At 60.8% G+C, this 115343-nt stretch carries 99 protein-coding genes, 2 tRNA genes and 2 pseudogenes (2 of these 103 cut by a window edge); 54 read left to right on the top strand and 49 right to left on the bottom strand.

From position 1 onward, the window contains the following. Both xseA and PF1751_RS22835 read right to left on the bottom strand, forming a co-directional pair. Positions 1 to 570, bottom strand: partial view of an exodeoxyribonuclease VII large subunit gene (xseA, locus tag PF1751_RS22840; RefSeq protein ID WP_010207928.1) — the beginning only. Its footprint begins 810 nt before the window's first position; only the first 570 of its 1380 coding nucleotides appear in the window; its start codon is at positions 568 to 570; the stop codon falls past the left edge of the window. Between the two features lie 10 nt (positions 571 to 580). Then, positions 581 to 1471, bottom strand: coding sequence for a LysR family transcriptional regulator (locus PF1751_RS22835; RefSeq protein ID WP_010207932.1), 891 nt, complete (start codon positions 1469 to 1471; stop codon positions 581 to 583). Between the two features lie 99 nt (positions 1472 to 1570). Here PF1751_RS22835 and PF1751_RS22830 point away from each other — a divergent pair, with 99 nt between their 5' ends. The 5 genes from PF1751_RS22830 (at position 1571) to PF1751_RS22810 (ending at position 7202) form a co-directional block, all read left to right on the top strand. Beyond that, a complete protein-coding gene (locus tag PF1751_RS22830; protein WP_010207934.1) occupies positions 1571 to 2338 on the top strand; it encodes a sulfite exporter TauE/SafE family protein in 768 nt (255 codons plus the stop codon). 137 nt (positions 2339 to 2475) lie between these two features. Then, positions 2476 to 3024, top strand: a complete 549-nt coding sequence (locus PF1751_RS22825) for a hypothetical protein (protein ID WP_044287834.1) — start codon at positions 2476 to 2478, stop codon at positions 3022 to 3024. Positions 3025 to 3176: 152 nt separating this feature from the next. Continuing rightward, positions 3177 to 4646, top strand: a complete 1470-nt coding sequence (guaB, locus tag PF1751_RS22820) for an IMP dehydrogenase (RefSeq protein WP_010207937.1) — start codon at positions 3177 to 3179, stop codon at positions 4644 to 4646. A gap of 80 nt (positions 4647 to 4726) precedes the next feature. Then, the gene (gene guaA / locus PF1751_RS22815; RefSeq protein ID WP_010207938.1) at positions 4727 to 6304 is read left to right on the top strand and encodes a glutamine-hydrolyzing GMP synthase; all 1578 of its coding nucleotides are present in this window, start codon (positions 4727 to 4729) and stop codon (positions 6302 to 6304) included. Positions 6305 to 6644: 340 nt separating this feature from the next. Continuing rightward, positions 6645 to 7202 carry a hypothetical protein gene (locus PF1751_RS22810; protein ID WP_010207940.1) on the top strand — a complete coding sequence of 186 codons (558 nt, stop codon included), beginning with the start codon at positions 6645 to 6647 and terminating at the stop codon, positions 7200 to 7202. A 163-nt stretch (positions 7203 to 7365) separates the two neighbouring features. Here PF1751_RS22810 and PF1751_RS22805 read toward each other — a convergent pair whose 3' ends face one another. After that, the gene (locus tag PF1751_RS22805; RefSeq protein ID WP_021492270.1) at positions 7366 to 8136 is read right to left on the bottom strand and encodes an APH(3')-II family aminoglycoside O-phosphotransferase; all 771 of its coding nucleotides are present in this window, start codon (positions 8134 to 8136) and stop codon (positions 7366 to 7368) included. Positions 8137 to 8149: 13 nt separating this feature from the next. Next, positions 8150 to 8854, bottom strand: coding sequence for a trehalose operon repressor (gene treR, locus PF1751_RS22800; RefSeq protein WP_010207942.1), 705 nt, complete (start codon positions 8852 to 8854; stop codon positions 8150 to 8152). Between the two features lie 238 nt (positions 8855 to 9092). Here treR and treP point away from each other — a divergent pair, with 238 nt between their 5' ends. The 5 genes from treP to PF1751_RS22775 all read left to right on the top strand — a co-directional run bounded on the left by treP (position 9093) and on the right by PF1751_RS22775 (position 16589). Then, positions 9093 to 10535, top strand: coding sequence for a PTS system trehalose-specific EIIBC component (gene treP / locus PF1751_RS22795; RefSeq protein ID WP_010207943.1), 1443 nt, complete (start codon positions 9093 to 9095; stop codon positions 10533 to 10535). Positions 10536 to 10670: 135 nt separating this feature from the next. Then, positions 10671 to 12317, top strand: a complete 1647-nt coding sequence (gene treC / locus PF1751_RS22790; protein ID WP_010207945.1) for an alpha,alpha-phosphotrehalase — start codon at positions 10671 to 10673, stop codon at positions 12315 to 12317. A gap of 69 nt (positions 12318 to 12386) precedes the next feature. After that, entirely contained in the window at positions 12387 to 13607 is a 1221-nt protein-coding gene (locus tag PF1751_RS22785) for a maltoporin (RefSeq protein WP_010207947.1), read from the top strand. Positions 13608 to 13791: 184 nt separating this feature from the next. Then, positions 13792 to 16308, top strand: coding sequence for a phosphoenolpyruvate--protein phosphotransferase (gene ptsP, locus PF1751_RS22780; RefSeq protein ID WP_044287832.1), 2517 nt, complete (start codon positions 13792 to 13794; stop codon positions 16306 to 16308). A gap of 2 nt (positions 16309 to 16310) precedes the next feature. Beyond that, complete coding sequence (locus tag PF1751_RS22775) at positions 16311 to 16589, top strand: PTS sugar transporter subunit IIB (RefSeq protein WP_010207949.1); 279 nt, start codon at positions 16311 to 16313, stop codon at positions 16587 to 16589. 136 nt (positions 16590 to 16725) lie between these two features. Here the strand turns inward: PF1751_RS22775 and mltF are convergent, their stop codons facing one another. Then, entirely contained in the window at positions 16726 to 18186 is a 1461-nt protein-coding gene (gene mltF, locus PF1751_RS22770) for a membrane-bound lytic murein transglycosylase MltF (protein ID WP_010207950.1), read from the bottom strand. Positions 18187 to 18473: 287 nt separating this feature from the next. On the opposite strand from mltF, the gene purL reads away from it, so the two are divergent. From purL to PF1751_RS22750, 4 genes and pseudogenes are all read left to right on the top strand, one after another. Further along, complete coding sequence (gene purL, locus PF1751_RS22765; RefSeq protein WP_044287830.1) at positions 18474 to 22370, top strand: phosphoribosylformylglycinamidine synthase; 3897 nt, start codon at positions 18474 to 18476, stop codon at positions 22368 to 22370. 4 nt (positions 22371 to 22374) lie between these two features. After that, a complete protein-coding gene (locus PF1751_RS22760; protein WP_010207954.1) occupies positions 22375 to 22686 on the top strand; it encodes a YqfO family protein in 312 nt (103 codons plus the stop codon). Positions 22687 to 22944: 258 nt separating this feature from the next. Further along, positions 22945 to 23222, top strand: a pseudogene (locus tag PF1751_RS22755) (type II toxin-antitoxin system RelE/ParE family toxin). A 14-nt stretch (positions 23223 to 23236) separates the two neighbouring features. After that, positions 23237 to 23524, top strand: a complete 288-nt coding sequence (locus PF1751_RS22750) for a HigA family addiction module antitoxin (RefSeq protein WP_010207958.1) — start codon at positions 23237 to 23239, stop codon at positions 23522 to 23524. Positions 23525 to 23595: 71 nt separating this feature from the next. Here the strand turns inward: PF1751_RS22750 and nagE are convergent, their stop codons facing one another. The 7 genes from nagE to PF1751_RS22715 all read right to left on the bottom strand — a co-directional run bounded on the left by nagE (position 23596) and on the right by PF1751_RS22715 (position 32101). Then, positions 23596 to 25302 (bottom strand): N-acetylglucosamine-specific PTS transporter subunit IIBC, encoded by a 1707-nt coding sequence (gene nagE, locus PF1751_RS22745; RefSeq protein WP_042571208.1) that lies wholly within the window; start codon positions 25300 to 25302, stop codon positions 23596 to 23598. A 27-nt stretch (positions 25303 to 25329) separates the two neighbouring features. Then, positions 25330 to 27840: a phosphoenolpyruvate--protein phosphotransferase gene (ptsP, locus tag PF1751_RS22740; RefSeq protein ID WP_010207960.1), complete on the bottom strand. Its 2511-nt coding sequence runs from the start codon at positions 27838 to 27840 to the stop codon at positions 25330 to 25332. 29 nt (positions 27841 to 27869) lie between these two features. Next, entirely contained in the window at positions 27870 to 28892 is a 1023-nt protein-coding gene (locus tag PF1751_RS22735; protein WP_029529045.1) for an SIS domain-containing protein, read from the bottom strand. Beyond that, the gene (gene nagA, locus PF1751_RS22730; protein ID WP_010207962.1) at positions 28873 to 29979 is read right to left on the bottom strand and encodes an N-acetylglucosamine-6-phosphate deacetylase; all 1107 of its coding nucleotides are present in this window, start codon (positions 29977 to 29979) and stop codon (positions 28873 to 28875) included. The genes PF1751_RS22735 and nagA overlap by 20 nt, the downstream gene beginning before the upstream one ends. A 10-nt stretch (positions 29980 to 29989) precedes the next feature. Then, a complete protein-coding gene (locus tag PF1751_RS22725; protein WP_010207963.1) occupies positions 29990 to 30748 on the bottom strand; it encodes a GntR family transcriptional regulator in 759 nt (252 codons plus the stop codon). Positions 30749 to 31011: 263 nt separating this feature from the next. Then, the gene (locus tag PF1751_RS22720) at positions 31012 to 31515 is read right to left on the bottom strand and encodes a L,D-transpeptidase family protein (protein ID WP_021492263.1); all 504 of its coding nucleotides are present in this window, start codon (positions 31513 to 31515) and stop codon (positions 31012 to 31014) included. Between the two features lie 37 nt (positions 31516 to 31552). Continuing rightward, a complete protein-coding gene (locus PF1751_RS22715; protein ID WP_010207968.1) occupies positions 31553 to 32101 on the bottom strand; it encodes an NUDIX hydrolase in 549 nt (182 codons plus the stop codon). 149 nt (positions 32102 to 32250) lie between these two features. Here PF1751_RS22715 and PF1751_RS22710 point away from each other — a divergent pair, with 149 nt between their 5' ends. The 5 genes from PF1751_RS22710 to purT all read left to right on the top strand — a co-directional run bounded on the left by PF1751_RS22710 (position 32251) and on the right by purT (position 35488). Continuing rightward, on the top strand, positions 32251 to 32853 hold the full coding sequence (locus PF1751_RS22710) for a CoA pyrophosphatase (protein WP_010207970.1): 603 nt from the start codon (positions 32251 to 32253) through the stop codon (positions 32851 to 32853). A 36-nt stretch (positions 32854 to 32889) separates the two neighbouring features. Continuing rightward, positions 32890 to 33414, top strand: a complete 525-nt coding sequence (locus PF1751_RS22705) for a gamma carbonic anhydrase family protein (RefSeq protein ID WP_010207972.1) — start codon at positions 32890 to 32892, stop codon at positions 33412 to 33414. Further along, complete coding sequence (locus tag PF1751_RS22700; protein ID WP_010207973.1) at positions 33411 to 33629, top strand: DUF1289 domain-containing protein; 219 nt, start codon at positions 33411 to 33413, stop codon at positions 33627 to 33629. Before PF1751_RS22705 ends, PF1751_RS22700 begins: the two co-directional genes overlap by 4 nt. Positions 33630 to 33769: 140 nt before the next feature. Then, entirely contained in the window at positions 33770 to 34237 is a 468-nt protein-coding gene (locus PF1751_RS22695) for a VUT family protein (protein WP_010207975.1), read from the top strand. Positions 34238 to 34306: 69 nt separating this feature from the next. Further along, positions 34307 to 35488, top strand: a complete 1182-nt coding sequence (gene purT / locus PF1751_RS22690; protein WP_010207976.1) for a formate-dependent phosphoribosylglycinamide formyltransferase — start codon at positions 34307 to 34309, stop codon at positions 35486 to 35488. Positions 35489 to 35593: 105 nt separating this feature from the next. Here the strand turns inward: purT and PF1751_RS22685 are convergent, their stop codons facing one another. From PF1751_RS22685 to PF1751_RS22675, 3 genes are all read right to left on the bottom strand, one after another. Continuing rightward, positions 35594 to 36907: an MFS transporter gene (locus tag PF1751_RS22685; protein ID WP_010207979.1), complete on the bottom strand. Its 1314-nt coding sequence runs from the start codon at positions 36905 to 36907 to the stop codon at positions 35594 to 35596. A 356-nt stretch (positions 36908 to 37263) separates the two neighbouring features. Next, on the bottom strand, positions 37264 to 38502 hold the full coding sequence (locus PF1751_RS22680) for a transporter associated domain-containing protein (protein WP_044287827.1): 1239 nt from the start codon (positions 38500 to 38502) through the stop codon (positions 37264 to 37266). A gap of 12 nt (positions 38503 to 38514) precedes the next feature. Further along, positions 38515 to 39327 carry a cytochrome C assembly family protein gene (locus PF1751_RS22675; RefSeq protein ID WP_016977712.1) on the bottom strand — a complete coding sequence of 271 codons (813 nt, stop codon included), beginning with the start codon at positions 39325 to 39327 and terminating at the stop codon, positions 38515 to 38517. Positions 39328 to 39547: 220 nt separating this feature from the next. Here PF1751_RS22675 and ffh point away from each other — a divergent pair, with 220 nt between their 5' ends. From ffh to PF1751_RS22620, 11 genes are all read left to right on the top strand, one after another. Beyond that, positions 39548 to 40924, top strand: coding sequence for a signal recognition particle protein (gene ffh, locus PF1751_RS22670; RefSeq protein WP_010207982.1), 1377 nt, complete (start codon positions 39548 to 39550; stop codon positions 40922 to 40924). A 250-nt stretch (positions 40925 to 41174) separates the two neighbouring features. Next, complete coding sequence (rpsP, locus tag PF1751_RS22665; protein WP_003175899.1) at positions 41175 to 41426, top strand: 30S ribosomal protein S16; 252 nt, start codon at positions 41175 to 41177, stop codon at positions 41424 to 41426. A 5-nt stretch (positions 41427 to 41431) separates the two neighbouring features. After that, the gene (gene rimM / locus PF1751_RS22660) at positions 41432 to 41968 is read left to right on the top strand and encodes a ribosome maturation factor RimM (protein WP_010207983.1); all 537 of its coding nucleotides are present in this window, start codon (positions 41432 to 41434) and stop codon (positions 41966 to 41968) included. Further along, entirely contained in the window at positions 41950 to 42723 is a 774-nt protein-coding gene (trmD, locus tag PF1751_RS22655; protein ID WP_016977714.1) for a tRNA (guanosine(37)-N1)-methyltransferase TrmD, read from the top strand. The genes rimM and trmD overlap by 19 nt, the downstream gene beginning before the upstream one ends. A 45-nt stretch (positions 42724 to 42768) precedes the next feature. After that, the gene (gene rplS / locus PF1751_RS22650; RefSeq protein WP_003175895.1) at positions 42769 to 43119 is read left to right on the top strand and encodes a 50S ribosomal protein L19; all 351 of its coding nucleotides are present in this window, start codon (positions 42769 to 42771) and stop codon (positions 43117 to 43119) included. Positions 43120 to 43201: 82 nt separating this feature from the next. Then, the gene (locus PF1751_RS22645) at positions 43202 to 43615 is read left to right on the top strand and encodes an acyl-CoA thioesterase (protein ID WP_010207985.1); all 414 of its coding nucleotides are present in this window, start codon (positions 43202 to 43204) and stop codon (positions 43613 to 43615) included. A 143-nt stretch (positions 43616 to 43758) separates the two neighbouring features. Further along, the gene (xerD, locus tag PF1751_RS22640; protein ID WP_044287822.1) at positions 43759 to 44655 is read left to right on the top strand and encodes a site-specific tyrosine recombinase XerD; all 897 of its coding nucleotides are present in this window, start codon (positions 43759 to 43761) and stop codon (positions 44653 to 44655) included. 141 nt (positions 44656 to 44796) lie between these two features. Then, the gene (locus PF1751_RS22635; RefSeq protein WP_010207987.1) at positions 44797 to 45528 is read left to right on the top strand and encodes a thioredoxin fold domain-containing protein; all 732 of its coding nucleotides are present in this window, start codon (positions 44797 to 44799) and stop codon (positions 45526 to 45528) included. Between the two features lie 129 nt (positions 45529 to 45657). Beyond that, positions 45658 to 46962: a homoserine dehydrogenase gene (locus PF1751_RS22630; RefSeq protein ID WP_042571214.1), complete on the top strand. Its 1305-nt coding sequence runs from the start codon at positions 45658 to 45660 to the stop codon at positions 46960 to 46962. Between the two features lie 67 nt (positions 46963 to 47029). Beyond that, positions 47030 to 48439 (top strand): threonine synthase, encoded by a 1410-nt coding sequence (thrC, locus tag PF1751_RS22625; RefSeq protein ID WP_042571215.1) that lies wholly within the window; start codon positions 47030 to 47032, stop codon positions 48437 to 48439. Between the two features lie 232 nt (positions 48440 to 48671). Next, positions 48672 to 48956: a DUF3509 domain-containing protein gene (locus tag PF1751_RS22620; protein WP_010207990.1), complete on the top strand. Its 285-nt coding sequence runs from the start codon at positions 48672 to 48674 to the stop codon at positions 48954 to 48956. A 170-nt stretch (positions 48957 to 49126) separates the two neighbouring features. Here PF1751_RS22620 and PF1751_RS22615 read toward each other — a convergent pair whose 3' ends face one another. Together PF1751_RS22615 and PF1751_RS22610 are read right to left on the bottom strand one after the other, a co-directional pair. After that, positions 49127 to 49990 carry a TIGR02285 family protein gene (locus PF1751_RS22615; RefSeq protein ID WP_044287820.1) on the bottom strand — a complete coding sequence of 288 codons (864 nt, stop codon included), beginning with the start codon at positions 49988 to 49990 and terminating at the stop codon, positions 49127 to 49129. 16 nt (positions 49991 to 50006) lie between these two features. Next, positions 50007 to 51206 carry a CaiB/BaiF CoA transferase family protein gene (locus PF1751_RS22610; RefSeq protein ID WP_021492258.1) on the bottom strand — a complete coding sequence of 400 codons (1200 nt, stop codon included), beginning with the start codon at positions 51204 to 51206 and terminating at the stop codon, positions 50007 to 50009. Positions 51207 to 51342: 136 nt separating this feature from the next. On the opposite strand from PF1751_RS22610, the gene PF1751_RS22605 reads away from it, so the two are divergent. Continuing rightward, positions 51343 to 51885, top strand: a complete 543-nt coding sequence (locus PF1751_RS22605) for a YaeQ family protein (protein ID WP_010207993.1) — start codon at positions 51343 to 51345, stop codon at positions 51883 to 51885. A gap of 60 nt (positions 51886 to 51945) precedes the next feature. Continuing rightward, positions 51946 to 53655: a single-stranded-DNA-specific exonuclease RecJ gene (gene recJ, locus PF1751_RS22600; RefSeq protein WP_010207994.1), complete on the top strand. Its 1710-nt coding sequence runs from the start codon at positions 51946 to 51948 to the stop codon at positions 53653 to 53655. Positions 53656 to 53792: 137 nt separating this feature from the next. Here recJ and PF1751_RS22595 read toward each other — a convergent pair whose 3' ends face one another. From PF1751_RS22595 to PF1751_RS22580, 4 genes are all read right to left on the bottom strand, one after another. Beyond that, a complete protein-coding gene (locus tag PF1751_RS22595) occupies positions 53793 to 55067 on the bottom strand; it encodes a virulence factor family protein (protein WP_010207995.1) in 1275 nt (424 codons plus the stop codon). Then, positions 55067 to 57709 (bottom strand): bifunctional lysylphosphatidylglycerol flippase/synthetase MprF, encoded by a 2643-nt coding sequence (mprF, locus tag PF1751_RS22590; protein ID WP_044287818.1) that lies wholly within the window; start codon positions 57707 to 57709, stop codon positions 55067 to 55069. Before mprF ends, PF1751_RS22595 begins: the two co-directional genes overlap by 1 nt. 278 nt (positions 57710 to 57987) lie before the next feature. Then, positions 57988 to 58064 (bottom strand) — tRNA-Met (locus PF1751_RS22585). Positions 58065 to 58270: 206 nt separating this feature from the next. Continuing rightward, positions 58271 to 58347: transfer RNA gene (locus tag PF1751_RS22580), tRNA-Met, on the bottom strand. Positions 58348 to 58626: 279 nt separating this feature from the next. Between PF1751_RS22580 and dinB the strand changes: the two genes are divergently transcribed. Further along, positions 58627 to 59685: a DNA polymerase IV gene (dinB, locus tag PF1751_RS22575; protein ID WP_010207998.1), complete on the top strand. Its 1059-nt coding sequence runs from the start codon at positions 58627 to 58629 to the stop codon at positions 59683 to 59685. Positions 59686 to 59815: 130 nt separating this feature from the next. Here the strand turns inward: dinB and PF1751_RS22570 are convergent, their stop codons facing one another. The 4 genes from PF1751_RS22570 to PF1751_RS22555 form a co-directional block, all read right to left on the bottom strand. Beyond that, entirely contained in the window at positions 59816 to 60769 is a 954-nt protein-coding gene (locus PF1751_RS22570) for a hypothetical protein (RefSeq protein ID WP_010207999.1), read from the bottom strand. Between the two features lie 20 nt (positions 60770 to 60789). Beyond that, a complete protein-coding gene (locus PF1751_RS22565) occupies positions 60790 to 62505 on the bottom strand; it encodes a proline--tRNA ligase (protein WP_010208000.1) in 1716 nt (571 codons plus the stop codon). A gap of 184 nt (positions 62506 to 62689) precedes the next feature. Then, positions 62690 to 64222: an AmpG family muropeptide MFS transporter gene (locus PF1751_RS22560; RefSeq protein ID WP_010208001.1), complete on the bottom strand. Its 1533-nt coding sequence runs from the start codon at positions 64220 to 64222 to the stop codon at positions 62690 to 62692. A 43-nt stretch (positions 64223 to 64265) separates the two neighbouring features. Beyond that, positions 64266 to 64580: an MGMT family protein gene (locus tag PF1751_RS22555; RefSeq protein WP_042571218.1), complete on the bottom strand. Its 315-nt coding sequence runs from the start codon at positions 64578 to 64580 to the stop codon at positions 64266 to 64268. Positions 64581 to 64781: 201 nt separating this feature from the next. Here PF1751_RS22555 and PF1751_RS22550 point away from each other — a divergent pair, with 201 nt between their 5' ends. The 10 genes from PF1751_RS22550 (at position 64782) to PF1751_RS22505 (ending at position 73544) form a co-directional block, all read left to right on the top strand. Next, complete coding sequence (locus tag PF1751_RS22550) at positions 64782 to 65789, top strand: DUF481 domain-containing protein (RefSeq protein WP_010208003.1); 1008 nt, start codon at positions 64782 to 64784, stop codon at positions 65787 to 65789. A 106-nt stretch (positions 65790 to 65895) separates the two neighbouring features. Continuing rightward, positions 65896 to 66627 (top strand): HugZ family pyridoxamine 5'-phosphate oxidase, encoded by a 732-nt coding sequence (locus PF1751_RS22545; RefSeq protein ID WP_021491206.1) that lies wholly within the window; start codon positions 65896 to 65898, stop codon positions 66625 to 66627. A gap of 66 nt (positions 66628 to 66693) precedes the next feature. Beyond that, positions 66694 to 67170 carry an FxsA family protein gene (locus tag PF1751_RS22540; RefSeq protein WP_016975517.1) on the top strand — a complete coding sequence of 159 codons (477 nt, stop codon included), beginning with the start codon at positions 66694 to 66696 and terminating at the stop codon, positions 67168 to 67170. A 246-nt stretch (positions 67171 to 67416) separates the two neighbouring features. Further along, the gene (locus PF1751_RS22535) at positions 67417 to 67713 is read left to right on the top strand and encodes a co-chaperone GroES (protein ID WP_003175874.1); all 297 of its coding nucleotides are present in this window, start codon (positions 67417 to 67419) and stop codon (positions 67711 to 67713) included. 50 nt (positions 67714 to 67763) lie between these two features. Continuing rightward, positions 67764 to 69410 (top strand): chaperonin GroEL, encoded by a 1647-nt coding sequence (gene groL / locus PF1751_RS22530; protein ID WP_010208010.1) that lies wholly within the window; start codon positions 67764 to 67766, stop codon positions 69408 to 69410. A gap of 361 nt (positions 69411 to 69771) precedes the next feature. Further along, complete coding sequence (gene colR / locus PF1751_RS22525; RefSeq protein ID WP_003175870.1) at positions 69772 to 70455, top strand: two-component system response regulator ColR; 684 nt, start codon at positions 69772 to 69774, stop codon at positions 70453 to 70455. After that, positions 70445 to 71725: a sensor histidine kinase gene (locus PF1751_RS22520; protein WP_010208012.1), complete on the top strand. Its 1281-nt coding sequence runs from the start codon at positions 70445 to 70447 to the stop codon at positions 71723 to 71725. The genes colR and PF1751_RS22520 overlap by 11 nt, the downstream gene beginning before the upstream one ends. Before the next feature lie 190 nt (positions 71726 to 71915). Further along, a complete protein-coding gene (locus PF1751_RS22515; protein WP_010208014.1) occupies positions 71916 to 72596 on the top strand; it encodes a class I SAM-dependent methyltransferase in 681 nt (226 codons plus the stop codon). A gap of 4 nt (positions 72597 to 72600) precedes the next feature. Then, positions 72601 to 73320, top strand: a complete 720-nt coding sequence (locus tag PF1751_RS22510; protein WP_010208016.1) for a lipopolysaccharide kinase InaA family protein — start codon at positions 72601 to 72603, stop codon at positions 73318 to 73320. Beyond that, positions 73317 to 73544 (top strand): hypothetical protein, encoded by a 228-nt coding sequence (locus PF1751_RS22505; protein ID WP_010208018.1) that lies wholly within the window; start codon positions 73317 to 73319, stop codon positions 73542 to 73544. Before PF1751_RS22510 ends, PF1751_RS22505 begins: the two co-directional genes overlap by 4 nt. A 61-nt stretch (positions 73545 to 73605) precedes the next feature. Here PF1751_RS22505 and PF1751_RS22500 read toward each other — a convergent pair whose 3' ends face one another. The 5 genes from PF1751_RS22500 to PF1751_RS22480 form a co-directional block, all read right to left on the bottom strand. Next, positions 73606 to 76632 carry a multidrug efflux RND transporter permease subunit gene (locus PF1751_RS22500; protein ID WP_044287812.1) on the bottom strand — a complete coding sequence of 1009 codons (3027 nt, stop codon included), beginning with the start codon at positions 76630 to 76632 and terminating at the stop codon, positions 73606 to 73608. A gap of 3 nt (positions 76633 to 76635) precedes the next feature. Beyond that, entirely contained in the window at positions 76636 to 77766 is a 1131-nt protein-coding gene (locus PF1751_RS22495; protein WP_044287810.1) for an efflux RND transporter periplasmic adaptor subunit, read from the bottom strand. A 216-nt stretch (positions 77767 to 77982) separates the two neighbouring features. Continuing rightward, positions 77983 to 79080, bottom strand: a complete 1098-nt coding sequence (locus PF1751_RS22490; protein ID WP_044288160.1) for a DUF1513 domain-containing protein — start codon at positions 79078 to 79080, stop codon at positions 77983 to 77985. A 2-nt stretch (positions 79081 to 79082) separates the two neighbouring features. After that, on the bottom strand, positions 79083 to 80147 hold the full coding sequence (locus PF1751_RS22485; protein ID WP_010208023.1) for an imelysin family protein: 1065 nt from the start codon (positions 80145 to 80147) through the stop codon (positions 79083 to 79085). A 31-nt stretch (positions 80148 to 80178) separates the two neighbouring features. Next, complete coding sequence (locus tag PF1751_RS22480; RefSeq protein ID WP_044287808.1) at positions 80179 to 81606, bottom strand: di-heme oxidoreductase family protein; 1428 nt, start codon at positions 81604 to 81606, stop codon at positions 80179 to 80181. Between the two features lie 139 nt (positions 81607 to 81745). Here PF1751_RS22480 and PF1751_RS22475 point away from each other — a divergent pair, with 139 nt between their 5' ends. Continuing rightward, positions 81746 to 82309: an NAD(P)H nitroreductase gene (locus PF1751_RS22475; RefSeq protein WP_010208025.1), complete on the top strand. Its 564-nt coding sequence runs from the start codon at positions 81746 to 81748 to the stop codon at positions 82307 to 82309. A gap of 133 nt (positions 82310 to 82442) precedes the next feature. Here the strand turns inward: PF1751_RS22475 and PF1751_RS29985 are convergent, their stop codons facing one another. The 8 genes and pseudogenes from PF1751_RS29985 to gap all read right to left on the bottom strand — a co-directional run bounded on the left by PF1751_RS29985 (position 82443) and on the right by gap (position 91481). Further along, positions 82443 to 83198, bottom strand: a complete 756-nt coding sequence (locus PF1751_RS29985; protein WP_370737427.1) for a methyl-accepting chemotaxis protein — start codon at positions 83196 to 83198, stop codon at positions 82443 to 82445. A gap of 102 nt (positions 83199 to 83300) precedes the next feature. Then, positions 83301 to 84440, bottom strand: a pseudogene (locus PF1751_RS29980) (methyl-accepting chemotaxis protein); the annotation flags it as partial. A 280-nt stretch (positions 84441 to 84720) separates the two neighbouring features. Further along, positions 84721 to 85122: a YbaN family protein gene (locus PF1751_RS22465; RefSeq protein WP_044287804.1), complete on the bottom strand. Its 402-nt coding sequence runs from the start codon at positions 85120 to 85122 to the stop codon at positions 84721 to 84723. A gap of 162 nt (positions 85123 to 85284) precedes the next feature. Beyond that, positions 85285 to 85893 carry a biliverdin-producing heme oxygenase gene (locus PF1751_RS22460; protein WP_042571223.1) on the bottom strand — a complete coding sequence of 203 codons (609 nt, stop codon included), beginning with the start codon at positions 85891 to 85893 and terminating at the stop codon, positions 85285 to 85287. Positions 85894 to 86041: 148 nt separating this feature from the next. Then, complete coding sequence (locus PF1751_RS22455; RefSeq protein ID WP_021491211.1) at positions 86042 to 88606, bottom strand: TonB-dependent receptor; 2565 nt, start codon at positions 88604 to 88606, stop codon at positions 86042 to 86044. Positions 88607 to 88721: 115 nt separating this feature from the next. After that, a complete protein-coding gene (locus PF1751_RS22450) occupies positions 88722 to 89690 on the bottom strand; it encodes a FecR family protein (RefSeq protein ID WP_021491212.1) in 969 nt (322 codons plus the stop codon). Between the two features lie 74 nt (positions 89691 to 89764). After that, the gene (locus tag PF1751_RS22445) at positions 89765 to 90283 is read right to left on the bottom strand and encodes an RNA polymerase sigma factor (RefSeq protein WP_021491213.1); all 519 of its coding nucleotides are present in this window, start codon (positions 90281 to 90283) and stop codon (positions 89765 to 89767) included. Between the two features lie 196 nt (positions 90284 to 90479). Further along, a complete protein-coding gene (gap, locus tag PF1751_RS22440) occupies positions 90480 to 91481 on the bottom strand; it encodes a type I glyceraldehyde-3-phosphate dehydrogenase (RefSeq protein ID WP_010208035.1) in 1002 nt (333 codons plus the stop codon). Positions 91482 to 91702: 221 nt separating this feature from the next. Here gap and edd point away from each other — a divergent pair, with 221 nt between their 5' ends. The 4 genes from edd to PF1751_RS22420 all read left to right on the top strand — a co-directional run bounded on the left by edd (position 91703) and on the right by PF1751_RS22420 (position 96812). Beyond that, positions 91703 to 93529 carry a phosphogluconate dehydratase gene (edd, locus tag PF1751_RS22435; protein ID WP_010208036.1) on the top strand — a complete coding sequence of 609 codons (1827 nt, stop codon included), beginning with the start codon at positions 91703 to 91705 and terminating at the stop codon, positions 93527 to 93529. Next, the gene (locus tag PF1751_RS22430) at positions 93526 to 94482 is read left to right on the top strand and encodes a glucokinase (RefSeq protein WP_010208037.1); all 957 of its coding nucleotides are present in this window, start codon (positions 93526 to 93528) and stop codon (positions 94480 to 94482) included. The genes edd and PF1751_RS22430 overlap by 4 nt, the downstream gene beginning before the upstream one ends. A gap of 136 nt (positions 94483 to 94618) precedes the next feature. Beyond that, a complete protein-coding gene (locus tag PF1751_RS22425; protein ID WP_010208039.1) occupies positions 94619 to 95353 on the top strand; it encodes a response regulator in 735 nt (244 codons plus the stop codon). A 31-nt stretch (positions 95354 to 95384) separates the two neighbouring features. Then, entirely contained in the window at positions 95385 to 96812 is a 1428-nt protein-coding gene (locus tag PF1751_RS22420; protein ID WP_010208040.1) for an ATP-binding protein, read from the top strand. A 122-nt stretch (positions 96813 to 96934) separates the two neighbouring features. On the opposite strand, the gene PF1751_RS22415 is transcribed toward PF1751_RS22420, so the two are convergent. Beyond that, on the bottom strand, positions 96935 to 97864 hold the full coding sequence (locus PF1751_RS22415) for an AraC family transcriptional regulator (protein ID WP_010208041.1): 930 nt from the start codon (positions 97862 to 97864) through the stop codon (positions 96935 to 96937). Between the two features lie 327 nt (positions 97865 to 98191). Between PF1751_RS22415 and PF1751_RS22410 the strand changes: the two genes are divergently transcribed. Then, a complete protein-coding gene (locus PF1751_RS22410) occupies positions 98192 to 98533 on the top strand; it encodes an antibiotic biosynthesis monooxygenase family protein (protein WP_010208042.1) in 342 nt (113 codons plus the stop codon). A gap of 45 nt (positions 98534 to 98578) precedes the next feature. Beyond that, positions 98579 to 98824: a hypothetical protein gene (locus PF1751_RS22405; RefSeq protein ID WP_042571225.1), complete on the top strand. Its 246-nt coding sequence runs from the start codon at positions 98579 to 98581 to the stop codon at positions 98822 to 98824. 128 nt (positions 98825 to 98952) lie between these two features. Here PF1751_RS22405 and PF1751_RS22400 read toward each other — a convergent pair whose 3' ends face one another. The 5 genes from PF1751_RS22400 to PF1751_RS22380 form a co-directional block, all read right to left on the bottom strand. Then, positions 98953 to 99585 carry a flavin reductase family protein gene (locus PF1751_RS22400; protein WP_042571226.1) on the bottom strand — a complete coding sequence of 211 codons (633 nt, stop codon included), beginning with the start codon at positions 99583 to 99585 and terminating at the stop codon, positions 98953 to 98955. Between the two features lie 101 nt (positions 99586 to 99686). After that, positions 99687 to 101006, bottom strand: a complete 1320-nt coding sequence (locus PF1751_RS22395; RefSeq protein WP_021491217.1) for an MFS transporter — start codon at positions 101004 to 101006, stop codon at positions 99687 to 99689. A 273-nt stretch (positions 101007 to 101279) separates the two neighbouring features. Continuing rightward, a complete protein-coding gene (locus PF1751_RS22390) occupies positions 101280 to 102605 on the bottom strand; it encodes a sigma-54-dependent transcriptional regulator (protein ID WP_042571227.1) in 1326 nt (441 codons plus the stop codon). Beyond that, positions 102599 to 104365, bottom strand: coding sequence for an ATP-binding protein (locus tag PF1751_RS22385; protein ID WP_010208050.1), 1767 nt, complete (start codon positions 104363 to 104365; stop codon positions 102599 to 102601). The genes PF1751_RS22390 and PF1751_RS22385 overlap by 7 nt, the downstream gene beginning before the upstream one ends. A 91-nt stretch (positions 104366 to 104456) precedes the next feature. Beyond that, positions 104457 to 105980, bottom strand: a complete 1524-nt coding sequence (locus tag PF1751_RS22380; protein ID WP_010208051.1) for a fumarate hydratase — start codon at positions 105978 to 105980, stop codon at positions 104457 to 104459. Positions 105981 to 106196: 216 nt separating this feature from the next. Here PF1751_RS22380 and PF1751_RS22375 point away from each other — a divergent pair, with 216 nt between their 5' ends. Beyond that, the gene (locus tag PF1751_RS22375; protein WP_044287802.1) at positions 106197 to 107129 is read left to right on the top strand and encodes an iron-sulfur-binding ferredoxin reductase; all 933 of its coding nucleotides are present in this window, start codon (positions 106197 to 106199) and stop codon (positions 107127 to 107129) included. 30 nt (positions 107130 to 107159) lie between these two features. Next, positions 107160 to 107909 (top strand): enoyl-CoA hydratase-related protein, encoded by a 750-nt coding sequence (locus PF1751_RS22370; RefSeq protein WP_010208054.1) that lies wholly within the window; start codon positions 107160 to 107162, stop codon positions 107907 to 107909. Between the two features lie 56 nt (positions 107910 to 107965). On the opposite strand, the gene pyk is transcribed toward PF1751_RS22370, so the two are convergent. After that, a complete protein-coding gene (pyk, locus tag PF1751_RS22365) occupies positions 107966 to 109417 on the bottom strand; it encodes a pyruvate kinase (RefSeq protein WP_010208055.1) in 1452 nt (483 codons plus the stop codon). Positions 109418 to 109590: 173 nt separating this feature from the next. Here pyk and PF1751_RS22360 point away from each other — a divergent pair, with 173 nt between their 5' ends. Both PF1751_RS22360 and PF1751_RS22355 read left to right on the top strand, forming a co-directional pair. Further along, on the top strand, positions 109591 to 109965 hold the full coding sequence (locus PF1751_RS22360; RefSeq protein ID WP_010208056.1) for a tol-pal system YbgF family protein: 375 nt from the start codon (positions 109591 to 109593) through the stop codon (positions 109963 to 109965). A 225-nt stretch (positions 109966 to 110190) separates the two neighbouring features. Then, complete coding sequence (locus tag PF1751_RS22355) at positions 110191 to 110550, top strand: PilZ domain-containing protein (protein ID WP_010208057.1); 360 nt, start codon at positions 110191 to 110193, stop codon at positions 110548 to 110550. Positions 110551 to 110573: 23 nt separating this feature from the next. Here PF1751_RS22355 and PF1751_RS22350 read toward each other — a convergent pair whose 3' ends face one another. The 4 genes in view from PF1751_RS22350 to PF1751_RS22335 are tightly spaced (at most 7 nt apart) and all read right to left on the bottom strand, a layout consistent with a single transcriptional unit that may run on beyond the window. Then, positions 110574 to 111905, bottom strand: coding sequence for a DUF58 domain-containing protein (locus PF1751_RS22350; protein ID WP_021491220.1), 1332 nt, complete (start codon positions 111903 to 111905; stop codon positions 110574 to 110576). A gap of 7 nt (positions 111906 to 111912) precedes the next feature. Further along, positions 111913 to 112908 (bottom strand): AAA family ATPase, encoded by a 996-nt coding sequence (locus tag PF1751_RS22345; RefSeq protein WP_042571229.1) that lies wholly within the window; start codon positions 112906 to 112908, stop codon positions 111913 to 111915. Beyond that, a complete protein-coding gene (locus PF1751_RS22340) occupies positions 112905 to 114074 on the bottom strand; it encodes a DUF4350 domain-containing protein (protein ID WP_044287799.1) in 1170 nt (389 codons plus the stop codon). The genes PF1751_RS22345 and PF1751_RS22340 overlap by 4 nt, the downstream gene beginning before the upstream one ends. Then, a protein-coding gene (locus tag PF1751_RS22335) for a DUF4129 domain-containing protein (RefSeq protein WP_044288159.1) crosses the window boundary here: on the bottom strand, positions 114071 to 115343 show its 3' portion. Its footprint extends 257 nt past the window's final position; the window shows 1273 of its 1530 coding nt (coding positions 258-1530); its start codon lies off the right edge, out of view; the stop codon is at positions 114071 to 114073. The genes PF1751_RS22340 and PF1751_RS22335 overlap by 4 nt, the downstream gene beginning before the upstream one ends.

Genomic DNA, 115343 nt, shown 5'->3' with positions numbered 1-115343 from the left:
TTGCGGGATCGCTTCGCGGCCTTGCACGGCGGTCGGGATCAGTGTCAGTTCAATGTTGGGTGCGCGACGCCGGAACACACTGATGATGTCGCGGATTACCGCGCCAGTCGGCGAACTGATGATGCCAATGCGCCGAGGGTGCGCCGGCAACGGCACTTTGCGTTCGGCGCTGAACAAGCCTTCGGCGCTGAGTTTTTCCTTCAGCGCATCGAACGCCAGGCGCAATGCTCCATCACCGGCGGGCTCCACGGTATCCAGGATCAGCTGGTAATCACCCCGGCCCTCGAACAGCGAAACCTTGCCGCGCACCTTCACTGCCAGGCCATCTTTCAACGCCTGACGCACCCGCGCGGCGTTGTTGCGAAACAGCGCGCAACGCACCTGCGCGCCGCTGTCCTTGAGGGTGAAATACACATGACCAGAGGCCGGGCGGGCAAGGTTGGAGATCTCGCCTTCGACCCAGATATTGGTGAACACGTCTTCCAGCAACACCCGCGCACGGCCGTTGAGCTGGCTGACAGTCAGGACTTCGCGGTCCAGGCCCAGGCGGGCAAAAGGATCTTTAATCATGGGCGGCAGTTTATAGGCATTCGTGCAAGGTTTGGCAGAATTGCTCCACCAGCGCGCTTGGCGTCTGTACGCAGGCCAGGGCCACGGTGCTGAGGCAGTTCGGGTCGGCCAGGGGCAAAAAGTGCAGGTTGGTGGGGGCGATGTCCTGCATGGATTTTGGTAACAAGGCAATACCGAAGCCGGCCTGGATCAACTGCAATTGGGTGGTCTTGCGTGACATCACCCGTGCGGCCTTGGGGAAGAATCCTGCACGCATGCACAATTCGGCTGACAGATAACTCAAGCCGCCGCGCTGGGGATGGGGAATCGAGATGAACGCTTCGTCCTTCAACTGCTCCAGTGCGATAGGCGAATGGCTGCGCGCGAGTGCGTGATTCGGCGGCACCGCCAGCAACAGCTGCTCGCTATATAAAGGCACGACGCGTACGCCTTCGCGCTGGCGCAACACGGGCAGGCGCAATAGCCCAACGTCCAGGCGACCGTCAGCGATCTGTTCCAGCTGCGCTTCGGAGGACAGTTTGACGATATCCATCGACACCCCTGGGCAGCGTTCCAGCCAGGTGCTGATACCCTGCAGCAATGGACCGCTCATCGGCACCGTGCTCGAATGGCTCAGGCGCAGCGTCCCCCGTTCGCCATTACCTACCTGCGTCGCCATCTCGCTGGCCTTGAGCAGTTCGCTCAGCAGATTGCGTGCTCGCGGGTAGAACGCTTCACCTGCCGCAGTGAGTCGTGGTTGGCGTGCAGTGCGCTCGAACAGTGGCGTTTGCAACTGTGTTTCGAGCTCTTTGATCTGCCGGCTCAAGGCTGACTGCGCCACAAACAGGCGCTCGGCGGCGGCGCTGAAGCTGCCGCTGTCGGCAATTTCGACGAAGTAACGCAGTTGGCGGGTGGATATCACGCGTCATGCCTTTTCGAGATGGGTGGAGGGCTTTGAAGATATTAGTCGCATCCCTGGCCGCTGGCTAAAGTGAAGGCCATCTCTAATAAGGAATTACCCATGAGCCCGGTTGAGCTGATGAGTCAGTGGTCGTTTGGTGGTGCGGATTGGTTGGTGATCGGCGTGGGTGTGGTGGTGGCCTACATCGTGTTTGGCATCGCCGGTTTCGGCACAGCGCTGGTCGCGGGGCCGATCCTGATACTGTTTATGCCGCTGTCGAAGATCATCCCACTGCTGGTGCTGCTGGATTTTGTCGCGGCGTTTGGCAACTTGCTGCAATCGCGGCGGGACGTGAACAAACCGGAATTGCTGCGCTTGCTGCCGTGCATGGCTATCGGTTGCACACTCGGCGTGGTGTTTTTGCTCAATCTGCACTCGGATCTATTGCTGCTATTGATGGGGCTGTTTATCAGTGCCTACGCGATTTACAGCTTGGCGGTGAAAGCGCGACCGACGCAGCTCGCGAGCGCTTGGTCGATTCCCATGGGTACGGTTGGCGGGTTGTTTGGGGCGCTGTTTGGCAGTGGTGGCTTTTTATATGCGATCTACCTGAACAGCCGCCTGCCCAAGGACGCGGCGCGTGCCACGCAAAGCGCGCTGATCAGCTGCAGCACGGTGGTGCGCCTGAGCCTGTTCCTGGTTGCCGGGGTGTATGCGGATCTGCCGCTGCTGATGTTGGCGCTGTGCCTGTTGCCGGCGATGGCCCTGGGGCTGTGGTGTGGGCGCAGGCTGACGATGCGCATGTCGCGCGAGGCGTTTGTGCGGTTGGTGACCTGGCTGGTGCTTGCCAGTGGCATAGCATTGATTGGACGGTATTTGAGTACTTGACCTGTGTGGAGCAGGGATTAAGCTGCCAGCCTTCAGGGCCCCATCGCGGGCAAGCCCGGCTCCCACACTGGAATGCGATCAACCGTGGGAGCCGGGCTTGCCCGCGATGGCGTCAGACGCCACACCGCAGGACTCCCATGAATTCCCAAAGCATCCTTGTTCCGAAAATCTCCACCTTGCCCGTCCACGAACCCCGCGCCCGGGCGATCGTGCGCTGGCTGGTGCGCAAGAACATCATCAAGGAAGAGCTGACCACCTGTGGCCGCACCGGCAACCGCATGGCCTATGCCTTGGCCGACGGCGCCCGCGCTGTGGTGTTGTACCCCGAGGCGTTGCCGTTCAACGAGCCGATCAACGGCCTGGAGATCATCTACAAGCGTTGCATCTACACGCCGGCCAAGGGCTTTCTCGAAGAAGCCGGTTGCCCGGAATGCCGCAAGGAAGTCGGCGAAGCGCTGTTCGAAAGCCTGGAAGACTGGATGCCCGGCCACACCGACAACTTCACGTGCCCGCTGTGTGGGCATGAAGACGACATCAACGGGTTTCTTTTCCTGCAGGAATGCGGGTTTTCCAACTTGGGATTCATCTTCAATAACTGGGCAGAAGCGGGGTTCAAGCAGAGCTTTATCGACGAATTTGCCGATTGGTTGGACCAGAAGATGAGTTGGGTCAAAGTCGAGCTTTAATCTGTCTGTAGGTGCGAGCTCGCGCCGACAGAAAGGCAGCAGATTTTCTCCATCTATCAGTATTACCAAGTTTGTCAGAGTTTTACATTGAGCCCGACAGGGTGCATGTATATAATGGCGCGCTTCCATTTTCCCGCTCGGGAGCCCCCGCGATGCTGCGTATCAGCCAAGAAGCTCTGACATTCGACGACATTCTCCTAGTGCCCGGTTATTCCGAGGTGCTTCCTAACGAAGTCAGTCTCAAGACCCGCCTAACCCGTGGCATCGAGCTGAATATTCCTCTTGTTTCCGCTGCCATGGACACCGTCACTGAAGCCCGTCTGGCCATCGCCATGGCTCAGGAAGGCGGCATCGGCATCATCCACAAGAACATGACCATCGAGCAGCAAGCTGCCGAAGTGCGCAAGGTCAAGCGTTACGAAGCCGGTGTGGTGAAAGATCCAATCACCATCGAAGCCGACGCCACCGTGCGTGACCTGTTCGACCTGACCCGTCTGCACAACATCTCCGGCGTTCCGGTGCTGCACGATGGCGACCTGGTCGGCATCGTCACTTCCCGTGACGTGCGTTTCGAGAACCGTCTTGAAGTCACTGTCCGTGAAGTGATGACGCCGAAAGAGCGTCTGGTCACTGTCAAGGAAGGCGCCGACAAGAACGATGTGCGCGAACTGCTGCACAAGCACCGCATCGAGCGCGTGCTGATCGTCGACGACAAGTTCGCCCTCAAAGGCATGATGACCGTCAACGACATCGAAAAAGCCAAGGCTTACCCACTGGCCAGCAAGGATGACCAAGGTCGTCTGCGCGTCGGCGCGGCGGTCGGCACTGGTAAAGACACCGGTGACCGTGTTTCGGCCCTGGTCGCTGCCGGTGTTGACGTGGTGGTGGTCGACACTGCCCACGGTCACTCCAAAGGCGTGATCGACCGCGTGCGTTGGGTCAAACAGAACTTCCCTGAAGTGCAAGTGATCGGCGGCAACATCGCCACCGGCGCTGCTGCCAAGGCCCTGGCCGAAGCGGGCGCGGACGCCGTCAAGGTCGGTATCGGCCCAGGGTCGATCTGCACCACGCGTATCGTTGCGGGTGTGGGCGTGCCGCAAATCAGCGCCATCGCCAACGTCGCCGCCGCCCTTGAAGGCACTGGCGTTCCGTTGATCGCCGACGGCGGCATCCGTTTCTCCGGTGACCTGTCCAAGGCCATCGTGGCCGGCGCTTCCTGTGTGATGATGGGCTCGATGTTCGCCGGTACTGAAGAAGCGCCAGGCGAGATCGAACTGTTCCAGGGCCGTTCCTACAAGGCTTACCGTGGCATGGGTTCGCTGGGCGCCATGTCCCAGGCGCAAGGTTCTTCCGACCGTTACTTCCAGGACTCCTCGGCAGGCGCCGAGAAGCTCGTACCGGAAGGCATCGAAGGCCGTGTGCCGTACAAAGGCACCCTGAGCGCGATCATCCATCAACTGATGGGCGGCCTGCGTTCCTCGATGGGCTACACCGGCAGCGCCGACATCGAAGAAATGCGCACCAAGCCAGAGTTCGTACGGATCACCGGCGCCGGCATGGCTGAATCCCATGTCCACGACGTGCAGATCACCAAGGAAGCGCCAAACTACCGCGTAGGTTGAAGCTTCCAGCAAAATGTTAAGTAACCGGGGCTGTTCTTCAGCCCCGAGTTGTTTCTGATTCATTAGACGAGACTGACTTCATGGCCCTCGACATTCACGCCCACCGCATCCTGATCCTCGATTTCGGTTCCCAGTACACCCAGCTGATCGCCCGCCGCGTGCGTGAAATCGGCGTGTACTGCGAACTGCATCCGTTCGACATGGACGACGAAGCGATCCGCGAATTCGCACCGAAAGGCGTCATCCTCGCCGGTGGTCCAGAATCCGTGCACGAAGCCAACAGCCCGCGCTGCCCGCAAGCGGTCTTCGACCTGGGCGTACCGGTGTTCGGCATCTGCTACGGCATGCAGACCATGGCCGAGCAACTGGGCGGCAAGGTGGAAGGCTCCGAGCTGCGTGAATTCGGTTACGCCCGTGTGGACGTGGTTGGCAAGAGCCGCCTGTTGGACGGCATCGAAGACCACATCGACGCCGACGGCCTGTTCGGCCTCGACGTGTGGATGAGCCACGGTGACAAAGTCACCAAGATGCCGGAAGACTTCCACATCCTGGCCAGCACCCCGAGCTGCCCGATCGCCGGTATGTTCAGCGACGAACGTCGTTACTACGGCGTGCAGTTCCACCCGGAAGTGACCCACACCAAGCAAGGCGGCCGCATCCTGTCGCGCTTCATCCTCGACATCTGCGAGTGTGAAGCCCTGTGGACCCCGTCGAAAATCGCTGAAGACGCCATCGCCCAGGTGCGCGCCCAGGTCGGCACCGACAACGTATTGCTCGGCCTGTCCGGCGGCGTTGACTCCTCCGTGGTAGCCGCCCTGCTGCACAAAGCCATTGGCGATCAACTGACCTGCGTGTTCGTCGACAACGGCCTGCTGCGCCTGCACGAAGGCGAGCAAGTGATGGCTATGTTTGCCGAGAACATGGGCGTCAAGGTGATCCGCGCCAACGCCGAGGACCAGTTCCTCAACAACCTGGCCGGCGAGTCCGACCCGGAGAAGAAGCGCAAGATCATCGGCCGTACCTTCATTGACGTGTTCGATGCCCAGTCCAGCAAACTGGACAACATCAAGTACCTCGCCCAAGGCACCATCTACCCCGACGTGATCGAGTCGGCCGGCGCCAAGAGCGGCAAGGCCCATGTGATCAAGTCCCACCACAACGTGGGTGGCCTGCCTGAGGAAATGAACCTCAAGCTGGTAGAGCCGCTGCGCGAACTGTTCAAGGACGAAGTCCGCCGTCTGGGCCTGGAGCTGGGCCTGCCGTACGACATGGTCTACCGCCACCCATTCCCAGGCCCAGGCCTGGGCGTGCGGATCCTCGGTGAAGTGAAGAAGGAATACGCCGACCTGCTGCGTCGCGCCGACCACATCTTCATCGAAGAACTGCGCAAAGCCGACTGGTACCACAAAGTCAGCCAGGCTTTCGTGGTGTTCCAGCCGGTCAAGTCCGTTGGTGTCGTCGGCGATGGCCGTCGTTACGCCTGGGTCGTGGCCCTGCGTGCCGTGGAAACCATCGACTTCATGACCGCCCGCTGGGCACACCTGCCGTACGAACTGCTGGAAACTGTCAGCGGCCGTATCATCAATGAAATCGAAGGCATTTCGCGCGTGACCTATGACGTGTCGAGCAAGCCGCCGGCGACGATTGAGTGGGAGTGATCCCTCATCGCACTACACAAAGGCCCGCGTAAAGCGGGCTTTTGTTTTTGTCGGTACAGGCGTTAAACATTATCTCCGCCAGCTGCGCCAGCCCGAATCCTTCAAGGCACATTTTTATATAGATGTGCTGTCTCATTGGCAGCCGCTGCGCCGCTCATCGGGACTGAGATTTTTTCAGTGCGGCTGACGAAGCACACGTCACCCAGCGAAACCGAGCTTGAGGGCGTTTTGCATCTTCGTCAGGCTGGATTCCGTAGGCTCGGTCAGCTCGGGCGTATGTGGAACTTTCACTCTGCAGATGGCTCTACAAAGGCCTTCTTTTAGACTATTCAGGGATCGAATGAAAACTTCTTTGGCGTTTCCGCTCGCGATCACTTTCGCTCTTATCATGACTGGCTGCAGCAGCCGTCAGGCGGGTGATCTTACTTCAGAGCCGGTCGTTCCACTGGCCATGAATGACCATCAAGCCAGCGTGACTTTCCGTACCATAGGCGGTGAGGGTGATCGTCCTGTCAGTTACACGTACGGGTATGCCAATACTGGATTTGTGAGCGTGGGGGAGCGGGTTTACGACTCTGCTTACTTCAAGCGCATACCGGCTTATCTGAAGAAAATCGGCGGTGGTACTGACAGCGTCAGTAAGCTGGTCGAGGCGGACAAAACGTTGTTCGTGAAAGGGGAGGTCAAGGACAAACCGTTTACCTTTAACGGTATTCCCATGCCTACGCCGTTCGACAAAGAGCAGCCTGTTGCGCAGCAATTCACCCCGCAAGCGAAGAAAAATTACGTGGTTGAAACCGTGATCGCCGACACGTGGGTCATGAACGTGTACGAAGTCTCCGCAACGGGTGAGCGCAAGACCATTGGCGTTCCGAAAAAAGATGCCGGCGCAAACTGACTGCGCAGAGATCCTTGAGAGGCAAAGGCTGAGCGTGATGGGGTGTTATCGACGCGCTACCGTCGATGACCACGCCGCGAGAGTGATGCAGTACTCAGGCGAGCGTTGAATAACAAAACCCCGGCCAGGTGCCGGGGTTTTGTGTTTCAGGCTGCAGGCCAAGTCAAAAAAACTCGTCCAGCAAACAATAGAACTTCAGACGCTGCTCATCGGGCTCCACACCATACACCTGAAAAAAGGGCTTCACCCATGCCTGGCCCAGGTTGCGTTCAATACTTCGCGCTGCCAGGGCCAGGTCTTGATAACGGTCACTGATCCCCAGGCGACCGCAGTCGATGAAACCGCTGAAGCGACCATCGGCTGTCATGAAGTTCGGCAGGCAGGCGTCGCCGTGGGTGACGACCCGATCATGGGTCTTTGGCTGGGTCGACAACAGTTCGGCAAACACGTCCTCGGCACTTCGCCCCAGTCGCTCGTCGTCAAAGTCCGACGCGTCCACCAGCCCCGCGCTGACGTGTTCCCGGGCGCGGGTGATACGTTGATCAAGTGAGTGATCGAAGGGGCAAAGTGCGACAGGAAGCTGATGCAACGTACGCAGCGCTGTCGCCAGTATGTGGATGACCTGCGCGGCAGAAAGCTCGTTGGCGCTGGCCAGGTTCTGTCCGGGCACGGTGGTCATCAGCAGCCAATGGCGATGGTCTTCTTTCACTTCATCCAGGACCCCAGGCGCAGGCAGATCAACTTGCCGCAGCCACCGAAGCCGCTCGATTTCGTCTGCCAGCTCACCATGTTCCTCAAGGGGTTCGGACTTCAGGAACAGGTCCGTGCCGTCGTCCTGGCGCAGGCGAAAGACATCTGCGCGCGATTCGCCGATGACTTGCTGCTCAATGAGCGCATGAGGGTATTGTTCACGCCATTTGTTTGGAATTTTCATGGATGTTTCCGGCTTACCGACGCGCAATGTCCGAAAAATAAAACTTATCCAACGTATGCCGCGACTCGGTGTACTCGAACTGCCGCCCGTCCTGCAAAAACGTCTGGTTACTCACCACGATCACATGGCTCTGCCCTTCGAGGTCCAGGTGGGTCTGGTCGTCCTTGCCGCGTGGCAGGGCTTCGATGGTGCGTTGGGCGTAGGCAATTTGCAGCTGCAATGTCTGTTCGATAAAGGCGTAGATCGACTGTTCGGCAATCGAGCGGTCCAGGCCGGGGATCACGTCGGCCACGAAGTGGTTGATGTCGAGGATCACCCGTTTGCCGCCGATGCGCCGTACCCGTTTGATACGGGTGATCAGGGTGCCGGGTTCTGCTTCGATGTGTTGCAGCAGTGAACCTTCCAGCGGGAATTGAGTGAATTCGACCACTTCTGTGTGCACGTCATCGCCCAGGTCGGCGTGGGTTTCGTGGAAGCTGACGATACCGCCCAGTTGGAACTCGATCGGGTTGGGCGACAACACGAAAGTACCCTTGCCGTGGATCTTTTGCGCAAACCCTCGCTCCTGCAACTGCTCGATGGCCCGACGCACGGTGCCTCGGCTGGCCTGGTAGCTGTCCATCAGTTCGGTTTCGGAGGGAAGGCGTGTGCCGCGCTGCAGGCGTTCGGTGGTGATGCTGGCAAGCAGATCCGTATAGATCTGGTTGTATTTGCTCATGGGGATGGCTCTTTGCCGGGGTTGCGGTCAAGGCAGGAACCTTAGTGGCAGAGAGGGTGTTTGTCCATTAGACCCTTGGCTTTATGCGGCTTGCAGCGATGCGCTGTCCTACAAAAAATAAACAAAGTGTAACTCGTACAGACGAGTTGTTGCTTTAACTCGTACAGACGAGTACTTTTGGCCTCGGCGTGCTGCCAATGACTGTCCCCCAATAAAAAAATCAAAGTGGAAACCAAGCATGAGCCACGACTATTCGACCATCGCCCGCGAGATTCTCGAGAACCTCGGGGGCAGCGACAATCTTGAGCAAGCTGCCCATTGTGTTACCCGCCTGCGCCTGGCACTCAAGGACCCGAGCCTGGTCAACAGCAGCGCACTGAACCAGGTCGACCTGGTCAAGGGGTCGTTCTTCACCGGTGGGTTGTTCCAGGTGGTGATCGGCCCCGGCGAAGTGGAGAAGGTCTACGCCGCCCTGCGCGAACAGACCGGCCTCGCCGCCGCCACCATCGCCGACGTGAAGAAGAAGGGCGCCGACAAGACCAACGCGATGCAGCGTCTGGTGCGGGTGTTCTCCGACGTGTTCATGCCGATCCTGCCTGCGCTGATCATTGCCGGCCTGTTGATGGGTGTGAACAACCTGATGGGCGCCCAGGGCATGTTCATCGAGGGCAAGACGCTGCTGGAGGCCTATCCGAACCTGGATGGCCTGTGGAGCCTGATCAACCTGATGGCCAACACCTCGTTCGTGTTCCTCCCGGCGCTGGTGGGCTGGTCGGCGGCCAAACGTTTTGGCGGCAGTGAAATCCTCGGCATCGTGCTTGGCCTGATGCTGGTGCATCCGGATTTGCTCAACGCCTGGAACTACGGCAAGGCGGTCGCCGGGCTGGACGGCCAGAGCCTGCCGTACTTCGATATTTTCGGTTGGTTCAAGATTGAGAAAGTGGGTTATCAGGGGCAGATCCTGCCGATCCTGATGGCCGCCTATGTGATGAGCGTGATTGAGAAAGGGCTGCGGGCGCGAGTGCCCAATGCGATTCAACTGCTGGTCGTGCCGATTACCACCATCGTCGTCACTGGCGTGCTCGCCCTGGCCATTATCGGTCCGGTGACCCGTCACCTCGGCATCCTGATCACCGAAGGCGTGGTCACCCTGTTTGACCTGGCGCCGATGGTGGGCGGGGCGATTTTCGGCCTGCTGTACGCCCCGCTGGTGATCACCGGCATGCACCACATGTTCCTCGCCGTGGACCTGCAACTGATCTCCACCCAGGGCGGCACCTTCATCTGGCCGATGATCGTCATGTCCAACCTGGCCCAGGGCAGCGCCGCGCTCGCGGTGTTCTACACCACCCGCAATGCGCGGGACAAAAGCATGGCGTCCACCTCAGCGATTTCCGCGTACTTCGGCATCACTGAACCGGCGATGTTCGGGGTGAACCTGCGCTTCAAATTTCCCTTTTATGCGGCCCTCGTGGGCTCGGCGTTGGGCAGCATTTTCCTCGCGCTGAACAAGGTGCAGGCGTCGGCCATTGGGGTGGGGGGCTTGCCTGGGTTTATCTCGATCGTGCCGCAATCCATTGCGGTGTTTGTGATCGGCATGGTCATCGCGATGGTGGTGCCGTTTGTTTTGACCTGTGGGTTGAGCATGAAAATTGTTCGGCCGGGGTATCGCGTCGCTTGATCGATTGCTATCGCAGGCAAGCCAGCTCCCACATTTGAAATGCATTCCAACCTGTGGGCGCGGCGGTGCGACGACTCGACTCGCTCGCGAAGGGGCCCTGAAGGCCAGCACACAACTCTACTGAAGGAACCCACCATGCAAGACTGGCAACACTCGGTGATCTACCAGATCTACCCCAAAAGCTTCCACAGCCACGCGGGTAACGCCACCGGTGACCTGCTGGGCATCGTGGACAAACTCGACTACCTCAAATGGCTCGGTGTCGACTGCCTCTGGATCACGCCATTCCTGCGCTCGCCGCAACGGGATAACGGCTACGACATCAGCGACTACTACGCCATCGACCCCAGCTACGGGACCATGGCTGACTGCGATCTGCTGATCAGCGAAGCGGCCAAGCGTGGCATCAAGCTGATGCTCGACATCGTGGTCAACCACACGTCCATCGAGCACGAGTGGTTCCAGCAGGCGCGCAGCAGCCTCGACAACCCCTACCGCGACTTCTACATCTGGCGCGACCAGCCGAACAACTGGGAATCCAAGTTCGGCGGCTCGGCCTGGGAATACGAGGCGCAGACCGGCCAGTACTTCCTGCACCTGTTCGATCACACCCAGGCCGACCTCAATTGGGACAACCCCAAGGTGCGCGCCGAGGTGTTCAAGCTGATGCGCTTCTGGCGCGACAAGGGTGTGGGTGGTTTCCGCCTGGACGTGATCAACCTGATCTCCAAGCCCGCCGATTTTCCCGAGGACAACACTGACGGCCGCCGGTTCTACACCGACGGCCCGAACGTGCACGAATACCTGCAGGAAATGCACCGCGAAGTCTTCGAAGGGCATGACCTGATCAACGTCGGCGAAATGTCGTCCACCAGCCTGGAGCACTGCATCCGCTACTCGCGGCCGGAGTCGAAAGAGCTGTCGATGACCTTCAACTTTCATCACCTGAAAGTCGACTACCCGAACCTGCAAAAGTGGGTGAAGGCGGATTTCGACTTCCTGCAACTCAAGCAGATCTTCACCGACTGGCAACTGGGCATGCAGGCCGGCGGTGGATGGAACGCGTTGTTCTGGTGTAACCACGACCAGCCACGGGTGGTCTCGCGTTTCGGCAATGACGGCGAGCATCGTGTGGTCTCGGCGAAGATGCTGGCGACTGCGCTGCACTTCCTCCAGGGCACGCCGTATGTGTACCAGGGCGAAGAGCTGGGCATGACCAATCCGGGCTTTGACAGGATCGAGCAATACCGTGACGTGGAGTCGCTGAACATCTTCCGCCTCAAGCGCGATGCCGGTGAGCCCGAGGCGTCAAGCATGGCGGCGATCATGCAGAAGTCGCGGGATAACGGGCGTACGCCAATGCAGTGGAATGCCGGGGAAAACGCCGGTTTCAGCACCGGTGAGCCCTGGATTGGCATTCCGGCCAACGCGGCGCAGATCAACGTCGAAAGCCAACTGGATGACCCGGATTCGGTGCTGCATCACTACCGCGCGCTGATTGCCTTGCGTCGTCACGAACCGCTGATCCAGGAAGGTGTTTACCGCCCACTGCTGCAAGACCACTTGCGGGTCTGGGCGTACCTGCGTGAAGGCCATGGCGAGCGCCTGCTGGTGCTGAACAACTTCTACGGCACGCCCTGCGAAATCCAACTGCCGGACAACGTGATCAACCCGGCCCGCGAACAGCGCGTGCTGATCAGCAACTACCCCGACTGCCCGCAACGTACCGCCACGGTCACGCTGCGTCCTTACGAATCGTTTGTGCTGCACCTCACGGATTGAGACCCGCTGCAACCCCGTGTGGGAGCACGGGGCGCTTCAAAAACCATAATAAAAATATCGGAGTGCTTCATGAAAACAACAATAAAGCTGGGCCTTGTTGCGTCTTGTCTGGGCCTGCCGTTCGGCGCTCAAGCCCTGGAATTTGCCGGTTACCTGCGCAGCGGCGCGGGTACTTCGACGGGCAGCGGCCCACAGCAATGCTTCCAGCTGCCAGGGGCGCAAACCAAGTACCGTCTGGGTAACGAATGCGAACAGTACGCCGAGCTGGAATTGCGCCAGGACCTGCTCACCCTCGATGACGGCTCAGTGCTCAGCGTCGATGCCATGGCATCGCTCTACAACAAGTACGACCGCGCGCTGAAGTTCCAGGGCGAAAACAACGGCTCGGCGCGCATGCCGCAGATGTATGCGCAGTGGTCCAACCTGCCCAGCCTCAATGGCGGTTCGCTGTGGGCCGGCCGGCGTTACTACAAACGTAACGACATCCATATCTCCGACTTCTACTACTGGAACCAGAGCGCCACGGGCGGGGGTATCGAGGACGTGCTGATCGGTGATCTCAAATACAGCTACGCTATTTCGCGCAAGGACAACCTGTACCAGAAGGAATACGCCACCCGTCACGACTTCAACGTCGCGGGCTTCAAGACCAACCCCGGCGGCGAGCTGGAGCTGGGTCTAAGCTACATCGAAAAAGCCGGCGGGCGTGACACCAACAGTGGTTGGGCGCTCACCGCGCAGCACGTGCAAAAGCCTTTCCTCGGTGGCAAGAACAAGTTCGCCCTGCAGTACGGCGAAGGCCCCGGCACCGGCCTGGGCTATACCGGCAATACCTTCCTGGATAAGAGCAGCAAAAGTTACCGCGCCGTGGAGTTTTTCGACTGGCAGGTAACCCCGCGTTTTGGTGGGCAGATCGAGGCGGTGTACCAGAAGGATATTCGTCCCGGCAGCCAGGATCAGACCTGGATGTCCCTCGGTGTACGCCCGGCTTACGCGATCAGCGAGCAGTTCAAACTGGTCACCGAACTTGGGCATGACCAAGTCGACGCCACCGGTGGCACGCGCAAGCTGAGCAAATTTACCTTCGCCCCGACCTGGTCGCCCAAAGGCCCGGAGTTCTGGGCCAGGCCGGAAGTGCGTTTGTACTACACCTATGCCACCTGGAACAAAGCGGCCAAGCGCGCGGCGAATGAATTGGCGGCGGGCTCGGCGTTGTCCGACACCGGTTCCTATGGCACGGCGCGGCATGGGTCGAATGTTGGCGTGCAAGTCGAATACTGGTGGAAGTAAATCTGTAAATGTACGCGGACTAAATGTGGGAGCGGGCTTGCTCGCGAATGCGGTGTATCAGGCGACACATGTATTGGATGACCCACCGCTTTCGCGAGCAAGCCCGCTCCCACATTTGATCTTCGTCATCCCAGGACTCACATCCACCCAATGATTTTTACAGAACAAAACAGCAGGTGAAGTCATGACCACAACTCAACCCCTGGAATTGCTGGCGCCCTTATCGGGTGTGCTGCTGGCGCTGGACAAAGTGCCTGATCCGGTTTTTTCCAGCCGCCTGATCGGCGATGGCCTGTGCATCGACCCTACGTCACAGACGCTTTGCGCGCCGCTGGCCGGGGTGATCAGCAATATCCAGGACAGTGGGCATGCGGTCAGTATCACTGACGACAACGGCGTCCAGGTGTTGATGCATATCGGCCTGGACACCGTGAACCTCGCGGGCCAAGGCTTCACCCGGCTGGTGCAGGAAGGCCTGCGGGTGGAGGCCGGGCAGCCGCTGATCGAATTCGATGCCGACTACGTGGCGCTCAATGCACGCAGTTTGCTGACGTTGATGCTGGTGGTCAGCGGCGAGCCATTCAGCCTGTTGGCAGACGGCCTGGTGGAAACGGGCCAGCCGCTGTTGCAGTTATCCCCAAGTGGAGCCGTCGAAGCAGTGGACGAGGAGGAGGGCGATGCGCTGTTCTCCAAGCCGCTGACCTTACCCAACGCCAACGGTCTGCACGCGCGCCCGGCAGCGGTGTTCGCCCAGGCGGCGAAGGGGTTCAACGCAAGCATTTACCTGCACAAGCAAACCCAGAGCGCCAACGCTAAATCGCTGGTGGCGATCATGGCGTTGCAAACCGTGCAGGGCGATACCTTGCAAGTGAGCGCGGCGGGGGAGGACGCCGAGGCGGCGATCAAGGCGTTGGTGGCCTTGTTGGCTGAAGGGTGTGGCGAGGCGGTGGTGAACGTTGCCGAGCCGGTCGCAACGCAGTCGTCGGCGACCTTGCTGCGGGGCGTGTGTGCATCGCCGGGCTCGGCGTTTGGGCAAGTCGTTCAAGTGACTGATCCGGAGCTGGTCATCACGGAGCAAGGCACCGGCGGAGCAACGGAACGTGCTGCTTTGACGCGTGGCCTGCTCGCCGCCAATGAAGCGTTGCAGGTGTTGCAGGACAAGGCTGCCGGCAGCGCCCAGGCAGAGATTTTTCGCGCACATCAGGAGCTGCTCGAAGACCCGACCTTACTGGAACACGCCCACCGCCTGCTGGGGGAAGGCAAGAGTGCCGCCTTTGCCTGGAACAGTGCAACGCTCGCCACCGTCACGCTCTTCCAGGGGTTGGGCAATGCACTGATCGCCGAGCGTGCGGCAGACCTGGCGGACGTCGGCCAGCGCGTGCTGAAACTGATCCTGGGTATTCAGGACAGTGCCTGGGATTTGCCGGAGCGCGCGATCCTGATCGCCGAGCAACTGACGCCTTCGCAGACGGCCAGCCTGGATACACGCAAGGTGCTGGGTTTTGTCACTGTCGCGGGTGGCGCGACCAGCCACGTCGCGATCCTCGCCCGCGCCCTGGGCCTGCCGGCTATTTGCGGTGTTCCGGCCCAGGTGTTGGCGCTGGCCAATGGCAAGCAGGTGCTGCTCGACGCCGACAAAGGCGAGCTGCACCTGGAGCCGAACCTGGCCGAGATCGAACAGTTGGAGGCCGCCCGCAAACACCAGGTGCTGCGCCATCAGCGCGACGTGGCGCAGGCATCTCTACCGGCCACCACCCGCGACGGCCATCACGTCGAAGTGACCGCCAACGTGGCCTCGTTGCAGGAAGTCGAGCACGCCCTGACCCTCGGCGGCGAAGGCGTTGGCCTGTTGCGTTCGGAGTTTCTCTACCTGGACCGCAACCGCGCGCCAAGCCCCGAGGAGCAAGCCGGCACCTACACCGCGATCGCCCGTGCCCTGGGCACCGAGCGCAACCTGGTGGTGCGCACCCTCGACGTCGGTGGCGACAAACCTTTGGCCTATGTGCCGATGGACGCCGAGACCAACCCCTTTCTCGGCCTGCGCGGTATCCGTTTATGCCTGGAGCGTCCGCAACTGCTGCGCGAACAATTCCGCGCGATCCTCGCCAGTGCCGGTTTTGCGCGGCTGCACATCATGTTGCCGATGGTCAGCCTGCTGTCGGAGCTGCACCTGGCACGCAAGATCCTGGAGGAGGAAGCGCTGGCACTGGGGCTCACTGAGTTGCCGAAGCTGGGCATCATGATTGAAGTGCCCTCGGCGGCGCTGATGGCGGACGTGTTCGCGCCCCATGTGGATTTCTTCTCCATCGGCACCAACGACCTGACCCAATACACCCTGGCCATGGACCGCGACCACCCGCGCCTGGCCAACCAGGCCGACAGCTTCCACCCGGCGGTGTTGCGCCTGATCGCCACCACGGTCAAGGCCGCCCATGCCCACGGCAAGTGGGTAGGCGTATGCGGCGCATTGGCCTCCGAAGCGCTGGCCGTGCCGGTGTTGATCGGGCTGGGCGTCGACGAGTTGTCAGTCAGCGTGCCGTTGATCCCCACCATCAAGGCCACTGTGCGCGAGCTGGATCTGGCTGACTGCCAGATCATCGCCCGCCAGGTGTTGGGCTTGGAAGAAGCCGCCGAAGTGCGTGAGGCCCTGCGCCAATATCACGCGGCTACTGTTGAATCCTCACCTGTCGTGGAGCACTGAGCATGTTCGAGAAATTACAGAGGGCATTCTGGAAAGCCCTGACGCCGGATTTGATTGCCGAGACCGTCACTGCGCCGAAGCAAAGTCTGTTGTCGGCCGAGGTGCTGAACGCGTTGGGTGGGGCGGATAACCTCAAGTCGCAGCAGCGCGTGGCGCTGACGCGGGTGAGGGTGCAGTTGCAGGATGTGGCGAAGATGGATGCTGCGGCGTTAAAGGCTGCGGGTGTTCCGGGGGGTATGGTGTTGGCAGATGGGGTGGTGCATCTGATCACCGGCCTCTAAGCCTAGTGGAGATCCAAATGTGGGAGCGGGCTTGCTCGCGAATGCGGTGTATCAGTCAGCCTGTGTAGCGACTGACTCACCGCTTTCGCGAGCAAGCCCGCTCCCACATTAGTCTTAGGGTGTTTGGGAGTGCGTCTTACAACTGCGGGTTATCTTCCGGCGGCTTGGTCTTATCCACACCCGGCACGTGCAGGTTGCCCTCAACCACCTGGTTACCCTCTAACTGTGGCTGCGTCACCCAGGTAAGAATGTCGTAATACCGCCGGATGTTCGCCACAAAATGCACCGGCTCACCGCCGCGCGCATAACCGTAGCGGGTCTTGCTGTACCACTGCTTCTGCGACAGGCGCGGCAGCATCTTCTTCACGTCCAGCCACTTGTTCGGGTTCAAGCCTTCGCGCTTGGCCAGCGTGCGGGCATCTTCCAGGTGGCCGGTGCCGACGTTGTAGGCGGCAAGGGCGAACCAGGTGCGATCCGGTTCGGCAATGCTGTCGTCCAGCTCGTCCTTGATCTTGGCCAGGTACTTGGCGCCGCCCATAATGCTTTGCTTGGGGTCCAGGCGGTTGGACACGCCCATCGCCTGGGCGGTGTTCTGGGTCAGCATCATCAAACCGCGTACGCCGGTCTTGGAGGTGACGGCCGGCTGCCACAGCGATTCCTGATAACCGATGGCGGCCAGCAGGCGCCAATCGACCTTTTCTGCCTTGGCATAGGCGCGGAAGTGTTTCTCGTATTTGGGCAAGCGCTGCTGCAGATGCTGGGCGAAGGTGTAGGCACCCACATAGCCGAGAACATCGACGTGCCCGTAGTAGCGGTCTTTCAGACGCTGCAACGTGCCGTTCTTTTCGACTTTATCCAGGTAGCTGTTGATTTCGTTGAGCAGGCTGTTGTCTTCCCCCGCGGCCACGGCCCAGCTCTGGTTGCTGGCGTTGCCCAGGTCGAACGCCACGCGCACGTTGGGGAAGTACACCTGGTTCATCGCCACTTCGTTGGAGTCCACCAGGGTCAGGTCGATTTGCCCTTCGTCCACCATGCGCAACAGGTCGACGACTTCAACGGCGTCGGATTCTTCGTATTCAATCGCAGGGTTCTGTTTTTTAAGCTCTGCCAGTTGTTCGGCGTGGGTGCTGCCCTTGAGCACCATGATCTTCTTGCCCACCAGGTCTGCCGCGTTGGTCGGGCGCGACTGGCCGTTGCGGTAGATGATCTGCGGGGTGACTTCCAGGTAGGGGTGGGAGAAACGTACCTGGGTCTGGCGCTGTTCGCTGCTGACCAGGCCGGCCGCCGCGAGAACCGGGCCATTGGGTTTGCCCAGTTGGCCGAACAGGTCGTCGAGGTTGTCGGCGGTCTCAATCTCCAGTTTCACGCCCAGGTCATCGGCGAAGCGCTTGACCAGTTCGTATTCGAAACCGGTTTCACCGTTGCGGTCCTGGAAATAGGTCGCCGGACTGTTCCGGGTGACCACCCGCAATACGCCATCCTCCTTGATTCGCTCGAGCGTGCTGGGTTTATCAACACAGGCGCTGAGCATCAGGAAGAGTCCGGTGGCGATGAGCCATTTGGCGCATCGCGGGCGCAAAGCAGTTGGGGAGAACATCTGCGCAGTATACGCAAACGGCCCACGGCGCCATATCTCGACAGCGCGGGTCTTGTCTGCTAGCGCCGGCAAAACTGTGCTGCAGCCCGCAGAAACGGGGCTTGGCGAGGGATTGTGACGGTTAAAATAACTGCGCCGAATGCCCGGCCTGGCCCCTCGAAAGGGGTGTAATCCAGCCAACTGACGTCCGGCAGCAGCCACCGGTAGCGTTTCGGGTGCCGTTGGCGGCGGTTTACGCTAGAATGCACGGCCTCAAAGCACACCCCCTTCCCGAGGCTGTCCCGAAGATGTTGATCCTGCGCGGCGCTCCTGCCCTTTCTGCCTTTCGCCACAGCAAACTCCTTGAGCAACTGAGCCAAAAGGTTCCAGCTGTTACAGGCCTGTACGCTGAATTTGCTCACTTCGCCGACGTTACCGGCGTATTGACCGCCGACGAACAGCAAGTGCTGGCACGCCTTCTGAAGTACGGCCCAAGCGTTCCGGTTCAAGAGCCTAACGGCCGCTTGTTCCTGGTTCTGCCGCGGTTCGGCACCATCTCGCCCTGGTCGAGCAAGGCCAGCGACATCGCCCGCAACTGCGGCCTGGAGAAAGTCCAGCGCCTGGAGCGGGGTATCGCTTTCTACGTCGCCGGCCAATTCAGCGATGCCGAAGCCGAGCTGATCGCCAGCAGCCTGCACGACCGCATGACCCAGATCATCGTCAGCCAGCTGGAACAGGCTGGCGGTCTGTTCAGCCACGCCGAGCCCAAGCCGCTGACCGCGATTGACGTGCTTGGCGGTGGCCGCGCCGCCCTCGAGAAGGCCAACACCGAGCTGGGCCTGGCCCTGGCCGAAGACGAGATCGACTACCTGGTCAACGCCTTCAACGGCTTGAAGCGCAACCCACACGACATCGAACTGATGATGTTCGCCCAGGCCAACTCCGAGCACTGCCGTCACAAGATCTTCAACGCCAGTTGGGACATCGACGGCGAAAGCCAGGAAAAAAGCCTGTTCGGCATGATCAAGAACACCTACGTGATGCACAGCGAAGGCGTTCTGTCGGCTTATAAGGACAACGCTTCGGTGATCGTCGGCTCCGTCGCCGGCCGTTTCTTCCCGGACCCTGAGACCCGCCAATACGGCGCGGTGCAGGAGCCGGTGCACATCCTCATGAAGGTTGAAACCCACAACCACCCGACCGCAATTGCTCCGTTCCCGGGTGCAGCCACCGGTTCCGGCGGCGAGATCCGCGACGAAGGTGCCACCGGCCGTGGCGCCAAGCCGAAAGCTGGCCTGACCGGTTTCACCGTGTCCAACCTGCAGATCCCAGGCTTCGAACAGCCATGGGAAGTGCCGTACGGCAAGCCCGAGCGCATCGTCACCGCGCTGGACATCATGATCGAAGGCCCGCTGGGCGGTGCTGCGTTCAACAACGAATTCGGCCGTCCTGCCCTGACGGGTTATTTCCGTACCTTCGAACAATCGATCACCACCCCACGTGGCGATGAAGTGCGCGGTTACCACAAGCCAATCATGTTGGCTGGCGGCATGGGCAACATCCGTGAAGAACACGTCAAGAAAGGCGAGATCCTGGTCGGCTCCAAGCTGATCGTCCTCGGCGGCCCGGCGATGCTGATCGGCCTGGGCGGCGGCGCGGCTTCCTCCATGGCCACGGGTACCAGCTCGGCGGACCTGGACTTCGCTTCCGTACAGCGCGAAAACCCAGAAATGGAGCGCCGCTGCCAGGAAGTCATCGACCGTTGCTGGCAGTTGGGTGACAAGAACCCGATCAGCTTCATCCACGACGTCGGTGCCGGTGGTTTGTCCAACGCCTTCCCGGAACTGGTCAACGATGGCGACCGGGGTGGCCGTTTCGAACTGCGCAACATTCCAAACGACGAGCCGGGCATGGCCCCGCACGAAATCTGGAGCAACGAATCCCAGGAGCGTTACGTTCTGGCGGTTGGTGCAGAAGACTTCGCGCGCTTCCAGGCCATCTGCGAGCGCGAGCGCTGCCCGTTCGCCGTGGTCGGCGAAGCCACTGCTGAGCCGCAGCTGACTGTGACGGATAGCCACTTCGGCAACAGCCCAGTGGACATGCCGCTCGAAGTGCTGCTGGGCAAAGCCCCGCGCATGCACCGTTCTGCGGTTCGTGAAGCCGAGCTGGGCGATGATTTCGACCCAAGCCAACTGGAACTGGCCGACAGCATCGAACGCGTGCTGCACCACCCGGCTGTGGCGAGCAAAAGCTTCCTGATCACCATTGGCGATCGCACCATCACCGGCCTGGTGGCCCGTGACCAAATGGTTGGCCCTTGGCAGGTTCCGGTGGCTGACGTTGCCGTCACCGCCACCAGCTTCGACGTTTACACCGGTGAAGCCATGGCCATGGGCGAGCGTACGCCGCTGGCCCTGCTCGACGCTCCGGCGTCGGGCCGCATGGCCATTGGTGAAACCCTCACCAACATCGCGGCTTCGCGCATCGGTAAATTGTCCGACATCAAACTGTCGGCCAACTGGATGTCCGCTGCCGGTCACCCAGGTGAAGACGCGCGCCTCTACGACACCGTCAAGGCTGTCGGCATGGAGCTGTGCCCTGAGCTGGGTATCACCATTCCGGTGGGCAAGGACTCCATGTCCATGGCCACCCGTTGGAACGAAGACGGCGTCGACAAGACGGTCACTTCGCCGCTGTCGCTGATCGTCACCGGTTTCGCACCGGTCACCGACATCCGTCAGACCCTGACCCCGCAATTGCGCATGGACAAGGGCACCACCGATCTGATCCTGATCGACCTGGGCCGTGGCCAGAACCGCATGGGCGCGTCGATCCTGGCACAGACCCATGGCAAGCTCGGCAAGCAGGCACCGGACGTCGATGACGCCGAAGACCTGAAAGCCTTCTTCGCCGTGATCCAGGGCCTGAATGCCGACGGTCACCTGTTGGCTTACCACGACCGTTCCGATGGCGGCTTGCTGACCAGCGTTGTCGAGATGGCCTTCGCCGGTCACTGCGGCCTGAACATCGTGCTCGACAGCGTTGCCGAGGATGCCTCCGAAATCAACGGTATCCTGTTCAACGAAGAGTTGGGCGCCGTGATCCAGGTTCGCCAGGACGCTACCCCGGACGTCCTCGCCCAATTCAGCGCCGCTGGCCTGGATGACTGCGTGGCGGTGATCGGCCAGCCGATCAACAACGGCGAGATCAACATCTCGTTCAATGGCGACACCGTGTTTGCCGGCCAGCGCCGCTTGCTGCAACGCCAGTGGGCCGAGACCAGCTACCAGATCCAACGCCTGCGTGATAACGCCGACTGCGCCGAGCAGGAATTCGACGTGATCCTGGAAGAAGATAACCCGGGCCTGAGCACCAAGCTCAGCTTCGACGTCAACCAGGACATCGCCGCGCCTTACATCAAGAAAGGCATTCGTCCACAGGTTGCCGTACTGCGTGAGCAGGGCGTCAACGGCCAGGTGGAAATGGCGGCCGCGTTCGACCGCGCCGGCTTCAATGCGATCGACGTGCACATGAGCGACATCCTCGCCGGTCGCGTTGACCTCAATGCGTTCAAAGGCCTGGTGGCCTGCGGTGGTTTCTCCTACGGCGACGTGCTGGGTGCCGGCGAAGGCTGGGCCAAGTCGGCCCTGTTCAACAGCCGTGCCCGCGACGCGTTCCAGGGCTTCTTCGAGCGCAACGACAGCTTCACCCTGGGTGTGTGCAACGGTTGCCAGATGATGTCCAACCTCAGCGAACTGATCCCGGGCAGCGAGTTCTGGCCGCACTTTGTGCGCAATCGGTCCGAGCAGTTCGAAGCCCGTGTCGCCATGGTGCAGGTGCAGGAGTCCAACTCGATCTTCCTGCAAGGCATGGCCGGTTCGCGCATGCCAATCGCCATCGCCCACGGCGAAGGCCATGCCGAGTTCGCCAGCGAAGAAGCACTGCTCGAAGCTGACTTGTCCGGCACCGTGGCCCTGCGCTTCGTCGACAACCACGGCAAGGTCACCGAGACCTACCCGGCCAACCCGAACGGCTCGCCGCGCGGGATCACCGGCCTTACCAGCCGCGACGGTCGCGTGACCATCATGATGCCGCACCCGGAGCGTGTATTCCGCGCTGTGCAGAACTCGTGGCGTCCGGAAGAGTGGAACGAAGACGGCGCCTGGATGCGCATGTTCCGCAACGCCCGCGTGTGGGTGAACTAAGGCCGTGTACAAGCTCAGCTTCTTCGTGCCCGACAGCCACGTGGAGACGGTGAAAACCGCCGTCTTCGCCGCTGGCGGTGGGCGCATCGGCAACTATGACAGCTGCGCCTGGCAAGTGCTGGGTCAGGGCCAATTTCGCGCGTTGGACGGCAGTCAGCCGTTTATCGGGCAGGTGGGCCAGGTTGAAGGCGTTGAAGAGTGGAAGGTTGAGCTGGTGGTGGCGGATGAGTTGATCGTGGCTGTCGTGGCTGCACTCAAGCTTAGCCATCCGTATGAGACACCGGCGTATGAGGTGTGGCAGTTGGCGGATTTTTAATTCGCTCGCTGTATAAACAAGAAACCCGCTGGGCCAGTTTGGCCAGCGGGTTTTTTGTTGGCTGTGAGGGCCTATTCGACGTGCTCGCGAAGGCGTCTGCTCAGACACTTTCCTACAAACCGTTCAGGTTGTCCCTCGGCACCCATCTCCCTAGCCTCCCTGCTTTGCATTGTCTCAGTGGTGGAATGTTATGAGTCTGACGACCAGAACTGATATGCGGCTATTGCATGGCGTGATGTATCACATCACAATCGCGCCATGATCGTTAGTTGGAAACATAAAGGCCTTCGCATCTTTATGAAACGGGCTCAACGAAAGGGATCAACGCCAACCACGTGCATCGCTTGCGCCGTGTCTTGCTGATTTTAGATAGCGCGACTCATTGGGGCGATCTGGAACTGCCAGGTGGGCGCTTCCATCGCTTGAAGGGGGATCTTGTCGACTGCTGGTCAGTGAGCATCAGTGGTAACTGGCGCATCATTTTTCGCATGTATGACGATCAAGTCGAGCTGGTCGACTATCTGGATTACCACTGAGAAGGGGTCTGCTTATGGGGATGCACAATCCTCCTCACCCAGGGGAAATACTGCTTGAGGATGTTATTCCCGGGCTGGGGATGACGATCACTGAGGTGGCTCGACGCCTGGGTTTCGCGAGGGAAACCTTTTCAAGAATTCTTCATGGGCATGCGCCTGTTAGCCCTGATCTCGCTGTACGGCTTGAGCGCGCAGGCATCAGCAAGGCCCAGATGTGGCTTTCAATGCAGAGCAGTTATGACCTGTGGCAGGCGGAGCATAGAGAACAGCCTGTTATTGAGCGGTTTGCTCGGATTGAGTAACCGAGATTAAAGAACCCGGCGTTAGCCGGGTTTTCGTTGCTCGCGAAGAGGCCTTTTCAAACGATGAAGCTTTAAGCGCTCGCCCCGATCTGCTGAGCACCGACCAACCGCTCAAGTGCCTCACCCAATCCTGTGGCCTTGTCACCAATCAACAGGTGCCAAACACCGCTTTCCAGCTGGCTCACACCTTGGCAACCCAGTGCGGTGAGATCAGCTTCAGACAACCCCGAATCATCCCCCAACTCCACCCGCAACCGGGTCATCGCCACCGCTTCCAGCTGGCGCACATTCCCTCGGCCACCCAGCGCATTCAGCCATTTCTCGGCCTCCTGAACATTCACTGCAACTGGCTTTTCCACAGGCGCAACCACTACAGGCGCTGCTGCAACAAACCCTGGCATCGCCAAGCGAATCTCATCAGCAATACTGTCCGCCATCGGCCCGACCACCACCTGCAAGCTGCCGCCGTTACCTGGTCGAACGACTGCCATGGCACCCAGCGCTTTCAGCTCCGCATCCACCGCTTTGTTACGATCAACCATGTCCAACCGTAGGCGCGTGGTGCAGGCGCCGACGCTCAGCAGATTCTGCGCACCACCCAGCGCCTGAATGTAAGCCGTGGCCCGCTGGTTATCACTCATCGCTTCAGCCTGCACCACCTGGGTATCTTCCCGGCCCGGTGTCTTCAGGTTGAAACGACGGATGCAGTAGTTGAACACGCTGTAGTAGATCAGCGCATAGGCCAGGCCGACCGGGAATACCAGCCAGCCATTGGTGGACTTGCCCCAACCCAGCACCATGTCGATAAACCCACCGGAGAAGGTAAACCCGAGGTGGATATTCAACATATTGGTGACTGCCATCGACAGGCCCGTCAGCACCGCGTGGATCAGGTACAGGAACGGTGCGAGGAACATGAACGCAAATTCAATCGGCTCGGTCACCCCGGTCAAGAACGAGGTCAACGCCATGGACAGGAAAATCCCGCCCATCACTTTACGGCGCTCGGGCAAGGCGTTGCGGTACATCGCCAGGCACGCGGCGGGCAGGCCGAACAGCATCACCGGGAACATGCCGGTCATGAATTGGCCGCCTTTGGGGTCGCCGGCGAAGTAGCGGGTCAGGTCGCCGGTCACTACCGCGCCGGTCACTGGGTCTGTGAAGCTGCCGAATACAAACCAGGCCATATTGTTGAGGATATGGTGCAGCCCGGTAACGATCAGCAGGCGGTTGAACACGCCAAACACAAAGGCGCCCAGGCTGCCGCTTTCCATCAGCAACACGCCAAAGCTATTGATGCCGTGCTGGATCGGCGGCCAGATCAAACCAAAGATCACGCCCAGCCCAACTGCCGAAAAGCCGGTGACAATCGGCACAAACCGTCGCCCGCCAAAGAACGCCAGATACTCCGGCAGCTTGATGTCCTTGAAGCGGTTGTACAGCCCACCCGCCATCAGGCCGCTGGCGATACCGGCGAGCATCCCCATGTTGATGGACGTGTCCATGACCTTGAGCGTGGAGACCATCACCAGGTAACCAATCGCACCGGCCAAACCGGCCGTGCCGTTGTTGTCGCGGGCAAAACCCACCGCGATGCCGATGGCGAAGATCAGCGCCAGGTTGGCGAAGATCGCCTGCCCCGCGTCGTGCATCACCGCGATGTTCAAAAGATCGGTGTCGCCCAGTCGCAGCAGGAGGCCGGCGATCGGCAGGATCGCGATCGGCAGCATCAGTGCACGGCCCAGGCGTTGCAGGCCTTCGATGAAATGTTGGTACATGGCGAGACTCCTTTTTTCTTGTTGTTGTCAGCTCAGCGGCCAGTGGTGTTGACAGGCTTGGCGAACGGCCTTGGCACTGCTCAGGTCGAGCAGGCCTTGGCTCAGTTGCCGGCATTGCGCCGCGTCCAGGTGGCGGACGCGGTCCTTGATTTCTGCGATCTGCGGCGGGCTCACCGACAGCTCGCTGACCCCCAGTCCCACCAATACCGGCGTAGCCAACGGGTCGGAGGCGAGGGCGCCACATACGCCGACCCAACGCCCGTGTTTCGTCGCGCCTGCACAGGTCTGGGCGATCAGCCGCAGCAGCGCCGGGTGCAGGGCATCGACCCGAGCGGCGAGGCCGGCGTGGTCGCGGTCCATGGCCAGGGTGTACTGGGACAGGTCATTGGTGCCGATGGACAGGAAGTCCGCATGCTTGGCCAAGTGTTCGGCCATCAGCGCAGCGGCGGGCACTTCGATCATCACCCCCAGTTCGGGGCGCTGGGTCAGCTCCAACTCCACGCACAGCTCATCCAGGCGCTGGCGGATCTGCAGCAGCTCATCCACTTCGCTGACCATCGGCAATAGAATGCGGCAACGCTCCAGTGGAGACACTTGCAGCAGCGCGCGCAGTTGCTGGTCTAGCAGCTCCGGGCGCACCTGGGCCATGCGGATACCGCGCAGGCCCAGCACCGGGTTGGCCTCGACCGGCAGCGGCAGGTAGTCGAGTTGCTTGTCGCCGCCCACGTCGATGGTGCGGATGATCACTGACTTGTCGCCCATGGCATCCAGCACGGCTTGGTAGGCGTGGCGTTGTTCCTGCTCATCCGGTGCGGTGCGGCGGTCGACGAAGAGAAACTCGGTGCGCAGCAGGCCGACCCCATCGGCACCGTTTTCAAACGCCACCTGGGCTTCGGCGCTGGAGGCGACATTCGCGGCGACCTCGATACTCACGCCATCCGTTGTGCGCGCCGGCTCCTGGGCTTGGGCCTGTTGCTGCTGGCGCCGCAGTTTCTGCGCGTCGCGAATCTGGTGCACTTCGGCGTGACGCGCTTCGGTGGGCTCCAATTCCAGACGGCCGTTGACGGCGTCGAGTACCACGCGTTGGCCTTGGGGCACGTCGAGAACTTCGGCGCCCAACGCCACCACACAGGGCAAGCCTTTACCGCGGGCCAGAATCGCCACGTGGGATGTGGCGCCGCCTTCGGCCATGCAAATGCCGACGGCGTGTTGCGCACTCAGTTGCAGCAGGTCAGACGGGGTCAGTTCATGGGCGCTGACAATCGATCCGGCGGGCAATTCGAAATGCCAGGCTTCACCGAGCAGCGCGCGCAATACGCGTTGCTGCAAATCCCGCAGATCGTTGGCACGTTCGGCAAACAGTGGTTTGCCCAGGGCCAGCAACACCGCGCATTGCGCCTGGATTGCATCGCGCCAGGCATGGGTGGCTGCGCTGCCTTGTTCAATTGAACGGGTCGCGGCTTCCAGCAGATTGGGGTCTTCCAACAGAGCGAGGTGGGCGGCGAAGATGTCCTCTTCCTCGACGTTCTTGCGCTGGCGGGCATGCGCCAGAGTGCTGCGAATTTCGCTGCGTACTTGCTCCAGGGCGGTGTCCAGGTGTTGCAGTTGTTCGTCGGCAGAGTGGTTGCCGACGTCTGCCGGCAATTCGATGCCGGTCAGGCGGAACAACGGCCCGCAGACCAGGCCCGGCGCAGCACACACACCTTGCAGCACGCCGGCTTCGGTATGCGCTCGGCGTGGGGGGGCAACGACAGGGACGTGGTGTTCTTCCTTGATGACGGCTGACAACGCCGCGACCAATGCCTGCAATGCGGCTTCGGCGTCTTTGCCGCGACAGGTCACGCGTACTTCGTCCCCTTCGCCAATACCCAGGCCCATCAAGCCGATCAGGCTGTCACAGGACGCCGATTTATCACCGAAATGCAGCTGTGCCTGGCTGCTGAAGTCCTGGGCGGTCTTGCGAATCAACGCTGCCGGACGCGCGTGCAAACCGCCACGATGCGTGATGCGTACGCTGGCGCTGACGTCAGCTTCCGAGTTATCCACAGCGGTTTGAACCGCTGCCGCCGAACGCGCCACGATCTGCAACAACGGCTCGCCGACCTTGACCTTTTGCCCGGCCACCGCACGCAATTCAAAGCGCTCGCCATTGGTCAGGATGATCAGGCTGACCAGGCTCTTGCACTGACGCGCAATGCGGTCCAGGTCAAACTGCACCAACGCCTGGCCCTTGCTCACCCGTGCGCCGTCCTTGACCAGCAAGGCAAAGCCTTCGCCATTCAGTTCCACCGTGTCGATGCCCACGTGCATCAGCACCTCGGCACCGTTCTCGGCGCGAATCGTCAGGGCGTGCCCGGTACGCGCGACATGGATGATCACGCCGTCACAGGGCGCGTACAGGCAATCGTTCAAGGGGTCGATAGCAATACCATCGCCCATCGCGCCGCTGGCGAACACTTCGTCGGGAACGTTGCCCAGGGTCAGCACTGGCCCGCTTAACGGTGCGCTGAGGGTCAATTCATTATTGTTGTAGGACATGGGCACGGTACTCATCAGGAAAACGCCACTCAGTGAGTGCGGGTAACTTTGCTCAGGTGGCGCGGCTGGTCAGGGTCCATGCCCCGAGCGACCGCCAGGCCTGCAGCCATGATGTAGAAACTCTGAATCGCCAGGATCGGGTCCAGGGTCGGGTGTTCGGCGCGGCTCAGGGTCAGGTCGCGCTCGGCGATATCATCCGGTGCGGCGAGCAGCACGCGGGCGCCGCGTTGACGCATGTCGGCGGCCAGGCTCAGCAAGCCGGCTTGCTCGGCGCCGCGCGGGGCGAAGACCAGCAGGGGGTAGTTGTCGCCAATCAGGGCCATCGGGCCGTGACGCACTTCGGCGCTGCTGAAGGCTTCGGCCTGGATCGCCGAGGTTTCCTTGAGCTTGAGTGCGGCTTCCTGGGCAATGGCAAAACCGGCGCCACGGCCGATGACCATCAGTTGCTGGCAGTCGCGCAGGGCCTCGATGGCAACCGTCCAATCCTGCTTGGCAGCGGCACGCAGGTCATCGGGCAGGGCGCGGCACGCTTGCAGCAACTCGGTTTCCTGATTCCAGTGGCCGATCAACTGCGCGCTGGCGCTGAGGGTGGCGATAAAGCTTTTGGTGGCGGCCACGCTCTGTTCCGGCCCGGCGCACAGCGGCACATGGAATTCGCAGGCGGCTTCCAGCGGCGAGTCTTCGGCGTTGACCAGCGAAATGCTCAGGGCACCGCGCTTGCGCAGCAGGCGCAGGCTGTTGACCAGGTCCGGGCTCTGGCCCGACTGGGAGAAGCCAAACGCGACTTGGCCGCTGACTTTCATCGGCGCTTGCAACAAGGTCACCACCGACATCGGCAACGACGCCACCGGAATGCCTACATGCTGCATGGCCAGGTAGGCGAAGTAACTCGCGGCGTGGTCCGAGCTGCCACGGGCGATGGTCATCGCCACTTGCGGCGGCTGGCGGCGCAGGCGGCCGGCGACTTCTTCCAGCAGCGGGTCCAGGCGTTGCAGTTGAGCGGCGACGGCGTCGCAGGAGGCCAGGGCCTCTTCAAGCATTTTTGAAGTCAATGGTTTCTCCTTCGACCATTACGTCGGTGAGTGTCAGGGAGCGGTCCAGGCGCACGCAGTCGGCGAAGCTGCCGGGTTGCAAGCGGCCGCGTTCTTCCAGGCCCAGGTAGTCCGCAGGAAATTGCGACAGGCGTTGTGAGGCTTCGCTGATGGGCAGGCCGATTTTCACCAGATTGCGCAGCGCCTGGTCCATGGTCAGGGTGCTGCCGGCCAGGGTGCCGTCGGCCAGGCGTACGCCGCCCAGGCATTTGGTCACGGTATGGCTGCCCAGCTTGTATTCGCCGTCGGGCATGCCGGCGGCGGCGGTGGAGTCGGTGACGCAGTACAGGCACGGGATCGAGCGCAGGGCCACACGCATGGCACCGGGGTGAACGTGGAGCAGATCCGGGATCAGTTCGGCAAATTTGGCATGAGCCAGGGCGGCGCCGACGATGCCCGGTTCGCGGTGATGCAACGGGCTCATCGCGTTATACAAATGGGTAAAGCTGGTGGCGCCGGCGGCGAGGGCGGCGACGCCTTCTTCGTAGCTGCCCAGGGTGTGGCCGATCTGCATGCGCACGCCGCGTTCGCTGAGGGCGCGGATCAGACCGTCATGGCCGGCGATCTCCGGCGCGATGGTGATCACGCGGATCGGTGCCAGGCGCAGGTAGGCTTCGACTTCGGCCATCAGTGCGGTGTGGGCGAAGTTAGGTTGGGCGCCGAGTTTTCCGGGATTGATGTAGGGCCCTTCCAGGTGTACGCCGAGTACACGGGCGCTGCCTGCAGGGCGCCGCTCGCAGAACGTGCCGAGCTGACCGAGCACGCGGGAGATTTCCTCCACCGGTGCGGTCATGGTGGTGGCCAGCAACGACGTGGTGCCAAAGCGCACGTGGGTGCGGGTGATGGTTTCGAAAGCCGCGCCGCCTTCCATGATGTCTGCGCCGCCACCGCCATGCACGTGCAGGTCGATAAAGCCCGGCAGCAGGTAGGGCAAGTCGTTTTCAGCCGGGTCGCACGGTGTGCCTTCAATCGCAATCACCTTACCGTGCTCGTGCACCAGGCGGCCGCGAATCCAGCCGTCGGGCGTGAGGATGTTGTCTTCGGACATGGGCAGTTCTCTAAATTCGCAGTTCAGCGGAATAGTCGTGGCGGCGCAGTTCTGCGACGAAGTCGTAGTAGTCGTTGCGGCAGTAGGTGTCGGTGATTTCGATCGGCGTGTTGTCGGCGGTGTAGCCAACCCGGGTCATCAGCAGCATGGCGGTGCCGGGGGCGATGCCCACCAGGCGCGCGAACTCGTCCGAGGCGTTGATCGCCTGCACATGCTGCAAGGCGCGGACGATAGGTTTGCCGATGCTTTCAAAGTATTCGTACAACGAACTGCCCAGGGCTTGCGGCTGCGGCAGCACCGAGGCTGGGACGACGGTCATTTCGATCGCCATCACGGTGTCATCGGCTTTGCGCAGGCGCTTGAGTCGCGCCACTTTGTCGCTGGTCGACAGGCACAGGCGGATCAGTTCTTCGTGGGTCGGCGGGGTGATGTCGCGTTCCAGCCATTGCGAGCTGGGCACAAAGCCTTTGAGGCGCAACATCTCACTGAAGCCCGACAAGCGTGACAGCGGTTGTTCCAGGCGCGGCGTGATAAAGGTGCCGGAACCCTGGCTGCGGCGAATCAGGCCTTGGTCGAACAGCACTTCGAGGGCTTTGCGGGCGGTGACCCGGGAAATGCTCAGTTGCTCACTGAGAGCCCGTTCCGATGGCAGTGCCTGTTCGGACGTCCACTGGCCGGCATGGATCGCCGCTTCGAGCTTGCGCGCCAATTGCAGGTACAGCGGCGTGGATTGTTTGTCGTCGGGGCGCAGGCCCAGGATGGGATTCATCTGTCAGGTTTCCGATGCGGTTATTGGAGTGTTGTCGCCCGGTATTGGCCGGAAATTAATACCACTTAAATACCATGTCAATGCAGCCAAAACGGTGCAAACGCCGGTTTCAGGGCGCTGCAATTGGGCTTGGTATCAAGTGGTATTAGAGAGGTCTATATCGCGCGCAGAACTGCAAAGCCCGCGGGAGTGAACTGGTATTCACCCGCGGGTGCGGGGCAGGGCGGGAAATATTTTCGAATTATTTTACGAACGGTACGAGATTACGGACGAATCTCGATGAGGGTGCCGTCTTTGACCAGGTTCCACACTTCGCGCATATCCACGTTGCGCATGCCGATGCAGCCGTCGGTCCAGTCCAGGGTGTGGAACCATTGTTCCGGGTAATCCTCGGTATCCGGCGTGCCGTGGATCATGATCATGCTGCCGGGGCTCACGCCTTCGCGGCGGGCACGGGCGGCGTCGCTGATGTTCGGGTAGGAAATGTGCATGGCGAGGTTGAAGCGGTCGCTGGTCTTGCGCCAGTCGATCCAGTAGAGGCCTTCCGGCGTGCGGCGATCACCCTCGATCAGCTTATGGCCCTTGGGGTTCTTGCCCAGGGAAATGCGGTAGGTCTTGAACGGCTTGCCGTCGTTGATCAGCTGCAATTGGTGGGCGGACTTGAGCACCAGGACTTTTTCGACAGGCTTGCCGCCCAGGGTTTGCACCGTGGAGGCCGATGACAGGGTAGCGAACGACAGGCAGATAAGAGCAAGCAACCAACGCATTAAAACGGTATCCCCTTAAAGGCCATCTGCCGGAGTGTTATTGGGCGGGCTTGCCCAGCGGCGGCACGGCCTCGCTGCGCACCGGGTACGACTGAAGCCTGCGGTCAGCGAAAAAGCATTCTAGGGTACGCCCGACCGTGCGGAAAGCCAGCTCGGACCAAGGGATGTCGGCTTCGTCGAACAACTGCACTTCCAGGCTCTCGGGGCCGGCGGCAAACTCCAGGTCGAGCAGGTCGGCGCGGTAGAAGATATGCACCTGGTTGATATGTGGCACGTCGATCAGAGTGTAAATATTCATGTTGTGCACGCGGGCGCAGGCTTCTTCCAAGGTTTCGCGCATGGCGGCCTGTTCCACCGTCTCGCCGTTTTCCATGAAACCGGCGGGCAGGGTCCAGTAGCCCAGGCGCGGTTCGATGGCGCGGCGGCACAACAGCACTTTATCGCCCCACACTGGCACGGTGCCAGCGACGATATTGGGGTTCTGGTAGTGAATGGTCGAGCAGTGATCGCACACAAAGCGCAAGCGGCCGTCGCCTTCGGGGATGCGTTGGGTAACCGGTTTACCGCACTGGCTGCAGAAATTCATGCTGGGGTTCCTGGAAAGTGCGTCTATCTTGGCGTGACGGGCAGGGCGCTGCAACAAGTTGTCGTTTAGCGACACCACGCGGGTTTTGGGGTTGGGCGCCCGCGTGCTTTGGTGCATGATGCAAGGTAGCCAACAGACCGAGATGACTCATGCTGGACGAGCTACTTCGCCGGGTAACCAATCACACCCCCCACACGCTGGAAACCGATGGGCGTTTCCCCGAGGCCGCGGTGCTGGTGCCGATTACCCGCAGTGACGAACCTGAGCTGATCCTGACCCTGCGTGCCAGCGGCTTGTCGACCCACGGCGGTGAAGTGGCCTTTCCTGGCGGGCGCCGCGACCCCGAAGACCCGGACCTGATTTTCACCGCGCTACGTGAAGCCGAAGAAGAGATAGGCCTTCCACCCGGCCTTGTGGAGGTCATTGGCCCATTGAGCCCATTGATCTCCCTGCACGGTATTCGGGTTACGCCGTATGTCGGCGTCATCCCCGACTACGTCGAATACCTGGCCAACGATGCCGAGATCGCCGCCGTTTTTAGCGTGCCGTTGGACTTCTTCCGACAGGACCCGCGCGAACATACCCACAGGATCGATTACCAGGGACGTAGTTGGTACGTGCCCAGTTATCGGTTCGGCGAATACAAGATCTGGGGGCTGACGGCGATCATGATCGTCGAGTTGATCAATCTGCTCTATGACGACGCCCAGATCAGCCTGCACCAGCCCCCCAAGAGTTTCATCAACATCTAAGCCATCGCTTGAATGGCAATGCCGTGAGGAAACACCATGAAATACCGCCTGGGCGACGCCCGCGTCGAGACTCACCCTCAGAGCTGGGTGGCACCGAATGCCACGCTGGTGGGCAAGGTCAAGCTGGAGGAGGGCGCCAACGTCTGGTTCAACGCGGTGTTGCGTGGCGACAACGAACTGATCCTGATCGGTAAGAACAGCAACGTGCAGGATGGCAGTGTGATGCACACCGACATGGGCTACCCGCTGACCCTGGGCACCGGTGTGACCATCGGTCATAACGCGATGCTGCATGGTTGCACGGTGGATGATTACAGCCTGATCGGTATCAACGCGGTGATCCTCAACGGCGCCAAGATCGGCAAGCACTGCATCATCGGCGCCAATTCACTGATCGGCGAAGGCAAGGAAATCCCCGATGGTTCACTGGTGATGGGCTCGCCGGGCAAAGTGGTGCGTGAATTGACCGACGCGCAGAAACGCATGCTCGAAGCCAGCGCTGCGCACTATGTGCATAACTCTCAGCGTTATGCGCGGGATTTGGTAGAGCAGGAAGAATGAACCCGATTGAACGCCCCGTCGCCTCGCCGTGCGTGAGTATCTGCGCGTTGGACGATGACGATATTTGCACCGGCTGCCAGCGTACCGTAGATGAAATTACGCGCTGGAGCCGCATGGATAACGCCGAGCGCCGGGTCGTGTTGGGGTTGTGCCATGAGCGGGCGGTGGCGAGTGGATTGGTGTTTATGGCTTCCGGGAAATCTGGCGGCGGATAGACCGCTATCGCAGGCAAGCCAGCTCCCACATGAATGCATTCAAAATGTGGGAGCCGGCTTGCCTGCGATGAGGCCCTCCCAGACGACATATTTCTGAATGTGAAGTAACCTGTGGCCCTTGTTCACAGGTCCCTCGCCCCATGCTCTTCCTGATCGCCTACATCAGCAGCGTCGTGCTGATCAACTTTGCCTTTTCCACCGCCCCGCACCTGGACGTCATCTGGTCGGCCTGGGGTGGCCTGGTCTTCATCCTGCGCGACATGGTGCAAACCCGCTTCGGTCACGGAGCGATCATCGCCATGCTGGCGGCGTTGGTGCTGTCGTATGTCACGTCCGACCCGGCCATCGCCCTGGCCAGCGCCACGGCGTTTGCGGTATCCGAGTGCATCGACTGGCTCGTGTTCAGCATCACCAAACGCCCGCTGCACGATCGCCTGTGGATAAGTTCGGCGCTGAGCATTCCCCTCGACACCTTTATCTTCTTCGGCCTTATCGGCGCGCTCACGCCGGCAGTGGCGGGCACCGCGCTGGTGTCGAAGTTCGCCGGGGTCACGGTCGTGTGGCTGATCATGGCCTGGCGTATCCGCAAGCGGGCCGTCGTCAACTGAGGCCAATTCCTGCAGTTCATGTAAAATGCCGGCCTTTCTCCCAATGATCCGCTCCCCTGAGGACCTGAGATGACCCGAATCGGAACTCCATTGTCGCCAACCGCGACCCGCGTTTTGTTGTGTGGCTGCGGTGAGCTGGGCAAGGAAGTGGTAATCGAACTGCAACGCCTGGGCGTTGAAGTGATTGCCGTGGATCGCTACGCCAATGCGCCGGCCATGCAGGTTGCGCACCGTAGCCACGTGATCAACATGCTCGACGGCGCCGCCCTGCGTGCGGTGATCGAGGCCGAGAAGCCGCATTTCATCGTTCCGGAAATCGAAGCCATCGCCACTGCCACCCTGGTGGAACTGGAAGCCGAAGGCTTCACTGTGATTCCGACCGCGCGCGCGACCTCGCTGACCATGAACCGCGAAGGCATCCGCCGTCTTGCCGCCGAAGAGCTGGACCTGCCGACCTCGCCGTACCACTTCGCCGATACCTTCGAAGATTACAGCAAGGCCGTCCAGGACCTGGGCTTCCCGTGCGTGGTCAAGCCGGTGATGAGTTCGTCGGGCAAGGGCCAGAGCCTGCTGCGCAGCCCCGACGACGTGCAGAAAGCCTGGGATTACGCCCAGGAAGGTGGCCGTGCCGGTAAAGGCCGCGTGATCATCGAAGGCTTTATCGACTTCGACTACGAAATCACCCTGCTGACCGTGCGCCACATCGGCGGCACCACGTTCTGTGCGCCGGTGGGTCACCGTCAGGAGAAGGGCGACTATCAGGAATCCTGGCAGCCACAAGCCATGAGCCCGATTGCCCTGGCAGAATCCGAGCGCGTTGCCAAAGCCGTGACCGAGGCCCTGGGTGGTCGTGGCCTGTTTGGTGTGGAGTTGTTCATCAAGGGTGATCAGGTGTGGTTCAGCGAAGTTTCGCCGCGTCCGCATGACACCGGTTTGGTGACCTTGATTTCTCAGGACCTGTCGCAGTTTGCGCTGCATGCGCGCGCCATTCTGGGCTTGCCGATCCCGTTGATCCGTCAGTTCGGGCCGTCGGCCTCGGCGGTGATCCTGGTGGAAGGGCAGTCGACCCAGACGGCGTTCGCCAACCTGGGCGCTGCGCTGAGCGAGCCGGACACGGCGTTGCGTCTGTTTGGCAAACCGGAAGTGAATGGGCAGCGTCGGATGGGTGTAGCGTTGGCGCGGGATGAGTCGATTGAAGCGGCTCGAGCGAAGGCGACCCGTGCTTCGAAGGCGGTTGTTGTAGAGCTGTAACCGCGTCGCGCCCTTCGCGAGCAAGCCCGCTCCCACATTCGATCGCATTGCCAAGTCTGGCACTGATCACAATGTGGGCGCGGGCTTGCTCGCGAAAGCGGTCTATCAGGCAACCTTGTTCAAATCGTTATCCCGCGTCTCTTTCAGGCACAGCACAGCAATCAAGCTGAGCAACGCTGCCGCCGATACATACCCACCGACATAACTCAGCCCACCCATCGCCACCAGCTTGGTCGCGAAGAACGGTGCGGCCGACGCGCCCACGATCCCACCCAGGTTATACGCCGCCGAAGCACCGGTATAACGCACACGGGTCGGGAACAGTTCCGGCAGCATGGCGCCCATCGGCGCGAAGGTCACGCCCATCAGGAACAGCTCCAAGGCCAGGAACAAAGCCACCGCCCAAGTCGAACCGTGAGTCAGCAGCGGCTCCATGGTGAAGCCCGACAGGATTGCCAGGAGCGCGCCGACGATGAGCACCGGCTTGCGTCCGAAACGGTCACTGGCCAAGGCTGCCAACGGCGTCGCCAGGCCCATGAACAAGACTGCAAAGCACAGCAGGCCGAGGAAGGTCTCACGGCTGTAGCCCAAGGTGGAGACGCCATAACTCAGGGAAAACGCAGTGGTGATGTAGAACAGTGCATAACACACCACCATCGACGCAGCGCCCAGCAACACCGGCAGCCAATGCTGGCTGAACAATTCCACCAGCGGCACCTTGACCGGGGCTTCCTTGGCGACGGCGTTGGCGAACACCGGCGTCTCATGCAGCTTCAGCCGCGCGTACAGGCCAACCATCACCAGCGCAGCGCTGAGGATGAACGGGATGCGCCAGCCCCAACTGCGGAACTGTTCGTCGCTCAGGCTCATGGCCAGGATCAGGAACAAGCCGTTGGCTGCCAGAAAGCCGATCGATGGGCCCAGTTGCGGAAACATGCCGAACCAGGCGCGTTTGCCCTTGGGCGCGTTCTCGGTCGCCAGCAGCGCCGCGCCGCCCCATTCACCGCCCAAGCCCAGGCCCTGGCCGAAGCGCAGCACACACAGCAGGATCGGCGCCCAGGCCCCGATGCTGTCATAGCCGGGCAGCAAGCCAATCAGCGTCGTACAGACGCCCATCAGCAGCAGCGAGGCCACCAGGGTCGATTTACGCCCGATGCGGTCGCCAAAGTGGCCGAACAGTGCCGAGCCCAGCGGACGGGCGATGAAGGCGATACCGAAGGTCAGGAACGACGCCAGCATCTGCGCGGTACCGGAGGTCTGCGGGAAGAACACTGGCCCGATCACCAGCGCAGCTGCCGTGGCGTAGATATAGAAGTCGTAGAACTCGATGGCGGTGCCGACGATGCTCGCCGTGGCAACTCGTGCGGTCGAGTTGGTCGGGGCGGCGGCGGGCGCGGCCTCGTTGTAGGTGGTGCTCATGGTAGTGTCCCTGATGGTCATTGCGCGTTTGGACGCGGATTATTATTGGTCGATCACCCATGGATCAGGGTTGTGCGCGGGAAGGCTCGGGATGGGAGCGAACGCCGGTCAGACACGATAAAGCGGTGCTTGGACACGCGGGGTGCGGGTAGCACGCGGTCAGGCGCGGCTCTGGTAAGCCGCCCCGATTATAGGAAGGGGGTTGAACATACAACAAGGGGGGGGGGCTGGCGAGGATCTACGGTTTGGAGTGGGGTGTATGTGGGAGCTGGCTTGCCTGCGATAAGATCACCTCGCTTTCATGACCGAGGTGTTTGCATCGCAGGCAAGCCAGCTCCCACATGGACCGAGTTGATTCAGGCAGCGACCGGCATCCGGCTGGTGTGCCAGATCAGCACCTTGCTCACGCGGTTGTCCTCGGTCTCGAGGATTTCCAGGCGGTAGCGACCGATTTTCAGGCAGACCGCGCAATCCGGGATGGTCTCCAGTGCTTCGGTGACCAGGCCGTTGAGGGTCTTGGGGCCGTCGCTGGGCAGGTGCCAGTTCAGGCTTTTGTTCAGCTCGCGGATCGAGGCGGCGCCATCGATGATGTAGCGGCCGTCCGGCTGGGGCTCGATATGCGGGTTGTCAGCACTCTGCTCGCTTTCGAATTCACCGACGATTTCTTCGAGGATGTCTTCCAGGGTCACGATACCCAGCACTTCGCCGTATTCATCCACCACCATGCCCAGGCGGCGTTGTTGCTTGTGAAAGTTCAGCAGCTGCAGTTGCAGGGGTGTGCTTTCCGGGACGAAGTAGGGTTCGTGGCAGGCGGCGAGCAACGCTTCCTTGGTCAGGCTGGCGTCGGGCAGCAGGTGCTGGATCTGCCGGGTGTTGAGCACCGCCTGGACCTGGTTGATGTCGCTGTGGAACACCGGCAGGCGCGTACGTTGGGAGGTGCGCAATTGCTCGATGATCTCTTCGATCGAGTCATCCAGGTTGATGCCGTCCACTTCACTGCGTGGCACCAGGATGTCGTTGACGGTGATGTTGTCCAGGGCGTGGATGCCGGGCATGCCTGGGGTGCGGCTTTCGTCGGACTCGGGCTCTGGCTCATCGTCATGGTCGGGCAGCGGTTCGTCGCTCTTTTTCACCACGCCGGATTTACGTGCGAATGGGCGCAGCAGCAACAGGCTGATGCCATTGAGCAGCCAGGCCAGCGGGTAGAGGATTTTCAGCGGCACGCCCAGCAGCGTGTTGCCAAAGCCCAGCACGGCTTGCGGATGGCGGACGGCGAGGGCACGGGGCAGGTAATCGGCCAGAATCAACAGGATTGCGCAGGAAATCATCCAGCCGAGCCAGGGCCCGTTCTGCGCCCAGGCGTAGATCGCCAGTAGCGTGCAGAGGATCACCACGGCGGCGCGACACAGGCTGTTGCACAGGATCAGGCTGTGGCGTGGGAAGCTTAGCCGGGCGGCTGCCTTGTCACCCTGGCGTGTACCGGGGCGCAGGGCCAGCAGGTGTTGTTGCGCGGCCTCAATGGCGGTGAACAGTGCGGCCCATAAGACCAGCAGGGCGATTACCGCGAGCATCGGCTCCTGGGGCAAGTTGTCCATGATCGCTGCCCGTCAGATGTGCAGGATATATTCGCGGACCAGCTTGCTGCCGAAATAGGCCAGCATCAGCAGGCAGAAGCCCGCCAGGGTCCAGCGAATTGCCTTGTGCCCGCGCCAGCCGAGCCGGTTGCGGCCCCACAGCAACACACTGAACACCACCCAGGCCAGACACGCCAGGAGGGTCTTATGCACCAGGTGCTGGGCGAACAGGTTTTCGACGAACAGCCAGCCGGAGATCAGCGACAGTGACAGCAGGGTCCAACCGGCCCACAGGAAGCCGAACAGCAGGCTTTCCATGGTTTGCAGCGGCGGGAAGTTCTTGATCAGCCCCGAGGGATGCTTGTGCTTGAGCTGGTGGTCCTGCAGCAGCAGGAGCAGGGCCTGGAACACCGCGATGGTGAACATGCCGTACGCCAGGATCGACAGCAGGATGTGCGCGAGGATGCCCGGCTCTTCATCAATGACCTGCACCGTGCCGGTAGGGGCGAATTGCGCCATCAACACGGTCAGCATTCCCAGCGGGAATAACAGCACCAGCAGATTCTCGACGGGAATCCGGTAGCAGGCCAGCAAGGTCAGCGCGATGACAGCGGCCGCGATCAGGCTGGCGGCGCTGAAAAAATCCAGGCCCAGGCCGACGGGTGTCATCAAATGGGTAAACAGGCTGGCAGCATGGGCCAGCAGGGCGAGAACGCCAAGGCCTACGAGCAGGCGTTTGTCCGCCTTGGCGCCTTGGGCCAGACGAGTGCCCTGATAGAGAGTCGCAGCGGCATACAAGATGGCGGCGGCGAGGCTGGGTAGCAAACTGGGTGACAAAGGGAGCATAAATCCTGTTAGGCAAGCCCGAAAGGCGCTGAGTTTGGCATACCCCCGCGTAACACGAAAGACTCTCAGGCCAGACAGCGGGTGTGCATGGCGGCAGTCTTCGCTATAATCCGCGACCTGCCCACGCCGCAGGCTCGCCGAGCGCTGTTTTTAATAGCGATTTACCACAGCCTGGGCCGCCATTACCTCGGTCTATGAATAGGGCCTGAAAGGATCGCGCATGTTTGAAAATCTGACTGACCGTCTCTCGCAGACGCTGCGCCATGTAACCGGCAAGGCCAAGCTGACCGAGGACAATATTAAAGACACCCTGCGTGAAGTGCGCATGGCGTTGCTGGAAGCCGACGTGGCCTTGCCGGTGGTGAAGGACTTCGTCAACTCGGTCAAAGAGCGCGCGGTGGGCACCGAAGTGTCCCGCAGCCTGACCCCGGGCCAGGCGTTTGTGAAGATCGTCCAGGCCGAACTCGAAAGCCTGATGGGCGCGGCCAACGAAGACCTGAACCTCAGTGCCGTGCCACCTGCCGTTGTGCTGATGGCCGGTCTGCAAGGTGCGGGTAAGACCACCACCGCCGGCAAGCTGGCGCGCTTCCTTAAAGAGCGCAAGAAGAAGTCCGTGATGGTGGTGTCGGCCGACGTATACCGTCCGGCTGCTATTAAACAGCTGGAAATGCTCGCCGGCGAAGTAGGGGTGACCTTCTTCCCGTCCGACCTGAGCCAGAAGCCGGTCGACATCGCCAACGCGGCTATTAAAGAAGCCAAGCTCAAGTTCATCGACGTGGTCATCGTCGATACCGCCGGTCGCCTGCACATCGACGAAGAGATGATGGGCGAGATCAAGGCGTTGCATGCCGCGATCAACCCGGTCGAGACGCTGTTCGTGGTCGACGCCATGACCGGCCAGGATGCGGCCAACACCGCCAAGGCCTTCGGCGACGCGTTGCCCCTGACCGGTGTGATCCTCACCAAGGTCGACGGTGACGCCCGTGGCGGTGCTGCGCTGTCGGTGCGTGCCATCACCGGCAAACCGATCAAGTTCATCGGTATGGGCGAGAAGAGCGACGCGCTCGAACCGTTCCATCCTGAGCGTATTGCTTCGCGCATCCTCGGTATGGGCGACGTGCTCAGCCTGATCGAGCAGGCCGAAGCCACGCTCGATAAGGACAAGGCCGACAAACTGGCCAAGAAGCTGAAGAAGGGCAAGGGCTTCGACCTCGAAGACTTCCGCGACCAGCTGCAGCAGATGAAGAACATGGGCGGCCTCGGCGGCCTGATGGACAAACTGCCGAACATCGGCGGTGTGAACCTGGCGCAGATGGGCAATGCCCAGGGCGCGGCAGAGAAGCAATTCAAGCAGATGGAAGCCATCATCAACTCCATGACCCCGGCCGAGCGCCGTGACCCTGAGCTGATCAGCGGTTCGCGCAAACGTCGGATCGCCATGGGTTCCGGCACCCAGGTGCAGGACATCGGTCGCTTGATCAAGCAGCACAAGCAGATGCAGAAGATGATGAAGAAATTCTCTGCCAAGGGCGGAATGGCCAAGATGATGCGCGGCATGGGCGGTATGTTGCCCGGCGGTGGCATGCCGAAAATGTAAAGTATTCGCGCGCAAGCACGCTTGCGCTCCGACCCACAGGGACGTGGGATCTCCAGCAAACCCGCCGTTGGCGGGCGCTGACTCGCCGTTTTAACCGACGGCTCTATAGCAGATCTGAGTGGCACGCTGATAGGCGCCAGAAAAAGACATTTGCAAAAGTCCGGATATTCCTTAGAATATGCGGCCTTTCGGGCACCTATGCCCGCTGTGCATTTAGATTTGCAGCACCGACTACAGGAACGATGTTCACATGCTAACAATCCGTCTTGCCCTTGGCGGCTCCAAAAAGCGCCCGTTTTACCACTTGACCGTAACCGACAGCCGCAACCCGCGCGACGGTTCGCACAAGGAACAGGTTGGTTTCTTCAACCCTGTTGCTCGTGGTCAAGAAGTTCGTCTGTCCGTGAACCAAGAGCGCGTAGCCTACTGGCTGAGCGTGGGTGCACAGCCATCCGAGCGCGTAGCAAAACTGTTGAAGGACTCGGCTAAGGCCGCAGCCTGAGCAATATGAACGCGACGCCAGCTGTTGCTGATGATTTGATCGTTATCGGCAAGATTTACTCTGTTCATGGCGTTCGCGGCGAAGTGAAGGTGTATTCCTTTACTGATCCGACTGAAAACCTGTTGCAGTACAAGACCTGGACGCTCAAGCGCGAGGGTAGTGTGAAGCAGGTTGAGCTGGTCAGTGGACGCGGGAGCGATAAGTTCCTGGTCGCAAAGCTCAAGGGTCTTGATGATCGTGAGGAAGCTCGTCTTCTGGCCGGTTATGAGATCTGCGTGCCGCGCAACCTGTTCCCTGAATTGACCGACGGCGAGTACTACTGGTACCAGCTGGAAGGTCTGAAGGTTATTGATCAACTCGGGCAATTGTTCGGGAAAATCGATCATCTTCTGGAAACCGGCGCCAATGATGTAATGGTGGTCAAGCCTTGCGCTGGCAGCCTGGATGATCGCGAACGTCTGTTGCCCTATACGGCGCAATGCGTGTTGGCCGTCGACCTGGCCGCGGGCGAGATGAAGGTGGAATGGGACGCGGACTTCTAAGCGTGGCTAATTTGCGCATTGAAGTGATCAGTTTGTTTCCCGAGATGTTTTCCGCCATCAGCGAGTACGGCATCACCAGTCGGGCGGTGAAACAGGGGCTGTTGCAGCTCACCTGTTGGAACCCGCGAGACTACACGACGGATCGACATCACACTGTGGACGATCGCCCATTTGGCGGTGGCCCGGGCATGGTGATGAAGATCAAGCCCCTGGAAGACGCATTGGTTCAGGCCAAGGCCGCCGCCGGGGAGAAGGCGAAGGTAATTTACCTGTCCCCTCAAGGCCGTCAGCTGAAACAGGCTGGGGTCCGCGAACTGGCGAATGAGGAAGCACTGATCCTGATTGCCGGTCGCTATGAAGGCATTGACGAGCGGTTTATTGAAGCTCATGTCGATGAAGAGTGGTCGATTGGGGACTATGTTCTGTCTGGCGGCGAGCTGCCGGCGATGGTCCTGATAGATGCGGTTACACGACTGCTGCCTGGAGCTTTAGGGCATGCGGACTCCGCGGAGGAAGACTCCTTCACGGATGGTTTGCTGGATTGCCCGCACTACACCCGACCGGAGGTGTATGCGGATCAGCGTGTTCCCGACGTATTGCTAAGTGGCAATCACGCACACATCCGGCGTTGGCGTTTACAGCAGTCCCTTGGTCGGACCTATGAACGACGCGCCGATCTTCTGGAAAGCCGCTCGCTTTCTGGAGAAGAGAAGAAGCTGCTCGAGGAATACATCCTCGCGCGGGACGATAGTTAACAACGTATCGATGGTAGGTCCATTGACTTACCTTAGGAGCACAGCATGACTAACAAAATCATCCTTGCACTCGAAGCAGAGCAGATGACCAAAGAGATCCCTACCTTTGCCCCGGGCGACACCATTGTCGTTCAGGTGAAAGTGAAGGAAGGCGACCGTTCGCGTCTGCAAGCGTTCGAAGGCGTGGTAATCGCCAAGCGTAACCGTGGTGTGAACAGTGCTTTCACTGTTCGTAAAATCTCCAACGGTGTTGGCGTAGAGCGTACTTTCCAGACCTACAGCCCGCAAATCGACAGCATGGCCGTCAAGCGTCGCGGTGACGTACGTAAAGCCAAGCTGTACTACCTGCGTGACCTGTCCGGTAAAGCAGCTCGCATCAAGGAAAAACTGGCTTAAGTCCAGCTTCCCGATGCAGAAAAAAGCAGCCTACGGGCTGCTTTTTTGTGCCTGAAATTTGTCTATTTACCGGTATTTATGCATGACCACCCGCTTCGAAGAAATCCAGCGCCGTACCGACCTTTCCGTGACTCACGTGACCAAGGCCGTTTTTCCGCCGACCACCAACCACCACAACACCTTGTTTGGCGGCACCGCCTTGGCGTGGATGGATGAAGTGTCGTTCATTACCGCCACGCGCTTTTGCCGCTTGCCGCTGGTAACGGTGTCTACTGACCGTATCGACTTCAATCACGCGATCCCGGCAGGCTCCATCGTTGAGCTGATTGGCCGTGTGATCAAAGTCGGTAACACCAGCCTCAAGGTCGAGGTGGAAGTATTCGTCGAGAGCATGAGTGCTGATGGTCGCGAAAAGGCGATCCAGGGCGTGTTCAGCTTTGTCGCGATTGATGCCGACAAGCGGCCTGTCCCGGTATTGCCTGGGTTTGTTGACTGATCCTGAACCGCTGTCGAAGGCAAGCCAGCTCCCACATTGAATCAGTGTTGTTCAATCGATCAGGCAAGACACAAAACTCATGTGGGAGCTGGCTTGCCTGCGATAGGATCTACCCGACACTCCAGTCATCAGCTTGAGCCCATATGCCCGCCATTGACCACCCCCTGATCGACCGCTTCCTCGACGCCCTGTGGCTGGAAAAAGGCCTGTCGGACAACACGCGTCAGGCTTACCGCAGCGACCTGGCCCTGTTCAACGGCTGGCTGCAGGAAAAAAACCTTGAGTTGGTCAACGCTGGCCGCGAGCTGATTCTCGACCACCTGGCCTGGCGCCTTGAGCAAAACTACAAGCCCCGTTCCACCGCAAGATTTCTCTCTGGGGTGCGTGGCTTTTATCGCTATCTGTTGCGTGAAAAACTGATAGCAGTCGATCCGACTCTCCAAGTCGACATGCCACAACTAGGTAGGCCTCTTCCTAAATCTCTGTCAGAAGCCGACGTGGAAGCCTTGTTGGCGGCCCCGGACCTGAGCGAAGCCATCGGCCAGCGCGACCGCGCGATGCTCGAAGTGCTGTACGCCTGCGGCCTACGGGTGACCGAGTTGATCAGCTTGACCCTGGAGCAAGTCAACCTGCGTCAGGGCGTGCTGCGGGTGATGGGCAAGGGCAGCAAGGAGCGGCTGGTGCCCATGGGCGAGGAGGCGATTGTGTGGGTCGAGCGCTACATGCGTGATGCCCGCAGTGAGCTGCTTGGCGGACGCCCCAGCGACGTGTTGTTTCCCAGCCTGCGCGGCGAGCAGATGACCCGGCAGACCTTCTGGCACCGCATCAAGCACCAGGCCAAGGTCGCCGGCATCGGCAAGGCCTTGTCGCCCCACACGTTGCGCCATGCGTTCGCCACGCATTTGCTCAACCACGGGGCGGATTTGCGCGTGGTGCAAATGCTGCTTGGGCACAGCGACTTATCCACAACCCAGATCTACACCTACGTGGCGCGTGCACGCTTGCAGGATATGCACGCCAAGCACCACCCGCGAGGCTGAAAACCGCCAATTTGTCCCGCCACGGGCTGCCCTGCGGCCCAACTGTGGTAGGCTTTGCCGGTTAGCAAAGGGGACGGCCCAGCGCTGTGTTTTTCCAAACAGTATTCCTTCCCGTCCCTGCATCTGCCTTCAGGAGTTCCCATGCGCTTGACCCAGATTATTGCCGCCGCAGCCATTGCGTTGGTTTCCACCTTTGCGTTCGCCGATGACGCTGCCGAGCAGACCATCCGCAAGAGCCTGGCCAACCTGCAACTCGATACCCCGATCGAAAGCATCAGCGCCAGCCCGATGGCCGGCCTGTATGAAGTCAAGCTCAAGGGCAGCCGCGTGCTGTACGCCAGTGCCGACGGCCAGTACATCGTCCAGGGCTACCTGTTCCAGCTGAAGGACGGCAAGCCGGTCAACCTGACCGAGAAAGCCGAGCGCCTGGGCGTGTCCAAGCTGATCAACGGCATTCCGGTAGCGGAAACCGTGGTTTACCCGGCCATCGGCGAGACCAAGACCCATATCACCGTGTTCACCGACACCACCTGCCCGTACTGCCACAAGCTGCACGCCGAAGTGCCTGCGCTGAACAAGCTGGGCGTGGAAGTCCGCTACGTCGCGTTCCCGCGCCAGGGCCTGGGCTCGCCGGGTGACGAGCAGTTGCAAGCGGTGTGGTGCTCGGCCGACAAGAAAGCGGCCATGGACAAGATGGTCGACGGCAAGGAAATCAAGGCGGCCAAATGTGCCAACCCGGTTTCCAAGCAGTTCGCCCTGGGCCAGTCCATCGGCGTGAACGGTACGCCGGCTATCGTTTTGGCGGACGGCCAAGTGATTCCGGGCTACCAGCCAGCGCCACAAGTTGCCAAACTGGCGCTGAGTGCCAAATAAACCAGCATCGTCGAACCTTTGACGATCATGGCTCGCGGATAAGTCGGCGGGCCATTAATTGAAAGCCGCAGTCGTGCGGCTGTTTTCCACGGCCGACCTAGCGTCGGCCGTTTCATGGGGAGTTCTTCAGTGAAACCGGTCAAAGTAGGCATCTGTGGGTTAGGGACCGTCGGTGGCGGCACCTTCAACGTACTTCAGCGTAACGCTGAGGAAATTTCCCGCCGTGCAGGTCGCGGGATTGAAGTGGCGCAGATTGCCACGCGTTCGCCAAAGCCTCAGTTCGAAACGACCGGTATTGCGATTACCAACGATGTCTTCGCCGTTGCCACCAACCCTGAAATCGATATCGTCATCGAACTGGTCGGCGGTTACACCGTGGCCCGTGAGCTGGTGCTCAAGGCCATCGAGAGCGGCAAGCACGTGGTCACCGCCAACAAGGCGCTGATTGCCGTGCACGGCAACGAGATCTTCGCCAAGGCGCGTGAGAAGGGCGTGATTGTTGCGTTCGAAGCCGCCGTGGCCGGTGGCATCCCGGTGATCAAGGCGATCCGTGAAGGCCTGTCCGCCAACCGCATCAACTGGGTGGCCGGCATCATCAACGGCACCGGCAACTTCATCCTCACCGAAATGCGCGAGAAGGGCCGTACCTTCGAAGACGTGCTGGCCGAAGCCCAGGCCCTGGGTTACGCCGAAGCCGACCCGACCTTCGACGTGGAAGGGATCGACGCGGCGCACAAGCTGACCATCCTGGCGTCCATTGCCTTTGGTATCCCGCTGCAGTTCGACAAGGCCTACACCGAAGGCATCACCAAGCTGACCACCGCCGACGTGAACTACGCCGAAGCCCTGGGCTACCGCATCAAGCACCTGGGCGTGGCGCGTAGTACCCCGGCGGGTATCGAGCTGCGTGTGCACCCGACCCTGATCCCGGCCGACCGCCTGATCGCCAACGTCAATGGCGTGATGAACGCCGTGATGGTCAACGGTGATGCGGCAGGTTCGACGTTGTTCTACGGCGCCGGCGCCGGCATGGAGCCCACCGCTTCGTCGGTGATCGCCGACCTGGTCGACGTGGTTCGCGCCATGACCAGCGACCCGGAAAACCGCGTGCCGCACCTGGCCTTCCAGCCAGATTCGCTGTCGGCCCACCCGATCCTGCCGATCGAAGCCTGCGAAAGCGCTTACTACCTGCGCATCCAGGCCCAGGATCACCCGGGTGTGTTGGCCCAGGTGGCGAGCATCCTGTCGGAGCGCGGTATCAACATCGAGTCGATCATGCAGAAGGAAGTCGAGGAGCAAAACGGCCAGGTGCCGATGATCCTGCTGACCCACCGCGTGCTCGAGCAACACATCAACGATGCCATCGCCGCCCTGGAAGCCCTGCAAGGCGTGGTCGGCCCGGTGGTGCGGATCCGCGTCGAACACCTGAACTAATGGTTTTGCTGCAAGGGCCCCGCAGGTTCGGCGGCCCTTGTTCAAGAATGCTCTAGAGGAGCCAGTCATGCGTTATATCAGCACCCGCGGCCAGGCACCGGCCCTGAATTTCGAAGACGTTCTGCTGGCAGGCCTTGCCACTGACGGCGGCCTGTACGTGCCGGAAAACCTGCCACGCTTCACCCAGGAAGAAATCGCTTCGTGGGCCGGCCTGCCGTACCACGAACTGGCGTTCCGGGTGATGCGCCCGTTCGTCACCGGTAGCATTCCGGATGCGGACTTTAAAAAGATTCTGGAAGAAACCTATGGCGTGTTTTCCCACAACGCCATCGCACCGCTGCGTCAACTGAATGGCAATGAGTGGGTCCTGGAGCTGTTCCACGGCCCGACCCTGGCGTTCAAGGATTTTGCCCTGCAACTGCTGGGTCGCCTGCTCGACTACGTGCTGGAGAAGCGCGGCGAGCGCGTGGTGATCATCGGCGCCACCTCCGGTGACACCGGCTCGGCGGCCATCGAAGGGTGCAAGCACTGCGAAAACGTCGACATCTTCATCCTGCACCCGCACAAGCGCGTGTCGGAAGTGCAGCGTCGCCAGATGACCACCATCTTTGGTGAAAACATCCACAACATCGCGATCGAAGGCAACTTCGATGACTGCCAGGAAATGGTCAAGAACAGCTTCGCTGACCAGAGCTTCCTGAAGGGGACGCGCCTGGTGGCGGTGAACTCGATCAACTGGGCGCGGATCATGGCCCAGATCGTTTACTACTTCCACGCGTCCCTGCAGTTGGGCGGTCCGGCGCGTTCGGTATCGTTCTCGGTGCCGACCGGCAACTTCGGCGACATCTTCGCCGGTTACCTGGCGCGCAACATGGGCCTGCCGATCAACCAGTTGATCGTTGCTACCAACCGCAACGACATTCTGCACCGCTTCATGAGTGGCAACCAGTACGTCAAGGAAACCCTGCACGCGACCCTGTCGCCGTCCATGGACATCATGGTCTCGTCGAACTTCGAACGCCTGCTGTTCGACATGCACGGTCGCAACGGCGCGGCCATTGCCGGCCTGATGGATAACTTCAAGCGCGGCGGCGGTTTCAGCGTTGACGAAGAGCGCTGGACCGAAACCCGCAAGCTGTTCGACTCCCTGGCCGTGGATGACGCCCAGACCTGCGAAACCATCGCAGAAGTCTACGCCCAGACCGGCGAGCTGCTTGACCCACACACCGCCATCGGCGTGAAGGCTGCCCGTGAGTGCCGTCGCAGCCTGGACATCCCGATGGTGATCCTCGGTACTGCACACCCGGTCAAATTCCCGGAAGCGGTGGAGAAGGCCGGCGTTGGCAAGGCGCTGGAGTTGCCGGTGCACCTGGCTGACCTGTTCGAGCGTGAAGAGCGTTGCACAGTGTTGCCGAACGACTTGAAGGCGGTGCAGGCGTTTGTGAGCCAGCACGGCAACCGTGGTAAGCCTTTGTAAGGCGAATCGCGCAAACAAAAACGCCGCTTGCCCTTCCTTTGGGCCGCGGCGTTTTTTGTTTATGGGCAGCCGTTTTTTCCCTGTCATGTTGCAAGCGCATGCTGGAATCCGTCACCCCCTGACGGCCCCATAAAGACGATAAAGCGAACTTTCCTACGTCACAAACAGTCACTTAGGATAGATGCAGCTCCCGTTGAAACGATTGTTCCCGAACTATTGAGTGGTGATCGAGATGGAAAGTATCAGCCTATTGCTCGAAGAAGCACTGAGCCCCTATCAGGTTACGCTGACCACCTCTGGTGTGCAGGACGAGTGCCTGGTATCCGTGAAGAATCCTGGCGGCGCCATCGTGGTCGAGCGTGAAGTCGACCGCGCCCAATTGATGGACAAACGCATGCTGGTGGATGTCGTGGATTGCCTGCTGCGCGACATCAAAATTGCTGAAGGGCGTCTGGAACCCTCGGTCATTGCAGCCTTGCGCAACGCAGCCCAGACCCGCAGCGCCACTGCCGCATGAAGAATTGTTTAGCTGTGGAAACTTCCTACACTGTGGTCGGTCAGATTTCGTAACAGCAAGAGCAAGCATTGTGCTCCGGTGTTTGTGGCTTGTTGTACTGGTCTTTACTGATCACGTTTAACCCCGAAGTGTCTCCCCACGCTCCGGGGTTTCTTTTTGCCCGGGATTTGTCAAGGCGCGTCCTGGTAGAACAGCGGATGGTCGTGCAAATACTGCGCACGCAGTGCCGGATCCAGCCAGGCGGCGTAGGCGTGCAGTAGCTGAGCCTGCGGTAGTTCACCCACTACCTGGTTGATGCGCTGGATCGCCTGGTGACCCTGGGGCGTGTCCGAGCAACCGATATGGATACGCTGATAGGGCGTGGCACCGGCAATCGGATAGAACGCCAAGGCCTGCGGGTCGATACCCTGGTGCAGGGCGTGATAGCGGATTTCGGTCCAATAGCCCAGCACTGCCTCCAACCGCCCCAGGCGTTGCATTTGCAGCAGGCTGCCCAACGCATCGTTGCCGTAGTGCATCACGCGTTTGTGGGCGTCGGTGTGTTCCAGCACGCCATCGATGAACGCACCGTAGCTGCGCTCGGCGACAACGCCCAGCCGGGTGTGGTCATCCTGCAGGATCGCCGTCAGGTCGACCCGTTCCTGAGCGACCAGCGGCGCCAGCACCTCACGGCGATCCTGGCGCACCACCACGCCGTTGCTGACGATGGAAAACGCCGGGCGCGAATACACCACCCACTTGGCCCGCTCTGCGGTCCACAGCATGGTGGGGTCGCAGGTGAAGGCGGGTGCCTGGAGCATCTGCAAGCCGCGTGCGCGGTTGACGTGCAGCACCTTGTGCCGGTACTCGGGCAGGCGTTCCATCAGCATCGGCAGCAATTCGTCGATGGCGCCCTGGCCTTTTTGCGGGCCGTCGAAGATGGTCAGCGGCGGCAGGTCGCGGATCAGCCAGGTCAAGGTTTCGGCCGCCTGGGATGCCAGCGGCAAACACACCAGCCAAGGGCCGCACAGGCCCAGGAGCCAGCGACGCAGCATTAGCGTGGACACGCCATCAGATCGCGCCTTGTTCACGCAGGCGCGTGATCGCTGCTTCGTCGTAGCCCAACTCATTGAGCAGCACGTTGTTGTGCTCACCCAGTTGCGGCCCGACCCACTCGCAGCTGCCCGGTGTGTCCGACAGCTTGGGCACGATGCCCGGCATCTTGAAATCCTTGCCACCGGGCAGCTTGGCCTTGAGGAACATCTCCCGCGCAAGAAATTGCGGGTCTCCCAGCATGTCCTCGGCGCTGTAGATGCGGCTGGCGGGGACCTCGGCCTGGTTCAGCTGCTCGACCACCTGATCCAGCGACAGCGAGTTGACCCAGCGATCAATCACCCCGTACAGCTCATCGCGACGACCATCACGCCCGTCATTGCTGGCAAGCTCTGGATCATTGGCCAAATCCTCACGACCGATGGCAAGCATGAAGCGCTTGAAGATCGCATCGCCATTGGCGCCGATCTGCACATGCTTGCCGTCGGCGCTGGTGTGGATCGATGACGGTGTGATGCCGGGCATGATGTTGCCGGTGCGTTCGCGAATAAAGCCGAACACGTCAAACTCCGGGATCATGCTTTCCATCATGGCGAATATGGCTTCATACAGCGCCACATCCACCACCTGGCCCTGGCCTCCGTTGACTTCGCGATGACGCAGCGCCATCAGTGCGCCGATCACCGCCCACAACGCGGCAATCGAGTCGCCGATGGAAATCCCGGTACGCACTGGCGGGCGGTCTTCAAAACCAGTGATATAGCGCAGCCCGCCCATGGACTCACCCACCGCACCGAACCCCGGCTGATCTTTCATCGGTCCGGTTTGGCCAAAGCCAGAGAGACGTACCATCACCAGCTTGGGGTTAAGGGCATGCAGGGTCTCCCAGCTCAGGCCGAGCTTTTCCAGTACGCCAGGGCGGAAGTTTTCGATGAGGATGTCGGCGTCCGCCAGTAACTGCTTGAGGATCGCCAGGCCGTCCGGGTGCTTGAGGTTGAGGGTCAGCGACTTTTTGTTGCGCGCCTGCACGAACCACCACAGCGAGGTGCCTTCATACAGCTTGCGCCATTTGCGCAGCGGGTCGCCGCCGTCAGGCGATTCGACCTTGATCACCTCGGCGCCGAATTCCGCACAGATGCGTGAGGCAAACGGGCCGGCGATCAGGGTACCGAGTTCGATGACTTTGAGGCCGGCAAGCGGTTTGGCGTTGAACGACATGAGGATCCTTGTCTGCGCAGGGTGTTGGTGTGATGCCTTTTAACATAGGCGAGTAGACCAGGGCAGCGCAGGATTCGTTGAATCGCCTCGCCATCGGTTAGACTGACCGCCTTTCCCTGTCTCTAGAAGCCCGTTCATGGCCCAGCCGTCCACGACCTACAAATTCGAACTCAACCTCACCGACCTTGATCGCTCGGTGTACGAGAGTGTCAAACAGACCATCGCCCGCCACCCGTCGGAAACCGAAGAGCGCATGACCGTGCGTCTGCTGGCCTACGCCCTCTGGTACAACGAGCAATTGTCGTTTGGCCGTGGCCTGTCAGATGTAGACGAGCCAGCCCTGTGGGAAAAAAGCCTGGATGACCGGGTTCTGCACTGGATCGAAGTCGGCCAGCCTGATGCCGACCGCCTCACCTGGTGCTCGCGTCGCACCGAACGTACCAGCCTGCTGGCCTACGGCAGCTTGCGCGTGTGGGAAGGCAAGGTGGTGCCGGTGGCGAATAACCTGAAAAACGTACACATCGCCGCCGTGCCCCAGGAGGTCTTGGAGACCCTGGCCAAGGACATGCCCCGCGTCATCAAGTGGGACGTAATGATCAGCGAAGGCACCCTGTTCGTTACTGACGATCGTGGCCAGCATGAAGTGCAGTTGCAGTGGTTGGTCGGCGAACGCGGTTGATTGGATCGCCGCCGGTCACCTGTTTTATTTCCGTTTCAGAAGAGAAGTCTCCGTCACCCCATGCGTATCGATCCTCGCCCGTTGCCCGCCGTCCTGCCGTTTCTCGGTGAATTGCCGCCACTGCTGACCCGTCTCTACGCCGCACGCGGAGTGCAGTCCGAAGCCGAGCTGGACAAAAGCCTGGCGCGGTTGATCCCCTACCAGCAGCTCAAGGGCATCGACGCGGCGGTGGACCTGCTGGTGACGGCGTTAGAGCAGCGCCAGCGCATCCTTATCGTCGGCGACTTTGACGCCGATGGCGCCACCGCCAGCACCGTGGGCACCCTGGGCTTGCGTTTGCTCGGTGCGGCCCATGTCGACTACCTGGTGCCCAACCGTTTCGAATACGGCTACGGCCTCACCCCGGAAATCGTCGCCGTGGCGCTGCAGCGCGCGCCGCAGTTGCTGATCACGGTGGACAACGGCATCTCCAGCGTCGAAGGCGTGGCGGCGGCGAAGGCGGCGGGGTTGCAGGTGCTGGTGACGGACCACCACTTGCCCGGCGATGAGTTGCCAGCGGCGGATGCCATCGTCAACCCGAACCAGCCTGGCTGTGAATTCCCGAGCAAAGCCTTGGCCGGCGTGGGCGTGATTTTCTATGTGCTGATGGCGCTGCGTGCGCGCCTGCGCAGCTTGGGCTGGTACGACAACACGCCACAACCCAACATCGGTGAATTGCTCGACCTGGTTGCCCTGGGCAGCGTCGCCGACGTAGTGCCCCTGGACGCCAACAACCGCATCCTGGTGCATCAAGGCCTGGAGCGTATCCGCGCCGGTCGCGCGCGGCCGGGGATCAAGGCGATTTTGGAAGTGGCCAAGCGTGATGCTGCGCGTATCACCTCCACCGACCTGGGTTTTATCCTTGGCCCGCGCTTGAACGCCGCCGGGCGCCTGGATGACATGAGCCTGGGTATCGAATGCCTGCTCACCACCGACTTCGCCGCAGCGCGGGAAATGGCCGCGCAACTGGACGGCATGAACCAGGACCGCAAGTCGATCGAGCAGGGTATGCAGCGCGAGGCCCTGGCCCAGCTCAAGGACTTGCCGGTGGAGTCCATGCCTTACGGCTTGTGCCTGTTCGATCCGGAATGGCATCAAGGCGTGATCGGGATTCTCGCGTCGCGTATGAAAGAACGTTACTTCCGCCCGACCATCGCCTTCGCCGACGCCGGTGATGGCTTGCTCAAGGGCTCAGGGCGCTCTGTGCAGGGGTTTCATATCCGCGATGCCCTGGCGGTGGTCGCGAGTCAGCATCCCAACCTGATCACCAAATACGGCGGCCACGCCATGGCGGCGGGGCTGACGTTGCCTGAGGAAAACTTCCCACTCTTTGCCGAAGCTTTTGATGCTGAAGTGCGTCGCCAACTGCGTGAAGAAGACCTGACCGGACGCTTGTTGTCCGACGGCACCCTGGCGGTGGAAGAGTTTCATCTGGAGCTGGCCCGCGCGTTGCGGCATGCCGGACCGTGGGGGCAGCACTTCCCCGAGCCGTTGTTTCACGGCGTGTTTCAACTGGTCGAACAGCGCGTGGTGGGGGAGCGGCACCTGAAGGTGGTGCTCAAGAGCGAATGCGGGTCCGTAAAGCTCGATGGCATTGCGTTTGGGGTGGACCGAGAGGTCTGGCCGAATCCGACCGTGCGGTGGGTGGAGTTGGCGTACAAGCTGGATGTGAACGAGTTTCGTGGGAATGAAACCGTGCAACTGATGATTGCCCACATCGAACCGCGCTAGCGTTCAGCGGCACCACCAGACAACTGTGGGAGCGGGCTTGCCCGCGAATACGGCGTGTCAGTCAATGTTCCTGTGACTGGTCCACCGCGTTCGCGGGCAAGCCCGCTCCCACATTTTTATCTGCGTACGGTCTTAAATTACTTGGCTTGGTGCTTCACGATGATATCCACCAAGCGCTTGGCCAGCGCCGGATAGTTCTCATCAAAGTGATGCCCACCGGGTAACTTCAACGCTTCACCCACCGCAGTCTTGTCCGTGCAGCCGCTCTCGTCGACTTCTTCCGCCCCGTAGATGCACACCACTTTCTCGGGCGGCAGCTTGGCCATTTCCGGGCCCGTGGCGGCTTCTTTGCCGGCGTTACCCAGCCAACCTTCTACTTCAATTTCGAAGCTGCCCGTGCGCGCGAAGGCCAGCAAGATAATCGCATCGACACGCTGCTGCTCGTTTTCCGGCAGACGGTTGTAGATGGCTGGCAACACATCGGCACCGAACGAATAACCGGTCAGCACGAAGCGCTTGGTGCCCCATTTCTGACGGTAGTGCTGCATCAGTTCGGTGAGGTCCTTGGCGCTTTGTTCCGGCGTCTTGTGCTGCCAGTAGTAGCGCAGGGTATCGATACCCACCACTGGGTAGCCGATCTTGGCCATTTCGCCGGCCACGTCGCGGTCCAGGTCGCGCCAACCGCCATCGCCGGAGAGGAACAGGGTGACGGTATCTTTCGCTTGGCCGGCCGGGACTTCCACCACCGGAATCGCCAGGCCGCCGTTGTCCGAACCTACCAATTGCTTGCGCAGCTCGTTGTTCAGCACTTGTGGGTAGTGAATGTCGTAGTCGCTGATGCTGGTGGTGGCGCGCGGCGTATCGCGTACGAAACTGGCGCTTTCATCGTCAGGGTTGTCGTTCCAGGCCACCAGCCAATTGCCGTGTGCGGCTGTCTTTGGCAGTGGGTCTTTGCAGCCTTCCTGGACCAGGGCGAAGCCAACGGAGATGGCGTTGGCCTTATCGTCGTTCTGGGTGGCCAGCCAGCGCCAGGCGAGAGCGGCGCCAGGGCCGATGCCGCTGACCAGGGTGGCTGGGCCCTTGAGTTGGCTCAGGGCGCCTTGCAGCGCTTGTTCCTGCAGCTTGCAGTCGTCCTTGGGCAGGATCACCTGGACAATCTGCGCCTTGCCGCCTTGGCTCAAGGCAATCAGTTGGCTGTCGGTCAGCATTTCATCAGGCATCACGGCCACCGCGACGCGTGCTTTCGGCGTGCCGTACGGGGTGACGCGGGTCATCACCGAACCGTCGGCCTGGGGCAGTTGCTCCAGGGTCGGCTGCGGGGCAGGACGGTTCCAGTACCAATAGCCGCCACCCAGGACCAGGGCGAGCAGCACTACGAAGGCCAATACATACCGCCAGGAGCGTCGAATCATCAGCGTTTCACCAATCCAGTCAAGCCGCCCGCGATCAGGGCGGCGGTATCGGCCAGTGCCACCAGCGGATCAAGTCCTGCGGGCACGGCCATGTAACGGGGTTCCCAGTCAGGCTGGAACTTGTCTTTGAAGCGGCGCAAGCCTTGGAAGTTATACAGTTGCTCGCCACGACGGAACACCATCGAACCCAGGCGCTGGGTCAGTGGGGCGCCGCGTCGTGGTTGCAGGCCCGACAACGGCACCATGCCGAGGCTGAAGCGGGCGTAGCCGTGACTCTTATAGTGTTGAATCAGGCCGACCATCATGAATTCCATGGTCAGCTTGGGCGCGTCCGGGTGAGCGCGCATCAGATCGAGACTGGCCAGGTCGTGGTTGTAGGTCTCGAGCAGGTTGGCGAAGGCCACTGGGCGCCCTTCGAAGCGAATGATCGCGATACGAAAGTGCTTGAGGTAGTCGTCGCTGAAGCGTCCCAGGGAAAAGCCCTTTTCTCGTACGTTCTTGCCGGTCAGCCAAGCGTCGGAGATCACCTTCAGCTCGTCCATTGGCGCGGTGCCCGGTTCGCAGATCTCCAGGGACAGGCCGTCCCGCGAGCCACGGTTCCAGGTGTAGCGCAGGTCCTTCATCTCTTTGCCCTTGGCTTCCAGGTCAAAGCGTTTCAGGTCGACGCGGGCTTCTTCGCCCAGCTTGATCGCAGTGAGGCCGATGTCCATATAGTAGGGCAGGTTTTCCGCTCGTACCTGATAGAACACCGGGCGCGCGTGGTGGATGTCGCACAGGTCGCGGAACTGCCAGATCATCTCCGCCCGTTGCTGGGTCGGGCCGATCGGGTCGTACAAGGCTACCAGGCTGCGGCCGCGACGGGCGTACATGAGGAAAGCTTCATCATTGGGATGGAACAGCAGCGCTTTGTCGCCGGTGAGCGCCAGGCCGCCGTCGGGCTGGGACGAGGCCATCAGGATCTTGCTGGCGCGCTCCAGTTCGTCCGGTGTCGGCAAGTGGATCACCGGCCGCGCGGTACGCAGCAGCCAGGTCAGCGACACGATCACCAGCACCACGGCGGCGCCCAGCAGCGAACGCAGGCCGCGTGGGGCGTTGGCGTCCAGGGTGAACTGCCACCACAGCTGATGGCTGTAAGGCACGTCTTGATAAGCGAACAGCAGCAACCAGATCGATGCCCCCAGCACGCAGACACTGGCCACCAAGTACAGCGGCGAGAAGGGCAGTTCGGTGAGGCGGCTGGCACGATAGAAAGAGCGCCGGAAGATGGCCAGCAGGATCGCGGTCATGGTCATCAGGCTGGCTTCTTCCCAGTCGAAACCCTTGAGCAGCGAGAGCAGGGCGCCCACCAGCAGCAACACCATGGTCAGCATCCAGGCAGCCGACAAGCGTCGGCGCAGACCCTGGGCCAGCAACAGGCACAGCACACCGATCAGGCTGGCGCCAAAGTGCGAAGCATCAATCAGGCGGTGGGGAATCAGGAAGCCGATGTTTTCCAGGCGTGAGTCGATTTCGGGCGTGGCGCCAGAGAACAGCAGGACCACGCCGGACAAAAAAACCAGGACGGCTAGTACTGGCGCTGCCAGCCCCGAGGCGACCCGCAGGCTTTGCTGGGTCTGGAACAGGCGCTGCGCTTCGTTGACCAACAGGAACACGCAGGCGATCAGCAGCGGCAGCACCACGTAGATCATGCGATACAGCAGCAGGGCGGCGGCCAATGGCGCGGCGCCCAATTTGTCGGCGAAGGCGGCCAGCAGGATCGCTTCGAATACCCCCACACCGCCGGGCACATGGCTGAGCACGCCGGCGGCCAGGGCCAGCAGGTACACCAGCAGGAAGGGACCGAACGGCGGCGCTTCCGGCAACAACATATATAGGACGGTCGCTGCGGCGGCCACGTCCAGCGCGGTAATGATCAGTTGCAGGAACGTCAGGCGGCGACCCGGCAGGCGCAAGGTGCGCCGGCCGGCTTTGACCAACAGGTTGTCCGGGTAGGGTTGTTCCGGCAGGCGACGGCGATAAATGCCGATGCACAACGCGGCCGATAACAACAGCACCGCGCCAGCAATACCGCCCAGCACAGCCTGCGGCAAATGCAGGTAAATCGATGCGGCGGGCAGGTTGCTCAGTGTCGCCAATGCAGCCAGTGGCGGCAGTGCGGTGCCGAGAGCCAGACTGGCGAACACCGTCATGCGGGCGACTTCCGAAGCCCCGATGCCATGGCGTGCATATAAACGGTAACGCACCGAACCGCCGGAGAGCATCGACAGGCCAATCGCATTGCCGATGGCAAACGCCGTAAAGCCGCCCAGGGCGAGGGTCTTGGCGGGCAAGTTCACGCCCGCGTAGCGCGCCCCGGAAAATTCGTAGCCCAATAGAATGATGAAACCGGCGACGGCCGCCGCAAACGCGCCGAGCAAGGCCGGTTTGGGCACTTCCAGGATCGAGTCGTGGAGGGCGTAGAGGTCCAGCTCCAACAGAAGGTGTCGACAGGCGATCAGAGCGATGGCGAACAACAATAGGGTGACCGCCAGCCCGATGGGTTGCCGGTATTTGCTCACCAGATCCAGCCAGCGCAGACGGGTGGGTGTGATCGGTTGTTCTGCTGTGACAGTGTCTTTTGGTTCAGACGAGTTGGCGCGCATCAATCACCTCGTGGATTGTGCGCGACAGGATGGAGGTATCCAGCCAAGTTACCAATCCCTATGGACAAAATAATTACAAATATTAACGCGTATCACCGGGGGCGGCGACAGCGGCCATTGGTCGTAGAGGGTAGCGCTGAACATTCAGCATAGCGTGCGATGAGATGGACTCTACAAACCGCGTGCGGTTTCATGAAAGATGCCATGCCATTGTTTCAGAAGAACTTTTTCACCGGATACAAAAAAGGCCACTCTTTCGAGTAGCCTTTTTTGATGTTTGGTTGCGGGAGCCGGATTTGAACCGACGACCTTCGGGTTATGAGCCCGACGAGCTACCAGACTGCTCCATCCCGCGTCTGTGGGCGGCATTCTACAGCCCAGCGGCGGGGTGTCAACCGTTAATGAGTCGATGGGTCAAATAAGTGTGAAATGAGCGGTGAAGGTCGACTGCGAAGGGTAAGTGCGCGATGGGTAAAGGTTTTTTGTCTTACAATTTTTGTACAGGTACAAAACAGGCGCGCACAAAAAAGGCCACTCTTTCGAGTAGCCTTTTTTGATGTTTGGTTGCGGGAGCCGGATTTGAACCGACGACCTTCGGGTTATGAGCCCGACGAGCTACCAGACTGCTCCATCCCGCGTCTGTGTGTCGGCATTCTACAGAGGAACGCCGATGTGTCAACCTGTGAATTGAAGAAAAGCGCTTGTGGTTCAATCGGTTAGCTCTCCACAGTGGCCCCTCGATACCTCTCGGGCCCAGGCTGGCCGAGGGTTTCAGCTCTATCAGCGGGCCAAACTCGATTGAGAAAATAAATTCATCTGGGAGTTTTCCTACCGCTCAAGCGGAAGATTCAAACTACTGGTGCTATATACAGGTGCGAATGCGATACTGGCTACCCGTAGGTACACACCCCGTTTATATGACACAGCGCAAAATCATCCACGTCGACTGTGATTGCTTCTACGCCGCCATCGAGATGCGCGATGACCCGAGCCTGGCGCAAAAGCCACTGGCGGTGGGCGGTTCGGCGGACCGGCGCGGGGTGATCGCGACCTGCAACTACGAGGCACGTGCCTATGGCGTGCGCTCGGCCATGTCGTCACGCCATGCCTTGAAGCTGTGCCCGGACCTGACCATCGTCAAGCCGCGCATGGAGGCTTATAAGGAAGCGTCGAAGGAAATCCAGACGATCTTTCGCGACTACACCGACCTGATCGAACCGTTGTCGCTGGATGAAGCCTATCTGGACGTGTCCGACAGTTCGCATTTCGGCGGCAGTGCCACGCGCATTGCCCAGGATATTCGCCGCCGTGTTTCCAACCAATTGCACATCACCGTGTCCGCCGGCGTGGCGCCGAACAAATTCCTGGCCAAGATTGCCAGCGATTGGAAGAAGCCCAACGGACTCTTCGTGATCACTCCGGACCAGGTCGAAGACTTCGTCTCGCAATTGCGTGTGAGTAAGTTGCACGGTGTGGGCAAGGTGACGGCTGACAAACTGGCGCGCCTGGGGATCGAAGACTGCCTGCAGTTGCGCGAGTGGAACAAGCTGGCGCTGGTGCGCGAGTTCGGCAGTTTTGGCGAGCGGTTGTGGAGTCTGGCCCGTGGGATCGATGATCGTGTGGTGCAGAACGACAGTCGCCGGCAATCGATAAGTGTGGAGAATACCTACGACGTGGACCTGCCAGATCTTTCAAGCTGTCTGGCCAAGCTACCTGAGCTGATGGAAACCCTGGCTGGACGTATGGCGCGTATCGACAGCAGTTATCGTGCGGGCAAGCCGTTCGTGAAGGTGAAGTTTCATGACTTTACCCAGACGACACTGGAACAGGCGGGGGCGGGGCGGGACTTGGAGAGTTATCAACAGTTGCTGACGCAGGCGTTCAACCGGGGTGGGAAGCCGGTGCGGTTGCTGGGTATTGGCGTGCGGTTGCTGGATTTAAGCAACGGCAACGAGCAACTCGAATTCTCCTGGTAAAAACCGAAAACCAAATGTGGGAGCGGGCTTGCTCGCGAACGCTGTGTGTCAGTCACGAATTACTTGACTGACCCACCGTATTCGCGAGCAAGCCCGCTCCCACATGTTGATCTATAACATTCTTGAGGCCCTAGCGAGCGCCTGGATCGGCAACGAGACGCCCCGCATCCTTGGTCAGCGCCTGCAGGAATTCCTGCTGCAACTCGGGATCATTGCGGGTCAGTTCGATCAGGCTTTGTTCCAGTTCGCTGGCTTCTTCTTCCAGGCCCAGTTCAGACAAGCGTTTGACCCGATGTACCCACTGGCTGACTTCGTCGTCTTCCAAGTCGTCGTAGATCAGGCCGTGGGCTTCCAGCAGCTTGTTGCGCAAGGTGCTGCTGACAGCCAGCGTGGAATCCGAATGCACGTCGTCCTGGCCGTCTTCCACGCTGATCTTCAGCGTGGTGATGCGGTTCAGGTCTTGCTCGGCAAACGGGCTGTCCAACAGGTTCAGGCGCAAGACGCCGTTACGGTCGGTGGTCAGCTCATGGACTTGCTTGCCGGCAGTGACTTGCACCGGTCGTTCGCTCCAGGGCAGGCTCGAATACTCCACACGCTTGTCGCGCTGGACTTCATCGATACCCGCCAGGTTCTGTTGCGCACGGCCGTGGGACTGCACGTTCATGAACGGATTGAGGCCGTCCACGCCATAGGTCAGCCAGTCGCGCGTCACGCTGGTCGGCAGGTTGCCAAGGGCGAATACGTTCACCACATTGGCGCCCGCGCCGGCCACCAGGGCTACGGCACCCAAAGGCATCTCATAGAGTTTGCGCCAGGGTTGGTAGGGGGTGTAGCGGTCGTAACGACGGGTGACTTCGAACTCGGTGACCTCGAAGGTCTTCTGTTCGTGAATCCGTACCCGGCGTTGCGGCAGCTCCAGCACTTTGGGCTCGCCTACATCGATCTGCAGGCTGTGATCGAGCAACTTACGCTCGACCCGCTCCTCGTGCTCACTGCGTTGCGACATTTGGTTGGCGCAGCCGCTGACCAGCAGGGCGCCGCACAAGGCGGCGCCCCCCAGGGCTCTGGTGTTTCGCTTGAACATGACTTCTCTTGATCTGGTTTTCAGCGACGAATACGCGCCTGAAGGAAAGACAGCACGTCAGCCACCGGCAACGGTTGGGCTTCGGCTTCGGTCCGGCTCTTGTATTCCAGATTGCCATCGGCCAGGCCGCGGTCACTGACCACGATCCGGTGCGGGATGCCAATCAGTTCCATGTCGGCGAACTTGATGCCCGGGCTGGTTTTCTTGTCCCGGTCATCCAGCAGCACTTCAAAACCAGCAGCCGTCAGTTCGGCGTACAGCTTGTCGGTGGCTTCGCGTACTTGCTCGGTTTCATAGCGCAGCGGTACCAGGGCGACCTGGAACGGCGCCAGGGCGTCACTCCAGATGATGCCTTTGTCGTCGTTGTTCTGCTCGATGGCAGCCGCAACCACGCGCGATACGCCAATGCCGTAGCAACCCATTTCCAGGGTGATCGGCTTGCCGTTCTCGCCCAGCACTTCGCACTTCATCGCCTTGCTGTACTTGTTGCCCAGCTGGAAGATGTGCCCGACTTCGATGCCGCGCTTGATTTCCAGGGTGCCCTTGCCATCCGGGCTTGGGTCACCGGCGACCACGTTACGCAGGTCGGCCACGGTCGGAACGGGCAGGTCACGCTCCCAGTTCACGCCGAAGTAGTGCTTGTCGTCGATGTTGGCACCGATACCGAAGTCGCTCATCAGCTCGACCGAACGGTCGATGATGATCGGCAGCGGCAGGTTCAGTGGGCCGAGCGAACCGGCACCGGCGCCAATGGCGTCGCGCAGTTCGGCGTCGGTGGCCATGACCAGCGGGCTGGCCACGCCAGGTTGCTGGGCAGCCTTGATTTCGTTGAGTTCGTGGTCGCCACGGATCACCAGGGCGATCAGCTTGCCTTCTTCCTCGGCGCGCACGATCAGGGTCTTGATGGTCTTTTCAATCGGCAGATTGAATTTTTCCACCAGGGCCGCGATGGTCTTGGTCTCTGGCGTGTCCACCAGGCGCAGTTCTTCAGTCGGCGCAGGGCGGGAGGTTTCCCGCGGCACCGCTTCGGCTTTCTCGATGTTCGCCGCGTAGTCGGAACCGTTGCTGAAGACGATATCGTCTTCGCCGGACTCGGCCAGCACATGGAACTCATGGGAGCCGGCACCGCCGATGGAACCGTTGTCCGCTTCAACCGGGCGGAACTTCAGGCCCAGGCGCGTGAACACGTTGCAGTAGGCAGTGTGCATGCGGTCATAGGTGGCCTGCAGCGACGCCTGGTCGGCGTGGAACGAATACGCATCCTTCATGATGAATTCGCGGCCGCGCATCAAACCGAAGCGTGGGCGGATTTCGTCACGGAATTTGGTCTGGATCTGATACAGGTTCAGCGGCAGTTGCTTGTAGCTGCTCAGCTCGTTGCGCATCAGGTCGGTGATCACTTCTTCGTGGGTCGGGCCGGCGCAGAAATCGCGGCCATGACGGTCCTTGAAGCGCAGCAACTCAGGGCCGTACTCTTCCCAGCGCCCGGATTCCTGCCACAGTTCAGCCGGTTGGGTGCTCGGCATCAACACTTCCAGAGAGCCGGCAGCGTTCATTTCTTCACGAACGATGGCTTCGACTTTGCGCATCACCTTCAAGCCCATGGGCAGCCAGGTGTACAGGCCGGAGGCCAGTTTGCGGATCATGCCGGCACGCAGCATCAGCTGGTGGCTGATCACGACCGCGTCGGAAGGCGTTTCTTTCTGTGTGGCGAGCAAATATTGACTGGTACGCATGGTAGGCCGTTGTCGGTTGCTTGGACTTGAAATGACTCTGGATTGTACGGGCGCCGGCTTCTGGAGTACAGGCATCAGAATGCAGAGGGGTCTGTGGGAGCGGGCTTGCTCGCGAATGCGCAGGATCAGTCCACCTATCCTGCGACTGACACACTGCATTCGCGGGCAAGCCCGCTCCTACAGGTCAGTCTTCTGTCTTGGGGGCCAACTTCGCCCGCCGATTTTCCTGAAACCAATGCAGCGCAATCAGCACCAGCGTCGGCACACCCAGCATGCAGGTGATCAGGAAGAAATTGTGATAGCCGAACTTCTCCACCATCACCCCCGAATAGCCGCCGATCAGGCGCGGCAGCAACAGCATGATCGAGCTGAGCAGGGCATATTGGGTCGCGGAGAACTTCAGGTTGGTCAGGCTCGACAGGTAGGCCACGAATGCCGAGGTCGCCAGCCCTGAGCTGAAGTTGTCCAGGGAAATGGTGAAAATCAGCATCTGCAGGTCCGGGCCCATGTCGGCGAGCATCACGAACAGCAGGTTGGTACCGGCCGAGGCCACACCGCCGATGAACAGGATCGGCAGGATGCCGAAGCGCACGATCAGCAAGCCGCCCATGCCGGCGCCGAGCAAGGTCATGATCAAGCCGAAGATCTTGCTGACCCCGGCGATCTGGTCCTTGGTGAAGCCCTGGTCGATGTAAAACACGTTGGCCATCACGCCCATCACCGTGTCCGACATGCGATACGTGGCGATCAGCCCAAGCAGCAGTAGCGCCTGCCAGCGGTAACGCAGGATGAAGTCGTTGACCGGCGTCAGCACCGGCGCCAGGCCACGGCGACCCATGGCCGAGAGGCACAAGGAGGTGAGGGTGATATAGAGGATGGCGCGCAGGAACGCGCGGTCTTCCATCAACAAGTCCCACAGGCTGACGCCCTGGAACAGCACACTTTCGAAATCGGTGTTGAACAGTTGGGTGAACATGGCCGGTACCGACACCAGCAACACGATCAGCACAAAGACGGACACCAGTTGGTGCGCGAAGCTGTAGCGCCCGGCTTGCAGTTGAGTGCGCAGTGGCACATTGGGTTCGCGCATGAACAGGGTGGTCAGCAGCGCCGGGACCATTAACACGCCGAACAGCACATAGGTGCCGGTCCAGGCCGAGTGTTTATAGTTGAAACCGGTGGAGCCGAAACCCTCGGCAAAAAACAGTGCGCCCGCCGTGGCCAGCAGGGCGGCGATGCGATAACCGGACATGTAGCTGGCGGCCAACGCAGCCTGGCGGCTGTCGTCGGCGATTTCCAGGCGATAGGCGTCGACCGCGATGTCCTGGGTAGCGGACGCAAAGGCGACGATGACAGCGATAGCGATCAGCCAAGACAAATGCTTCTGCGGGTCGCAAAAACCCATGCCGATCAAGCCGAGAATCACCAGCGACTGGGCCAGCACCAGCCAGGAACGGCGGCGCCCGAGCTTGCCGAGCAACGGCAGGCGCCATTGGTCGAGCAGCGGTGACCATACCCACTTAAAGGCATACGCCAAACCGATCAGACTCGCATAGCCGATGGTCTCGCGCGCCACACCGGCTTCACGCAACCACACTGAAAGCGTCGAGAACACCAACATGTAAGGCAGGCCGGCGGCAAAGCCGAGCAACAACAGGACCAACGTCGAGGGGCTGGCATAGGCAGCGAGCGCGGCGCGCCAGGTTTTACGGGGCATGGGCTGGAGTCTGCCTCAGATTTGCGGAAACAAAGCGCGCACTCTAACCGCTGTGCTCTACCGGGCGCCAGCCATGGCGCTGAATATCCACGCGATTGTTGCGGACCGTAACGCCTTCATCGCGTAAACGCGCGCGTTGCTCGTCACCCGAGACACTGCCCACCGGCAGACTTATCCGACCACCGGCACCCAACACGCGGTGCCAGGGCAGCTTGGTGTCTTCGGGAAGCTGGCTCAGGGTGCGGCCGACCCAGCGTGCCGCACGACCGAGACCGGCCAGGTGGGCCAGCTCGCCGTAACTCACCACGCAGCCTGCGGGCACTTGGGCCAGGGTCAGGTACAGCGCGGTACGGCGCATTTCGGCGGGGCTTTGGGGGGATTCGGCAGATTGATTCACTGTGAGGCTGTCCGTTGAAATCGTCGGCATTTTTGTAAGAAACGTCTGTAACCATGACGATGAGCATTGAACTGAACCCAGATACTTGAGTCAGTCCTTGCTAAGAACTTATCTAACACGATAATGCCCTTTTTTCGCCAAGCCCGAGCCTCGAATCTGCTTATGTTGTCCAGAACCCTGCTGTGCCTCGCTGTTTTCAGCGCCTCCACGCCCTTGCTGGCCGATACTGTCTGGTTGAAGAACGGTGACCGCCTGACCGGCAAGATCAAGGTCTTCGACGGTGGCAAGCTGCTGATCCAAACCGACTACGCAGGCGCCATCCCTGTGGACTGGAAACAGGTCAAGACCCTGGAAAGCGACCAGGAGTTGCTGGTCAAACAGGACGCCTACACCGGCGAGAAAGCCAAGTCCCTGAAAGCGGCGGATGACGGCAAGGTGGTGCTGGCCAACGGCGAAGCGCCCAAGACCGTCGAACTGGCCAGCATCCAGCAAATCATCAAGCCCAAGCCGGTGGTCGAGGATCTGGTGTGGAAGGGTAATGTGGACATGGCGCTGGACTACAAGCGCGCCGACAAAGACACCAACGACTACGACATCGACTTCAAGACCACCGCCCGCCACGGCCAATGGCGCCATACCGGAGAGGGCGAGTACAACCGCGAATTCCAGGACGATGTCACCACCACTGACAATTGGGCTTTGGAATACGACCTCGACCGCTTCCTGACCGAGCATTGGTTCTGGCAGGGTCGCCTGACCTACAAGCGCGACAAGGTTGAAGACCTGTCCCGCCAGCGCACCGTCGGCACGGGCCCGGGCTATCAGTTCTGGGACGATGAGCTGGGTGCCTTCTCCCTGGGCTCGCTGGTCAACCGCACCGACTATGAATACGCCGACGGCGGCAAGGACAACTTCTATTCCCTGGCCATGAAGTGGAACTACAACCGCTACCTGGTGGGCAAGACCGTCGAATTCTTCACCAACGGCGAAGTGGGCAAGCCCATCGGCGGTCCGGCGGAATACTCGCTGGATGCAGAAATGGGCCTGCGCTACAAAGTCACCGAGTGGGCGTCGCTCAACCTCAAGGCCGAGCGCGACATCATCAGTGGCGATTCCGACAGCAGCCTGAGCAAAACCCGCTACACCGCAGGCTTCGGCGTGGCCTGGTAACACGGGCGAAAAAAACCTGCTTGGCAACCTTTGCCGATAATGATTACCTTGCGTTGAGATCCATTCCCATATGCCATGGGCGGCTGATTATCCGAGGAGTCATACGTTGAGCGCACAGGTTGCCAAGAACGCCCGAGAGCTGTTGCTCAAGGAATACCGTGGGGCTCTCTCCACACTGTCCAAGGCCATGCCCGGCTTTCCTTTCGGCTCGGTCGTGCCCTATTGCCTGGATGAGCTGGGCCGCCCGCTGATCCTGATCAGCCGCATTGCCCAGCACACCCACAACCTGCAGAAAGATCCCAAGTGCTCGCTGCTGGTGGGTGAGCGCGAAGCGGATGACGTGCAAGCCGTCGGGCGCCTGACCTACCTGGCTGAAGCCGAAAAACTAGAGGAGGGCGCTGCCATTGAGGCGGCGGCCGAGCGTTATTACCGCTACTTCCCCGAGTCAGCCAACTATCACAAGGCCCACGACTTCGATTTCTGGGTGCTCAAGCCCGTACGTCACCGTTACATCGGCGGTTTTGGCGCGATTCACTGGGTCGACCAGTTGACCCTGGCCAACCCGTTTGCGGGCAAAGCCGAACGCAGCATGATCGAACACATGAACAGCGATCACACCAAGGCCATTGCCCATTACGTCGACCTGGTCGGTTTGCCGACCTCCGAGCCTGCACAGTTGGCCGGTATCGACAGCGAAGGCATGCACTTGCGTATAGGCCAATCCTTATATTGGTTGCCGTTTGCGGAGTCTTGCAATACGCCGACACAAGTACGCGAAGCCCTGGTTTCATTGGCCCACGCCGAGGTCTGGCCGAAAAAAGCCACAGCCGACGCTTGAATTCACGAAATGGCGACGTCATCTAAGGTGGACTGGCAAGGCATTCTTGCGTTGAGGAACCATTTGATGCGCCCTTTTTTATTGCTCTTTCTGCTGTTCCCGGTGTTGGAGCTGTTCGTATTCGTTCAAGTCAGCAGTGCGATCGGGTTTTTTCCGGCCCTGTTGCTGATCATTCTAGGCTCCATGCTCGGCGTTCTGGTGCTGCGCGTCGCTGGCCTGGCCACCGCGCTGCGTGCCCGTGAAAGCCTGAACCGTGGCGAACTGCCCGCCCAGACCATGCTGGAAGGCCTGATGATGGCCCTGGCTGGCGGCTTGTTGATCCTGCCGGGTTTCATCAGCGACGTAGTCGGCCTGGTGATGTTGCTGCCGTTCACCCGCAAGTTGCTGGCCGGCAAGATGCGCCAGCGCGCCGAGGAAGCCGCGATTCGCCAGCGTGCGTTCGCCGACGACCTGCAACCCCGTGGCGGCCCGGCCCCGCGCCAGCCGTTGGGGCGTGAAGGTGATGTGATCGAAGGCGAGTTCGAACACCGCGACAGCAAATAACCGTTTCACGGCACGGCACCTTCGGGTGCCGTGTTGCATTTACGGGCCGGCACGCGCAAAAAATTTCATCCCCGGCCCCTTGTAATCAGCTTATGCGCCCTTATGTAACGGTCACCGCAAGGTTTCTGGTGGCGACACCAGACAGACTTCCGCGTCTTGCTTGGCGAGGCGCGACCGGCACTGCCGGAATACAACCCGCCGGTACAGACACCGGCCGATGAAAAACACAATTAGGAGAGATCGACAATGAGCAAGCTTCGTCCTCTGCACGACCGCGTCGTAATCCGTCGCAGCGAAGAAGAAAAGAAAACCGCTGGCGGTATCGTTCTGCCAGGTTCGGCTGCTGAAAAAGCCAACCACGGTGTGATCGTCGCTGCGGGCCCAGGCAAGACCCTGGAAAACGGTGATGTGCGTGCGCTGGCCGTTAAAGTCGGTGACAAGGTTGTATTCGGCCCTTACTCCGGCAGCAACACGGTGAAAGTCGACGGCGAAGACCTGCTGGTTATGGCTGAGAACGAGATTCTCGCTGTTCTGGAAGACTGATTTTCCCGCTCATTTTCCCGTTACTACACAGTATTTAAGGAATATCGATCATGGCTGCTAAAGAAGTTAAATTCGGCGATTCCGCCCGCAAGAAAATGCTCACTGGTGTCAACATCCTGGCTGACGCAGTAAAAGCGACCCTGGGCCCGAAAGGCCGTAACGTGATCATCGAGAAAAGCTTCGGCGCTCCGACCATCACCAAGGACGGCGTTTCCGTAGCAAAAGAAATCGAACTGGAAGACCGTTTCGAAAACATGGGCGCGCAGCTGGTCAAAGACGTTGCCTCCCGTGCCAACGATGACGCAGGCGACGGCACCACCACCGCTACCGTCCTGGCCCAGGCGATCGTCAACGAAGGCTACAAAGCCGTCGCTGCCGGCATGAACCCGATGGATCTGAAGCGCGGCATCGACAAGGCGACCATCGCCATCGTCGCCGAGCTGAAAAACCTGTCCAAGCCATGCGCTGACACCAAGGCTATCGCTCAGGTAGGCACCATCTCCGCCAACTCCGACAGCTCCATCGGCGACATCATCGCTGAAGCCATGGAAAAAGTCGGTAAAGAAGGCGTGATCACCGTTGAAGAAGGCACTGGCCTGGAAAACGAACTGTCGGTTGTAGAAGGCATGCAGTTCGACCGTGGCTACCTGTCCCCGTACTTCGTCAACAAGCCAGAAACCATGGTTGCCGAGCTGGACAACCCGCTGATCCTGCTGGTCGACAAAAAGATCTCCAACATCCGCGAAATGCTGCCAGTGCTGGAAGCCGTTGCCAAAGCCGGCCGCCCACTGCTGATCGTTTCCGAAGACGTTGAAGGCGAAGCCCTGGCCACTCTGGTTGTGAACAACATGCGTGGCATCGTCAAAGTCGCAGCCGTCAAGGCTCCAGGCTTCGGCGACCGTCGCAAGGCCATGCTGCAGGACATCGCCGTCCTGACCGGCGGTACCGTTATCTCCGAAGAGATCGGCCTGAGCCTGGAAAGCGCTACCCTGGAAAACCTGGGCAGTGCCAAGCGCGTGACCATCTCCAAAGAAAACACCATCATCGTTGACGGTGCTGGCGTTGAGCAGGACATCCAGGCTCGCATCACTCAGATCCGTGCCCAGGTTGCCGAAACTTCGTCCGACTACGACCGTGAAAAACTGCAAGAGCGTCTGGCCAAGCTGTCCGGCGGCGTAGCAGTGATCAAGGTTGGCGCTGGTTCCGAAGTAGAAATGAAAGAGAAGAAAGCCCGCGTTGAAGACGCCCTGCACGCTACCCGCGCAGCCGTTGAAGAAGGCGTGGTACCTGGCGGTGGCGTTGCGCTGATCCGTGCGCTGGAAGCCCTGACCAACCTGGCCGGCGATAACGCTGACCAGAACGTCGGTATCGCTGTGCTGCGTCGTGCTGTTGAAGCGCCGCTGCGCCAGATCGCTGCCAACTCCGGCGACGAGCCAAGCGTTGTGGTCAACGAAGTCAAGAACGGCAAAGGTAACTACGGTTACAACGCTGCGACTGGCGTGTATGGCGACATGATCGAAATGGGCATCCTGGACCCTACCAAGGTGACTCGTTCCGCGCTGCAAGCCGCAGCCTCCATCGGTGGCCTGATCCTGACCACCGAAGCGGCTATCGCTGACAAGCCTAAGGCTGAAGGCTCGGCTGGCGGCGGTATGCCAGACATGGGCGGCATGGGTGGCATGGGCGGCATGATGTAAGCCAGCCTTACCCCTGTACTGAAAAAGCCCCGCTTGCAGTGATGCAAGCGGGGCTTTTTTATGTGTGCGTGGAAAGCGCCGGTGGCTGAGCACGTTTGCCTGCCTAGGTGCTTATCGCCTGCGCCTCAACCTTTTTGAGGGACGATAGAGCAGCAGACGATACAGGCCCAGGCAGACCTGTTCGCGGCGATTTTCGCCCCGACACTGTAGTCAGCTTGTGAAGCTATAGTGAAAATCTCGTTCAACACTACAATCAGTTGAAAACCTATATCTGCGTGCCTTTCAGCTCTATCCCTGAGCCACACTTGGCCTTAAGCTGCGCGAGCCAACACGGCCGTTACCGCGTACGGAGACACTGCCCATGCGAATTCTATTGGTTGAAGACAACCGCGATATTCTGGCCAACCTGGCTGATTACCTGGGGCTAAAAGGTTATACCGTGGACTGTGCGCAGGACGGTTTGTCGGGGCTGCACCTGGCCGCGACCGAGCATTACGACCTGATTGTGCTCGACATCATGCTGCCCGGCATCGATGGCTACACCCTGTGCAAACGCCTGCGTGAAGATGCGCGCCGCGACACGCCAGTGATCATGCTCACTGCCCGCGACCAGCTGGATGACCGGTTGCAGGGCTTCAAGTCCGGCGCCGATGACTACCTGCTCAAGCCGTTTGCCCTGTCGGAACTGGCCGCGCGTATCGAGGCCGTATTGCGCCGTGCCCAGGGGGGCGGGCGCCGCGCCTTGCAGGTAGGCGACTTGAGCTACGACCTCGATACCCTGGAAGTGACCCGCGAAGGGCGCCTGCTCAAGCTCAACCCGGTCGGCCTGAAACTGCTGGCGGTGCTGATGCAGAAGAGCCCGCACGTGCTGCGCCGCGAAATCCTCGAAGAAGCCCTGTGGGGCGATGACTGCCCGGACAGTGACAGCCTGCGCAGCCACGTTCACCAATTGCGCCAAGTGATCGATAAGCCGTTCGCCAAGCCGTTGCTGCAAACGGTGCACGGCGTGGGTTATCGCCTGGCCGAGGGTCGTGATGGAGTTTAAGCAAAGCCTTGCCCAACGGATCATCATCGCCTTTGCCTTGATGAGTGCGTTGGTGGCGGGGGCCTTCGCCATGGGTATCGTCGCGACGGTGCACCTAGTGGAAGAGAAGCTGATCTCGGCGGGCCTGGGCGGTGACCTGCAACGCTTGTTGTTGATGGACACGGTCGAAGACTGGCGGCACCGGCCCGAGCCGGATCAGCTGTTCTACTTCAGCGGTGGCCCTGGCGACTTCGAGTTGCCTAAGGATTTACGCCACCTTGAACCCGGGTTCCATGAGGTGTTCCGCGAAGCGCTGTCGTACCACGCCATGGTCGAAGTGGTCGACGGCCGGCGCTACGTGTTGCTGCAAGACCAAAGCGATTTCGAAGAGCGCGAGCGCGTGCTGTTTGCCGTGGTGCTGGTGGGCTTCGTACTCAGCCTGGCGCTGGCAGTATTCCTGGGTTGGGTATTGGCGCGCAAAGTGATGGCGCCGGTCGTGCGCCTGGCCCGCCAGGTGCGTCACCGTGACCAACTGCTGGGCCTGGCACCGCCGCTGGCGCCGGACTACGCGGCCGACGAAGTGGGGGAGCTGGCGGTAGCTTTCGATGCCACCCTGGGGCGTCTGCGTCAGGCATTGTCCCGCGAGCAGTTGTTCACGAGTGATGTCAGCCACGAATTGCGCACGCCGTTGATGGTGCTGGCCAGCTCCTGCGAACTGCTGTTGGAAAACCCGGCCATCGATCAGCGTGGGCGTAACCAGGTGCTGCGTATCGCCAGGGCCTGCGAAGAAATGCGCGAACTGGTGCAGACCTTCCTGATGCTGGCCCGTGCCCAGCACGATGAATCGGCCATGTCGCTGCAGGTGAGCCTTGGGCAGGTGGCGGAGGATCTGCTCGGCATCTGGCGCGAGCCCATCGAGCAAAAAGGCCTGGAGCTGATCTACCAACCCGGTCATCCCCTGGATACGCGCTATAACACTACCTTCCTGCACGCCGTCATGGGCAACCTGCTGCGCAACGCCCTGCATTACACCGAGAAAGGGTTTATCCGTCTGACTCTGGAGCCCGCGGGCTTTGTAGTGGAAGACAGCGGGGTCGGCATTCCCGAAGACAAGCGTGAAGCGATGTTCGAGCCGTTTGTACGCGGCAGCGAGAAGCGCGGAGAAGGCCTGGGCCTGGGGTTGTCGCTGGTGCAGCGCATCTGCGAAAACCAGGGCTGGACCGTGAGCCTCAGCACCATGGAGCCCAACGGTTGCCGCTTTCATGTGCAATTGAGTCAGGTCAACGCCTGACTCCACCCCCCCTGCCGTTATCCTGCCAGACATCCCGGTAAATCGGCGAAGATGGCCCCATGCTATTGCTTGTATCTGTAAAGTCTTGAAATGTATGGGATTGGACAGGACAAGTTTTTCACAACGGGTTGACCTGTTGATCACAGTTCGGTGCTTAAGGTTGTAGGCATCAGTCACTGGAGATCCGTTGATGTCTAACCCGATCAAGCTCGAATTTTCCGAAAAGTACGACGACGAGCACGCCCAGAATTATTTGCTCAAACATCAGGACAATCTGGCCCGTCGGCTGTCACACAAACGCGACGAGCAGTTGGCCCGTGGCGCGTTGGCGATGGCTGGCGAGCCGGGGCTGGTGTTGGACCTGCCGTGCGGTGCGGGGCGTTTCTGGCCACTGTTGGCGGAAAAACCCAATCGCGTGATCATCGGCGCGGACAATTCGGCCTCCATGTTGAAGGTCGCAACGGTCGCTCAGCCCGCTGACGTCGTGAAACGGGTACGGCCTTTGCAGACATCTGCCTTTGATATTGATCTGCCAGATAACGCTGTCGACAGTATTTTCTGTATGCGCCTGATGCACCACATTGGTGATCCCGCGCATCGGTTGGCGATACTGCGGGAGTTTCAGCGTGTTACGCGTGACAGCGTGATCCTTTCGCTGTGGGTAGACGGCAATTTCAAGGCCTGGAAGCGCAAGCGCGCCGAAGTGAAACGTCGCAAGAAGGGTGAGCAGGACGGTTACCAAAACCGGTTTGTGTTACCGGCTGCTACTGTTGAAGCAGAATTTGAGGAGGCCGGTTTTCGGGTCCAGGAATCCCTGGACTTCATACCGCTGTACGCCATGTGGCGAGTGTATGTATTGCGCAAGAGGTAACAGGATGGCAGTTGAGTGCGTAGCAGGCAGTCATGTAGCGCCCGAAGAACGATTCGATTATTTCTGGCGTCAGCAGGGTGAGTGGGTCGAGGAGCCCAACCGTCGGCGTGGCGGTGAAAGTGGCGTACAACGCGTGATGAGCACCAATGGCCGCCTGCTCTACAGCAAGCGCCAGACCGGGCATATCTACCGCAGTTGGCTGCACCCGTTTGGCCGTCCCACCGTGTTGCGTGAGCGGGATGCGATCAAGGGCCTGCGCCTGTTGGATGTACGCGTGCCGGAAATGGTCTTTTGTGAGGCGCGCCGCGACCCCGAGCACGGCTGGAAGGCCCTGTTGGTGACCGCAGCCCTCGAAGGCTTCGACGAAATTGAAAACTGGTACGCCGCGGGTGGTCGTGAGCAGTACGGCGAGGTGGTGCATGAGCGTGTGCTCAAGGAACTGGCTGGCACGCTTGCGCGTATGCACAAGGGCCGTTGGCAGCATGGCTGCCTGTACATCAAGCATATTTTCGTGCGGGTGACGGGCGCAGGCGATTCGGCCAACGTCGAAGTGGCATTGTTGGATTTCGAAAAATGCCGCCAGCGCTTGACCGCTTATCGGGCCGCTTCCCATGACATGCTGCAACTGCGCCGCCATTCGTCGTGGAACGATACCGACTGGAAGAAACTCAGCTACTTTTACGAGACGGCGTTTGGCAGCGCTATCAAGGGTTTAACCAGATGAAGCTAGAAATAGCACGAGGTTTTTTCCTGGTCGGGGCGTTGGGCGTTGCAGCCTTGGCGCTGGCGGCCTGGGAACAGCCTCGCACACAGGTGCTCAGTGCAACGCAGGGTGGCGCGCAATGCCTGTTGCCGCGCGTCGCCAAGGCGAGCACGGCGGCCAAGCCTGATCATGAGTTGTTGCTGTTCATGTTCGGCATGTCTCAAGGGATGAGGCCACAGAGTTGAAACGATTCAAACCCCCAGAAAAGGGCCTTGCGATGCGAGGCCCTTTTTTTTGGGATGTGTGTCAGGCCTTGTCCGGTTTGGCGAGCAAGGTGTACACGCACGGCAGCACAAACAAGGTAAACAGCGTACCGATCGACATCCCCGTGGCAATCACCATGCCGATATCAAACCGGCTCACCGCACCGGCACCCGTCGCCAAGATCAGCGGCACCATGCCGAACACCATTGCCGCGGTGGTCATCAACACCGGTCGCAGGCGAATTGCCGCGGCTTCCTCCACCGCCTGCCTGGGCGTCAGGCCCTTGTCTTTGCGCAATTGGTTGGCGAACTCGACGATCAGGATCCCGTGTTTGCTGATCAGGCCGATCAGCGTCACCAGGCCAACCTGGGTGTAGATGTTCATGCTCGACCAACCAAGGAACAGCGGAATCAGCGCCCCGCAGATCGACAGCGGCACCGTTACCAGGATCACCAAGGGGTCACGGAAACTCTCGAACTGCGCCGCCAGTACCAGGAAGATGATCGCCAGGGCCAGGCCAAAGGTCGCCCACAGCGCCGTGCCTTCCTGGATGAATTGCCGGGACGCGCCGCTGTAGTCGAACGCGTAACCGGGCGGAGTCTCTTCAATAGCGATCTGGCGCACGGTGTCGATGGCCTCGCCCATGCTGACGATGGGGAAGCCTGAGATCAGCGCCGAGTTGAGTTGCTGGAACTGGTTCAACTGCCGGGGGCGGGCGCGGTCCGTCACGGTGATCAGGGTCGAGAGTGGCAGCACTTCACCCTGGGCGTTCTTCACGTAGTAGTTGTTCAGCCACTCGGGGTTGTCGCGGTAGGTGCGCTCGACCTGGGCGATCACCTTGTAACTGCGCCCGTCCAGGGTGAATCGGTTGATTTCCGCCTCGGCCAGCAAGGTCGCCAGGGTACCGCCGAGGTCCTGCATCGATACGCCCATCTGCGCCGCCTTGGCGCGGTCGATGTCCACCATCACTTCGGGTTTGTCGAACGCCAGGTCGATATCGACAAAGGCGAACTTGCCCGACTCCATCGCGCGCTTCTTCACGCGATTGGCCACTTCGAGCAACGACTCATAATCGTTGGCCGTGTTGATCACAAAGCCGAACGGCAGCCCTTCGCCCGTGCCCGGCAGGGACGGCAGGTTGAAGCCGAACACCTGCAGGCCGGGAATCTGCTCAAGGCGTTTTTGCACCTCGGGCAGGATCTGCATCTGGGTGCGGTCGCGCTCGTTCCACGGCTTGAGCAGGAAGCCGCCGATGCCTGATTGCACGCCGTTGAAACCGTTGATCTGGAACGACGAGTAGTACTCCGGAAACGCCTTGAAGATGTTGATGAACTCGTCGGTGTAGGTGTTGAGGTATTCCAGGTTGGTCGGCTGCGGTGCGCTGGCAATCATGAAGATGATGCCTTGGTCTTCGTCGGGGGCCAGTTGCGACTGGGTGAACTTGAGGAACACCGGAATCAGGCACAGCACGATCAAGGCAAACACGATTACCACCGGCCGCGTGTTCAGGGTGCCGTGCAACATGCGTTGGTAGCGGCGCTTGAGGCCATCGAACATTCGGTCGAGGCGGTGGGCCAGACCCGACGGGTTTTCATCATGGCGCAACAGCAGCGCGCACATCATCGGCGACAGGGTCAGGGCGACAATGCCGGAAATGATCACCGCCCCGGCCAGGGTCAGGGCGAACTCCTTGAACAAGGCGCCGGTAAGTCCTTCGAGAAAGCCGATCGGCGCATACACCGCCGCCAAGGTGATGGTCATCGACACCACCGGGAGGGCGATCTCCCGTGCACCTTCCAATGCCGCATCCAGCGGCGTCTTGCCTTCCTCGATGTGCCGGTGGATGTTTTCCACCACCACGATGGCGTCGTCCACCACCAGGCCGATAGCCAGCACCATCGCCAGCAAGGTCAGCAGGTTGATCGAGTAGCCCATCAACTGCATGAAAAACAGCACGCCGATCATCGACAGCGGAATGGTGATCACCGGGATCACCACCGAACGCAGGGCCCCAAGGAACAGGAACACCACCACGATCACGATCAGCACGGCTTCAAACAGCGTCTTGACCACTTCGTTGATGGACGCCTGGATAAACAGCGTGGCGTCGTAGGCAATTTCCGCCTTGAGGTTGGGTGGCAGCTGGGACTCCAGCTCCGGCAGGATCTTGCGCACTTCCTTGATCACATCCAGCGGGTTGGCGCTGGGCGTGGCCTTGATGCCGATGTACACCGACGGCGTGCCGCCAAACGAGCTGATGGCGTTGTAGTTTTCCGCGCCCATTTCCACCCGGGCCACGTCCCGCAGCAGCACGCGGCTGTCGCCGTCGGTTTTCACGCTGATGGCGCCGAACGCTTCGGCGGACTTGAGGTCGGTGTTGGCGTTGATGCTGGTCACCACGAACTCGCCCTTCACCTCGCCGGCAGCGGAGAGGAAGTTGTAGCGGCGCACGGCGTCGGTGATGTCGCTGGCACTGAGGCCGAAACCGGCCAATTTCACCGGGTCGAGCCAGATGCGCATGGCGAACACCTGGTTGCCGAGGATCTCCGCTTCGGCCATGCCCGGCAGGGTGGCGAGCTTGGGTTGGATGACCCGCGACAAGTAATCGGTGATCTGTGGGTTGCTCAACTGCCCGCTTGAAAAGCTGATGTACATCAGCGCCGAGGCATCGGCAGCCTCTTTGCTCAGCACCGGGTCTTCGGCGTCTTGCGGCAGCTTGTTCTTGACCTCGTTGGCCTTGGCCAGCAGTTCGGTAAACAGGCGGTCGCTGTTGGAGCCGATGCGTGCGTAGATCGAGATCACCGAAAAGTTCTGGCGGCTCACCGAGGTCATGTAGTCGATGCCTTCGGCACTGGCCAGGCTTTGCTGCAAGGGCTGGGTGATGTAGCCCTGAATGGTCTCGGCATTCGCGCCGGGGTAGGCGGTGGTCACTGTGATCAGGGCGTTTTCCATGCTCGGGTATTGGCGCAGCGGCAACGTGCTGTAGGCCTGGAAACCCAGCAGCACGATCAGCAGGCTGACCACCATGGCCAGCACCGGACGGCGGATAAAGACGTCTGTGAACTTCATGGCTCAATGCCCTGTCGGCAGGTTTTTGTCCGGGCTGATGGCAATGGGCGTGCCGTTGTCCAGTTTCAGCTGGCCGGCGCTGACCACCTGTTCACCGGCCTTGAGGCCCTTGCTCACCAGCACCAGGCCGCCGCGTCGCTCACCGGTCTCGACGAAGCGTCGCTCGGCGATCAGCAGCGGCTTGCCATCGGCGTCCTTTTCTACCTCGCCGCCCTCGGTTTTTTTCTCGGCCACGGCGTACACCGAATTGCCGTAGAGGGTGTAGGTGATCGCGCCTTCCGGCACCACAATCTGCGGGGCGGGATTGGGCAGTAGCACGTCCAGGCGGGTGAACATACCGGGCAGCAGCTTGCCCTCCGGGTTGGCCAGGGTGGCGCGTACCAGCACGTTGCGCGTGCTGTTCTCGACCTTGGGGTTGATCGCACTGATGCTGCCGGGGAATTGTTCGCCGGGATAAGCCGAGACCTCCACCTGCACCGGCTGCCCGGGGGCGACCTTAGGCACGGCGTGTTCGGGGATATAGAAGTCGACGTAGAGGCTGCTGAGGTCTTGCAAGGTAGCGATCACCGTGCCGCTGGCCAGGTAGTCGCCCACGTCCACCTGGCGAATGCCGATGGTGCCGCCGAACGGCGCGACGATGTGCTTCTTCGCCAGGGAGGCCTTGAGCTGATTGACGGTGGCCTTGTTCTTTTGCAGTTGCGCGGAAAGGCGGTCGAACTCGCCTTTTGAGATGGCTTGGCTGCCCACCAGTTGGCTGCCGCGACCGTAATCCAGCTGCGCCAGGCCTAAGTCGGCCTGGGCAGTTTCCAGCAGCGCGCTTTCCACCGCGCTGTCGAGTTGCACCAAGGGTTGCCCGGTCTTGACCTTCTGTCCGGACTCGAACTGCACGTCCTTGACGGTGCCGGCAATCTCCAGGCTCAGGTTGACTCCTTGCAACGCCTTGAGCGTGCCCACCGAGGATACGCGCAGCTGCCAGGGCTGCTCGGTCGCCGTCGCCACGGCCACACTCACTGCCGGCTTGGGCTTGGAGAAGACCTGGATCTGCTGATAGATGGAAAAGGCTTTATAGCCCGCCAGCAGCAGGACGATTAACAGGACCACACCCAACATGATCAGCATGCGACGACGCAGCATATTCCGATTCCTTGGAGAACCTTGAAGGCAGGTAAGCGTTTTGTAGGCGCGAGCTTGCTCGCAATGAACGTGTACGCACCGCGTTCATCCAGGCTTCACGCATTATCGTTGAGGTTTTTCGCGAGCAAGCTCGCGCCTACAAAGTGTAGTGGGGATTTCAGACGGTATTTTTGACAGGTAACAGGGCCAGGATGGGCCCTGTTAAGCGCGGCGGGGTCAGATCAGATGCAGATGGTTATCCCAGAGCCCTGCCGGTAATTCCAACGGTTTTGCTACCAACTGTTTCTGGCGGCAATCGTAGAACCGGCAGCGGCCTTGGCCCGAGGTCACGACAAAGCCATCCTCGACTGCACCCACACCGGCACAGTCGGGCAGCGGCCCATCCAGGCGCAGCTCGCCGCTGTCCATGTCCCAGATAAAGAAGCGATTGCCCCGTGGCGCGGTCAACGCCACCAGGCGTAATTCGCTGTGCACGGCGACGCTGGCGGTGTAGTGCCCCATGGCCTGCAACTGCTCATCGGCCACCGGAAACGCCACGAACGGCTGGCCCGGACGTTTGATTGCCAACAGCTCGGAACGCTCCTGGGACGGTCCCATGAACTGCTGCCCGGTGAGGATGGTGCCATCGCTGGCGATCCCCATATGGCGCACGCTGTTCATCTGCTGGCCCAGGGTTTCCTTGCTGATCAGGCGGCCGTCGCGGTGTATCAGCACCAGGCTCGGCTCCATGGCGTTGAGATTCATTTCCACGCGACTTTCGGCTTCGGTACGAATGCCGCCGTTCGCCACCACCAGCGTCTCACCGTCGGGCATCCACGACACCTGATGCGGGCCGATGCCGTGGGTGGAGATCTCGCCGGTATGCACCAGCCGTTCGCCTTCGAACTTATACACACCGAGCAGGCCACGGCCGGGGTCGCTTGTGTCGTTTTCGGTGGCGTACAGCCAGTCGCCGCTCTGATGGATGACCGCGTGGCCGTAGAAGTGGCGATTGGCTTTCGAGGTGATGGTTTGCAGCAGCGCGCCATTACGCAGGTCAATCAGGTAACTCTCGGTGCCCGGGCGACGGGCGACAAACAGAGCAATCGGCAGCGTCGGGTGGTTGATGATGTCGTGGCAACGCTGGCCGACCTGGGTGGTAAACACCGGCTTGCCGTCCAGGCGATAGCCCACGGCGTAGTGCTTGCCGTCTGCATCATCCCGCGCCGAGAGCAGCAGCGGGCCCTTGTCTTTCCCCTTGAACAGCGTCCAGCCACCCAGCGTGAGAGCACTGAGCAATACGCTGCCAACCGCCAAAGCCTGTCGCCTGAGCATCATCAGTCACCGTCGTTGGCGTTAAAGCCCAGTTGAATGCCCAGCGCCTTGGCCAACTCGCCTTCGTGCAGGCGGTGGACGACGTTGAGGCTGTCGTAGATATCGTTAAGCTGCTGGCGTCCGGCGTCGTCGGCCAGCAGTTCATTGAGGGTGCGCTGGTTGCTGGCAAACAGTTTCAGCGACGCAGCATAGGCGGCGTCGATCTTGTCGGCCAACGGCTTCTGCTCGGACGGCAGCAGGCCACGCAGGCCCTTGTTGTCGACGCCGACCCACACGGTCTGGGCCGCCGCGAGGCTGGCTTCGAGGCTTTGCAGGGACGACTGGCTGCGCCAGGCATCGGCCTGGAAGGGCTGCGGGATGCCTTTGGTCTGGCGACCCATCGGCGTGCCGAGTTTCTTTTTCAGGGTGTCCAGCGCGGTCACCTGGACGCGCAGTAGATCGGCGATGGCTTCGTGGGAATCGGCGTAGCGCTGGTTCGGAAACTTGGTCATCTGCGCCAGCATGCCGTCGGTGCTGTTCCAGCTGGCCAGGATCTCTTCGGCCAGCGCCTTCTGACGGTCGCCGATCGCCACCAGCAGCGGGCAGTAACGGGCCTTTTGCGCTTCGTCAGCGATGTCGGTCTTGGCGTCGTAGAGGATGTATTCGTAGGCCGACAGGCCTTGCACCACCACACTGGACTTGGCGAGGGCGGCGCCGTCGATCTGCGGCTGGCTGGCGACCAGTTGCTCGACCTGCCGGCCGACCAGGTTCTTCTTGTCTGGCCAGAACTGTACCTGCCACGAACGGTTGCCTTCCGCCAGCGGGCCGATCAACAGCGGTTGCAGCTCGGCCCAGGCCTTTTGCGCGTGCAGGAAGTCGGCACGGGCGGTGTCCAGGCTCTCTTTGCCCTGGCAATAGGCCAGGGCGCTGACGGCCAGTTGGCGGTCGGCTTCGACCCAGCGGCTGTAGGTCGGCAGGATCACTTGCTTGGCGATGGCCGCCGAGGTCACTGCTTGCGGGTCTTGCGGCGAGCAGGCGCCGAGTGCGAGGGCGGCCAGGCTGGTGAACAACAACTTGGGACGGAACATGTCGAGCTCCCTTCTGTAATTGGGGCGAAGCTTATAAAGAATTCAGGAACGCCAGCAACGCAGCGCGCTGCTCGGCATTAAAGGACAACACCTGCTGCTGCGCCGCTTGTGCTTCACCGCCGTGCCACAGCACGGCTTCCAGCAGGTTGCGGGCGCGGCCGTCATGCAAGAACTGGGTGTGGCCACTCACGGTCTGCGTCAGGCCGATGCCCCACAACGGCGGCGTGCGCCAGTCGCGGCCACCGGCCTTGAATTCGCTGCGATTGTCGGCCAGGCCGTCGCCCATGTCGTGCAACAGCAGGTCGCTGTAGGGGCGGATCACCTGGTTGGCCAGCTCGGGTTCGGCGGCATTCGCGGCCGTGGTGAAGGCTGGCGTGTGGCAACCCTGGCAGCCCGCTTGATAGAACAGGGTTTTACCGGCCAGCACCTGCGGCGTGTTGACGCCACGGCGTGCCGGCACGGCGAGGTTGCGGGTGTAGAACAGCACCAGGCGCAGGATATTGTCACTGACTTCCGGCTCGCCATCGGGGCCATTGCCGTTGGGGGCCTGTTTGCAGGCGACTTGGGCGTCGGTGCAGTCATCGAACGGTCTCAGGGTGGTGGTAAGGCCCATATCACCAGAGAACGCGTGAACATTTTGTTGATTGAGGTTGGGTTGCCCGGCCTTCCAGCCAAAACGCCCGAGCACGGTTTTTTGCTGGGCATCGTCCCAGACCCAGTTGGCGCGGCCGACGATGGCTGCTTTGTCGGCGGTTTTCGGGTCGGTGTTGCGCAAGATATCAGCGTCGCTGATGGCTTCGAGCAGGCCCAGGCCAATCATCGGCGGGGCGATGCGTGCGGAGAAACGAGTGTCCGGATGCATCGGGCCGTAGCCAAGCTGGGTGATTTGCAGGTCCGGCTTGCGCAACTCGACCACTGTGCCGTCCTTGAATGTCACGTTGACCGGTGCGTAGTCGACGCGCACCTTGCCTTCCGGCGTTACCCCCGGCACGGCCATGTCCTGCAGTTGTCCGCCGTAGACCGGCTCGGGCACCACACCGACCTGTTCGATGAGCTTGGCATACGGCGCTGCATCCGGAATGGACAGGCGCACCAGCATCGACACGGCATTAGGTGCGTCAGGTAACGGCGGATGCCCGCGACCGTCTTTGATATGGCAATTCTGGCAGGCATTGGTGTTGAACAGCGGGCCCAGGCCATCACGCGCGGTGGTGGTGGACGGCGCGATCACCCAGGGGCTGCGAAAGAAGCTATTGCCGACGCTGAAATCCAGCCGACGAGTGGGCGACAGGTTGGCCGATGGCAGCGAAAACGCGTTCTGGTCGCGCTTGTTCACGGTCGCCGCACCGCCCGCCCGTGCTTCACCCGGCTCGGCCTTGGTAAACCTGGGCGCGTCATCGCAGGCGGTCAGGCTCAAGGCCAGCAAGGCTGCGGACAGGCGAAAAAGCGAGCGGAGCATCGAGTTTCCTGAACCAAGGCAGAAAATAAGGTCGCAAAGTCTAACAGGGCGGGGCGCAATGAATAAGAGCAATTATCGTTTGGTCGAATTCGATTCATTCCCGCTAGAATGGCCGCACATTTTTCTCTGGAGGTGGCCAATGCAGGCTCTCGACGCTTTGCTCAACCGTGTTTCCGTGCCGCGTTTGCTGGAACCGGCACCGACCCAGGAGCAGCGCGACGTGCTGTTCGCCGCCGCCATGCGCGCGCCCGACCACGGCCAACTGCGTCCGTGGCGTTTCCTCACTGTCGAAGGGGCCGCCCGCGAACAGATGGGCACGCTGCTGGCCGAAGCTGCCCGCCTGCAAGACGCCGATGCACCACAAGCAGCCATCGACAAGGCCCAGAACGGCCCATTGCGCGCCCCCTTGGTAGTGGTGGTGATTGCCCGTCTGCAGGAGCACTTCAAGGTGCCGAAATCCGAGCAATTGCTGGCGGCGGCCTGTGCAGCCCACGGCATCCTGCTGGCAGCGTATGCCCAGGGGATTGGTGCCGTGTGGCGCACTGGTGAATTGTCCTACTCGGCCCACGTCGCCAAAGGCCTGGGGCTCACGGCAGACGAGGAAGTGATTGGCTTCCTCTACCTGGGCACACCGCAGAACCCGCCGCGTACCGCAGCTAAAGAAGACCTGACGCAGTTTGTCAGCGCCTGGACCGGTCTCTGAACCACCGCCGATCTGCTCTATGTGGGAGCTGGCTTGCCTGCGATAGCATCGACTCGGTTCTTAGGGACACCGAGTTGCCTGCATCGCGGGCAAGCCCGGCTCCCACATGGATCTCAGGGGTTGCGGAACCGAGTCAGACCCTGAACTGATCCATCAACTTCATCTGCTGGCTGGCCAACGCATTGAGTTGGCTGCTGATGGCCGCCGACTCGGTGGCCTGGCCGGTGAGGGTTTCGGTCACAGTGCGGATCGCCGAGACGTTGCGGTTGACCTCTTCGGCCACGGCGCTCTGTTGTTCGGCGGCGCTGGCGATCTGCAGGTTCATGTCGCTGATCACGGTGACGGCATCACTGATCTTGCCCAAGGCCTGCGCCGCCTGATGGATCTGCCCGGCATTGCTTTGAGCCTGGCTCTGGCTCGAATGCATGGTCGCCACCACGCCACGGGTGCCGCTCTGGATGCGTTCGATCACCAGGCGGATTTCCTCCACGGAGTCCTGGGTACGCTTGGCCAGATTGCGCACTTCGTCGGCCACCACCGCAAAGCCACGGCCACTTTCGCCGGCGCGTGCCGCTTCGATTGCCGCGTTCAGCGCCAGCAGGTTGGTCTGCTCAGCAATGCTGCGGATCACTTCCAGCACCGAACCGATCTGTTCGCTGTTGACCGCCAAGGCTTCGACTTCGCCTACGGCCTTGCTGACTTCTTCGGCCAATGAGGTGATATCTCGGGTGCTCTGCTCGATGATCGACATGCCTTCGCGCGCCGACTGATCGGCCCCACGCGCCGCGCTGGCGGCGTTGGACGCGCTGTTGGCGACATCGTGGGCGGTGGCGCTCATTTCATTGGAGGCGGTGGCCACCTGGTCGATTTCGCGGAACTGCACCTGCATGCCTTCGCTGGTCTGGCGCGCGATGGCCGATGACTGATTGGCCGTGCCACGGGCTTCGGTAATGCTTTGCTTGATCTGGGCGATGGTCGGTTGCAGCTTGTCGAGGAAGCGGTTGAACCAGTTGGCCAGTTCGCCCAATTCGTCCTTCTTGGCGTAGGCCAGGCGTTGAGTCAGGTCGCCGTCGCCGCTGGCGATGTCCTTGAGCATGGCGGCCACGTTGTTGATCGGGCGGGTCACGCCGGTGGCGGTCAGCCAGATCAGCAGCAGGCCCAGCAACGCGGCGGCGGCGCCGACCAGCAAAGCCTTGAGCGTACCGGCGGCCTGGGCTTTGTCGAGCACGTCCTGCAGCTTCAAGGTGTCAGCCAGCATCACGTTCCTGGGCAGTGTGACCACGACGCCCCAGGATTTTGCGTCTGCAATCGGCTTGACCGGGTAGACGGCGCGGATGGTGTGGTCCTGCTCGCGGATCATGGGCGAGTCGCTGGCCAGTAGTTGCACGATTTCCTTGCCTTCGGCGCCGACGGTATCCATGAGGGTTTTGCCGACTATCTCCGGCTGACCGCTGGAGGCGGCAATCAGACCGGTGCTGGAAAGAATGTCCAGGTGCGCCGCGCCATTGAACAGTTCTTTTTGCGCCGCGTCCGTCACGGCTTGCAGGGTGTTGAGGGCGATGTCGATACCGACCACGCCGATGACGTTGCCGTCCACCATCAGCGGCAGGGAGATGGTGGTCATCAGCATCTGCTTGCCAGCCACTTCATCGGCGTAGGGGTCTAGCAGGCACACTTTGCGCGTGTCCCGTGGGCAGGTGTACCAAATGTTGTAGGGCGTGCCGCTGAGGTTGGGGGTGGTCTTGGTCAGGTCATCTTCGACCATGATGGTGTTCAGGCCTTCGCCGCCGGCGCGGCTCCAGTAGCTGGAGAAACGGCCTTTCTCGTTGGACACGCGAGCCTTGTCGTCGACGAACTCGCTGTCCTTGCCATCCAGTCCGTTGGGTTCGAACGAGAGCCAGATACCCAGCACTTTGCTGTTGCGCTCGAACGTGGTCTTGAGGCTCTGGTTGAGTTCTTCACGCAAGGCGCCGGGTTCCAGCGCGCGCTTGGCCGCGAGGGCGCGCAGGTCCTTGACCTGATCGGCAAGGGCGGTCACTACCAACAGGTTTTCGCCAAAGGTTTTCTGCAACAGTACGGCCTGTTCGCCGGCTTTGGATTGCAGCAGGCTCTGCACACTGCTGGTGAGCATTCGCGAGCTCGAATCGCTGATCAACTGATCGTTCTGATTGGTTTCGTAGAGGTTGATGCTGATGATCAGCGCGATCACCCCCAAGAGGCAAAGGCCCGACAGCAGCACTATTTTCAAGCGGATGGAGAGGGTGTCGAACATAGGTTCACTCGCGAATGGACGGGCTGGAAGGCACGTAGTGCAGGCCAAGTCCATTCAGCGCTATGTCTGAAACATCGGCGTCACACATCAATTCATGAGAAACAGGCGATGAGCGGTAGGATAAACCCTACACGCAGCGTTATACGGGCGCCGCAAGCCGTTCCGGTCGAGACCAGATCCACAGGTTGCCCAGGCTCATCCCGGCAATGGCCAGGTAGATCGGCCAGCCGTGGTCGAGCATCACCAGCATCAGGATCGCGCAGAGCAGCATGCTCGCGGTGGCACTGACTTTGGCCCGGCGGGCGATGATCTTGCCATTGCGCCAGTTGAACAGGATCGGCCCGAACAGCCGGTGGTTTTCCAGCCAGGCGCTGAGGCGCGGTGAGCTTTTGGTGGCGGCCCAGGCGGCGAGCAGAATGAATTCGGTGGTAGGCAAGCCCGGCACGACAATCGCCACCAGCCCGATGCCCAGGCTGACGTAGGCCAGCAAGCCGAAGAGGATCCGGACGATTTTCGAGGTGGATTGGGTTTTGCCGGTCATGGGAGCATGCAGAGTCGATAAAAAATCAGCTTGGAATGGGGTTTAAATGTGGGAGCGGGCTTGCTCGCGAATGCGGTGCGTCAGTCCAGTATCAGGTGACTGATACTCCGCATTCGCAAGCAAGCCCGCTCCCACAGTGCTATCGCATTCCAATCGAGGGTATCAGGCCAGTTCAGGGGCGCTAGCGTACGCCTGTTCCAGCAATACGGTGAAGCGTACGAAGGCGTCAATCGCACCTTTTTCCACCGCGGCTTCTTCTTCGGCGCTGAATTCCAGCGCGTCCAGGGTGCGGGTGAAGCGCTTCCAACCCTCGGCACGGCCACCGGCTGGCTCACCCAGGTGACGGGCACCGAAGGTTTCGCTCAGGCCCAGGCCTACGGCGCGCTTGATCAGGAACGCGGCGCCCAGCTTGGAGCCTTCGGAAACGAACAGCCAGCCCAGCGCTTCAGCCTTGCTCGGGTTGTTCACCGCGCCGGCAACCGGGGCTGGCACTTCGGTGTCCAGGTCACCCAGGTCCAGCTTGGCCGCTTCGGCGCGGCAGCGTTCGGCCAGGTCCGGCACGATCTTGATCAGCTCGGCATCGTTGTACAGCGCCACCAGTTCCGACTGGAACAGGTACTGCGCCACCACGAAGCGCGCGAAGTTGGCCTGGGTTTCAAACGGCGCGTGGGCTTTGACCAGGGCGTCGAGCTTGGCGTGCGGCGAGTGGGTAATCTGGTTCAGGCGCTGGGAGCGTAGGCTTGGGCGTTCAGCGGTAGGAGAAGCGGTCATGAAAAAGTCCTTGAGAAGAAGAGCGCCTGGGTGCTCTAAAGAGAGCCGTTATCAACTAGACGAACAAGAAGACGCGGCACAGTAAAAAATCCTCACCTCGTCGGTAAAATTTCGACGAGGTGAGTGGGGCCTCGGTTAAAGGTCGTGATCAGATGTCCCAGATCACGTTGATCGCAACGTTGCGACCCGGCTGGGTCAGGCGGTCGAGGTTGGCCGGGGAGGTCACACCGGCTTCGCCGACGCCGTCGTAGCTGCGCACGTCATCCCAGTTCCAGTACTTCTTGTCGGTGAGGTTGTAGAGGCCGCCGTTGACGGTCACGTCGTTGGTGACCTTGTAGAAGGCGGTCAGGTCGAGGACGCCGAAGCCTGGGGTCTTGAAGGGGGCCGTGGTGCTGCCGTCAGGTGCGTGGAAGGTGGTGCTGTCGACGCGATCCTGCTTTTTCACCAGGGTCCAGCTCAGCAGGCCACCGTAGTTGTCCTGGTCGTAGCCCAGGCCGAATACGCCCTTGAGCGGGTTGACACTGTTGAGCGGCTCGCCATTGTCGTCGTTGCGACCGTAGGTGTAGCCAACCGAACCCTGGGTGTACAGCCCTTGGGGGGCGCCGAACGCGTCGAGGTTCAGGCGCCCTTTGGCTTCGATCCCCTTGATGGTGGCGTGCTTGATGTTGTTGGCTTCGAATTGCTGTGCGGTACCGCCGGCGACGGAAGCGTCCTCGTCGATGAAGTTGCGGTATTTGTTGTAGAACACGGCGATATCAAACGAACCGGAGTCGAAGTGGCCGCGAATCCCGGTTTCCACGCCCTTGCTGCTTTCCGGCTTGAGGTCCGGGTTGGGTTCGACGGTGTAGCCCTGCTGCAGGTTTTCAAAGCGGCCGTACAAGGCTTTGGCCGATGGTGTGCGGAAGCCTTCGGCGTATTGGCCGAACCAAGTGTACTGGTCGGTCAGCGCATAGGTCAGACCGAATTTCGGCGTGACGCGGTGCCAGGTTTTTTCCTTGTCACTGTGGGCATAGATCCGTGTCGGGTCGACGGTGTTGAGGAACTCTTCAGTCAACTTGGGTTTGAGTTGGGTGTAGTCGTAGCGAACGGCGGGCAGGAAGGTCCACTTGTCCCAGGTGATTTGGTCCTGCGCGAACAGCGAGTAGGTGTTGATGGTCGGGTCCGGGAAATCACTGGCCTTCTTCACGCTGTCGCTGGCTGTCGGGCTGGGTGCGCCGATGGCTGTGCAACCGCCGCCGACCGCCAGGCAGGTGGCGGCGCCTTCGCGGGAGCCGGTGACTTTCTGTTGTTTGAGGGTGGTGCCGTAGGTGACCTGGTGATCGGTGTCGCCCCAGCTGAAAGCCTTGTCCAGCTGTGCGTCGAACACCCACTGCTTTTCTTCGTAGAGGGTTTCGCGGGTGCGCAATACGCGGCGGGACGGCTGGTAGATTTCGGCGGTGGACTGGTCGGTCTTGGCGATCTGATAGTTGAGGCTGGTCTTGATCTGATCGGCAATCGGCGAGTCCAGGGCGAAGCGGTTTTCGATAGCGAAACGCTCACGGGTGATGGTGTCGTTGCCCGACCGTGCACGGTAGAAGTTGAAGCCGCGCCCGCCGGTGAACGGTCCGCCCACGGCGTTTTTCAAGTTGACGTCGCGATCATCCTTGTATTTCTCGTAGGTCAGGCCCAGTCGATTGTCATCGCCATAGTTCCAGCCCAGCTTGGCCAGCACGTTGGTGGTGCGTGCATCCTCGGGGTTGGCGCCGGTGCGCGCCAGGCCCGTGGCGTTGTTGCCATCGTAGGACTCCATTTCATGGCCGTTGCGCTGGCTCAGGTGCAACAGGCCGTCGACATCCTGCACACGGCCGGCAACGGTGCCGGAGGTCAGCCAGCTTTCGTCGGCGGAGCTGTAGCCGGTCTTCAGGCGAGCGCCGACGTCCTGGCCGGGCTTGATGATGTCATCCGGGTCGAGGGTGAAGTAGCTCACGGCGCCGCCAATCGCGCTGCTGCCGTACAGGGCCGAGGCCGGGCCGCGCAGGATCTCCACGCGCTTGACGATTTCCGGGTCGACATAGTTGCGGCGGGTCTTGGCGTAGGGACCGTTGAAGAAGTTGTCCGGCACTTCGACGCCATCGACCTGGGTGAGGATGCGGTCGCCGTCGATGCCGCGAATGTTGTAGCCCGAATTGCTTGAGCGGCCACCGGCACCGCCGACCGAGACGTTGGGTTCGTAACGCACCAGTTCACGAATGGTATTCACGTTCTGGCGGTCGAGCGCCTCGCGTTCCTGCACGGTCACGGTGCTCGGTACGCTGCTGATGTTCTGCTCGTTACGCGTGGCGCTGATGGTCACCTGTTGCAGGTTGAGGGCGCCGCCCGGCGCGCGCTTTTCCAGCACGATGTTGTTATTGCCCAGTTTGCGGTAGCTCAGGTTGGTCCCCACCAACAGCCGGTCCAGGGCTTTTTCCGGCGACAACGGGCCGCGTACGCCTGGGGACGACACGCCCTGGCCCAGTTCGGCCGGTAGGCCGACTTGCCAGCCGGTCACGGCGGTAAAGGCGTTGAGTGCCGAGACCAGCGGTTGCTGCTCAATGCTGAAGCTGTAGTTGCCGTGGCTACGCGCAGCAGGTTCGGCGGCGGTGGCGGTCATCACCGGCGCAGCGGCCAGCAGGATGGCCGCGGTCAGCAAGGACAGGGCGGGCGAAGAGGACCGGCGGTTGAAACGAGAGGACATCGAGAGCGCTCCGGAGTACGAATCTTATAGTTGCGAACTGAGACAAATAGGAATCAGTTGCATTGGCTAAGACGAGACGTACCACCCTCAGCTATCGAGTAAAAATAATTCTCATTTAGTTCAAAATCACCAGCGATGGGTATTCCGACAGCTTGGCCGAGGTGATGTGAGCCAGGGAGCGCACCACGTCCAAGGGCTGGTCGAGGCGGTAATTGCCGGTGACGGCGACGCTGGCCAGTTGGTCGTTGGTGTTGACGATCCAGCCCGGGTAATAGCGGCGCAGCTCGGCGAGCACTTCGCTCATCGGGCAGTTTTCGAAGATCAGCCGACCTTGCACCCAGGCCAGGTCCTTGTTGGCATCCAGCTTGGCCGGTTGGCCGAACCCCTTGGGCCCGATGCGGATACTTTCACCGGCACTCAGGCGCACGCGGGCATCGTCGAAGGTGTTGCTCAGGTCGACATCGCCACGCTGCACCTGCACCTGGGCTTCGCCATTGAGGTAACGCACGGCGAAGGCGGTGTCGCGCACGCTGGCGCGTACGGGGCCGGCGTCGATTTCCAAGGGCAAGCCGTGACTGGGCACGATGTCGAAAAACGCCTCGCCCTGATACAGGCGAGCGATGCGCTGGTGGTCCTTGATGCTGCTGGAAAACGCCGAGTTGGTGTTCAGCAATACCTTGGAGCCGTCGTCCAGTTGCAGGCGCTGGCGTTCGCCTACCACGGTGAGGTGGTCGGCCTGCAGGCGTACCGGCAGGTTGCTGAAACTGAACAGGCCGATCAGCAGCACGGCGGCGGTGGCCAGCGGTTTCCAATGTGGCTTGAGCCGGCGCCAGGCGCTCGGCTTGCGCGGCGCGGCCAGTGCGACGGCAGCACTGTGTACCGGCGCGCCGCCCCACGCGGCCTGGGCCTTGGCGAAGGCGTGGACGTGGGCGGGATCGCTGGCCAACCAGGTTTCGAATTCGGCCTGCTGTCCGGCTTGCGGGCACTGCAAGGCGATCAGCCAGTCGAGGGCTTGATCCATAGCCGTGTCTTGCAACACCTCATGAGCCAGCTCATGGGGGCGCAGTTTATTCGGGTCCGTCACGGTGTTCCTCGGGTCTTCGCCACGTTCTATTCAACTTTCCTACAGCTTGGGTCGACGCTTCTGTCGGATGGAGCTTAAGGCCGATCCAATCGTTCGGCCACACCTACGCAGATAGCCATGATCAATTTGAGTTCCTTTTGCACGGTGCTCAAGGACACGCCCAACTGATCGGCGATCTCCTGGTAACTGCAACCATGCAAGCGGCTGAGGATGAAAATCCGCTGTTGGCGGGCGCTCAACTGGCCCAGGCTGACGCTCAGGGCTTCAAGCATTTGCTCGGCCTGGGTGGCATCTTCGGGTGTGCTGATGGGGGCGGCGACGCTTTGCAGGACATCCAGCGGGACGTTTTCCTGCAGTGTGCGGGCCTGGATCCTGCGCGCACGCAGGTGATCCAACGCCAGGTTGCGCGCCGTCTGATAGACGAAAGGTTCAAGGTGATCGATCGGTCGCTCGCTCAGGGCCCGGGTGACGCGCAGGTAGGTTTCCTGCAACAGGTCCTCGGCGGTGCTGTGGTTATTCACCATCCGCTGCAAGGTGCGAAGCAGCATTACCCGTTGGGTGAGAAAGACGTGGTTGAAGCGAGATTGGCTCACAGTGATACCAGACCGATTTGCAGTTAATGATAATGCTTATCATCAACTCAAATGGCAAGGAACACTTTCTGCGGGTTTGCGCAGGCCAAATGTGGGAGCGGGCTTGCTCGCGAATGCAAGCACCTCGGTTCGTCTGAATAACGAGGTGATGCGTTCGCGAGCAAGCCCGCTCCCACACAAGCCCACTCTATGTGGATTACTCGGCGTTGCAGAGCGCCAGGCAGTTATCCAGCATACGGTTGGAGAAGCCCCACTCGTTGTCATACCAAGCCAAAACTTTCAGCAACTTACCGCTGACCTTGGTGTGATTGGCATCGAAGATCGACGACAGCGGGTTGTGGTTGAAGTCACTGGAAACCAGCGGCAGGGTGTTATAGCCGAGGATCTTCGAGTGCTGGCTGGCTTCCTTGAGGAGTGCGTTGACTTCCTCCGCCGTGGCGTCTTTTTTCAACTGCACGGTGAGGTCCACCAGCGACACGTTGATCACCGGTACACGCACCGCCATGCCGGTCAGCTTGCCCGCCAGTTCCGGCAGCACCAGGCCGACGGCTTCAGCGGCACCGGTCTTGCTCGGGATCATGTTCTGGGTAGCCGAACGCGCGCGGTACGGATCGGTGTGGTAGACGTCGGTCAGGTTCTGGTCGTTGGTGTAGGCGTGAATCGTGGTCATCAGGCCGCTTTCGATACCCAGTTCGCGATGCAGCACTTGGGCGACCGGCGCCAGGCAGTTGGTGGTGCACGACGCGTTGGAGATGATCTGGTGGGATTGACGCAGAATGTCATGGTTTACACCGTAGACCACGGTAGCGTCCGCCCCTTTGGCCGGTGCCGAGATGATCACCTTGCGCGCGCCGGCGGTAATATGGGCGGCAGCCTTGTCACGGTCGGTGAACAGGCCGGTGCATTCGAACACGACGTCGATCTTGTGCGCGGCCCACGGCAGGTCGGCCGGGTTGCGAATGGCGCTGACGGCAATCCGGTCGCCATTGACGGTCAGGCTTTCCTGATCGTGGGCGACCTCTGCTTCGAAAGTGCCATGTACGGTGTCGTATTTGAGCAGGTGGGCATTGATCGAACTGTCGCCCAGATCGTTGATGGCGACGATCTGCAAATCCTGGCGGTAGCCTTGGGTATACAGTGCGCGCAGGACATTACGGCCGATACGGCCAAAACCATTGATTGCGATACGAAGAGTCATTGGAAAGTGCCTGTCGTCGATTTGTTGTAAGAATTACAAGATTATTCGCATAAAAATAGAAAACAAGCCTTTTTAGTGGCAATATTTTGTTCAATCTACAACGAGTGACCTGAATCAACTGGTCCGATGATCCAAACGACTCCCTGCCATCCCATGAGCTGTGGGCGTTTGATCAGCATAGACACTCAGGTCGCCACATCCGTTAGCCTGGAGTTCTACACATGCATCCCCGCGTTCTTGAGGTCACCGAACGGCTTATCGCCCGCAGCCGCGCCACCCGCGAGGCCTACCTTGCGCTCATTCGCGGTGCAGCCATCGACGGTCCGATGCGCGGCAAGCTGCAATGCGCCAACTTCGCCCACGGCGTGGCCGGTTGCGGCACTGAAGATAAAAATAGTCTGCGCATGATGAATGCCGCCAACGTGGCAATTGTTTCGTCATATAACGACATGCTCTCGGCACACCAGCCGTACGAACACTTCCCTGAACAGATCAAGAAGGCCCTGCGCGAAGTCGGCTCGGTCGGGCAGTTCGCCGGCGGCACCCCTGCGATGTGCGACGGCGTGACCCAGGGCGAGCCGGGCATGGAACTGAGCCTGCTCAGTCGTGAAGTCATTGCCATGTCCACGGCGGTAGCGCTGTCCCACAACATGTTCGATGCCGCGCTGATGTTGGGCATCTGCGACAAAATCGTCCCCGGCCTGATGATGGGCGCGCTGCGCTATGGCCACCTGCCGATGATCTTCGTGCCGGGCGGCCCGATGCCGTCGGGCATCTCCAACAAGCAGAAAGCCGACGTGCGCCAGCGCTACGCCGAAGGCAAGGCCACGCGCGAAGAGCTGCTGGAATCGGAGATGAAGTCCTACCACAGCCCCGGCACCTGCACCTTCTACGGCACCGCCAACACCAACCAGCTGCTGATGGAAGTGATGGGCCTGCACTTGCCGGGCGCCTCGTTCGTCAACCCCTACACCCCGCTGCGCGATGCGTTGACCCGCGAAGCCGCACACCAGGTCACCCGTCTGACCAAGGCCAACGGCAGCTTCATGCCGATCGGCGAGATCGTCGACGAGAAATCCATCGTCAACTCGATCATTGCCCTCAATGCCACCGGCGGGTCCACCAACCACACCCTGCACATGCCCGCCATCGCCATGTCGGCGGGCATCATCCTCACCTGGGACGACATGGCCGACCTCTCCGAGGTGGTGCCGACCCTGTCCCACGTGTATCCAAACGGCAAGGCCGACATCAACCACTTCCAGGCGGCGGGCGGGATGTCGTTCCTGATCCGCGAACTGCTGGAAGCCGGCCTGCTCCACGAAGACGTCAACACCGTGGCCGGCAAGGGCCTGAGCCGCTACACCCAGGAACCCTTCCTGGTCGACGGCGAGCTGATCTGGCGCGAAGGCCCTATCGAAAGCCTCGACGAAACCATCCTGCGCCCCGTGGCCCGCGCGTTCTCGCCGGAAGGCGGCTTGCGCGTGATGGAAGGCAACCTCGGTCGTGGTGTGATGAAAGTGTCTGCCGTAGCACCTGAACATCAGATTGTTGAAGCTCCGGCGGTGGTGTTCCAGGACCAGCAAGACCTGGCCGATGCGTTCAAGGCCGGCCAGCTGGAAAAAGACTTCGTCGCCGTCATGCGTTTCCAGGGCCCGCGCTCCAATGGCATGCCCGAATTGCACAAGATGACGCCGTTCCTCGGTGTGTTGCAGGACCGTGGCTTCAAGGTCGCACTGGTAACAGACGGGCGTATGTCCGGCGCGTCGGGTAAGATCCCCGCCGCGATTCACGTCAACCCCGAAGCCCAGAGCGGCGGGCCACTGGCGCGGGTGCGCGATGGCGATATCATTCGCGTGGATGGCGTGAAGGGCACCCTGGAGCTTAAGGTGGACGCCGAAGAATTTGCAGCGCGCGCGCCTGCCACGGGTCTGTTGGGCAATAACGTGGGGGCCGGTCGCGAGCTGTTTGCATTTATGCGCTTGGCCGCAAGCTCCGCAGAGCAGGGCGCCAGCGCCTTTACCTCTGCCTTGGAGACGCTTAAGTGAAACTTGCGCTGGTCGGTGATATCGGGGGCACCAACGCCCGTTTCGCGTTGTGGCGCGATCAGGAGTTGCATTCGATCCGCGTGCATGCCACGGCGGATCACTCCAGCCCTGAAGACGCGATCAAGGTTTACCTCAAAGAGGAAGGCCTGGAAATCGGTGACATCGGTGCGGTGTGCCTGTCGGTCGCCGGGCCTGTGAGCGGGGATGAATTTAAATTCACCAACAATCACTGGCGCCTGAGCAAGACTGCCTTCTGCAAAACCTTGCAGGTGGATGAACTGTTGCTGGTCAATGATTTTTCGGCCATGGCCCTGGGCATGACCCGACTCAAGCCCGACGAATTCCGTGTGGTCTGCGAGGGCACGCCGGAGCCGTTGCGCCCGGCGGTCGTGATTGGTCCGGGCACTGGCCTGGGTGTCGGGACGCTGCTGGATCTGGGCGCTGGCCGCTTTGCGGCGTTGCCGGGGGAGGGCGGGCATGTCGACTTGCCCCTGAGCAGCCCGCGTGAAACCCAGCTGTGGCAGCACATTTATACTGAGATCGGCCATGTCAGCGCCGAAACCGCCTTGAGCGGTGGTGGCTTGCCGCGTCTTTACCGTGCCATTTGCGCGGTCGACGGCCACACGCCGGTGCTGGAAACCCCTGAGGCGATCACGGCCGCAGGCCTGGCCGGCGACCCGGTGGCCATGGAAGTATTGGACCAGTTCAGCATCTGGCTGGGCCGGGTAGCAGGCAACAATGTGTTGACCACCGGTGGACGCGGTGGTGTGTACATCGTGGGTGGGGTGATACCGAGGTTTGCCGACTTCTTTATCAACAGTGGTTTTGCCAAGAGCTTCGCTGACAAAGGCTGCATGAGCGACTACTTCAAAGGCATTCCGGTGTGGTTGGTGACCGCCCCGTATTCTGGATTGACCGGGGCTGGCGTGGCTTTGGAGCAGGCGTTTGCGTAGGTCGTGATAGCCTCATCGCAGGCAAGCCAGCTCCCACATTTGCAATGCATTCTCCTGTGGGAGCTGGCGTGCCTGCGATGAGGGCCTCAAGAGCAACAAATGACGTAAGCTTGGCCATAACAACAAGGAGGACCCCGTGAGCGTAATCAGTAAATCGATTCTCCTCGTCGACGATGACCAGGAAATCCGCGAATTGCTGCAGACCTACCTCAGTCGCGCCGGTTTTCAGGTGCGTGGCGTGCCGGATGGCACGGGGTTCCGCCAAGCGATGAACGAGGCGCCGTGCGATCTGGTCATCCTTGATGTGATGTTGCCAGACGAAGACGGTTTCAGCCTTTGCCGCTGGATCCGCCAGCACCCGCGCCAAGCGCAGGTGCCGATCATCATGCTCACCGCCAGCTCCGACGAGGCCGACCGCGTGATCGGCCTGGAGCTGGGCGCCGACGATTACATCGGCAAACCCTTCAGCCCCCGCGAGTTGCAGGCGCGGATCAAAGCCCTGTTGCGTCGCTGCCAGTTTGGCCAGGAACGCAGCAGTGGTGGCGAGGTGTTGGTGTTTGATGAATGGCGCCTGGATATGATCAGCCACCGCCTGTTCCATGTGGACGGCGAAGAAGTGATCCTCTCCGGTGCCGACTTTGCCCTGCTCAAATTGTTTCTCGACCACCCGCAGCAGATCCTCGACCGTGACACCATTGGCAACGCCACCCGTGGCCGCGACCTGATGCCGCTGGACCGTATCGTCGACATGGCTGTCAGCCGTCTGCGCCAACGCCTGCGCGATACCGAAAAACCCCCGAGGCTGATCCGCACGGTGCGCGGCAGCGGTTATCAACTGGCAGCCAGCGTGGTTGCCGGCAATGCCCACTGACCATTTGACCGAGCGCCGTCGCCGCTTCCCGGTGCCACGCTCGTTGCTGGGGCGCATGCTGCTGCTGACACTGCTGGCGGTGCTGTTTGCCCAGGCGCTGTCCAGTGTGATCTGGGTCTCGCAATTACGCGCCACTCAGCTCGAAGGCCTGGTCACCAGCGCCCGCAGCCTGGCGCATTCGATGACCGCCAGCGTGAGTTATTTCCGTTCGTTGCCGGTGGCATATCGACCGTTGGTGCTGGACCAATTGCGCAGCATGGGCGGCACCCGTTTCGTCGTGACCCTCAATGATCGCCCGTTGGACATGGCCATCCTGCCGCAGACACCGCGCAAGCAGGCAGTGCTTGAAGCGGTCAACGAAGTGTTGAAACAAACCCTCGGCGCCGATGTGCATATCTCCGTGGAGTTCGTCAGCGCCGAAGACCTGCGTATCTTCAATGCCGGCCTGAAACTCGACGAACTGCCACGCTCCTGGGCCCATTACGCGTTGACCCTGGAACCGGTTAACCCACCGGTACTGGTTACCCAGATCCAGCTCGCGCCCGGCGAATGGCTGTACATCGCCTCGCTGTTGCCCGAGCCCTACACCAGCCTGGAAGAACAGGGCCTGCCGTCCCAGCAGGTGTGGTTTATCGTGCTGACCAGTGGTTTCCTGCTGCTGTTCATCGGCTTGCTGGTGCACTGGCAGAGCCGGCCTCTCAAGCGCCTGGCGCGGGCGGCGCGGGACATGTCCCTGGGGGCCGACGTAGAGCCGGTGGCCGAAGGCGGCGGCAGTGAAGTGGTGGAAGTGGGCCGTGCGTTCAACGCCATGCGTGAGCGCATCAGCCGTTACCTGACCGAGCGCAGCCAGTTGTTCAGCGCGATTTCCCACGACTTGCGCACCCCGATTACTCGCCTGCGCCTGCGCGTGGAATTGCTTGAAGACGAGAACCTGCAAACCAAGTTCGGCCGCGACCTGGATGAGTTGGAGTTGCTGGTGAAAGGCGCGCTGCAATGCGTGAAAGACACCGATATCCACGAAAACATCGAACCGGTCGACCTGAACCACGTGCTCGACTGCCTGGTGGAACCGTACCTGGCGCCGAACGGCAATGGCCGCGTTACCCAGCATGGCCGGGCGTTGACGACTTATCCGGGCAAACCGCTGGCGCTCAAGCGCTGCATCGGCAACTTGATCGACAACGCGTTGAAGTATGGCCAGAACGCCCACCTGTACATCGAGGACGACGGCGCGGAGTTCGTTCTGCACGTGGATGACGAAGGCCCCGGCGTGCCGGAGCAGCGGTTGGAGCAGGTGTTTGAACCGCACTTCCGCCTGGCTGGGCAGCAACAGGGCTACGGCCTGGGCCTGGGAATTGCGCGCAACATTGCGCACAGCCATGGCGGCGAAGTGAGTCTGCAGAATCTGCGCGAGGGTGGCTTGCGCGTGACCTTGCAACTCCCTCGCGGATTAGACTGAATGTATGCGGCCCCAATGTGGGAGCTGGCTTGCCTGCGATAGCGGTGTATCAGCCAACTCATCTGGCACAGACAGACCGCTATCGCAGGCAAGCCAGCTCCCACATGTTGATCTTCATTAGGTCAGATGCTTTGGCGCAGTCGGGCCAAGTCTCTAAGGGGCGGCGCCCCAAACAACCGGCTGTACTCCCGACTGAACTGCGACGGGCTTTCATACCCCACGCGATACCCCGCTGCCGACGCTTCCAACCCTTCGGCAATCATCAACCGTCGCGCTTCCTGCAAGCGCAACTGCTTCTGATACTGCAACGGGCTCATGGCGGTGATCGCCTTGAAGCGGTGGTGCAGGGTCGAGACGCTGAGGTTCACTGCCTTGGCCAGGTCATCGATGCGCAGCGGTTGCTCGTAGTTGCCGTTCAACCAGGTGATCGCCTGGCTGACCCGATGGCTCTGACTGTTGGCCACGGCGATTTCATACAGCCGATAACCCTGCGGCCCCCGCAACAGACGGTAGAGGATTTCCCGGTTGATCAATGGCGCAAGCATGGCGATGTCTTTGGGTGTATCCAGCAACCGCGCCAGGCGCAGCACTGCGTCGAGTAACTGGTTGTCGATGCGGTCGACGTACATGCCGCGGGACGTCGGGCGCGACGGCACGCCCATCGGGCCTGCTTCTGCGATCAAGGCCGTCAGTTGCGCCGGGTCGATATTGATGCGCACCGACAGGTTCGGGTCTTCCGGGGTGGCATCGATGATCCGTCCGGCCACCGGCATCGCCACCGAGAACACCAGGTAGTTGAGCGGGTCGTAGGCAAAGATCTCGTCGGCCAGGCGCACTTCCTTGCTGCCGCTGGCCAGGATGCACAGGGCAGGCTCCACCAGCACCGGCATGAAGTCGCGCGGCGTGTTGTGGCGGTTCAGGAACAAGGTTGTGATGGCTGTACCGTAGGAGCCGTCCTCCCAGGTATGCCGGTGCACGATGCTGGCCAGCTCGGCGCGCTGCTTTTCCATCTCGGCATCGAGGGGGATGGCTGTATGTTCGGGCGACGACATGGAGCGTCCTCTACTGGCTACTTCGATGGGCTCAGCTTAGCGGCGGCTTTCTAAAAAGTGTTACGTCGATTCTGCACAATCCTTGCCTGATCCTGCGACGCATCGTGAATCAGGCAATCGTGGGGGCTGTCATCTCCCTGAAACAAGGCGGTTGCCCTTGGAATAATTGCCGGCGCCAAACGTCCTATCTGCGCTTCTCGCAGGATTGTGCAATAAGCCAGCAGGAATCGACTAACCGCGCCCGCACCCGCGCCATTATCTTTGATCCTGTGGCAACACGCCCTCACAGTGCTTGCCGAGCATCACTTCTCAACGGGAGAGTCGAACATGTCCACCCCCATTCCCGCGAGCCATATGGCCTTTATCCGCGCCCGCACCGGGTGCAGCACCGAACTCGGTGCACGCTTGAGCAGTTTGATCGAACCGGGTCGTCAGGCTCAGGGTTGCCTGCAATTCTCGTTGCAGCATTCCCAAGTCGATCCCGATGTCTGGTTGATCTCCGGTTTCTGGAGCAGCGAGCAGGCGATGAGCGCCTACTTCAACTCTCCGGCCCTGATGATCTTCACCGAACTGTTGAACGACATGGTCGTGCGCAGCATGGACTTCCAAACCTTTACCGATGCATCCGCTGCACACGCCTACGGCGAGTACCTGCAACTCGCCGGCTGATCAGGTTTAGAATGGCCAACTTTTCCATTGGCCAGGACCTGCAACATGGCACGTAAACAATTTGCCCACCACGAAGCCGTTTCCGCCGTAGTACCGGGGGAGGGTGGCTACAGCGCCGCCGTCGCCGTCAAGGCACTGGATGGCATGGGCGCACCGCAGTTTCACAAGATCCTTGATGGACAGACGTTCAAGACGGCTTCTGATGCGGATGATGCCGCCACCGTGCAGCTTGAGCGGTTGATCGGAGTGGATGAAGAAGGTCAACTGGCCTGGGCCAGCGCCGGGAACTAGGACACACCGTCGATGAATGATGTGGGAGCGGGCTTGCTCGCGAATGCGGCGTGTCAGTCACCGAATTCAGTGGCTGACCCCACCTCATTCGCGAGCAAGCCCGCTCCCACATTTAGACAGCATGCCAATCAGGCTTTTGTGGCACCAGGCCGGTACATCTTGAACAGCGCCTCCGGCCCCAACTGGAAGTAATCCGCCGGGCCACCACCGCGCAAGATCGGCTCGGCGGCGGCGGTGTCGTAGACCCCGTCCTTGAGCAGCCACTTGGCAATGTGCACCGCGACCACCTCGCCTAGCACCAGCCAGCTCGGCACCAACGCCTTGTCCGCACGTTGCAGCTGGATGATTTGCGTCACCTTGCATTCGAACGACACCGGGCTCTCGCCCACCCGTGGCACGCCAACAATCTTCGACGCCACCGGCGTCAGGCCGGACAACTCGAACTCGTTGACCTCGGGGGAAACGGCGGCGCAACTCTGGTTCATCTGCTCGGCCAGCGGGCGGGTCGCCAGGTTCCACACAAACTCGCCGGTTTGTTCGATGTTGTTCAGGCTGTCTTTGCGCCCGACACTGGAAAACCCAATGATCGGCGGAATGTAGTTGAACGCATTGAAGAAGCTGTAGGGCGCCAGGTTCAGGCGACCTTCACGGTCGTGTGACGAAATCCAGCCGATCGGCCGTGGACCAACGATGGCATTGAACGGGTCATGGGGCAGGCCGTGGCCGTTGGCGGGTTCGTAGAAATGGATAGCGTCGGACATGGCCTGTTCCCTACTCGGTTCTGGGGCATGCATCATACCTAATGTGGGAGCAAGTCGAATCGTCGCTTCGCCGCTCCCACATGTTTTACCGAGACAGGCCTTTAGTCCGTGGTAATGCGCGAGTGTTTACGGGTGTCCTTCATGGTCACGTAGACCACCAGCGACACCGCGATGCACGCGGTCACGTACCAGTAGTAGCCGGTCTCCATGCCGATGCTCTTGAACCACAGCGCGATGTATTCAGCGGTGCCGCCGAAGATCGATACGGTCAGGGCGTACGGCAGGCCCACGCCGAGGGCGCGGATTTCGGTGGGGAACAGCTCGGCCTTCACTACCGCGTTGATCGAGGTGTAGCCACTGACGATGATCAGCGCCGCCATGATCAGGAAGAACGCGCCCCACCAGCTTTGGATGGTGTGCAGGGTGGTGAGGATCGGCACGGTGAACAGGGTGCCGAGGATGCCGAAGGCAATCAGGATTGGCCGACGGCCGACTTTATCCGACAGCCCGCCGACGATGGGTTGCAGGCACATGAACAGGAACAGCGTCGCCGCCGAGATGGTGGTGGAGTCGGAAATGCTCATGCCGACCGTGTTCACCAGGTATTTCTGCATGTAGGTGGTGTAGGTGTAGAAAGCCAGCGTGCCGCCCATGGTCAGGCCGACTACGGTCAGCAGTTCCTTGGGGTGACGCATCAAGGTGCGCATCGCGCTTTCCTTGGCTTTTTCTTTCTTGGTGAACGACTCGGTTTCTTCCATGCCGCGACGCAGGTACAGCGCGACGACTGCGCACAGCGCGCCGATGGCGAACGGGATACGCCAGCCCCACGCATACAGTTGCTCGGTGGTCAGCACTTGTTGCAGCACGATCAGTACGGCCAGGGCGATGAGCTGGCCCGAGATCAGGGTCACATACTGGAAGCTGGAGTAGAAACCACGACGTTCCTTGGTCGCCATCTCGCTGAGATAAGTGGCGGAGGTGCCGTATTCGCCGCCGACCGACAGTCCCTGCAGCAAACGGGCGAACACCAGCAGGATCGGTGCACCGATACCGATTATTTCATAGCCTGGGCTCAGGGCAATCAGCAGCGAGCCGAAGCACATCAGGTAGACCGAGGCCATCAGGGCTTTTTTACGCCCGACTTTGTCGGCGTACAGGCCCATCAACCAGCCACCGATCGGGCGCATCAGGAAACCCACAGCGAAGATCGCGGCGGTGTTGAGCAGTTGGGCGGTGGTGTCGCCTTTCGGGAAAAAGGCTTTGGCGAAGTACAGCGAGAAGGCGGCGTAGACGTACCAGTCGTACCACTCGACCATGTTGCCGACCGATCCGCTGAAGATCGATTTGATCCGGCTGGAAGTGGTGCGTGCTTTTGCCGGCGCAGCCGCCGACCCCAGAGGCAGGGAGTTGGAGTTATCCATTGAAGGATCCTTCATCTAATTGTTTTTGTGGAGCGTGCTTGAGCACTGCCTGGTTTGGGCTATAGCAGGAGCTGTGCCAGGTAGATGAAGGCCCGGAATAGAAGGGTCAGAGGATTTTTTTGAGCGGAAAGTCGCTGATGATTTTCAGGTAATAAGCGGAAATCCGCTTATGGCCACCGGCCTCTTCGCAGGCAAGCCAGCTCCCACATTGGAAATGTATTCACAGTTCAAAATGTGGGCGCTGGCTTGCCTGCGATGGCGGTCTGAAGGTCGCTAGAGAAACATCTCCCGCACCAACCCATGGCGCTGCATCTTTTCATTCAAGGTTCGCCGAGGCAGTTGCAGCTCGGCCAGCACCGCCTTGATATCGCCCTTGTGCCGCGTCAGTGCAGCTTTCAGGCAATGCGCTTCAAACGCCTCCTGCTGCGCCGCCAACGATTGCCCGGCCTCGACGCCTTCCGGCTCCGGTTCGCCAAGGCCCAATACCTGGCGTTCGGCGACGTTGGCCAATTCGCGCACGTTACCTGGCCAGTCATGGCTGAGCAGACGCCCCAGTTGCGCACCGCTCAGCGGCTCGACGCTACGGCCCAGGCGCTCGGCGGCGCTCTGTGCAAAGTGGTCGAACAGCAGCGGAATATCTTCGCGGCGTTCACGCAAAGGCGGCAGGCGCAATTGCGCGACGTTCAAACGATAAGCCAGGTCTTCGCGAAAGCGTCCGGCGCGGGCCTCTTCCAACAGGTCTGGTTTGGTGGCGGCGATGATGCGCAGGTCCACGTGGATACTTTGGTTGGAGCCCAGGCGTTCCAGTTTCTGTTCCTGCAACACGCGCAGCAGTTTCACTTGTTGGGCCAGGGGCATGCTTTCGATTTCGTCGAGGAACAGCGTACCGCCGTGGGCATATTCCAGTTTGCCGATGCGCTTGCCCTGGGCGCCGGTAAAGGCGCCGCTTTCGTGGCCGAACAGCTCGGCCTCGAACAACTGCTCGGGGATCGCCGCGCAGTTGAGGGCCACAAAGGGTTTTTTCGCCCGTGGGCCGAAGTCATGCAGGCAACGGGCAACCAGTTCCTTGCCACTGCCGGTCTCGCCACGGATCAGCACATTGACCGGCAGGCTTGCCAAATCCAGCACCTGGCGGCGTAGGGTCTGCAAACCTCGAGACACGCCTAAAAGGGTCGACTCCAACTGTGCGCGATGATCGGCCTGTTGATGCAGGCGACGGTTTTCCAGAATCAATCCACGCTTGTCCAAGGCGCGGCGCAGGCTGTTGAGCAGGGCGTCGGGGCTGAAGGGTTTTTCCAGGAAGTCGTAGGCGCCGTCGCGCATGGCTTCAACGGCCATTGGCACATCGCCGTGGCCCGTCAGCAATATAACCGGCAAATCCCCATCACGGCGCTGCACTTCAGCCAACAGTTCCAGGCCGCTGAGACCTGGCATGCGCACGTCGCTCAGGATCACTCCGGGAAAATCCTTGGGCAATTGCGCCAGGCATTCTTCGGCGCGGCTGAATAGCTGTACCTCAAAGCCCGACAGGCTCAACCACTGCTCGACGGCCGTGCGGATGCTGGCTTCGTCGTCGACCACAATCACCGCGTTCAACATAGGTCGGGCGTCTCCAGCGCGATAGGCAGGGTCAGGGTGAAAACCGCGCCGTCGCCACGGTTGCTGGCGATCAGGCGGCCACCCAATTCGTGCACGATAGCGTAGGACACCGCCAGCCCCAAGCCGAGGCCATCACCCACAGGTTTGGTGGTGAAGAACGGGTCGAACACGCTGTTCAGGTGTTCTTCGGCAATCCCGCCGCCGCTGTCGCTGACGGTGAGTTGCCACAACTGCTCATCGGCATGCAGGCGGATTTCCAGGCGTTTGCGTGGCTTGTCGACCATGGCGTCAAGGGCGTTGCGCAGCAGGTTGATCAATACCTGTTCCAGGCGGATCGCATCGCCACGCACCCAGGCGGGGCGGGTCAGGTCCAGCACCACGCCGATGGATTCGTCGCGCAGGCGCGCATCGAGCAAGTGCAGGGATTGGTCGACCACGGTGGCCAAGTCCAGGCGTTCACGCAGGCCACTGGGGCTTTTGCGCGCGAAGGTCTTGAGATGGCCGGTGAGCGCGGCCATGCGCGTGAGCATGTCGTCCAGTGGGGTGAGCGCCTGGTAGGCGTCGTCGACACGGCCATGGTCCAGCAGCAGGCGCAAGGTGGCCAATTGCATGCGTTGGGCGGTCAGCGGCTGATTGATTTCATGGGCGAGGGCGGCGGACATCTGCCCCAATGCCGCCAGTTTGGCCGACTGCACCAGGCCATCCTGAGCGGTGCGCAGCGCCTGGGTGCGTTCTTCCACCAGTTGCTCAAGTTCCTCGCGGCTGCGCTGGCGCAAGCGGGCCAGGCGCCAGCGTTGGGTCAGGAACAGCACCAGGAACACCAGCGCCAGCCAGGAGCCGGCGGCGGCCAACCCGGCGTTGCGCTGATCTTCAAACGCGAATTGCGGCTTGCGCAGCAAGTGCAGGGTCCAGCCTTCGGCCTTCAGCGGCAGCGATTCCCAAATGTAATTGGCACTGCCATCCGGACCGTTGACGCGCATCAGATGGCTGTTTTCGTCGAAGCGTTGCAGGGTGCTGGTTTCCAGCGCCTGCAGGTGTTTCTTGTCGTATTGGCGAGTGGCCTTGAGTTCGGCAAGGTCGCTGGCCGTTAACGGCCGCAGGTTGCGATAGCGCCAGCCGGGCTGGTTGGCGATGAACACGATGCCACGGGCGTCGCTGACCAGCAGCAGGTCATTGCCTTGGGCCCATTCGCGTTCAAGTTCGGGGAACTCCAGCTTGACCACCATGGCGCCGAGGAACTGTTCGTGTTCATCGACCACCGCGCTGGAGAGGAAGTAACCGGGAATGCCAGTGGTCACGCCCACCGCGTAAAAACGCCCGGTGCCTTGGCTCAGGGTTTGGCTGAAATAGGGGCGGAACGCGTAGTTGTGTCCCACATAACTGCTGGGCAGGTTCCAGTTACTGGCGGCCACGGCCAGGCCAGTGCGGTCCATCAATTCCAGGGTGGACGACTGCGCCGCGCCGTTGATGCGTTCCAGTTTGCGGTTGAGCAGGTCCTGGGTGGCGGTATCCAGCGGGCCCTTCAAGGCATTGATCATCTCCGAGTCCAGCGCCAGCACGGCGGGCAGGGCTCGGTAGCGTTCAATCAGGGTGTGCAACGAATTGGCATACAGCGCAAGTTGCTGATTGGCACGAGCGGCATCGTCTACCAGGGCTTGGCGTTCGGCATGGCGTGTCGCCAAGGCCGCGGCCAGCAGCGCACCGGCGATGATCAGCAGGGAGTAGAAAGTCAGGCGCAGGGGGCGAGGGATTACGATCATACGGTGATGGGCAGGCACGGTAAGGGAGTGCACCATACCATGAGGGGCAAGCAGTTGTGGTGAGGGGGCTGGCCCCTCACCACAGAAGCACTTACTGCACTTCTACCGCCAGGCTTTCACTGATCTTTTTCTGCCAGATGGCAGGACCGGTGATGTGCACGGATTCGCCCTTGCTGTCGACAGCAACGGTAACCGGCATGTCTTTCACGTCGAACTCGTAGATCGCTTCCATACCCAGTTCGGCGAACGCGACAACGCGCGACTTCTTGATGGCTTGCGCCACCAGGTAAGCGGCGCCGCCCACGGCCATCAGGTACACGGCCTTGTGGTCCTTGATCGCTTCGATGGCGGTCGGGCCGCGCTCGGATTTGCCGATCATGCCCAACAGGCCCGTTTGTTCGAGGATCTGACGGGTGAACTTGTCCATCCGCGTCGCGGTGGTCGGGCCCGCCGGGCCAACCACTTCTTCGCGCACCGGATCAACCGGACCGACGTAGTAGATGAAGCGACCCTTGAGATCCACCGGCAGGGTTTCGCCCTTGTTCAGCATCTCGACCATGCGCTTGTGCGCGGCGTCGCGGCCGGTGAGCATCTTGCCGTTGAGCAACACGGTTTCTCCCGGCTTCCAGCTCTGCACTTCTTCCGGGGTCAGGGTGTCGAGGTTGACGCGGCGGGCCGACGGGCCGGCTTCCCAGACGATTTCCGGGTAGGCGTCCAGCGGTGGCGCTTCCAGCGACGCTGGGCCCGAACCGTCGAGCACGAAATGGGCGTGACGGGTGGCGGCGCAGTTGGGGATCATGCACACCGGCAGCGACGCGGCGTGGGTCGGGTAGTCCATGATCTTCACGTCGAGCACGGTGGTCAGGCCACCCAGGCCCTGGGCGCCGATGCCCAGTTGGTTGACCTTCTCGAACAGCTCCAGGCGCATCTCTTCGATACGGTTTTGCGGGCCGCGCTTTTTCAGCTCGTGGATGTCGATGGATTCCATCAACACTTCCTTGGCCATCACCGCGGCTTTCTCGGCGGTGCCGCCGATGCCGATGCCGAGCATGCCCGGTGGGCACCAGCCGGCGCCCATGGTCGGAACGGTCTTCAGCACCCAGTCGACGATCGAGTCGGACGGGTTGAGCATGGCCATTTTCGATTTGTTCTCGGAACCGCCGCCCTTGGCCGCCACGTCCACTTCCACGGTGTTGCCCGGGACGATGGAGTAGTGGATGACCGCAGGGGTGTTGTCCTTGGTGTTCTTACGCGCACCGGCCGGGTCGGCCAGGATAGAGGCACGCAGGACGTTTTCCGGCAGGTTGTAGGCGCGACGCACGCCTTCGTTGATCATGTCGTCCAGGCCCATGGTGGCGCCATCCCAACGTACGTCCATGCCCACGCGCACGAACACGGTGACGATACCGGTGTCCTGGCAGATCGGGCGATGGCCGGTGGCGCACATGCGCGAGTTGATCAGGATCTGGGCAATGGAGTCACGGGCTGCTGGCGATTCTTCGCGCAGGTAGGCTTCGTGCATGGCCTGGATGAAATCAACGGGGTGGTAGTAGGAAATGAATTGCAGGGCGTCGGCAACGCTCTGAATCAGGTCGTCTTGCTTGATCACGGTCATGAGTCGCGCTCCTCTATAAGGGAACATTCAATAAGGTGGCTTCAGTGGGGTGCATCGGTCGGCTGAAACCACCTTTCCAAGGCACGCCACTGGTGCAGGCGCGACGCTAAAAAGGCGCGGCAGTATAACCCGGCTCGGTGGCCGATACACCCGACTATGGTCAAACTGTCGCAGGCATGATTCCCTGTGCGCGCTCCCTTGTGATTGAGTCCTTATATGCCTGAACTCTACGTCGGCGAACGCCATTGGTCGGTCTCTTCCGGCAGCAACTTGCTGGATGCCTTGAACCAGGCCGGTGCGGCCGTGCCTTACAGTTGCCGCGCCGGCAGTTGCCATGCGTGCCTGGTGCGATGCGAGGGGGAGCTCGAGGACAAGCAACCCGAGGCTTTGAGCCCGGCGCAACGCCAGGACGGCTGGCGCTTGGCATGCCAGTGCCAGGTTCGCGGGGATTTACGCGTCGAAACCTTTGATCCGACACGTGACGGGTTGCCGGCCCAGGTGGTGGGTGTGGATTGGTTGAGCCCGAGCGTGCTGCGCCTGCGCCTGCAACCCGAGCGTGGCCTGCGCTACCGGGCCGGGCAGCACTTGGTGCTGTGGGCCGGGCAGGTGGCGCGGCCGTACTCCTTGGCGAGCTTGCCCCAGGAGGATGCGTTCCTGGAGTTTCATCTCGATTGCCGTCTGCCCGGCGAATTCAGTGATCTTGCCCGTCAATTGCAGGTGGGCGACCGTCTGCGCCTGGGCGAGCTGCGCGGCGGCGCGCTGCAGTACGACCCCGACTGGCAACGTCGACCGCTGTGGCTGCTGGCGTCCGGCACGGGCCTGGGGCCGCTCTGGGGGGTGTTGCGTGAGGCTTTGCGCCAGGATCATCAGGGCGACATCCGCGTGATTCACCTGGCCCATGATGCTGACGGGCATTACTTGGCCGAACCCCTGGCGCAGCTGGCTGCACAGCATCCCAACGTGACGGTGGAGCTGTGGACAGCGGCGCAGGCGACCCAGGCATTGGCGCAACTGCGGCTTGTTTCGCGGCAAACTCTGGCTTTACTCTGCGGGCACCCGGCCAGTGTCGAGGCGTTTTCCAAGCGTCTGTTCCTGGCGGGATTGCCGCGCAATCAACTGCTGGCCGATGTGTTCCTGCCCCGTGGTTGAGCGCTGAACTCTACAGCCGCGAGATCTGCCATGACTGACGCCATCCTGCAGCACCGTGAACGCGGGCTGCTGATCCTGCAGCTCAATCGTCCCGAGAAGAAAAATGCGCTGACTCGGGCCATGTATACCCAATTGGCCGAGGCGCTCGAGCAGGCCGATGCGGATGTGGATATCCGCTGCGTGCTGATCCAGGGCAGCAGTGACTGCTTTACCGCCGGCAACGACATTGGCGATTTTCTCGAACAACCGCCCAGCACGCTCGACAGCCCACCGTTTTATTTCATGAAAAGCCTGCTCAACTGTCGCAAACCGGTGATTGCCGCCGTGGCCGGCGTTGCGGTGGGTATTGGTACAACGCTGTTGCTGCACTGCGATCTGGTGTACATCAGTCGGGATGCGCGGCTGCGCATGCCGTTCGTCAACCTGGGGCTGTGTCCGGAGTTTGGTTCGAGCCTGATCCTGCCGAGGCTGTTGGGGCACGCCAAGGCGGCTGAGTTATTGCTGCTGGGCGAGGGCTTCAGCGGCGAACAGGCGGCGGCGTGGGGGATTGCTACCGAGGCGTTGGGCAGCGGCGAGGCGGCACTGGCCATGGCGCGGGAAATGGCCGAGCGCTTTGAGACCCTGGCGCCGGGCGCGGTGCAAGTGACTAAGCAACTTATGAAGAGTGTGGACCGCGAGCAATTGCGCCAGGTGATCGAGGAAGAGGGCGCTTTATTTACCCAGCGGTTGAGGTCGCCGGAGGCGATTGCGGCGTTGTCGGGGTTTATCAACCGGTCCTGAGAAAGCAAAAAGCCCCGCCATTTAAAGGGCGGGGCTTTGATTTTTCAGCCTGTCACTCAGACCTGCGGGTCGCCCACGTGCAGGATCTTCATGCCATTGGTGCCACCGGTGGTGTGGTAGCTGTCGCCCTTGGTCAGGATGACCCAGTCGCCTTTCTCTACGACGCCACGTTTGACCAGCTCGTCGATAGCTTTCTGGCTGACTTCGTTCGGTGCCAGCGAAGCCGGATCGAACGGAACGGTGTACACGCCACGGAACAGCGCGGTGCGCGCCTGGGCTTCACGGTGCGGGGTGAACGCGTAGATCGGCACCGAGGAACGGATGCGCGACATGATCAACGGCGTGTAGCCACTCTCGGTCAGCGCGATGATCGCCTTCACACCGGGGAAGTGGTTCGCAGTGTACATGGCCGCCAGGGCGATGCTCTGGTCGCAGCTTTCGAACTCTTTGCCGATGCGGTGACTGGAGGTCTTGCTGGTCGGGTGCTTTTCAGCGCCGAGGCAGATACGCGCCATGGCTTGCACGGCTTCCAGCGGGTACGGGCCGGCGGCACTTTCAGCCGAGAGCATCACGGCATCGGTGTAGTCGAGCACGGCGTTGGCCACGTCGGACACTTCGGCACGAGTCGGCATCGGGTTCTGGATCATCGACTCCATCATCTGGGTCGCCACGATCACCGCTTTGTTGTGACGGCGTGCGTGCAGGATGATCTTCTTCTGAATACCGATCAGCTCGGCGTCACCGATTTCCACGCCCAGGTCGCCACGGGCAACCATCACGGCGTCGGAAGCCTTGATCAGGCCGTCGAGGGTTTCGTCATCGGCCACGGCTTCGGCGCGTTCGATCTTCGCCACCAGCCAGGCGGTACCGCCGGCTTCGTCGCGCAGTTTACGGGCATATTCCATGTCGGCGGCGTCGCGTGGGAAGGACACGGCGAGGTAGTCCACTTCCATTTCGGCGGCGAGCTTGATGTCGGCCTTGTCTTTTTCCGTCAGGGCCGGTGCGGTCAAGCCACCACCACGACGGTTGATGCCTTTGTGGTCGGACAGCGGACCACCGATCAGTACGACGCAATGCAGTTCAGTCGGGGTCGCGGTTTCGACGCGCATCACCACGCGACCGTCATCCAACAACAGTTCGTCACCGACGCCGCAGTCCTTGACCAGGTCCGGGTAGTCGATACCCACGACTTGCTGGTTGCCTTCGGTCAATGGGTGGCTGGTGGAGAAGGTGAATTGGTCACCGATCTTCAGCTCGATCCGCTTGTTGGCGAACTTGGCGATACGGATCTTCGGGCCTTGCAGGTCACCCAGCAGTGCGACGAAGCGGCCGTGCTTGGCGGCCAGGTCACGCACCAACTTGGCGCGAGCCTTGTGCTCGTCCGGGGTGCCGTGGGAGAAGTTCAGACGGGCAACGTCCAAACCAGCCAGAATCAGCTGTTCGAGGACTTCCGGCGAGTTGCTGGCCGGGCCAAGGGTGGCGACGATTTTGGTACGACGGACGGACATGCACAGACTCCTGAGTTCAAGCGCTGAGGAAGGCTACTATGCTCTTTCGTTGTAGTCATTGTTCGTTTGCACTACTTATCGATGATTGACTTGTTTTCGTTGCGGCTGAATACGAACATCCTTGAAGATTTTCGACGAGGGGTCGATACACTGCACAAGACAGGAGAACCCTCATGCGAATTTTGCTCATTGCTGCCCTGGCCGTCAGTGTTGTCGGCTGCACTCGTTGGTCGATGGACCACCATCTGAACAATGCCTACCGCGCCTACAAGGTCGGTGACTGCGAGCGCGTTACCCTGGAGTTGTCCCAGGTCGACCGTGAAAGTCGCAGCCGACGTTATGTGCAGCCGGAAGTCTCGATGTTGCGCGGGCAGTGCCTGGAACGGCAGAAACTCTTCGTCGACGCGGTACAGACCTATCAATTCATCATCAATCAGTATCCGTCGAGCGAGTACGCCTACCGCGCCCGCGCGAGGCTCGACACCCTGCAACAACTGGGGCATTACCCAGGTGCAAGCATCGCGCAACCGCGCCCGGCTTCATTGTGATGGTATTCGTCATTTAATAACTGGCCTATCGCCAGTCATGGGCTATCCTTTGAGTGTTCGTTTGTACAACTTTCTGTGCAAACGCATGCGGGGCCCGGATTTGGTGGTTGTCCAGCAGCAAGCGATTGACTGTTGTCGCACCGAATTTCAGGGAGAGCGGGTGATCTTGCCCGTTCCGAATCACTGGCACGGCCGCACTCATGGCCATTGGATGGCGATCTCACCATGTTTACTGACCGGCGGATCGAGCGGCATCAGTTACCTTATTTTCTGCAAGTGTTTAATCGTCTTACCGACAAGCCCATCGGGTTTTTGGGCAATGTCTCGGAAGATGGGCTGATGTTAATCAGCCAACTGCCCATGATGGTCGACGTGGACTTTGAGCTGCGTTTGAAGATTCCGGCGGCTGACGGCACCTTCCATCCCATTGATCTCACGGCGAGCTGCCTATGGAGTCATGAGGATATCAACCCGCAACAGTATGACTCCGGGTTCAGGGTGCTCCAGGCACCCGAGGAATATGGGCAGTTGATCAACGTCTTGTTGCATTACTTCAGCTTTGATCCCTTGCAGGCTTCAGCTTAGGTAACGCGCGTTGGCGGGCATCTTCAGAGCACCCCGGCTTTCTTCCATCCCAGGTAGCGGGTGACCAACGCCGGTCCGAGCTCAGACGGCAAGCTGTCCAATAGGGACAGGCCTTGGGCGCTGAGGCGGTCATGCAGTTCGTTGCGGGCATTCAGGTAGTCGATGGTGCCGCTGTAGGCCAAGGCTTCGGGCAAGGTTTGTACGGGGGCTTGGCGCAGTCGGTCGAGGGCTTCCTCGCGCAGGCTGACCACGAGCACCCTGTGTTGACGACTGATACGCTTGACGGCAGCCAGCAGTGTTTCATCATCCTCATCTCGCAGGTTGGTTACCACGATCACCAATGCGCGCCGTTTCTGCCGGGCCAGCAGTTGGCTAGCCGCAGCCTGATAATCGGCAGTCCGTCGGGTGGTATCGAGGTCATATACCGCGTTGAGCAACAGGTTCAGCTGGCTACTGCCTTTGACGGGCGCCAGATAGCGTGGAAGGTCAGCGGCAAAGGTGCACAGCCCAACCGCATCACCCTGGCGCAAAGCGACATAGCTGAGCAACAGGCAGGCATTCAGGGCATGGTCAAAGTGGGACAGCTCATCGTCCTGGCTGCGCATGCGGCGGCCGCAATCGAGCATGAACACGATCTGCTGGTCACGCTCATCCTGATATTCACGAGCGATGGGTGTGCGTTGTCGGGCGGTGGCCTTCCAGTCGATCTGTCGCAGGCTGTCTCCCTCGCGAAACTCTCGCAACTGATGAAATTCCAGTCCCAAGCCGCGCCGCTGGTGTTGGCGCACACCCAGTTGGTTCAGCCAATTGTCCACCCCCAGTAGTTGGGCGCCGTATAGGCGGGCGAAATCCGGGTAGACGCGGGTGGTATCGCTCACCTCGATCAGTCGTCGTGCTGACCATAGGCCCATGGGGCTGGGCAGGTGAAGTTCGCAGCGGCTGAAACTGAAATGCCCACGCCGCATGGGGCGAAGGCGATAACCCAGTTCACTGCGTTCACCGGGCCGCAGCGCTATGGATTGGGGCATGTGTTCTACGGACAACCCGTCAGGGACATGATCGAATACCTGTACGCTCAGCGGCTGTCGGAAATCATGTTCGATAGCCAGGCGTATGTCTCCCCAGCGGCCCAGTGCCAGGCTCCCAGGCATCTGCCGTTGCACGCGGGGGGAAGGGCGGCTACGCAGGCGCATCGCATCCAGCAAGGCGAGCAGTAACAGTGCCAGTAGCAGCCCCCACGCGATTGAGTGCAAGGTGTCGGGCACCTTGAACTGCAACGCTGACGCAGTACCCAGCAGGATGCCCACACCCAGCAATACGCCAAGCCAGTTCAACAACAGACGGGTCGGTTTCATGGGTAACTCATTGCCGAGGTGCCGGGATCTGATCGAGCAATTGCTTGAGCACCTGGTCGACCTCCAGCCCATCGATATCCAACTCTGGCGCGATACGTACCCGATGGCGCAGTACTGCCAGGGCGCAACCCTTGATGTCGTCCGGGGTGACGAACTCACCCCCGCGCAACAAGGCGCGGGCACGCGCCCCGCGTACCAGGTCAATGGACGCCCGTGGGCCGGCGCCGATGGCTAATCCCGGCCAACTGCGCGTAGCGCGTGCCAGGCGTACGGCATAGTCGAGCACGTGTTCGTCGAGTGCCAGTTCACTGGCGATCTGTTGAAGCTGCAGCACACCTTCGGCTGGCAGCACCGTGTGTAAGGGATGTACATCCAGCATGTCGGCCCGAGACGAGCGCGTGACTTCACGCACCATGTCCACTTCCTGCTGCGCATCGGGGTAATCCATACGCACCTTGAGCATGAAGCGATCCAACTCCGCTTCCGGCAGGGGGTAAGTACCTTCCTGTTCGATAGGGTTCTGGGTCGCCAGCACCATGAACGGTTGGCCGATGGGCAGCGCCTCGCCTTCGAGGGTGACTTGCCGTTCCTGCATGGCTTCGAGCAACGCGGCCTGGGTCTTGGCCGGAGCACGGTTGATTTCGTCGGCCAGCAACAAGTGGGTGAATACAGGCCCCTTGCGCAGCTTGAACTGTTCGGTGTGCCGATCGTATACGGCGTGGCCGGTGACATCGCTGGGCATCAGGTCCGGGGTGAACTGGATGCGCGCGAAGTCGCCCTCGAAGCAGCGTGCCAGCGCACGCACCAGCAAGGTCTTGCCCAGCCCCGGCACACCTTCGAGCAACACATGCCCACCGGCGATCAGGGCGGTCAGGACATCGTCGATCACCGCGTCCTGGCCAATCACCGCTTTGCGCAATTCCGTGCGCAGGGCTTGGGCCTGTTCGCTGGCACGTTGCAAGGTATCGCGGTTCAAGGCAGTGGCGCTTGGAAGTTCACTCATAGGGCATTCCTGAGGGTTTGCAGGCATGCCACCTGCCGGCTGAAATCGGCGCTGGAAAGCCGTTTTGCCGGGAGTGGGCCAAGGGCCTGGCTGATGACGTGAGAGGGTTGGCGCGTCAGGTGTTCGAGCACCCGCCACTGTTCTGCGTTGTCGAGGTGCTCAAAGCCGGGGTGGCGATGCCGGACCGCGCGCAGGATGTCGCGCTGCAAGGCATGCAGCAGCGTGCCCTGGCCACTGCGGCGGAGCAGGAAATCGGCGCTGGCCTTCAGGTGTTCCTGCAATTGGCGGCGAGCGTTGGAGGCTGGAGGTCGGGTTGGGCCTTGACGCATGCCTGCCCGCCACAATGCCAGGGCGATCAGCGAAATGAGTGCGACCAGGGCCTGGGGGAAGTACCGTATCAGCAAGCTGAGCAGGTCGTCGAAGTCACTGTTGAACAACAAGGTTACGGCCGTGCCCTGGTTCAGGTACCACAGCAGCCAGGCATTGTCGTGCTTGCCGATGTTCGGCGTTTTCCACAGGTCGCTGTCGGTGATCACCGTGACGTGGCCTTTCCCGAGGTCGAGTTGCATCAGGTGGCTCGACCTTGAGCTGTTGGCAGAAAATTGGGCGAGGTGCTTCGGGTCGGTAAGATTGAAGTCTGTGTCGAAACTGAAGTAAGCCGATGGGTTTTCATTGTCGACGTAGAGTTTGGTGAGGTCGGGCGCCTTCTTTTCCAGAGACTTTTTGCTGGAAGGCGCAGGCTCCTCAGGCTCGTCGCTCAATGCCTGGTGGATCTGCAAGCGATCGAGCAGCAGGTCGCCACTTCTGCCGGTCTCTTCATCCCATAACGCCTCGGCCACCAGCAACAGATGGCCGCCGGATTGGGTCCAGTCCAGCAGTTGCTCTACCTGGCGCGGTGACATGTTGCTGCGTTCGCCGAGCAGCAGCAGGCTGTTGCCCTTGCCCGGCAAGGTCGTCAGCCGCTCCAGGCTATTGGCCTGCTCCACGGCCAGGCCTTGTTCGCGTAGAAAGTGTTCGGCCGCCAAGTACGGGTTGGCCAGGGCTTCTGGAGAGGGACCACGATCCACTACCTCGTCGTAGGGAATTGCCTTGCTCCATGCATAGTAACCAGCGGCTCCAAGCAGGCACGCCAGCAATAATCCCACCCACAGTAAAGGCCGGTTCATGGGTTGCTCCCCACGTTGAACAGGGTTCGCCAATCACTGCACAGTTGTTGCTGCGCTGAAGGGGGAGGCAGGCAATGGCCGTAGGCGAGGTTCTGCCAGTGGTGGGTCAATTCGTTGCTGAACGCCAGCAGTCGTGGTTGTTGCAACTGGTTGACCCGTTCCAGGATCTGCCCTTCGGTGTCAGCACTTTTCAGCGGCACATTGAAGTCATGCAACAGCCGGCTGAGCAGACCGCGATACAACAGGCCAAGGGCTTCCCTTGGCTGGGTGGGCCACAGGCGCTCGGCGGCGCTGGCAATATCGTCGGGCAAAGTCTCGGAACCCAGTTCAAGGTCGAACAATTGCGTGGGTGCCGGTTTGACGTTTTGGGGGTTGCGTGGCCCGCGTCGGCTGACAAAGGTGCGCAACCACTCACGATAACGCCACACCAGCATGATCAATGCACCGACCATAAGTCCCCACAACAGCACCTCCAGCCCTTGTGCGATGTGTTTGAAGGTATTGCTGTTGAGGTTGTCCAGCAACGCCTTCAGCCAGTCCGGAAGCTTACCGTCACGGTGAGTCTTGTTTTTAACCGACGGCTTGTCTTCGCCAAAGCGATAGCGCGTGACGGTTTCCGGATTTTTGAAGGGCGGCTTTTCCAGCAGCGACTTGATGGATTGGCTCGCGCCCTGGGTGGTGAGTGGTTTTTTGGGGGGGGATGACGCTGCCATGACGGGCGGGCTGAAGGGGAGCAGCGTCAGCCCGATCATCAGCACTAGCAACGGCGCCACGTTGCTCAGGCGCTGACGAAGACGGCGAAAGACCAACTCCAGGTCCCAGGCCTCTAATACAGTGCGGCGATTCAGGTAGAGGCTGAAACCGCAGGCCACATAGATAGGTTCCCAAAACACCAGGATCAAGGCGTAGAAGACGTTGCTCAAGTGCTCCAGCCACAAGCCTTCCGAACTTGTCGCCAGTATCAGGCGCTGCCAATCCCAATCCAACTCGATGTTCTGGGGAATAAATAGATAGAAAAGAGTCATGCAGCCGAACCACAAACCGATCTCCAGATGCACCCCGATGGTGGTCAACCAGCGTGCGGCGCCAGCACTGCGTTGCTGCAGCACACCCAGGCGTTTTTGACGGGTGGGGCCATCCAGGCCTTCGAGTTGGCTCACCGGCATCACAAAGCTGCGGCTCAGGCTGAGTCGCCGCCAGGTCAGGCTGGCCAACAGTTGGCCTTTTAGCAGCCGTGGCCACTGGCGAACGGCCTGCTTGATGCTGGGC

This window comes from Pseudomonas simiae (assembly GCF_000934565.1).
In the GTDB taxonomy this organism is placed as follows: domain Bacteria; phylum Pseudomonadota; class Gammaproteobacteria; order Pseudomonadales; family Pseudomonadaceae; genus Aquipseudomonas; species Aquipseudomonas simiae.
This window is presented reverse-complemented; position numbering and strand designations above follow the sequence as displayed.

Bases quoted from the DNA above. Each gene is read 5' to 3' on its own strand.
- PF1751_RS22475 (WP_010208025.1), top strand. From the start codon at position 81,746: ATGCAGGCTCTCGACGCTTTGCTCAACCGTGTTTCCGTGCCGCGTTTG.
- PF1751_RS22565 (WP_010208000.1), bottom strand. From the start codon at position 62,505: ATGCGTACCAGTCAATATTTGCTCGCCACACAGAAAGAAACGCCTTCC.
- PF1751_RS22350 (WP_021491220.1), bottom strand. From the start codon at position 111,905: ATGAAACCGACCCGTCTGTTGTTGAACTGGCTTGGCGTATTGCTGGGT.
- PF1751_RS22480 (WP_044287808.1), bottom strand. From the start codon at position 81,606: ATGCTCCGCTCGCTTTTTCGCCTGTCCGCAGCCTTGCTGGCCTTGAGC.
- PF1751_RS22705 (WP_010207972.1), top strand. From the start codon at position 32,890: ATGAAATACCGCCTGGGCGACGCCCGCGTCGAGACTCACCCTCAGAGC.
- PF1751_RS22675 (WP_016977712.1), bottom strand. From the start codon at position 39,327: ATGCTCCCTTTGTCACCCAGTTTGCTACCCAGCCTCGCCGCCGCCATC.
- PF1751_RS29985 (WP_370737427.1), bottom strand. From the start codon at position 83,198: ATGCAGGTGCAGTTCCGCGAAATCGACCAGGTGGCCACCGCCTCCAAT.
- PF1751_RS22700 (WP_010207973.1), top strand. From the start codon at position 33,411: ATGAACCCGATTGAACGCCCCGTCGCCTCGCCGTGCGTGAGTATCTGC.
- PF1751_RS22715 (WP_010207968.1), bottom strand. From the start codon at position 32,101: ATGAATTTCTGCAGCCAGTGCGGTAAACCGGTTACCCAACGCATCCCC.
- PF1751_RS22510 (WP_010208016.1), top strand. From the start codon at position 72,601: ATGGCAGTTGAGTGCGTAGCAGGCAGTCATGTAGCGCCCGAAGAACGA.
- PF1751_RS22710 (WP_010207970.1), top strand. From the start codon at position 32,251: ATGCTGGACGAGCTACTTCGCCGGGTAACCAATCACACCCCCCACACG.
- groL (WP_010208010.1), top strand. From the start codon at position 67,764: ATGGCTGCTAAAGAAGTTAAATTCGGCGATTCCGCCCGCAAGAAAATG.
- purT (WP_010207976.1), top strand. From the start codon at position 34,307: ATGACCCGAATCGGAACTCCATTGTCGCCAACCGCGACCCGCGTTTTG.
- rplS (WP_003175895.1), top strand. From the start codon at position 42,769: ATGACTAACAAAATCATCCTTGCACTCGAAGCAGAGCAGATGACCAAA.
- PF1751_RS22410 (WP_010208042.1), top strand. From the start codon at position 98,192: ATGTCCACCCCCATTCCCGCGAGCCATATGGCCTTTATCCGCGCCCGC.
- PF1751_RS22560 (WP_010208001.1), bottom strand. From the start codon at position 64,222: ATGCCCCGTAAAACCTGGCGCGCCGCGCTCGCTGCCTATGCCAGCCCC.
- PF1751_RS22505 (WP_010208018.1), top strand. From the start codon at position 73,317: ATGAAGCTAGAAATAGCACGAGGTTTTTTCCTGGTCGGGGCGTTGGGC.
- PF1751_RS22615 (WP_044287820.1), bottom strand. From the start codon at position 49,990: ATGCTGCGTCGCTGGCTCCTGGGCCTGTGCGGCCCTTGGCTGGTGTGT.
- PF1751_RS22685 (WP_010207979.1), bottom strand. From the start codon at position 36,907: ATGAGCACCACCTACAACGAGGCCGCGCCCGCCGCCGCCCCGACCAAC.
- PF1751_RS22805 (WP_021492270.1), bottom strand. From the start codon at position 8,136: ATGAAAATTCCAAACAAATGGCGTGAACAATACCCTCATGCGCTCATT.
- PF1751_RS22775 (WP_010207949.1), top strand. From the start codon at position 16,311: ATGTTCGAGAAATTACAGAGGGCATTCTGGAAAGCCCTGACGCCGGAT.
- rimM (WP_010207983.1), top strand. From the start codon at position 41,432: ATGAACGCGACGCCAGCTGTTGCTGATGATTTGATCGTTATCGGCAAG.
- PF1751_RS22720 (WP_021492263.1), bottom strand. From the start codon at position 31,515: ATGCGTTGGTTGCTTGCTCTTATCTGCCTGTCGTTCGCTACCCTGTCA.
- treP (WP_010207943.1), top strand. From the start codon at position 9,093: ATGAGCCACGACTATTCGACCATCGCCCGCGAGATTCTCGAGAACCTC.
- colR (WP_003175870.1), top strand. From the start codon at position 69,772: ATGCGAATTCTATTGGTTGAAGACAACCGCGATATTCTGGCCAACCTG.
- edd (WP_010208036.1), top strand. From the start codon at position 91,703: ATGCATCCCCGCGTTCTTGAGGTCACCGAACGGCTTATCGCCCGCAGC.
- purL (WP_044287830.1), top strand. From the start codon at position 18,474: ATGTTGATCCTGCGCGGCGCTCCTGCCCTTTCTGCCTTTCGCCACAGC.
- nagE (WP_042571208.1), bottom strand. From the start codon at position 25,302: ATGTACCAACATTTCATCGAAGGCCTGCAACGCCTGGGCCGTGCACTG.
- PF1751_RS22725 (WP_010207963.1), bottom strand. From the start codon at position 30,748: ATGAATCCCATCCTGGGCCTGCGCCCCGACGACAAACAATCCACGCCG.
- xerD (WP_044287822.1), top strand. From the start codon at position 43,759: ATGCCCGCCATTGACCACCCCCTGATCGACCGCTTCCTCGACGCCCTG.
- PF1751_RS22605 (WP_010207993.1), top strand. From the start codon at position 51,343: ATGGCCCAGCCGTCCACGACCTACAAATTCGAACTCAACCTCACCGAC.
- trmD (WP_016977714.1), top strand. From the start codon at position 41,950: ATGGGACGCGGACTTCTAAGCGTGGCTAATTTGCGCATTGAAGTGATC.
- PF1751_RS22535 (WP_003175874.1), top strand. From the start codon at position 67,417: ATGAGCAAGCTTCGTCCTCTGCACGACCGCGTCGTAATCCGTCGCAGC.
- PF1751_RS22555 (WP_042571218.1), bottom strand. From the start codon at position 64,580: ATGCGCCGTACCGCGCTGTACCTGACCCTGGCCCAAGTGCCCGCAGGC.
- PF1751_RS22390 (WP_042571227.1), bottom strand. From the start codon at position 102,605: ATGTTGAACGCGGTGATTGTGGTCGACGACGAAGCCAGCATCCGCACG.
- PF1751_RS22460 (WP_042571223.1), bottom strand. From the start codon at position 85,893: ATGACCGCTTCTCCTACCGCTGAACGCCCAAGCCTACGCTCCCAGCGC.
- nagA (WP_010207962.1), bottom strand. From the start codon at position 29,979: ATGTCCGAAGACAACATCCTCACGCCCGACGGCTGGATTCGCGGCCGC.
- PF1751_RS22695 (WP_010207975.1), top strand. From the start codon at position 33,770: ATGCTCTTCCTGATCGCCTACATCAGCAGCGTCGTGCTGATCAACTTT.
- PF1751_RS22465 (WP_044287804.1), bottom strand. From the start codon at position 85,122: ATGACCGGCAAAACCCAATCCACCTCGAAAATCGTCCGGATCCTCTTC.
- mltF (WP_010207950.1), bottom strand. From the start codon at position 18,186: ATGTTCTCCCCAACTGCTTTGCGCCCGCGATGCGCCAAATGGCTCATC.
- PF1751_RS22380 (WP_010208051.1), bottom strand. From the start codon at position 105,980: ATGACCGTGATCAAGCAAGACGACCTGATTCAGAGCGTTGCCGACGCC.
- PF1751_RS22395 (WP_021491217.1), bottom strand. From the start codon at position 101,006: ATGGATAACTCCAACTCCCTGCCTCTGGGGTCGGCGGCTGCGCCGGCA.
- PF1751_RS22645 (WP_010207985.1), top strand. From the start codon at position 43,202: ATGACCACCCGCTTCGAAGAAATCCAGCGCCGTACCGACCTTTCCGTG.
- PF1751_RS22680 (WP_044287827.1), bottom strand. From the start codon at position 38,502: ATGGACAACTTGCCCCAGGAGCCGATGCTCGCGGTAATCGCCCTGCTG.
- PF1751_RS22385 (WP_010208050.1), bottom strand. From the start codon at position 104,365: ATGATCGTAATCCCTCGCCCCCTGCGCCTGACTTTCTACTCCCTGCTG.
- ffh (WP_010207982.1), top strand. From the start codon at position 39,548: ATGTTTGAAAATCTGACTGACCGTCTCTCGCAGACGCTGCGCCATGTA.
- ptsP (WP_010207960.1), bottom strand. From the start codon at position 27,840: ATGTCCTACAACAATAATGAATTGACCCTCAGCGCACCGTTAAGCGGG.
- PF1751_RS22360 (WP_010208056.1), top strand. From the start codon at position 109,591: ATGCGAATTTTGCTCATTGCTGCCCTGGCCGTCAGTGTTGTCGGCTGC.
- PF1751_RS22345 (WP_042571229.1), bottom strand. From the start codon at position 112,908: ATGAGTGAACTTCCAAGCGCCACTGCCTTGAACCGCGATACCTTGCAA.
- PF1751_RS22810 (WP_010207940.1), top strand. From the start codon at position 6,645: ATGAAAACTTCTTTGGCGTTTCCGCTCGCGATCACTTTCGCTCTTATC.
- PF1751_RS22370 (WP_010208054.1), top strand. From the start codon at position 107,160: ATGACTGACGCCATCCTGCAGCACCGTGAACGCGGGCTGCTGATCCTG.
- PF1751_RS22500 (WP_044287812.1), bottom strand. From the start codon at position 76,632: ATGAAGTTCACAGACGTCTTTATCCGCCGTCCGGTGCTGGCCATGGTG.
- mprF (WP_044287818.1), bottom strand. From the start codon at position 57,709: ATGCGCGCCAACTCGTCTGAACCAAAAGACACTGTCACAGCAGAACAA.
- ptsP (WP_044287832.1), top strand. From the start codon at position 13,792: ATGACCACAACTCAACCCCTGGAATTGCTGGCGCCCTTATCGGGTGTG.
- PF1751_RS22785 (WP_010207947.1), top strand. From the start codon at position 12,387: ATGAAAACAACAATAAAGCTGGGCCTTGTTGCGTCTTGTCTGGGCCTG.
- PF1751_RS22495 (WP_044287810.1), bottom strand. From the start codon at position 77,766: ATGCTGCGTCGTCGCATGCTGATCATGTTGGGTGTGGTCCTGTTAATC.
- PF1751_RS22485 (WP_010208023.1), bottom strand. From the start codon at position 80,147: ATGTTCCGTCCCAAGTTGTTGTTCACCAGCCTGGCCGCCCTCGCACTC.
- PF1751_RS22620 (WP_010207990.1), top strand. From the start codon at position 48,672: ATGGAAAGTATCAGCCTATTGCTCGAAGAAGCACTGAGCCCCTATCAG.
- rpsP (WP_003175899.1), top strand. From the start codon at position 41,175: ATGCTAACAATCCGTCTTGCCCTTGGCGGCTCCAAAAAGCGCCCGTTT.
- guaB (WP_010207937.1), top strand. From the start codon at position 3,177: ATGCTGCGTATCAGCCAAGAAGCTCTGACATTCGACGACATTCTCCTA.
- dinB (WP_010207998.1), top strand. From the start codon at position 58,627: ATGACACAGCGCAAAATCATCCACGTCGACTGTGATTGCTTCTACGCC.
- PF1751_RS22520 (WP_010208012.1), top strand. From the start codon at position 70,445: ATGGAGTTTAAGCAAAGCCTTGCCCAACGGATCATCATCGCCTTTGCC.
- PF1751_RS22340 (WP_044287799.1), bottom strand. From the start codon at position 114,074: ATGAACCGGCCTTTACTGTGGGTGGGATTATTGCTGGCGTGCCTGCTT.
- PF1751_RS22415 (WP_010208041.1), bottom strand. From the start codon at position 97,864: ATGTCGTCGCCCGAACATACAGCCATCCCCCTCGATGCCGAGATGGAA.
- PF1751_RS22540 (WP_016975517.1), top strand. From the start codon at position 66,694: ATGCGCCCTTTTTTATTGCTCTTTCTGCTGTTCCCGGTGTTGGAGCTG.
- PF1751_RS22830 (WP_010207934.1), top strand. From the start codon at position 1,571: ATGAGCCCGGTTGAGCTGATGAGTCAGTGGTCGTTTGGTGGTGCGGAT.
- thrC (WP_042571215.1), top strand. From the start codon at position 47,030: ATGCGTTATATCAGCACCCGCGGCCAGGCACCGGCCCTGAATTTCGAA.
- PF1751_RS22405 (WP_042571225.1), top strand. From the start codon at position 98,579: ATGGCACGTAAACAATTTGCCCACCACGAAGCCGTTTCCGCCGTAGTA.
- PF1751_RS22490 (WP_044288160.1), bottom strand. From the start codon at position 79,080: ATGCTCAGGCGACAGGCTTTGGCGGTTGGCAGCGTATTGCTCAGTGCT.
- PF1751_RS22825 (WP_044287834.1), top strand. From the start codon at position 2,476: ATGAATTCCCAAAGCATCCTTGTTCCGAAAATCTCCACCTTGCCCGTC.
- recJ (WP_010207994.1), top strand. From the start codon at position 51,946: ATGCGTATCGATCCTCGCCCGTTGCCCGCCGTCCTGCCGTTTCTCGGT.
- gap (WP_010208035.1), bottom strand. From the start codon at position 91,481: ATGACTCTTCGTATCGCAATCAATGGTTTTGGCCGTATCGGCCGTAAT.
- PF1751_RS22570 (WP_010207999.1), bottom strand. From the start codon at position 60,769: ATGTTCAAGCGAAACACCAGAGCCCTGGGGGGCGCCGCCTTGTGCGGC.
- PF1751_RS22375 (WP_044287802.1), top strand. From the start codon at position 106,197: ATGCCTGAACTCTACGTCGGCGAACGCCATTGGTCGGTCTCTTCCGGC.
- PF1751_RS22455 (WP_021491211.1), bottom strand. From the start codon at position 88,606: ATGTCCTCTCGTTTCAACCGCCGGTCCTCTTCGCCCGCCCTGTCCTTG.
- guaA (WP_010207938.1), top strand. From the start codon at position 4,727: ATGGCCCTCGACATTCACGCCCACCGCATCCTGATCCTCGATTTCGGT.
- pyk (WP_010208055.1), bottom strand. From the start codon at position 109,417: ATGTCCGTCCGTCGTACCAAAATCGTCGCCACCCTTGGCCCGGCCAGC.
- treR (WP_010207942.1), bottom strand. From the start codon at position 8,854: ATGAGCAAATACAACCAGATCTATACGGATCTGCTTGCCAGCATCACC.
- PF1751_RS22750 (WP_010207958.1), top strand. From the start codon at position 23,237: ATGGGGATGCACAATCCTCCTCACCCAGGGGAAATACTGCTTGAGGAT.
- PF1751_RS22595 (WP_010207995.1), bottom strand. From the start codon at position 55,067: ATGATTCGACGCTCCTGGCGGTATGTATTGGCCTTCGTAGTGCTGCTC.
- PF1751_RS22610 (WP_021492258.1), bottom strand. From the start codon at position 51,206: ATGTCGTTCAACGCCAAACCGCTTGCCGGCCTCAAAGTCATCGAACTC.
- treC (WP_010207945.1), top strand. From the start codon at position 10,671: ATGCAAGACTGGCAACACTCGGTGATCTACCAGATCTACCCCAAAAGC.
- PF1751_RS22515 (WP_010208014.1), top strand. From the start codon at position 71,916: ATGTCTAACCCGATCAAGCTCGAATTTTCCGAAAAGTACGACGACGAG.
- PF1751_RS22400 (WP_042571226.1), bottom strand. From the start codon at position 99,585: ATGTCCGACGCTATCCATTTCTACGAACCCGCCAACGGCCACGGCCTG.
- PF1751_RS22550 (WP_010208003.1), top strand. From the start codon at position 64,782: ATGTTGTCCAGAACCCTGCTGTGCCTCGCTGTTTTCAGCGCCTCCACG.
- PF1751_RS22355 (WP_010208057.1), top strand. From the start codon at position 110,191: ATGTTTACTGACCGGCGGATCGAGCGGCATCAGTTACCTTATTTTCTG.
- PF1751_RS22635 (WP_010207987.1), top strand. From the start codon at position 44,797: ATGCGCTTGACCCAGATTATTGCCGCCGCAGCCATTGCGTTGGTTTCC.